129 protein-coding genes, 1 tRNA gene and 1 pseudogene (1 of these 131 only partly in view) are annotated in these 107,910 nt (G+C 59.0%); 69 read left to right on the top strand and 62 right to left on the bottom strand.

Annotated features, from left to right (window positions below; all coding sequences use genetic code 11):
- Window positions 1-513: the start of a DUF4153 domain-containing protein gene (locus ACR0LL_RS10945; protein WP_480586573.1), read on the bottom strand. It extends 1,014 nt beyond the left edge of the window; only the first 513 of its 1,527 coding nucleotides appear in the window; the start codon lies at window positions 511-513; its stop codon lies off the left edge, out of view.
- Window positions 514-793: 280 nt separating this feature from the next.
- On the opposite strand from ACR0LL_RS10945, the gene ACR0LL_RS10940 reads away from it, so the two are divergent.
- Together ACR0LL_RS10940 and ACR0LL_RS10935 are read left to right on the top strand one after the other, a co-directional pair.
- Window positions 794-2,320: a malonate--CoA ligase gene (locus ACR0LL_RS10940; protein WP_480586570.1), complete on the top strand. Its 1,527-nt coding sequence runs from the start codon at window positions 794-796 to the stop codon at window positions 2,318-2,320.
- Window positions 2,321-2,385: 65 nt separating this feature from the next.
- A complete protein-coding gene (locus ACR0LL_RS10935) occupies window positions 2,386-4,071 on the top strand; it encodes a tryptophan halogenase family protein (protein ID WP_267365576.1) in 1,686 nt (561 codons plus the stop codon).
- A gap of 72 nt (window positions 4,072-4,143) precedes the next feature.
- On the opposite strand, the gene ACR0LL_RS10930 is transcribed toward ACR0LL_RS10935, so the two are convergent.
- The 5 genes from ACR0LL_RS10930 to ugpB all read right to left on the bottom strand — a co-directional run bounded on the left by ACR0LL_RS10930 (window position 4,144) and on the right by ugpB (window position 9,250).
- Window positions 4,144-5,079: a glycerophosphodiester phosphodiesterase family protein gene (locus tag ACR0LL_RS10930; protein ID WP_480586567.1), complete on the bottom strand. Its 936-nt coding sequence runs from the start codon at window positions 5,077-5,079 to the stop codon at window positions 4,144-4,146.
- Entirely contained in the window at window positions 5,079-6,134 is a 1,056-nt protein-coding gene (ugpC, locus tag ACR0LL_RS10925) for a sn-glycerol-3-phosphate ABC transporter ATP-binding protein UgpC (RefSeq protein WP_480586565.1), read from the bottom strand. Before ugpC ends, ACR0LL_RS10930 begins: the two co-directional genes overlap by 1 nt.
- A 3-nt stretch (window positions 6,135-6,137) precedes the next feature.
- Window positions 6,138-6,974 carry a sn-glycerol-3-phosphate ABC transporter permease UgpE gene (gene ugpE, locus ACR0LL_RS10920; RefSeq protein ID WP_209506351.1) on the bottom strand — a complete coding sequence of 279 codons (837 nt, stop codon included), beginning with the start codon at window positions 6,972-6,974 and terminating at the stop codon, window positions 6,138-6,140.
- 20 nt (window positions 6,975-6,994) lie between these two features.
- Window positions 6,995-7,876: a sn-glycerol-3-phosphate ABC transporter permease UgpA gene (gene ugpA, locus ACR0LL_RS10915; RefSeq protein ID WP_209505975.1), complete on the bottom strand. Its 882-nt coding sequence runs from the start codon at window positions 7,874-7,876 to the stop codon at window positions 6,995-6,997.
- 63 nt (window positions 7,877-7,939) lie between these two features.
- On the bottom strand, window positions 7,940-9,250 hold the full coding sequence (gene ugpB, locus ACR0LL_RS10910; protein WP_480586562.1) for a sn-glycerol-3-phosphate ABC transporter substrate-binding protein UgpB: 1,311 nt from the start codon (window positions 9,248-9,250) through the stop codon (window positions 7,940-7,942).
- Between the two features lie 178 nt (window positions 9,251-9,428).
- Here ugpB and ACR0LL_RS10905 point away from each other — a divergent pair.
- Window positions 9,429-9,608: pseudogene (locus ACR0LL_RS10905) on the top strand (helix-turn-helix domain-containing protein); the annotation flags it as partial.
- Between the two features lie 54 nt (window positions 9,609-9,662).
- Window positions 9,663-10,334: a LysR substrate-binding domain-containing protein gene (locus ACR0LL_RS10900; RefSeq protein ID WP_480586723.1), complete on the top strand. Its 672-nt coding sequence runs from the start codon at window positions 9,663-9,665 to the stop codon at window positions 10,332-10,334.
- Between the two features lie 99 nt (window positions 10,335-10,433).
- Here the strand turns inward: ACR0LL_RS10900 and ACR0LL_RS10895 are convergent, their stop codons facing one another.
- A complete protein-coding gene (locus ACR0LL_RS10895; RefSeq protein ID WP_480586561.1) occupies window positions 10,434-12,656 on the bottom strand; it encodes a HEAT repeat domain-containing protein in 2,223 nt (740 codons plus the stop codon).
- 227 nt (window positions 12,657-12,883) lie between these two features.
- Between ACR0LL_RS10895 and ACR0LL_RS10890 the strand changes: the two genes are divergently transcribed.
- The 6 genes from ACR0LL_RS10890 to ACR0LL_RS10865 all read left to right on the top strand — a co-directional run bounded on the left by ACR0LL_RS10890 (window position 12,884) and on the right by ACR0LL_RS10865 (window position 16,211).
- Window positions 12,884-13,255 (top strand): YciI family protein, encoded by a 372-nt coding sequence (locus ACR0LL_RS10890; protein WP_480586559.1) that lies wholly within the window; start codon window positions 12,884-12,886, stop codon window positions 13,253-13,255.
- A gap of 3 nt (window positions 13,256-13,258) precedes the next feature.
- On the top strand, window positions 13,259-14,494 hold the full coding sequence (locus ACR0LL_RS10885) for an RNA polymerase sigma factor (RefSeq protein WP_480586556.1): 1,236 nt from the start codon (window positions 13,259-13,261) through the stop codon (window positions 14,492-14,494).
- A 68-nt stretch (window positions 14,495-14,562) separates the two neighbouring features.
- Window positions 14,563-14,949 (top strand): VOC family protein, encoded by a 387-nt coding sequence (locus ACR0LL_RS10880; protein ID WP_480586555.1) that lies wholly within the window; start codon window positions 14,563-14,565, stop codon window positions 14,947-14,949.
- 24 nt (window positions 14,950-14,973) lie between these two features.
- Window positions 14,974-15,195 (top strand): hypothetical protein, encoded by a 222-nt coding sequence (locus ACR0LL_RS10875; protein ID WP_480586552.1) that lies wholly within the window; start codon window positions 14,974-14,976, stop codon window positions 15,193-15,195.
- Window positions 15,196-15,200: 5 nt separating this feature from the next.
- Window positions 15,201-15,539, top strand: a complete 339-nt coding sequence (locus tag ACR0LL_RS10870) for a TfoX/Sxy family protein (RefSeq protein ID WP_480586549.1) — start codon at window positions 15,201-15,203, stop codon at window positions 15,537-15,539.
- Between the two features lie 12 nt (window positions 15,540-15,551).
- Window positions 15,552-16,211 carry a DUF2461 domain-containing protein gene (locus tag ACR0LL_RS10865; RefSeq protein ID WP_480586546.1) on the top strand — a complete coding sequence of 220 codons (660 nt, stop codon included), beginning with the start codon at window positions 15,552-15,554 and terminating at the stop codon, window positions 16,209-16,211.
- Window positions 16,212-16,548: 337 nt separating this feature from the next.
- Here ACR0LL_RS10865 and ACR0LL_RS10860 read toward each other — a convergent pair whose 3' ends face one another.
- From ACR0LL_RS10860 to ACR0LL_RS10835, 6 genes are all read right to left on the bottom strand, one after another.
- Entirely contained in the window at window positions 16,549-16,983 is a 435-nt protein-coding gene (locus ACR0LL_RS10860) for a c-type cytochrome (protein WP_480586543.1), read from the bottom strand.
- A gap of 11 nt (window positions 16,984-16,994) precedes the next feature.
- Window positions 16,995-17,861 carry a copper resistance D family protein gene (locus tag ACR0LL_RS10855; protein WP_480586540.1) on the bottom strand — a complete coding sequence of 289 codons (867 nt, stop codon included), beginning with the start codon at window positions 17,859-17,861 and terminating at the stop codon, window positions 16,995-16,997.
- Window positions 17,862-17,863: 2 nt separating this feature from the next.
- Complete coding sequence (locus ACR0LL_RS10850; RefSeq protein ID WP_480483823.1) at window positions 17,864-18,205, bottom strand: copper resistance CopC family protein; 342 nt, start codon at window positions 18,203-18,205, stop codon at window positions 17,864-17,866.
- 10 nt (window positions 18,206-18,215) lie between these two features.
- Window positions 18,216-18,647: a c-type cytochrome gene (locus tag ACR0LL_RS10845; protein ID WP_480483822.1), complete on the bottom strand. Its 432-nt coding sequence runs from the start codon at window positions 18,645-18,647 to the stop codon at window positions 18,216-18,218.
- A gap of 1,220 nt (window positions 18,648-19,867) precedes the next feature.
- Window positions 19,868-19,943 (bottom strand) — tRNA-Ala (locus ACR0LL_RS10840).
- A 143-nt stretch (window positions 19,944-20,086) separates the two neighbouring features.
- Entirely contained in the window at window positions 20,087-20,413 is a 327-nt protein-coding gene (locus ACR0LL_RS10835) for a TIGR02300 family protein (protein ID WP_267366159.1), read from the bottom strand.
- Between the two features lie 100 nt (window positions 20,414-20,513).
- Between ACR0LL_RS10835 and ACR0LL_RS10830 the strand changes: the two genes are divergently transcribed.
- The 3 genes from ACR0LL_RS10830 to ACR0LL_RS10820 all read left to right on the top strand — a co-directional run bounded on the left by ACR0LL_RS10830 (window position 20,514) and on the right by ACR0LL_RS10820 (window position 23,131).
- Window positions 20,514-21,209, top strand: coding sequence for a M48 family metallopeptidase (locus tag ACR0LL_RS10830; protein ID WP_480586537.1), 696 nt, complete (start codon window positions 20,514-20,516; stop codon window positions 21,207-21,209).
- A gap of 30 nt (window positions 21,210-21,239) precedes the next feature.
- The gene (locus tag ACR0LL_RS10825; RefSeq protein WP_480473964.1) at window positions 21,240-21,887 is read left to right on the top strand and encodes a GntR family transcriptional regulator; all 648 of its coding nucleotides are present in this window, start codon (window positions 21,240-21,242) and stop codon (window positions 21,885-21,887) included.
- A 113-nt stretch (window positions 21,888-22,000) separates the two neighbouring features.
- Window positions 22,001-23,131 carry a lytic murein transglycosylase gene (locus ACR0LL_RS10820; RefSeq protein WP_480586534.1) on the top strand — a complete coding sequence of 377 codons (1,131 nt, stop codon included), beginning with the start codon at window positions 22,001-22,003 and terminating at the stop codon, window positions 23,129-23,131.
- A gap of 3 nt (window positions 23,132-23,134) precedes the next feature.
- Here the strand turns inward: ACR0LL_RS10820 and ACR0LL_RS10815 are convergent, their stop codons facing one another.
- A complete protein-coding gene (locus tag ACR0LL_RS10815) occupies window positions 23,135-24,097 on the bottom strand; it encodes an acetyl-CoA carboxylase carboxyltransferase subunit alpha (protein WP_267366162.1) in 963 nt (320 codons plus the stop codon).
- Window positions 24,098-24,282: 185 nt separating this feature from the next.
- On the bottom strand, window positions 24,283-24,879 hold the full coding sequence (locus ACR0LL_RS10810; RefSeq protein ID WP_480586531.1) for a LysE family translocator: 597 nt from the start codon (window positions 24,877-24,879) through the stop codon (window positions 24,283-24,285).
- A gap of 73 nt (window positions 24,880-24,952) precedes the next feature.
- Here ACR0LL_RS10810 and ACR0LL_RS10805 point away from each other — a divergent pair, with 73 nt between their 5' ends.
- A complete protein-coding gene (locus tag ACR0LL_RS10805; RefSeq protein WP_480586529.1) occupies window positions 24,953-25,405 on the top strand; it encodes an Lrp/AsnC family transcriptional regulator in 453 nt (150 codons plus the stop codon).
- Window positions 25,406-25,524: 119 nt separating this feature from the next.
- Window positions 25,525-26,103, top strand: coding sequence for a PA14 domain-containing protein (locus tag ACR0LL_RS10800; RefSeq protein WP_480586526.1), 579 nt, complete (start codon window positions 25,525-25,527; stop codon window positions 26,101-26,103).
- A 50-nt stretch (window positions 26,104-26,153) separates the two neighbouring features.
- Here ACR0LL_RS10800 and ACR0LL_RS10795 read toward each other — a convergent pair whose 3' ends face one another.
- Window positions 26,154-27,116, bottom strand: coding sequence for an L-malyl-CoA/beta-methylmalyl-CoA lyase (locus tag ACR0LL_RS10795; protein WP_480586522.1), 963 nt, complete (start codon window positions 27,114-27,116; stop codon window positions 26,154-26,156).
- A 295-nt stretch (window positions 27,117-27,411) separates the two neighbouring features.
- On the opposite strand from ACR0LL_RS10795, the gene dgcN reads away from it, so the two are divergent.
- The 3 genes from dgcN to ACR0LL_RS10780 all read left to right on the top strand — a co-directional run bounded on the left by dgcN (window position 27,412) and on the right by ACR0LL_RS10780 (window position 30,325).
- A complete protein-coding gene (gene dgcN, locus ACR0LL_RS10790; protein WP_480586519.1) occupies window positions 27,412-28,413 on the top strand; it encodes an N-acetyltransferase DgcN in 1,002 nt (333 codons plus the stop codon).
- 75 nt (window positions 28,414-28,488) lie between these two features.
- Window positions 28,489-29,454, top strand: coding sequence for an N-acetyl-D-Glu racemase DgcA (gene dgcA, locus ACR0LL_RS10785; protein ID WP_480586517.1), 966 nt, complete (start codon window positions 28,489-28,491; stop codon window positions 29,452-29,454).
- 10 nt (window positions 29,455-29,464) lie between these two features.
- A complete protein-coding gene (locus ACR0LL_RS10780; RefSeq protein ID WP_480586515.1) occupies window positions 29,465-30,325 on the top strand; it encodes a D-amino-acid transaminase in 861 nt (286 codons plus the stop codon).
- Between the two features lie 43 nt (window positions 30,326-30,368).
- Here the strand turns inward: ACR0LL_RS10780 and ACR0LL_RS10775 are convergent, their stop codons facing one another.
- From ACR0LL_RS10775 to ACR0LL_RS10765, 3 genes are all read right to left on the bottom strand, one after another.
- Window positions 30,369-30,683 (bottom strand): DUF1244 domain-containing protein, encoded by a 315-nt coding sequence (locus tag ACR0LL_RS10775; protein ID WP_267365127.1) that lies wholly within the window; start codon window positions 30,681-30,683, stop codon window positions 30,369-30,371.
- An 88-nt stretch (window positions 30,684-30,771) separates the two neighbouring features.
- On the bottom strand, window positions 30,772-31,011 hold the full coding sequence (locus ACR0LL_RS10770; protein ID WP_480586512.1) for a DUF6868 family protein: 240 nt from the start codon (window positions 31,009-31,011) through the stop codon (window positions 30,772-30,774).
- 86 nt (window positions 31,012-31,097) lie between these two features.
- Window positions 31,098-31,835, bottom strand: coding sequence for an N-formylglutamate amidohydrolase (locus tag ACR0LL_RS10765; protein WP_480586509.1), 738 nt, complete (start codon window positions 31,833-31,835; stop codon window positions 31,098-31,100).
- 143 nt (window positions 31,836-31,978) lie between these two features.
- Here ACR0LL_RS10765 and pyk point away from each other — a divergent pair, with 143 nt between their 5' ends.
- Complete coding sequence (gene pyk, locus ACR0LL_RS10760; protein ID WP_480586506.1) at window positions 31,979-33,424, top strand: pyruvate kinase; 1,446 nt, start codon at window positions 31,979-31,981, stop codon at window positions 33,422-33,424.
- Between the two features lie 32 nt (window positions 33,425-33,456).
- Here the strand turns inward: pyk and ACR0LL_RS10755 are convergent, their stop codons facing one another.
- Window positions 33,457-33,891, bottom strand: a complete 435-nt coding sequence (locus ACR0LL_RS10755) for an Lrp/AsnC ligand binding domain-containing protein (protein WP_480483856.1) — start codon at window positions 33,889-33,891, stop codon at window positions 33,457-33,459.
- A gap of 208 nt (window positions 33,892-34,099) precedes the next feature.
- Between ACR0LL_RS10755 and ACR0LL_RS10750 the strand changes: the two genes are divergently transcribed.
- From ACR0LL_RS10750 to ACR0LL_RS10725, 6 genes are all read left to right on the top strand, one after another.
- Window positions 34,100-34,537, top strand: coding sequence for a universal stress protein (locus ACR0LL_RS10750; RefSeq protein ID WP_480586503.1), 438 nt, complete (start codon window positions 34,100-34,102; stop codon window positions 34,535-34,537).
- Between the two features lie 13 nt (window positions 34,538-34,550).
- Window positions 34,551-36,101: an alanine/glycine:cation symporter family protein gene (locus tag ACR0LL_RS10745; RefSeq protein WP_480483806.1), complete on the top strand. Its 1,551-nt coding sequence runs from the start codon at window positions 34,551-34,553 to the stop codon at window positions 36,099-36,101.
- A 183-nt stretch (window positions 36,102-36,284) separates the two neighbouring features.
- Window positions 36,285-36,485, top strand: coding sequence for a 50S ribosomal protein L35 (rpmI, locus tag ACR0LL_RS10740; RefSeq protein WP_010443552.1), 201 nt, complete (start codon window positions 36,285-36,287; stop codon window positions 36,483-36,485).
- Window positions 36,486-36,500: 15 nt separating this feature from the next.
- Entirely contained in the window at window positions 36,501-36,866 is a 366-nt protein-coding gene (gene rplT / locus ACR0LL_RS10735; RefSeq protein WP_039523695.1) for a 50S ribosomal protein L20, read from the top strand.
- A 224-nt stretch (window positions 36,867-37,090) separates the two neighbouring features.
- On the top strand, window positions 37,091-37,639 hold the full coding sequence (locus ACR0LL_RS10730) for a YeeE/YedE thiosulfate transporter family protein (RefSeq protein WP_480538759.1): 549 nt from the start codon (window positions 37,091-37,093) through the stop codon (window positions 37,637-37,639).
- Between the two features lie 4 nt (window positions 37,640-37,643).
- The gene (locus tag ACR0LL_RS10725; RefSeq protein WP_480586501.1) at window positions 37,644-38,234 is read left to right on the top strand and encodes a YeeE/YedE thiosulfate transporter family protein; all 591 of its coding nucleotides are present in this window, start codon (window positions 37,644-37,646) and stop codon (window positions 38,232-38,234) included.
- Window positions 38,235-38,326: 92 nt separating this feature from the next.
- Here ACR0LL_RS10725 and ACR0LL_RS10720 read toward each other — a convergent pair whose 3' ends face one another.
- Window positions 38,327-39,718 carry an aminotransferase family protein gene (locus ACR0LL_RS10720; RefSeq protein WP_209506068.1) on the bottom strand — a complete coding sequence of 464 codons (1,392 nt, stop codon included), beginning with the start codon at window positions 39,716-39,718 and terminating at the stop codon, window positions 38,327-38,329.
- A gap of 221 nt (window positions 39,719-39,939) precedes the next feature.
- On the opposite strand from ACR0LL_RS10720, the gene ACR0LL_RS10715 reads away from it, so the two are divergent.
- Window positions 39,940-41,568: an acyl-CoA synthetase gene (locus tag ACR0LL_RS10715; RefSeq protein ID WP_480586499.1), complete on the top strand. Its 1,629-nt coding sequence runs from the start codon at window positions 39,940-39,942 to the stop codon at window positions 41,566-41,568.
- On the opposite strand, the gene ACR0LL_RS10710 is transcribed toward ACR0LL_RS10715, so the two are convergent.
- From ACR0LL_RS10710 to hmgA, 7 genes are all read right to left on the bottom strand, one after another.
- On the bottom strand, window positions 41,565-41,900 hold the full coding sequence (locus ACR0LL_RS10710) for a DOPA 4,5-dioxygenase family protein (RefSeq protein ID WP_267365057.1): 336 nt from the start codon (window positions 41,898-41,900) through the stop codon (window positions 41,565-41,567). The two genes, ACR0LL_RS10715 and ACR0LL_RS10710, sit on opposite strands and share 4 nt — an antisense overlap.
- Before the next feature lie 86 nt (window positions 41,901-41,986).
- Window positions 41,987-42,625 (bottom strand): maleylacetoacetate isomerase, encoded by a 639-nt coding sequence (gene maiA, locus ACR0LL_RS10705; protein ID WP_480586497.1) that lies wholly within the window; start codon window positions 42,623-42,625, stop codon window positions 41,987-41,989.
- An 11-nt stretch (window positions 42,626-42,636) separates the two neighbouring features.
- The gene (locus ACR0LL_RS10700; protein WP_209506076.1) at window positions 42,637-42,834 is read right to left on the bottom strand and encodes a DUF2783 domain-containing protein; all 198 of its coding nucleotides are present in this window, start codon (window positions 42,832-42,834) and stop codon (window positions 42,637-42,639) included.
- Window positions 42,835-42,839: 5 nt separating this feature from the next.
- Window positions 42,840-44,450: an FAD-dependent oxidoreductase gene (locus ACR0LL_RS10695; RefSeq protein ID WP_480586494.1), complete on the bottom strand. Its 1,611-nt coding sequence runs from the start codon at window positions 44,448-44,450 to the stop codon at window positions 42,840-42,842.
- Between the two features lie 134 nt (window positions 44,451-44,584).
- Complete coding sequence (locus ACR0LL_RS10690; RefSeq protein ID WP_267365050.1) at window positions 44,585-45,535, bottom strand: MBL fold metallo-hydrolase; 951 nt, start codon at window positions 45,533-45,535, stop codon at window positions 44,585-44,587.
- Window positions 45,536-45,622: 87 nt separating this feature from the next.
- Entirely contained in the window at window positions 45,623-46,879 is a 1,257-nt protein-coding gene (gene fahA, locus ACR0LL_RS10685) for a fumarylacetoacetase (RefSeq protein WP_480586492.1), read from the bottom strand.
- 215 nt (window positions 46,880-47,094) lie between these two features.
- Window positions 47,095-48,450 carry a homogentisate 1,2-dioxygenase gene (hmgA, locus tag ACR0LL_RS10680; protein ID WP_480586490.1) on the bottom strand — a complete coding sequence of 452 codons (1,356 nt, stop codon included), beginning with the start codon at window positions 48,448-48,450 and terminating at the stop codon, window positions 47,095-47,097.
- 57 nt (window positions 48,451-48,507) lie between these two features.
- Between hmgA and ACR0LL_RS10675 the strand changes: the two genes are divergently transcribed.
- The 3 genes from ACR0LL_RS10675 (at window position 48,508) to ACR0LL_RS10665 (ending at window position 51,081) form a co-directional block, all read left to right on the top strand.
- A complete protein-coding gene (locus ACR0LL_RS10675) occupies window positions 48,508-48,960 on the top strand; it encodes a MarR family winged helix-turn-helix transcriptional regulator (protein ID WP_480586488.1) in 453 nt (150 codons plus the stop codon).
- A 60-nt stretch (window positions 48,961-49,020) separates the two neighbouring features.
- The gene (locus tag ACR0LL_RS10670) at window positions 49,021-50,271 is read left to right on the top strand and encodes an adenylate/guanylate cyclase domain-containing protein (RefSeq protein ID WP_480586487.1); all 1,251 of its coding nucleotides are present in this window, start codon (window positions 49,021-49,023) and stop codon (window positions 50,269-50,271) included.
- A 237-nt stretch (window positions 50,272-50,508) separates the two neighbouring features.
- Complete coding sequence (locus tag ACR0LL_RS10665; RefSeq protein WP_480586485.1) at window positions 50,509-51,081, top strand: hypothetical protein; 573 nt, start codon at window positions 50,509-50,511, stop codon at window positions 51,079-51,081.
- A gap of 84 nt (window positions 51,082-51,165) precedes the next feature.
- Here the strand turns inward: ACR0LL_RS10665 and ACR0LL_RS10660 are convergent, their stop codons facing one another.
- On the bottom strand, window positions 51,166-51,975 hold the full coding sequence (locus ACR0LL_RS10660) for a division plane positioning ATPase MipZ (protein WP_267367261.1): 810 nt from the start codon (window positions 51,973-51,975) through the stop codon (window positions 51,166-51,168).
- 477 nt (window positions 51,976-52,452) lie between these two features.
- Here ACR0LL_RS10660 and ACR0LL_RS10655 point away from each other — a divergent pair, with 477 nt between their 5' ends.
- Window positions 52,453-54,063, top strand: coding sequence for an MFS transporter (locus ACR0LL_RS10655; RefSeq protein ID WP_480586483.1), 1,611 nt, complete (start codon window positions 52,453-52,455; stop codon window positions 54,061-54,063).
- 54 nt (window positions 54,064-54,117) lie between these two features.
- On the opposite strand, the gene rpmE is transcribed toward ACR0LL_RS10655, so the two are convergent.
- Both rpmE and rplS read right to left on the bottom strand, forming a co-directional pair.
- Window positions 54,118-54,339 carry a 50S ribosomal protein L31 gene (gene rpmE, locus ACR0LL_RS10650; protein ID WP_267366773.1) on the bottom strand — a complete coding sequence of 74 codons (222 nt, stop codon included), beginning with the start codon at window positions 54,337-54,339 and terminating at the stop codon, window positions 54,118-54,120.
- A gap of 11 nt (window positions 54,340-54,350) precedes the next feature.
- Entirely contained in the window at window positions 54,351-54,734 is a 384-nt protein-coding gene (rplS, locus tag ACR0LL_RS10645; protein WP_267366771.1) for a 50S ribosomal protein L19, read from the bottom strand.
- A gap of 379 nt (window positions 54,735-55,113) precedes the next feature.
- Here rplS and ACR0LL_RS10640 point away from each other — a divergent pair, with 379 nt between their 5' ends.
- Window positions 55,114-55,914 carry a glycoside hydrolase family 25 protein gene (locus ACR0LL_RS10640; protein ID WP_480586481.1) on the top strand — a complete coding sequence of 267 codons (801 nt, stop codon included), beginning with the start codon at window positions 55,114-55,116 and terminating at the stop codon, window positions 55,912-55,914.
- 125 nt (window positions 55,915-56,039) lie between these two features.
- On the opposite strand, the gene trmD is transcribed toward ACR0LL_RS10640, so the two are convergent.
- From trmD to ffh, 11 genes are all read right to left on the bottom strand, one after another.
- Window positions 56,040-56,849, bottom strand: a complete 810-nt coding sequence (gene trmD, locus ACR0LL_RS10635; protein WP_480586479.1) for a tRNA (guanosine(37)-N1)-methyltransferase TrmD — start codon at window positions 56,847-56,849, stop codon at window positions 56,040-56,042.
- The gene (locus tag ACR0LL_RS10630) at window positions 56,846-57,661 is read right to left on the bottom strand and encodes a hypothetical protein (protein ID WP_480586476.1); all 816 of its coding nucleotides are present in this window, start codon (window positions 57,659-57,661) and stop codon (window positions 56,846-56,848) included. The genes trmD and ACR0LL_RS10630 overlap by 4 nt, the downstream gene beginning before the upstream one ends.
- Entirely contained in the window at window positions 57,661-58,164 is a 504-nt protein-coding gene (rimM, locus tag ACR0LL_RS10625; RefSeq protein WP_480538745.1) for a ribosome maturation factor RimM, read from the bottom strand. Before rimM ends, ACR0LL_RS10630 begins: the two co-directional genes overlap by 1 nt.
- Complete coding sequence (locus ACR0LL_RS10620) at window positions 58,157-58,306, bottom strand: hypothetical protein (protein ID WP_209506115.1); 150 nt, start codon at window positions 58,304-58,306, stop codon at window positions 58,157-58,159. The genes rimM and ACR0LL_RS10620 overlap by 8 nt, the downstream gene beginning before the upstream one ends.
- Before the next feature lie 6 nt (window positions 58,307-58,312).
- Window positions 58,313-58,948, bottom strand: a complete 636-nt coding sequence (gene bluB, locus ACR0LL_RS10615) for a 5,6-dimethylbenzimidazole synthase (RefSeq protein WP_267365323.1) — start codon at window positions 58,946-58,948, stop codon at window positions 58,313-58,315.
- Window positions 58,949-58,960: 12 nt separating this feature from the next.
- Entirely contained in the window at window positions 58,961-59,350 is a 390-nt protein-coding gene (rpsP, locus tag ACR0LL_RS10610) for a 30S ribosomal protein S16 (RefSeq protein ID WP_209506119.1), read from the bottom strand.
- A 122-nt stretch (window positions 59,351-59,472) separates the two neighbouring features.
- Window positions 59,473-59,769 (bottom strand): chorismate mutase, encoded by a 297-nt coding sequence (locus ACR0LL_RS10605; RefSeq protein WP_209506121.1) that lies wholly within the window; start codon window positions 59,767-59,769, stop codon window positions 59,473-59,475.
- Window positions 59,766-60,308 (bottom strand): GNAT family N-acetyltransferase, encoded by a 543-nt coding sequence (locus ACR0LL_RS10600; protein WP_480586473.1) that lies wholly within the window; start codon window positions 60,306-60,308, stop codon window positions 59,766-59,768. Before ACR0LL_RS10600 ends, ACR0LL_RS10605 begins: the two co-directional genes overlap by 4 nt.
- Entirely contained in the window at window positions 60,305-60,856 is a 552-nt protein-coding gene (locus ACR0LL_RS10595) for a GNAT family N-acetyltransferase (RefSeq protein ID WP_480586472.1), read from the bottom strand. Before ACR0LL_RS10595 ends, ACR0LL_RS10600 begins: the two co-directional genes overlap by 4 nt.
- Window positions 60,853-61,410: a GNAT family N-acetyltransferase gene (locus ACR0LL_RS10590; protein WP_480586469.1), complete on the bottom strand. Its 558-nt coding sequence runs from the start codon at window positions 61,408-61,410 to the stop codon at window positions 60,853-60,855. The genes ACR0LL_RS10595 and ACR0LL_RS10590 overlap by 4 nt, the downstream gene beginning before the upstream one ends.
- The gene (ffh, locus tag ACR0LL_RS10585; RefSeq protein WP_209506127.1) at window positions 61,407-62,915 is read right to left on the bottom strand and encodes a signal recognition particle protein; all 1,509 of its coding nucleotides are present in this window, start codon (window positions 62,913-62,915) and stop codon (window positions 61,407-61,409) included. The genes ACR0LL_RS10590 and ffh overlap by 4 nt, the downstream gene beginning before the upstream one ends.
- Window positions 62,916-63,174: 259 nt before the next feature.
- Here ffh and ACR0LL_RS10580 point away from each other — a divergent pair, with 259 nt between their 5' ends.
- Complete coding sequence (locus ACR0LL_RS10580; RefSeq protein ID WP_480586466.1) at window positions 63,175-64,062, top strand: sulfotransferase domain-containing protein; 888 nt, start codon at window positions 63,175-63,177, stop codon at window positions 64,060-64,062.
- 3 nt (window positions 64,063-64,065) lie between these two features.
- Here ACR0LL_RS10580 and ACR0LL_RS10575 read toward each other — a convergent pair whose 3' ends face one another.
- The gene (locus ACR0LL_RS10575) at window positions 64,066-64,581 is read right to left on the bottom strand and encodes a hypothetical protein (RefSeq protein ID WP_480586464.1); all 516 of its coding nucleotides are present in this window, start codon (window positions 64,579-64,581) and stop codon (window positions 64,066-64,068) included.
- An 87-nt stretch (window positions 64,582-64,668) separates the two neighbouring features.
- Between ACR0LL_RS10575 and ACR0LL_RS10570 the strand changes: the two genes are divergently transcribed.
- Window positions 64,669-65,199: a prolyl-tRNA synthetase associated domain-containing protein gene (locus ACR0LL_RS10570; RefSeq protein WP_480586461.1), complete on the top strand. Its 531-nt coding sequence runs from the start codon at window positions 64,669-64,671 to the stop codon at window positions 65,197-65,199.
- Here the strand turns inward: ACR0LL_RS10570 and ACR0LL_RS10565 are convergent, their stop codons facing one another.
- On the bottom strand, window positions 65,200-65,937 hold the full coding sequence (locus ACR0LL_RS10565; protein WP_209598799.1) for an aspartate/glutamate racemase family protein: 738 nt from the start codon (window positions 65,935-65,937) through the stop codon (window positions 65,200-65,202).
- A 72-nt stretch (window positions 65,938-66,009) separates the two neighbouring features.
- Window positions 66,010-66,591, bottom strand: a complete 582-nt coding sequence (locus tag ACR0LL_RS10560) for an FMN-dependent NADH-azoreductase (protein WP_480487184.1) — start codon at window positions 66,589-66,591, stop codon at window positions 66,010-66,012.
- Window positions 66,592-66,710: 119 nt separating this feature from the next.
- Here ACR0LL_RS10560 and ACR0LL_RS10555 point away from each other — a divergent pair, with 119 nt between their 5' ends.
- The 3 genes from ACR0LL_RS10555 (at window position 66,711) to ACR0LL_RS10545 (ending at window position 69,039) form a co-directional block, all read left to right on the top strand.
- On the top strand, window positions 66,711-67,589 hold the full coding sequence (locus ACR0LL_RS10555) for a LysR family transcriptional regulator (protein ID WP_209506137.1): 879 nt from the start codon (window positions 66,711-66,713) through the stop codon (window positions 67,587-67,589).
- Window positions 67,586-68,500, top strand: a complete 915-nt coding sequence (locus tag ACR0LL_RS10550; protein ID WP_480586458.1) for a DMT family transporter — start codon at window positions 67,586-67,588, stop codon at window positions 68,498-68,500. The genes ACR0LL_RS10555 and ACR0LL_RS10550 overlap by 4 nt, the downstream gene beginning before the upstream one ends.
- Before the next feature lie 125 nt (window positions 68,501-68,625).
- Window positions 68,626-69,039 carry a universal stress protein gene (locus ACR0LL_RS10545; protein ID WP_267367733.1) on the top strand — a complete coding sequence of 138 codons (414 nt, stop codon included), beginning with the start codon at window positions 68,626-68,628 and terminating at the stop codon, window positions 69,037-69,039.
- Here the strand turns inward: ACR0LL_RS10545 and ACR0LL_RS10540 are convergent.
- Window positions 69,036-69,371, bottom strand: a complete 336-nt coding sequence (locus ACR0LL_RS10540) for an ArsR/SmtB family transcription factor (RefSeq protein ID WP_267367736.1) — start codon at window positions 69,369-69,371, stop codon at window positions 69,036-69,038. The genes ACR0LL_RS10545 and ACR0LL_RS10540 overlap by 4 nt on opposite strands.
- An 84-nt stretch (window positions 69,372-69,455) precedes the next feature.
- On the opposite strand from ACR0LL_RS10540, the gene ACR0LL_RS10535 reads away from it, so the two are divergent.
- The 7 genes from ACR0LL_RS10535 (at window position 69,456) to ACR0LL_RS10505 (ending at window position 74,184) form a co-directional block, all read left to right on the top strand.
- Window positions 69,456-70,367, top strand: a complete 912-nt coding sequence (locus ACR0LL_RS10535; protein WP_480586455.1) for a DMT family transporter — start codon at window positions 69,456-69,458, stop codon at window positions 70,365-70,367.
- 184 nt (window positions 70,368-70,551) lie between these two features.
- A complete protein-coding gene (locus tag ACR0LL_RS10530; protein ID WP_480483780.1) occupies window positions 70,552-70,884 on the top strand; it encodes an AtpZ/AtpI family protein in 333 nt (110 codons plus the stop codon).
- 2 nt (window positions 70,885-70,886) lie between these two features.
- Complete coding sequence (locus tag ACR0LL_RS10525) at window positions 70,887-71,672, top strand: F0F1 ATP synthase subunit A (RefSeq protein WP_480538728.1); 786 nt, start codon at window positions 70,887-70,889, stop codon at window positions 71,670-71,672.
- 48 nt (window positions 71,673-71,720) lie between these two features.
- Entirely contained in the window at window positions 71,721-71,945 is a 225-nt protein-coding gene (locus tag ACR0LL_RS10520; protein ID WP_005981269.1) for a F0F1 ATP synthase subunit C, read from the top strand.
- Between the two features lie 86 nt (window positions 71,946-72,031).
- On the top strand, window positions 72,032-72,583 hold the full coding sequence (locus tag ACR0LL_RS10515) for a F0F1 ATP synthase subunit B' (RefSeq protein ID WP_209506152.1): 552 nt from the start codon (window positions 72,032-72,034) through the stop codon (window positions 72,581-72,583).
- A gap of 5 nt (window positions 72,584-72,588) precedes the next feature.
- On the top strand, window positions 72,589-73,149 hold the full coding sequence (locus ACR0LL_RS10510) for a F0F1 ATP synthase subunit B (protein ID WP_480586452.1): 561 nt from the start codon (window positions 72,589-72,591) through the stop codon (window positions 73,147-73,149).
- Window positions 73,150-73,350: 201 nt separating this feature from the next.
- Window positions 73,351-74,184, top strand: a complete 834-nt coding sequence (locus ACR0LL_RS10505; protein WP_480586449.1) for a hypothetical protein — start codon at window positions 73,351-73,353, stop codon at window positions 74,182-74,184.
- Between the two features lie 23 nt (window positions 74,185-74,207).
- Here the strand turns inward: ACR0LL_RS10505 and ACR0LL_RS10500 are convergent, their stop codons facing one another.
- Complete coding sequence (locus tag ACR0LL_RS10500; protein WP_480487174.1) at window positions 74,208-74,978, bottom strand: FCD domain-containing protein; 771 nt, start codon at window positions 74,976-74,978, stop codon at window positions 74,208-74,210.
- A 150-nt stretch (window positions 74,979-75,128) separates the two neighbouring features.
- Here ACR0LL_RS10500 and ACR0LL_RS10495 point away from each other — a divergent pair, with 150 nt between their 5' ends.
- The 5 genes from ACR0LL_RS10495 to ACR0LL_RS10475 all read left to right on the top strand — a co-directional run bounded on the left by ACR0LL_RS10495 (window position 75,129) and on the right by ACR0LL_RS10475 (window position 81,843).
- Window positions 75,129-76,322 (top strand): aminotransferase-like domain-containing protein, encoded by a 1,194-nt coding sequence (locus ACR0LL_RS10495; RefSeq protein ID WP_480586446.1) that lies wholly within the window; start codon window positions 75,129-75,131, stop codon window positions 76,320-76,322.
- Window positions 76,323-76,366: 44 nt separating this feature from the next.
- Window positions 76,367-76,774, top strand: coding sequence for a hypothetical protein (locus ACR0LL_RS10490; protein ID WP_480586442.1), 408 nt, complete (start codon window positions 76,367-76,369; stop codon window positions 76,772-76,774).
- A 140-nt stretch (window positions 76,775-76,914) separates the two neighbouring features.
- A complete protein-coding gene (locus tag ACR0LL_RS10485; RefSeq protein ID WP_480586439.1) occupies window positions 76,915-80,370 on the top strand; it encodes a chromosome segregation SMC family protein in 3,456 nt (1,151 codons plus the stop codon).
- A gap of 53 nt (window positions 80,371-80,423) precedes the next feature.
- Window positions 80,424-80,774 (top strand): hypothetical protein, encoded by a 351-nt coding sequence (locus tag ACR0LL_RS10480; RefSeq protein WP_480538723.1) that lies wholly within the window; start codon window positions 80,424-80,426, stop codon window positions 80,772-80,774.
- 373 nt (window positions 80,775-81,147) lie between these two features.
- On the top strand, window positions 81,148-81,843 hold the full coding sequence (locus ACR0LL_RS10475) for a hypothetical protein (protein ID WP_480586436.1): 696 nt from the start codon (window positions 81,148-81,150) through the stop codon (window positions 81,841-81,843).
- 75 nt (window positions 81,844-81,918) lie between these two features.
- On the opposite strand, the gene ACR0LL_RS10470 is transcribed toward ACR0LL_RS10475, so the two are convergent.
- Genes ACR0LL_RS10470 through cobD form a run of 3 tightly spaced genes read right to left on the bottom strand, consistent with a single transcriptional unit; the run spans window position 81,919 to window position 84,976 of the window.
- Window positions 81,919-83,082, bottom strand: coding sequence for a lytic murein transglycosylase (locus ACR0LL_RS10470; RefSeq protein WP_209598787.1), 1,164 nt, complete (start codon window positions 83,080-83,082; stop codon window positions 81,919-81,921).
- A gap of 11 nt (window positions 83,083-83,093) precedes the next feature.
- Window positions 83,094-84,014: an adenosylcobinamide-phosphate synthase CbiB gene (gene cbiB / locus ACR0LL_RS10465; RefSeq protein ID WP_480586433.1), complete on the bottom strand. Its 921-nt coding sequence runs from the start codon at window positions 84,012-84,014 to the stop codon at window positions 83,094-83,096.
- Window positions 84,011-84,976: a threonine-phosphate decarboxylase CobD gene (gene cobD / locus ACR0LL_RS10460; protein WP_480586430.1), complete on the bottom strand. Its 966-nt coding sequence runs from the start codon at window positions 84,974-84,976 to the stop codon at window positions 84,011-84,013. The genes cbiB and cobD overlap by 4 nt, the downstream gene beginning before the upstream one ends.
- 185 nt (window positions 84,977-85,161) lie before the next feature.
- Here cobD and ACR0LL_RS10455 point away from each other — a divergent pair, with 185 nt between their 5' ends.
- On the top strand, window positions 85,162-85,524 hold the full coding sequence (locus tag ACR0LL_RS10455) for a response regulator transcription factor (protein ID WP_209506176.1): 363 nt from the start codon (window positions 85,162-85,164) through the stop codon (window positions 85,522-85,524).
- Here the strand turns inward: ACR0LL_RS10455 and ACR0LL_RS10450 are convergent.
- Window positions 85,506-86,495: a glutathione S-transferase family protein gene (locus ACR0LL_RS10450; RefSeq protein ID WP_480586427.1), complete on the bottom strand. Its 990-nt coding sequence runs from the start codon at window positions 86,493-86,495 to the stop codon at window positions 85,506-85,508. The genes ACR0LL_RS10455 and ACR0LL_RS10450 overlap by 19 nt on opposite strands.
- 212 nt (window positions 86,496-86,707) lie before the next feature.
- Here ACR0LL_RS10450 and ACR0LL_RS10445 point away from each other — a divergent pair, with 212 nt between their 5' ends.
- Window positions 86,708-87,061 carry a hypothetical protein gene (locus ACR0LL_RS10445; protein WP_480586424.1) on the top strand — a complete coding sequence of 118 codons (354 nt, stop codon included), beginning with the start codon at window positions 86,708-86,710 and terminating at the stop codon, window positions 87,059-87,061.
- A gap of 151 nt (window positions 87,062-87,212) precedes the next feature.
- Here the strand turns inward: ACR0LL_RS10445 and ACR0LL_RS10440 are convergent, their stop codons facing one another.
- Entirely contained in the window at window positions 87,213-88,385 is a 1,173-nt protein-coding gene (locus tag ACR0LL_RS10440; RefSeq protein WP_480586421.1) for a MalY/PatB family protein, read from the bottom strand.
- Between the two features lie 94 nt (window positions 88,386-88,479).
- On the opposite strand from ACR0LL_RS10440, the gene def (ACR0LL_RS10435) reads away from it, so the two are divergent.
- From def (ACR0LL_RS10435) to ACR0LL_RS10415, 5 genes are read left to right on the top strand one after another with little or no spacing between them, the layout of a single operon-like run.
- Window positions 88,480-88,998: a peptide deformylase gene (gene def / locus ACR0LL_RS10435; RefSeq protein WP_480586418.1), complete on the top strand. Its 519-nt coding sequence runs from the start codon at window positions 88,480-88,482 to the stop codon at window positions 88,996-88,998.
- On the top strand, window positions 88,995-89,489 hold the full coding sequence (gene def / locus ACR0LL_RS10430) for a peptide deformylase (RefSeq protein ID WP_480586415.1): 495 nt from the start codon (window positions 88,995-88,997) through the stop codon (window positions 89,487-89,489). Before def (ACR0LL_RS10435) ends, def (ACR0LL_RS10430) begins: the two co-directional genes overlap by 4 nt.
- Window positions 89,490-89,542: 53 nt before the next feature.
- A complete protein-coding gene (gene fmt, locus ACR0LL_RS10425) occupies window positions 89,543-90,451 on the top strand; it encodes a methionyl-tRNA formyltransferase (RefSeq protein WP_480586413.1) in 909 nt (302 codons plus the stop codon).
- Between the two features lie 10 nt (window positions 90,452-90,461).
- On the top strand, window positions 90,462-90,698 hold the full coding sequence (locus ACR0LL_RS10420) for a hypothetical protein (RefSeq protein ID WP_267364066.1): 237 nt from the start codon (window positions 90,462-90,464) through the stop codon (window positions 90,696-90,698).
- A gap of 1 nt (window position 90,699) precedes the next feature.
- Complete coding sequence (locus ACR0LL_RS10415; RefSeq protein WP_480586410.1) at window positions 90,700-90,936, top strand: GlsB/YeaQ/YmgE family stress response membrane protein; 237 nt, start codon at window positions 90,700-90,702, stop codon at window positions 90,934-90,936.
- A gap of 60 nt (window positions 90,937-90,996) precedes the next feature.
- On the opposite strand, the gene ACR0LL_RS10410 is transcribed toward ACR0LL_RS10415, so the two are convergent.
- The 7 genes from ACR0LL_RS10410 to ACR0LL_RS10380 all read right to left on the bottom strand — a co-directional run bounded on the left by ACR0LL_RS10410 (window position 90,997) and on the right by ACR0LL_RS10380 (window position 95,493).
- Window positions 90,997-91,599 carry a COG3904 family protein gene (locus ACR0LL_RS10410; RefSeq protein WP_480586408.1) on the bottom strand — a complete coding sequence of 201 codons (603 nt, stop codon included), beginning with the start codon at window positions 91,597-91,599 and terminating at the stop codon, window positions 90,997-90,999.
- Window positions 91,600-91,664: 65 nt separating this feature from the next.
- On the bottom strand, window positions 91,665-92,288 hold the full coding sequence (locus ACR0LL_RS10405) for a trimeric intracellular cation channel family protein (protein WP_480586405.1): 624 nt from the start codon (window positions 92,286-92,288) through the stop codon (window positions 91,665-91,667).
- Window positions 92,285-92,752 (bottom strand): ribonuclease HI, encoded by a 468-nt coding sequence (gene rnhA, locus ACR0LL_RS10400; RefSeq protein ID WP_480559673.1) that lies wholly within the window; start codon window positions 92,750-92,752, stop codon window positions 92,285-92,287. Before rnhA ends, ACR0LL_RS10405 begins: the two co-directional genes overlap by 4 nt.
- Window positions 92,745-93,332, bottom strand: a complete 588-nt coding sequence (locus ACR0LL_RS10395; protein WP_480586402.1) for a class I SAM-dependent methyltransferase — start codon at window positions 93,330-93,332, stop codon at window positions 92,745-92,747. The genes rnhA and ACR0LL_RS10395 overlap by 8 nt, the downstream gene beginning before the upstream one ends.
- Complete coding sequence (locus ACR0LL_RS10390; RefSeq protein WP_480586399.1) at window positions 93,329-93,781, bottom strand: DUF3429 domain-containing protein; 453 nt, start codon at window positions 93,779-93,781, stop codon at window positions 93,329-93,331. The genes ACR0LL_RS10395 and ACR0LL_RS10390 overlap by 4 nt, the downstream gene beginning before the upstream one ends.
- The gene (ispH, locus tag ACR0LL_RS10385) at window positions 93,778-94,728 is read right to left on the bottom strand and encodes a 4-hydroxy-3-methylbut-2-enyl diphosphate reductase (RefSeq protein ID WP_480483764.1); all 951 of its coding nucleotides are present in this window, start codon (window positions 94,726-94,728) and stop codon (window positions 93,778-93,780) included. Before ispH ends, ACR0LL_RS10390 begins: the two co-directional genes overlap by 4 nt.
- 189 nt (window positions 94,729-94,917) lie before the next feature.
- A complete protein-coding gene (locus tag ACR0LL_RS10380; protein WP_267364074.1) occupies window positions 94,918-95,493 on the bottom strand; it encodes a LabA-like NYN domain-containing protein in 576 nt (191 codons plus the stop codon).
- Between the two features lie 145 nt (window positions 95,494-95,638).
- Here ACR0LL_RS10380 and folK point away from each other — a divergent pair, with 145 nt between their 5' ends.
- The 6 genes from folK to ACR0LL_RS10350 all read left to right on the top strand — a co-directional run bounded on the left by folK (window position 95,639) and on the right by ACR0LL_RS10350 (window position 100,893).
- Window positions 95,639-96,208 carry a 2-amino-4-hydroxy-6-hydroxymethyldihydropteridine diphosphokinase gene (gene folK / locus ACR0LL_RS10375; RefSeq protein WP_267364075.1) on the top strand — a complete coding sequence of 190 codons (570 nt, stop codon included), beginning with the start codon at window positions 95,639-95,641 and terminating at the stop codon, window positions 96,206-96,208.
- Between the two features lie 94 nt (window positions 96,209-96,302).
- Window positions 96,303-96,656, top strand: a complete 354-nt coding sequence (rpoZ, locus tag ACR0LL_RS10370; RefSeq protein ID WP_209506215.1) for a DNA-directed RNA polymerase subunit omega — start codon at window positions 96,303-96,305, stop codon at window positions 96,654-96,656.
- A gap of 26 nt (window positions 96,657-96,682) precedes the next feature.
- Complete coding sequence (locus ACR0LL_RS10365) at window positions 96,683-98,815, top strand: RelA/SpoT family protein (RefSeq protein ID WP_267364077.1); 2,133 nt, start codon at window positions 96,683-96,685, stop codon at window positions 98,813-98,815.
- 16 nt (window positions 98,816-98,831) lie between these two features.
- A complete protein-coding gene (locus ACR0LL_RS10360) occupies window positions 98,832-99,524 on the top strand; it encodes a DUF2062 domain-containing protein (RefSeq protein ID WP_480586395.1) in 693 nt (230 codons plus the stop codon).
- The gene (locus ACR0LL_RS10355; RefSeq protein ID WP_480586720.1) at window positions 99,524-100,270 is read left to right on the top strand and encodes a pyridoxine 5'-phosphate synthase; all 747 of its coding nucleotides are present in this window, start codon (window positions 99,524-99,526) and stop codon (window positions 100,268-100,270) included. Before ACR0LL_RS10360 ends, ACR0LL_RS10355 begins: the two co-directional genes overlap by 1 nt.
- Window positions 100,267-100,893 carry a LysE family translocator gene (locus tag ACR0LL_RS10350; protein WP_480586392.1) on the top strand — a complete coding sequence of 209 codons (627 nt, stop codon included), beginning with the start codon at window positions 100,267-100,269 and terminating at the stop codon, window positions 100,891-100,893. The genes ACR0LL_RS10355 and ACR0LL_RS10350 overlap by 4 nt, the downstream gene beginning before the upstream one ends.
- 39 nt (window positions 100,894-100,932) lie before the next feature.
- On the opposite strand, the gene ACR0LL_RS10345 is transcribed toward ACR0LL_RS10350, so the two are convergent.
- On the bottom strand, window positions 100,933-101,781 hold the full coding sequence (locus tag ACR0LL_RS10345) for a CE1 family esterase (protein ID WP_480586390.1): 849 nt from the start codon (window positions 101,779-101,781) through the stop codon (window positions 100,933-100,935).
- 126 nt (window positions 101,782-101,907) lie between these two features.
- On the opposite strand from ACR0LL_RS10345, the gene acpS reads away from it, so the two are divergent.
- The 4 genes from acpS to ACR0LL_RS10325 all read left to right on the top strand — a co-directional run bounded on the left by acpS (window position 101,908) and on the right by ACR0LL_RS10325 (window position 104,444).
- The gene (acpS, locus tag ACR0LL_RS10340; protein ID WP_209506227.1) at window positions 101,908-102,327 is read left to right on the top strand and encodes a holo-ACP synthase; all 420 of its coding nucleotides are present in this window, start codon (window positions 101,908-101,910) and stop codon (window positions 102,325-102,327) included.
- A 62-nt stretch (window positions 102,328-102,389) separates the two neighbouring features.
- Window positions 102,390-103,229 (top strand): signal peptidase I, encoded by an 840-nt coding sequence (gene lepB / locus ACR0LL_RS10335; protein ID WP_267366112.1) that lies wholly within the window; start codon window positions 102,390-102,392, stop codon window positions 103,227-103,229.
- On the top strand, window positions 103,226-103,903 hold the full coding sequence (rnc, locus tag ACR0LL_RS10330) for a ribonuclease III (protein WP_480586387.1): 678 nt from the start codon (window positions 103,226-103,228) through the stop codon (window positions 103,901-103,903). The genes lepB and rnc overlap by 4 nt, the downstream gene beginning before the upstream one ends.
- Window positions 103,904-103,925: 22 nt before the next feature.
- Window positions 103,926-104,444: an N-acetyltransferase family protein gene (locus ACR0LL_RS10325; protein ID WP_480586384.1), complete on the top strand. Its 519-nt coding sequence runs from the start codon at window positions 103,926-103,928 to the stop codon at window positions 104,442-104,444.
- A 2-nt stretch (window positions 104,445-104,446) separates the two neighbouring features.
- Here the strand turns inward: ACR0LL_RS10325 and ACR0LL_RS10320 are convergent, their stop codons facing one another.
- Window positions 104,447-105,829, bottom strand: coding sequence for a multicopper oxidase family protein (locus tag ACR0LL_RS10320; protein WP_480586381.1), 1,383 nt, complete (start codon window positions 105,827-105,829; stop codon window positions 104,447-104,449).
- Between ACR0LL_RS10320 and ACR0LL_RS10315 the strand changes: the two genes are divergently transcribed.
- The 3 genes from ACR0LL_RS10315 to ACR0LL_RS10305 are packed head-to-tail and all read left to right on the top strand — an operon-like array spanning window position 105,828 to window position 107,224.
- Complete coding sequence (locus ACR0LL_RS10315; RefSeq protein ID WP_480586378.1) at window positions 105,828-105,956, top strand: hypothetical protein; 129 nt, start codon at window positions 105,828-105,830, stop codon at window positions 105,954-105,956. The genes ACR0LL_RS10320 and ACR0LL_RS10315 overlap by 2 nt on opposite strands.
- Before the next feature lie 33 nt (window positions 105,957-105,989).
- The gene (gene era / locus ACR0LL_RS10310) at window positions 105,990-106,898 is read left to right on the top strand and encodes a GTPase Era (protein WP_480586375.1); all 909 of its coding nucleotides are present in this window, start codon (window positions 105,990-105,992) and stop codon (window positions 106,896-106,898) included.
- Window positions 106,895-107,224 carry a DUF1491 family protein gene (locus tag ACR0LL_RS10305; protein WP_209598772.1) on the top strand — a complete coding sequence of 110 codons (330 nt, stop codon included), beginning with the start codon at window positions 106,895-106,897 and terminating at the stop codon, window positions 107,222-107,224. Before era ends, ACR0LL_RS10305 begins: the two co-directional genes overlap by 4 nt.
- An 83-nt stretch (window positions 107,225-107,307) precedes the next feature.
- Here ACR0LL_RS10305 and ACR0LL_RS10300 read toward each other — a convergent pair whose 3' ends face one another.
- Window positions 107,308-107,466: a carbohydrate porin gene (locus tag ACR0LL_RS10300; protein WP_480586717.1), complete on the bottom strand. Its 159-nt coding sequence runs from the start codon at window positions 107,464-107,466 to the stop codon at window positions 107,308-107,310.
- 87 nt (window positions 107,467-107,553) lie between these two features.
- Between ACR0LL_RS10300 and ACR0LL_RS10295 the strand changes: the two genes are divergently transcribed.
- The coding region (locus ACR0LL_RS10295) for a transposase family protein (protein ID WP_480586372.1) at window positions 107,554-107,910 on the top strand (357 nt) is incomplete at its 3' end.

Below are 107,910 nucleotides of genomic sequence, written 5' to 3'. Positions count from 1 at the left end.
GGCCACTGCGGTGCGACATGTGTCGCGCAGCAAAAGCGTCGCGCCGATGGAAGGCAGGCGCAGGGCGGAGCGCAGCAGCAGACGTTCGTTTACGGCCTGACCGAATAGCGCCCAGGTGGCCAGACTGACCAAACCAGCAAGGCTGAACAATAAAGATAGAAGCTGCAAATCGATGACTACCGGCAGGTTGGTCAATAACGCGAATGCGGCGGCTATGAGCCACTCCGTTGCAGTCGCCCGCCGGGGCTTCATCGCCATGATCGCGGCGGACAAGACCAGCGCGAAGACTGAGACAGAAATGCCTAGCGGCTGTTCCCAAAACAGCCAATCTGCAAGTGCAACCAGCGATGCAAGAAGCGGGATCGCATGGCGCATTTTCAGAGTAGACATCAGAGAACCACTCTGCTGTCGTCTGTTGCCTCCCCACCGCGGGGCCTCGTCCATCTTTCCCAGCCACCACGCGTCCAGCACGATGCTGTCCGGCACGCCGCGAATTGTCAGTTCCTGCCTCATGTCCTGTCTCCAGCTTGCAGGTTTCCTTTCCCGGCAGATTGCCTGCGGCGCTTGCATCTTTGGCGCGAAGTATCCGCAGCCTTCATGGGGCTTTCGTGCAGAAAATGTGCAGAGGCGGTGAAAGGCATTACCAACCACGATTTCCGAGCAGCAAATCGCACCGCGCAATAAATGCGACGTGTCCAGACATTGAACTGCAAGCAAAAGCGCAGTGTGACACAGTTGAACCTTCCCCTGAGAAGCGGTTCGCCGTTATGGCTGGGGAAACGGAGGATCGAACATGGCTAACCCTCTCTATGATGATCTGTTTGGCATTCACGCCGACAAAGATACGGTTTTCCTGCACCTGACAGACGGGACGACCATCACCTATCGAAACTTTCTGAGCACAGCCGCCCGGATCGCCCATGTGGCCACGCAACTGGGCCTAAAACCCGGGGACCGGGTTGCGGCTCAGGTCGATAAATCGCCTGAGGCGCTGGCGCTATACGCGGCATGCGCGCAGGCAGGCCTGGTTTTCCTGCCGCTGAACACCGCCTATACCGTGGACGAACTGACGTATTTCATCGAAAACAGCGGCGCGTCACTTGTTGTCTGCGATGGCCGAAGCAAAGACCAATTGACCCCGATTGCCGCGCGTTTCGGGGGCAGGGTGGAAACGCTGAATGCGGATGGCTCGGGCTCGCTGATGGATCTGGCGGTTGCAATGCCAGACAGCTTTGCGACCGTGGATCGGGACGGTGAGGATCTGGCGGCGTTTCTTTACACGTCGGGCACCACCGGACGTTCAAAGGGCGCGATGCTGACCCAGAACAACCTGTTGTCCAATGCACGGACACTGGTCAAAGAGTGGCGGTTCACGTCGGAAGACGTTCTGTTGCACGCGCTTCCGATCTTTCATACGCATGGGCTGTTCGTGGCCACCAACATCATTTTGGCTGTCGGCGGACGCATGATCTGGCTGCCAAAATTCGACCCGGATCAGATCATTAACAGAATGCCCGGAGCCACGTCGATGATGGGCGTTCCGACCTTCTATACGCGCCTGCTGGCAGACGCGCGTTTTACCAGCGAGCTGACCAAACATATGCGCCTGTTCGTTTCGGGTTCGGCCCCATTGCTGGCGGATACCCATGCACAATTCCAGGAGCGTACCGGGCATCGTATCCTAGAACGCTATGGCATGACTGAAACCAATATGAACACCTCAAACCCCTATGACGGCGAACGTCGCGCGGGCACGGTCGGGTTTCCCTTGCCGGGGGTCGAACTGAAGATATGCGATGCAGACGGCAACCCTTTGCCGCAGGGTGAAATCGGTGAGATCGAAGTGCGTGGCCCAAACGTGTTCAAGGGATATTGGCAGATGCCGGAAAAGACGGCTGCCGAGCTGCGCGAGAACGGGTTTTTCATCACCGGTGATCTGGGACGGGTCGACGAAGATGGGTATGTCCATATCGTCGGGCGCAACAAGGACCTGATCATCTCGGGTGGCTACAATATCTACCCCAAGGAAGTTGAGCTGGTTTTGGACAGTCACCCCGGTGTTCTGGAGAGCGCAGTGATCGGTGTGCCGCATCCCGACTTCGGTGAAACCGTGCTGGGCCTGATTGTAGCGGAACCCGGGCAGTCTCCGGATCTCGACGCGGTCATGGGTGCAGTGCGCGACAGCCTGGCGCGGTTCAAACATCCCCGCACGCTTATTCAACTGGATGAATTGCCCCGCAATACAATGGGAAAAGTCCAAAAGAACATCTTGCGTGACCAGTTCAGGGACATGTTCAAAGCCGGGTCACAAGGCACATAATGGCAGAGCCTAGATAAGCGTCGGAAACTTGATATAGTCCTCAAAACCAATGGGGACAGAAGAATATGAACAATCGTTTGCGCAAAATCACCATCGTAGGTGGCGGCACGGCAGGCTGGATGACCGCGTTGATCCTGGACATGGTGTTTTCACGCACTTCAGCAACAAAAGACCGACCACATATCTGCCTGATCGAAAGCCCCAATATCTCGACCGTGGGTGTTGGTGAGGCTACGGTGCCGCGCATGCCGGTCACGCTGCGTCAGGCGGGCATTTCCGAACGGGATTTTTTCCGCGAGACAAACGCGTCCTTCAAGCTGGGTGTGAAGTTCTGCAACTGGAACAAGGACCCCAAAGGAAAACGCATCGATTACGTGAATCCCTTTGCCCATGGCCAGATGCTGGAAGGGTTGGACGCCGCCGAGTATTTCCTGCGCTTTGGCAATGGAGAGAGGGACTTTACACAGTCCATCTCGCCCCACGATCATCTGGGACGTCTGTGCAAAGGCGCGCGACAGCTGGGTCAGCCCGAGTTTGAACAGCGTTTTGGCTATGCCTATCATCTGGATGCGGTGAAGTTTGCGGGTATGCTTACCACGGTCTGCACAAAGCGCGGCGTCGAGCATATCCAGGACGAGGTACAGAAGGTCGAGCTGGATGAACAAGGCAACGTCAGCCATCTGATGCTGGAGCGGGCAGGACGTCATGACATCGAAATGGTTATCGATTGTACCGGGTTCCGTGGTTTGATCATCAATCAGGCGCTGGGCGAGCCGTTCTTGGATTATTCGGACTATCTGCCCAATGACCGCGCCATGGCGTTGCAGGTCGAACACCGCAATCCCAATAAAATCGAAAGCCTCACGCGGTCGACCGCGCTAGGCGCAGGGTGGACGTGGCGGGTGCCGCTCTACAATCGTGTGGGTACAGGCTATGTGTTCTCCTCGGCGCATCGAACGGATGATCAGGCGGCCGACGAATATCTTGAATGGCTGGGTGACAGCGGCAAGGGTTTGACGCCGCGGATCATCCCGATGCGCGTCGGGCGCGTGCGCAATGCCTGGGTCAAGAATTGTGTGGCAATCGGTCTGTCAGGCGGGTTTATCGAGCCGTTGGAAAGTACCGCGATCCACATGATTGACCACGCAGTACGCTGGTTTGCAGAACACTTGCCGACGCGCGACGTCGCCCCTTCACTGCGGGCAAGATACAACCGGCAGATGGACAAGCTTTATAACGAGGTTCTGGAATTCATCTGCCTGCACTACCGATTGGGCAATCGAAAGGATGATCCCTATTGGATCGACGCGCGGACAGAGATGAAGATACCGGATCGGTTGGCCGAGAATCTGGAGTTGTGGCAGCACCGTCTGCCGATGGATCACGATGTGGAATTTGCTACGCTGTTTGACCATCGCGTTTATCAGACGGTTTTGTTGGGCAAACAGGTCTATGATACGGGTTACGGTACCGGCATACGAGATCGTTTGCGGCCGTTGAAGAAAGTGATTTGGTTCCAGGGCATGCAGCGCGCGAAAGAGGATCTTGCGCAGATAGTCAAAGTGATGCCGGATCATAAAACGCTGCTGCGCGATATCCGGGGTGAGCTGGAAAAACCGGTCTTTGGGATGGCGAACGTGGCGAAACCGACGGTTGCGATGCCGGGCACGAAACCCGCACCTGTTACGATCCAGAACATGCCGAACTTTGCTGAAATCCAAAGCGGCGCGAAGGATTTGCAACTGTTCTAACGGTTCTCTGCCCCTACGAAGGAATTCAATAAACTGAAGGGCGAGGCATTCAGCCCCGGCCTTCAGGGCGGTTTAGCGCCAGCTCATACCCCGGTCAGACAAGTGCCTTTGAACCCGACCCGGATAATCAGAAACAATGGCATCCACACGCAGGTCGATCATCCTGGCAATATCTTCAGGGTCATTGACCGTCCAGACCGCAACGCAAAGGCCCAAATTTTTGGCCAGTTCGACGTTTTCAGCAGTTACATCCGCATAATACGGGCACCACAGTGAGCCACCCGCTTGCTTGACCAATCGCGGAATATCGCCTTCGCGGCCGCGAAAATCCGGGCAGACTGCCTTGGACGAATCCTCCCCTACATCCTCGGCGTTTTCGGGAAGCTGGGTCAGATAAGAAGATGGTATATCCGGCGCCTGCCGCTGACATTCTTCCAACAGATTCCAGTCGAAACTGTGCAGCACCACACGCGACGACAGGGCCTTGGAACGAACCTCTTGCAGGACAAGACTGACAAACTTCTCTCTGTAGCGCGCGTCATGGGCCAAATCGGGGTCCGATTTCAGCTCGAGCATCAGACAGGCATCGCTATGTAGGGGGTCACTCACCAGATCCAGCAGGTCAAGCAGTCTTGGAACGCGAACGCCATCCATTAGCGCCTGATCTGGAAATCGCCGACCATAGGCAGAATTCCCATCCAACCGCCCGATATCGAACTTCTGAATCTGCTCAAACGTCAGAGTTGAAACCTTCGGCTCTTCCCCGGTCAAAAACTGGCCGTCAGCATCGCGAAAACTGGGGGCGTGCAGCCGGTGATTATGGGTTATGACGGGGATGTCGTCAGCCGTGAGGACAACATCAAACTCCAGAAGCAGCACGCCAATGGACAGCGAAAAGTCGAAGCCAATCATGCTGTTTTCAGGCAACACACCTCGCGCACCCCGGTGGCCTACGATGCGGATCAGGTTGTCGCCACCCCGGAAAGCCTCGACCTGAGGGAATGCCATCAGCCTTCCAGCCTTTCACCGGTGGATCGGTCAAACAGATGCATATGGTCTGAGGACACAGAAAACCGCATGTTCGGATGTCGGCCTTCGATCGGGTGCACACCAGGAAGGCTGATCGTGATCGGATCGCCCAAGCCGGTCAGTTGACCGTGCAACAGCGTGTTTGCCCCCAGTGGCTCTGCCATCTGAATCGTAGCCTCAATCGGGCCATTGTCGTCCAGCAATAGATGCTCGGGTCGTACCCCCAGCTTGAAGGCAGTATCAGGGCCCTGCGACGAACCAACCGCGACCCCACCAATCATGACGGTTCCGTTTTCGCGTTGGGCGTCAAAGACATTCATCGCGGGGCTGCCGATGAACTGTGCCGCAAATAGGGTTCTTGGCGTTTCGTATACCTCTAGCGGTGTGCCAACCTGTTCGGCGATACCGCCGTTCATGACGATCATCCTGTCGGCCATTGTCATGGCTTCAACCTGATCGTGGGTTACATAAAGCGACGTGATCCCCAGTTTTTCCTGTAGTTCACGAATCTCAAGCCGCATCTGCACGCGAAGCTTTGCGTCCAGGTTCGAAAGTGGTTCGTCAAACAGGAACACCGCAGGTTCACGGACAATCGCGCGCCCCATAGCCACCCTCTGACGTTGGCCGCCTGACAATTGTCTGGGTTTGCGGTCGAGCAAAGGTTCAAGCTGCAACAGCCTGGCCGCCTCGGTCACTTTTTGATCGATCTGAGCCTTGGGCAACCCTGCGATCTTAAGGCCATAACCCATGTTCTGCCGGACCGACATATGCGGGTAGAGCGCATAGTTCTGGAACACCATGGCAATGTCACGATCCATCGGCTCTTTTTCGTTGGCCCGTTCCGCACCAATCCGGATTTCACCCGCGGTCACGGTCTCAAGCCCTGCCACCATCCGCAACAGCGTGGATTTTCCGCAGCCCGAAGGGCCGACGATGACAATGAACTCGCCATCTTCGATGTGGATGTCGATGCCATGTATGACATCTGTCGGGCCAAAGCTCTTTTTGACATTCTCCAGGGTTACTGTTGCCATTTTCTATTTCTCGCTATCGACAAGGCCGCGGACAAAAAGCTTTTGCATCGACACCACCACGATGACCGGTGGGATCATTGCCAGAATGGAGGTTGCCATGATGACCGGCCAATCAGCCACATCATCGCCAGACGGGAACATCTGCTTGATGCCCATCACAATGGTGTTCATTTCAGGGTCGGTGGTGATAAGCAGCGGCCACAGATACTGGTTCCACCCATAGATAAACAGGATGACGAACAGTGCCGCGATGTTTGTCCGACTCATCGGTACGACGATATCGATGAAAAACCGCATAGGCCGGGCACCATCCACACGCGCAGCTTCGGCCAGCTCGTCCGGGATTGTCAGGAAGAACTGACGGAACAGGAAGGTCGCCGTGGCCGAGGCGATCAGCGGAAAGATCAGTCCGTAGTAGCTGTTGAGCATGCCGAACCCGGCCACGACCTCAAATGTCGGAACGATGCGCACTTCGACCGGCAACATAAGGGTCAGGAAGATCAGCCAAAAGAACGTTGTTCGACCGGGAAAGCGGAAATAGACGATTGCAAATGCCGAAAGCAGTGAAATGATGATCTTGCCCACTGCAATCCCGATGGCCATTACAAGGCTGTTGAACAGCATCGTTGCGACGGGGACATTCACGCCGGAAAACAAGGCTGCCTTGTAGTTCTCCCAGAACTGATCACCCGGCAAAAGCGGCATGGGTGGTGATACAACTTCCGGCTGGGTAACGGTTGAGGCGACAAATGCCAGCCAAATCGGAAAGAAGATGACCAGGACGCCAAGGATCATCAGGGCATGTGTCAGCCAGATACCCGCTCCGCGCTTTTCGACCATTCCGTGCTGTTGGGCTGCCATCAGTAATGCACCCTCTTTTCCACGTACTTGAACTGAATGACGGTCAGAAGGCCGACGACAATCAGCAAAATGACCGATTGCGCCGAAGACGAGCCCAGATCCTGACCGACGAACCCGTCTGAAAAGACTTTGTAAACCAGAATGGTCGTGGCCTGCTGCGGACCGCCACCGGTGATTGTGTGGATTACGCCGAAAGTTTCAAAGAACGCATAGACCACATTCACTACAAGCAGGAAAAACGCTGTCGGTGACAGCAACGGCAGGACAATCGTGAAAAACCTGCGCCAGAACCGTGCGCCATCGATCGCTGCGGCCTCGATGACCGACCGCGGAACCGACTGGAGTGCGGCGAAGAAGAACAAAAAGTTATAACTGATGCGCCCCCAGGCCGAAGCGACAACCACAAGCCCCATCGCCTCGGTGCCATTCAAGACGTGGTTCCAGTCATAGCCCAGCTGTCCAAGATACCACGACACGACACCGACGCGCGTGTTGAACATGAACAGCCATAGCACACCCGCAACCGCCGGTGCGACTGCATAAGGCCAAATCAGCAGCGTCCGATAAGCTCCGGATCCTTTGATCAGCCGATCTGCAATGACTGCCAGAAACAGGGCCGGGATCATGGAGCAGAGCGTAACAAGCGTCGAAAACACGGCCGTGGTTACAAAGGATGCGCGATAAAACTTGTCGCTTAGCAGAAATTCAAAATTGCCCAGACCGACGAACTTGGACGACAACCCGAACGGATCTGGGATGAACAGCGACTGCCACACAGCTTGTGCAGCGGGATAAAAGAAGAATACGGCAGAAATGACGACCTGTGGGGCGATCAGCGCCAATGGCAACAGCCAGCCGCGGAATGTGACGCGTTTTTCCATCCTGATGACCCGCCGGGAATAGTGGATGCGGGCTCTGCCGAGCCCGCACCGGATTTCAGAGGTTTATTGATTCGCCGATTCGAACCTGCGCAGAAGCGCGTCACCGCGTTCTTTGGCGCTGTCCATGGCTTCCTGGGCGGTTTTCTCACCGGACCAGATGGCCTCAAGTTCCTCATCGATGATACCGCGAATTTGATCGAACGATCCCAGACGCAGACCTTTCGAATTTGCTGTCGGCTCTTTCGCGGTCATCTGGATCACAGCGATATCGGTGCCCGGGTTTTCATCATAGAAACCGGCCGCACGAGTCGCTTCACCGGCTTCTGCGGTAATCGGAAGATAGCCGGTATTCTGGTGCCATGCCGCCTGAACGTCGGACGAGGACAAGAAGCTCAGGAACTCGCCAACGCCTTTGTATTCTTCGGGATCATGACCTTCCATCACCCAAAGGGATGCACCGCCGATGATGGTGTTTTGAGGCTCGCTTGTGACCGCTTCCCAATACGGCAGCGGGCGCACATCAAAGTCGAACTCGGCCTCGGCTTTGATCCCGGCATACCCGGCCGAGCTTTCGGTGAACAAGGCACATTCTCCGGCCCTGAAGTTTGCGCCGCCTTCATTTCTGCGACCGGTATAGATGAATTTCCCATCCTTGGCCCAGTCACCCATGGCGCTCAGGTGCGCGACCTGTACCGGGCCGTTCAGCATCAGTTCTGTGTCCAGACCGGCAAAACCATTGTCCTGCGATGCAAACGGAACGTTGTGATAGGCTGACAGGTTTTCCAGGTGAATCCAGCTTTGCCATGCCGTCACCAGCGGGCAGTCCTCGCCTCCGGCTTTGAGTTGCTCCAGCACATCGCCGACTTTTTCCCAAGTTGACAGGTCAGTATCAGGATCAACACCTGCCGCCTGCATGGCGTCGCGGTTGACCCACAAGACCGGCGTGGAAGAGTTGAACGGCAGCGACAACATATCGCCGTCGGTGGTGGTGTAGTAACCCTTCACCGCGCCGATATAGGCATCGGGATCAAAAGACGCGCCACTTTCAGCCATGACTTCGTAGACCGGCTTGATCGCGCCTTTTGCTGACATCATCGTTGCGGTGCCAACTTCGAAAACCATCAGGATGTGTGGCTGTTCGCCAGCACGGAAAGCGGCAATGCCAGCGTTCAGGGTTTCTGAATAGTTGCCCTTGTGGCTTTCGACCACGACAAACTCATCCTGACTGGCGTTGAATTCTTCAACCTGCGCTTTGACAAGTTCGCCAAGGCGGCCGGTAAAGGCATGCCAGAATTGAACTTCGGTTTGTGCCATTGCCGCCAAGGGGGACAAGGCAGTTGTAACGGCAAGAGCGCCAAGCAAATTCTTTTTCATGATTCCTCCCATGCATCAGGTTTGATGCTTCGTTGAGTACCGACTGCAACGCGTATTCGACACACATGACGATTTCACGACGTTACCGTTACAGAAATATAATTCAAGCCCTACTTATTGGCAAAAAACATAATACAATGTTATACAGCGTGAATAAAAAAGCGGAACTGGGTCTGCAATGAGACAAACTTTGAGAATTCGGCAATTGGAAGCACTCATGGCGGTGACCACCAATGGTTCGGTCACAGCAGCGGCCGCCGATTTGGGGGTGAGCCAACCAGCTGTCAGCAGGTTGCTGTCGGATCTTGAAAAATCGTTTGGATTTCAACTTTTTGATCGCCGCAAAGGGAGATTGGTGCCAACCCAGGAAGTTCGCTATCTGCAACCCAGCGTGGATCGTGTCCTGGAATTAATGAAGCAGATATCGGACGCAAGTCAGAATATCACACAGCGTAAAGCCGGGCACATCCGCGTCGCCTGCCTGCCCGGTTTCGCCACCAGCCATCTGCCGGATGTTGTGGCAAGTTTTCTGAAAGACCGGCCAGGTGTCACCATGACGATCGAACCGGACAGGCCGGAACGGATATTGGAATGGATGGTTGGCGAACAATATGACTTTGGAATCACCGATGGCTTCAACGGTCATCCGGGGGTCGAAAGCAGAAATGTCGATGTGCGCACGGTTTGCGTATTCCCGAAAAATCACGCGCTTGAGAACCTCTCGGAGGTGACGCCATCCGATCTTGCAGATGAGAACATCATACATACGCGGCGCGACAGCGATTTTTTCGGACGGCTTTCGAAGGCATTTCAGCAGGCCAACGTTACACTCAACTCTCATATCGAAGTCCGGCAATTTACGGCAGCATGTGAATTGGCCATAAAAGGCGTCGGTGTCTCAATCGTCAGCGAACTGGACGCTGTCCATTACACAGACCGGGAGCTAAGCTACAGGCCATTCAAGCCGTTTTTGCCGCATACTCTTTCGCTGGTACGCCCGGTTTTGAAGCAGCCGTCTTTGATAACACTGGAGTTCATCGAGCATTTCAGCGAAAGTCTGAATGCGTTCAGAACACTTGCGTGAGGCTGCGGTCACCGGGACGAAGGATACCTGCCCGCGTTTCCAGCCAACACTCTCCAGAAAAAGCAGGAGCCAAGGGATCGAATACGCCCAAAGTCGTCGTTATTGTGAGGCTCCGCGTATCTGTTCAATGGCTCGGGCGGCAAATCTACCCGACAAAGACCCGTCTGCGGCTGCTTCCAATGCAGGCAAAGCGGGGGATGCTTTCCCGCCGATTTCACCCAATGCGTTGGCCGCTTCTTTTCTGACAAAAACCGAAGGGCTGCCCAACAGCATGATCAGTTCAGGAACGGCTGGGGCTGCGTCAGCTCCAAAGAGCGCCAAAGACTGAGCCGCGTCACGTTGTTCCTTGGCATCTCCGCGCATCAGATCAGCTTTGAGGCTTGCAACTGTCGTGCTCGGCGGAAGCGCGGCCAATTGAAGGCCGTTTTTCAAGCGGTTGTTCAAATGCTGATGCTCGCCGATCCATCGCACGATAAAGAAATAATCGCGCACCGCTTCGCCCAGAACCTTCTCGTTTTTTCCATTCTGCCATTGTTCGATCATTGCACGCGCGCTGCTTCGATCGCCATTCAAGGCCAGAACCGACGCTGCAAATGGCATCAACTCTACTGCCTGCGGGTTTCGGTCCAGCTCAGACCTAATAACGGCCTCTGCACCTGTCAGATCATTCATCGCAAACAGCGCAGCACCTTGAAATAGCGCGTAGTGGCTGGGGTATTCCGGGTCGAGGCGCATTGCAGCCTGTACAAATGCCAGCCCTTCCTCTGGCTCGCCACCCGCGATCAAGGCCCATCCCATTGTCACATGCGCTTCGGGGTCGCTTGGTTGCAGGGCAATGGCTTTCGCGGCTTCTTGTCTCGCTTCTTCTGTTCCCCGACTTACACCCTCGGCGCTGTCCCAGTCCGGAAGGTTGAGAGCGACAATTGCCCTGATGACGTGGATAAGCGAGGTGTCCTGATGCGTCAGTTCACGGTAGTATTTATAGAACAGCCCGATATGCATCTGTTCTTCAGCATTCGCAAAGCCTGACCAGTGGTGGAAGATGTGCGGTCGCAAATGTACCATAGCTAACATCGCCCAGGCGCGCGCATAATTCGGGTCCAGCTCGACAGCCCGCTCAAAATGCGGAATTGCGGCCAGATTGTCCTGTTCATTGAAGCGTGAATAAAGCGCCCATCCGCGCTGGAACGCTTCGCGCGCCTCAATCTTTTCAGTCTCTATGCTTTCGATAGCAATCCGGCTTTGCGTGTCGAGCGGGACATCCAACTCGCGCGCAATCGCCAGTACAATGTTGTTTTGCAGGTCGAAGATCTCATCGATTTCACCGTCGAAACGTTCCGCCCAGATCAATCTGCCGTTCAACGTGTCCGTCAGGCGGATGTTGACCCGAAAACCCTCTCGGCTGCGTCTAAGGCTTCCATCAACGACATAGCGAACGCCCAGTTTCTCGGCAAAACCTGCCACATCAATGTCGCGGTCCTGAAATGCAAAGGATGTGTTTCCGGCGATGACAAATAACCCTGATATGCGGGACAGGTCCGTTATCAGATCCTCGGAAACGCCATCTATCAACATCTTGTTGGACGCGTCGCTGGTGAAATTCGTCAAGGGAAGCACGGCGATCGAGGGCAGGTCCGGCAGAGGGTAAGCCATCTGTGCCTCAGAAGCGCGCAACTGACCCTTTTCCCATGTCTTTGTCCCGATATACCCGGTCGCGCCCAACAAGATCAGAATTGCAGCCAGCTTCATTAAACGCGGCGCTTTCTTCGTTTTTTGCTTTACCGCCGGGGTCAACGCATCTGTTTCGACGCGGAACGCCTCAATGGGGTCCGCGATATTCTTGACGGATTGCGGGCCAATTGGCGTAAAGGCGAAGGGCACCTTGTTGCGCGAGTATCCGACAATCGCCTGCGAGGCGATAATCCCCCCAGGTTCTGCCAGTGCCTCAAGCCGTGCGGCAACGTTGACACCATCACCCAGGATGTCATCGGCGTTTGAGACGACATCGCCGACATTCAAACCGATCCGAAAAACGATTGCGCGATCAGGTTCGGTATCCGAGTTTCTTTTCGACAGTTCGGCCTGTATCTCGACGGCGGCGCGAACCGCATCGACCGCGCTGGGGAATTCGATCAGAAAACTATCACCGGCTGTGTTCGCAATGCGCCCTGAATACCCGGCGATCAAGGGCTCGATGACTTCAGCGCGGATCCGGCGCAGCTTGTCGATGGTGCCTTCTTCATCCAAGCCAACCAATCTTGAATAGCCTGCGATATCGGCGGCTAAGATGGCTGCTAATCGACGATTTGGCCGGCTTTCCATAGTTTCGCAGCCTACCATTTGGACATTTTTCTGGGAACCAGTTTTCAAGGTACCGGTTTTGCTCCGGTTTTTGAAATCACCCAACCTGTTATCTGGACGGAAATGGAAGCCCGGACCCTTGGGTTTTCAGACAAAAGCGGTCTGGGCAATCTGTCGGCTCTGCGTGTTGTCGGATTTGCATGGCGTCGCGCGTCCTTGCACAATGCGACCAACGCATGGAGGCGAAAATGATCTACGCAATCACAATTTATGGGGAACCGGGCGTGTTCGAGGCATTGCCGAAAGATCGCCAGGACGAAGTGATGTCAGGCCATCGCGCCCTGCAAGCGGTTTTGTCGGAACGCGGAGAGTTCGTGTCGATAAAACTGATGCCGCCAACGTCAGCGGTAATGGTCGAATCGGCGGCGTCCGAAGGTGCTGCCCCCCTGATCACCGATGGCCCGTTTTCCGAGACCAAGGAAAACTTCCTTGGGTTTTACGCCGCTGATTTCAAAGATCTTGAGGAAGCGTTGGAACATGCAAAACTGATCTCTTCACCGGTCGCGCGGCTGGAAGTTCGGCCTGTGGCCTGGGCGGGGGGTGCCATATCGTCGGAATAGATCATGTCAGTCTGGCTCGAGGCCACATTTGCTGAACAACGCCCGCGCGCCATTGCTGCCCTCACGCGGGCTTTTCGGGATCTGGACACCGCAGAGGAGGCCTTTGCCGACGCCTGCCTGAAAGCCTTGGCGGTTTGGCCTCAGGACGGGGCGCCTCGTGATCCATTGGCATGGCTTCTGGCCACGGCCCGGAATGCGGGTCTGGACGATATACGCAAATCCCGGCGGCGCGCGGCAATCCTGTCGCGCCACGCAGAGGAGTTTCAACCGATGCCGGCGGAAACACCCGACCCTGACGAGATGCGGGATGATGTCCTGCGCTTGCTGTTCATCTGTTGTCACCCGGAACTGGATCGGCGGGATCAGATCGCCATCGCCTTGCGGGTGGTCGCGGGGCTGAGCGTCGATGAGATCGCCAGCGGATTTCTGGTCAAGTCCAAGACCATGGAACAGCGCATTACCCGCGCCAAAAAGAAAATAGCAAATAACCCGGTCGCCTTTGAAACGCCAAGCCCGGCTGAAAGGCAAGCCCGGTTGGGCGAAGTCTCGACAATGGTTTACCTGATGTTCAGCGAAGGGTGGTCGACCTCGGCCGGGCCGCAGCAAATCAAGCTCACGCTATGCAAAGAAGCGATCCGGCTTGCCCGCCTTCTTGTCGCATTGTTCCCTGCAATGGGCGAGCAGGCCGCATTGCTGGCGCTATTGTTGTTTCAACACGCCCGGCGCTGGGCCCGGATTGACACCGAAGGCAAGCTCGTCGCACTCGACGATCAGAACCGCGATCTTTGGGATCGCTCGAATATCGCTGAAGCTACATCGCTGTTGCAAAAAGCCCAGCGGATTGGCCACCGCGGGGTCTACATCATCCAAGCTGCAATCGCCCAGGCACATGCCTGTTCAACCTCGTCCGAAGAAACCAACTGGGCGTTAATCGAAAGCCACTACGCCGCCCTTTACGCATTGCAGCCGACACCTGTGATCCGGCTCAACCAGATTGCCGCACAGGCCAAGCTACACGGCCCACAATATGCTTTGAAGGCAATGGATCCGCTGTCACAGGAGCTGTCCAACTATCGTTGGTTTCACGCGATGCGAGGTGGCCTTTTGCAAGAAGCGGGGGATCATAAAGACGCCATTTCCGCCTTTGAAACCGTGTTGGCGCTTTCTCCCACCGCGTTGGAGTGCGACGTGATCAACGAAAAAATCAAATTCAGTCAAAAAGAATTGGAGGGCCTGTAGGAACACACACTCCTCATACGTCCTTGGGTCAGACCCGTATGTGGCGGGCGTAACCAACGGAGGTACCCATGAGTATACTTGAGATGACGGCTGTCGGAAATTCAGGATGGATCGGGCATTCTGGGCCGGATCAGAGCAAGGCCAAATCCTTTTATCAGGATGTGCTGGGCTGGAAGATCAGCGACATGCCGATGCAGGATGGGTCAAGTTATTCGGCCGCAGTTGTGGGCGAGACCGCTATCGGAGGCTTTTCACCAATGCCAGAGGAGCGTGGAAGCTGGACGATCTTCTTCACGGTGGCCGACGTGGATGCGAGTGTTGCAAAGGCCGAAGCCAAAGGCGCCACAGTTCTTCAACCCGCGATGGATATGCCGGGTGTCGGGCGCATGGCCACGCTGAACGACCCGCAAAGTGCACGCTTTGCATTGATCACCTACGAAAGCATGAGACCCTGAGAACTGCCTGAAAGGAGGGCGCAGATGGAACAATATTCGCACATCGTGCGGGTTATTGCGGCGGTATTGGTCTGGGTGAGCATTCCACTGGCGACTGCTTTTGACCTGCGTCGGTCCAGGGCGGGTATCCATCCGTTATGGGATGGGGGCAACAGGCTCTTGCGCGTGCTGCGGTCAAATGGAAACTTCGTCGAATATGTTTCGTTCGCGCCGTCGATCCACCGGCAGCCTGAGGCATCCAGCTGATGCCGGTGGATGAAACCCTCAACGCACGCATTCGTGACGCTTTGGCCGCGCATGTGGGCATTTCAGAAAAGCGTATGATGGGTGGCAATTGCTTTTTCTTGAACGGCAACATGCTGTGCGGGGCGCGGCGGCATAACGACGGGCTGGGCCGTTTCATGTTCCGGGTGGGCAAGGACAACGAAAGCATTGCGCTGGCGGACCCTGCGGCTCAGGAAGTGATTCACGGTGCACGCAAACTGGGTGGTTTTATCCGCGTGGATGAGAGTGATTGCGATGACGCCGCTTTGCTGCGCTGGTTACACCTTTGTCTCGAACACGCCGCAGCACTTCCCGCGAAAGACTGAACGGAGAAATCAATGGCCAAATTTGAAAGTTTCTCACCCGCAGCGCTTGGTTTTCTAAGGGACTTGCGGGCCAATAACACGAAGGAATGGTTTGCAGCCAACAAGGCAATTTACGAGACCCATTTGAAGGAGGCCAGCAGGCACTTCGCGGATAACATGGCGGATGCCTTGCGTGATCTGACTGGCCAGACCCACAGCAGCAAGATTTTTCGTATTCATCGGGATGTCCGATTTTCCAAGGACAAAACACCTTACAACGCACACCTGCATATTGCGTTTATCCCTGACGGGAATGCGGATCAGCCACCGATGTGGTTCTTTGGGCTCTCACCCGATGATCTGGCGCTTGGCTGCGGGGTGTTCCAGTACGAAAAGGAAGCGTTGGATGCCTTTCGAACAGAGATGGCAGGCCCCAAGGGGGCAGAGGTGATACAGCTTGCCGCTGAGATGCGAAAGCGTGGATTCCGGGTCGGGGATCCTGAATTGAAACGTGTTCCCTCCGGTTTTGACAAAGATCATCCAAATGATGAAGCATTGCGCCGCAAAGGCTTTACCGTCTGGACGGATCTAGGCAATCCCGCCTTTGCTATCGAACCAAACCTCATTGAACGAACGACAGAATTGTTCGACGACCTCTTACCTGTTTTTCTGCTGCTTTCTCGGGTCGAGTAACCCCATCTTTCCATATGCGGGGAACATAGGCTCGATGGATATCGCCAAGGTGTCGACCTCAATCGTTCAACGCTGTGTCTGAACGGCGAGAGATAAGTATGCAGCTTCATTTTGGGTCGCACCTGTGTGCCACGCCGCTCCAGTGTTTGCCCTCTGTTTTTTTGTTTGGATATGGTGGAGCCTGCCGGAAACGCCGCCGAACGCCTAATACACTGATCGTAAATACTATTGTAGATTTCTTGTTTGTACTGTGGCTTCTCTTGAAGTCACACTTGAAGTTGCACAACCTGCTACGGTGTACTGTGTACGTCCAAACCTATACGAGGCCAGCTGTCTTTTACTGGTGGGGAAGGTTGCGGCTGGCCTGCATTTGCTGAACATCGTCGGGCCATGTGGAGCGTATGTAACCCAGCACGTCCAAAATATCTTCGTTAGTCAGCGTGCCCTCGAAACCCGGCATACCACTGTTGAAGTCTTTAATGCCGCGTGCTGCCAATGTGTCTGCCCCACCTAGTCTGGTGTACTCGAACAGTAGCTGGTTGTCGTGGTGCCAAGTGTGCCCTGTCACGTCATGTGGTGGCGCGGGCAACACCCCGTCATCGTTGGGTGTTTGCCAGTCGGGTTGTCCTTCCAGATTCACTCCATGGCATGAGGCACAGTGCACTGCGTAGAGTTCCTGCCCCTTCGCTAGGTCTCTATCTAACAACTCATGATCTGCAGCAAGGCTCGTACCAATGCTGCATATAGCCAGTGCGCAAAGGTGTTTGTTCATCTCTACCTACCTTAACTCGGAAGCGTTAGTACGCTCGTGAGTGTTGCCGTCGTCGCCAGCACCACTAATACGATTATTGCCTCAACCTCGATGGATCGGGCGAGGCGTTGCGCTGCTATTGCCTCTCCACTTTGCATGGCCGGAACAAATCGGAGCTTGTTGGCAGCGGCGAGGATCAACAGCAGTGCCACAAGAAACACCTTGATCAACAGCGCCTGCCCGTAGCCAGTGAACAAGAGCCCTTGGAGATTGCCGACAAGCAACCAAGCCATCCACAGACCCGCCGCGACTAGCGTTGGCACAATTAGTGCAGCAGCCTGTCCAAACCTGTGCCCTAACGCTGCTGCATCTGTCAGGTGTCCAGGCATGAGAGCCATACTCCGCAGCGGGTCAAATATACCCACCCAAAAGGCCACACACAGCAGGTGCAACAGCAGCAACAGTTGGACGCCAACACTCTCCAGTTCCGGTACATGTCCGATCTGTGCAAAGGACCACATGGCCAATGTGCCACCCAACAGCGCGATCCATAGACCAAAGCGAGGAACAGACAGTCCCACAAGGATCAAAACTGCGCCTGAAAGGCGATAAGCAAGTACGTCGCCTACGGAGGTCTGCCAAAGCAAGCCAAGCATCTCTGGATCGACCATGCCGTCAACTCCGCCTGTTAAGGCGGCTCCTCGGAGCATGAAACCAAATACCGTTGCTGCGAGGGAAAGCCACGCCAAGACCAAGGCTTGGCGCTTCATCGCAAGGCTTACCGGCGCGACTAGTTCGGAATAAAGGCACTTAACGGCGACAAGCCCGGTGGACCCAGCAAAGCCGATGTAGAGCACCAGCTTTGCGAGGATTGCGACAACTCCCCAAATGTCTGGCATGCTCATTCCACGGAAAAGGAAAACTCGCCCTGCATCGCATGGCCGTCTTTACCTAAACCACGCCACTCGATGACATAGGTGCCGGTTCCATTGCCCGGCAGTGGGATCGTGAACTCCTGACTAAAACTTGTCTGGTCCCCCAAATCTAGGCTTACTGCCGAGTGTTCTTCATGGGCCATCTCTATCCGCGTCAGCCGGATGTCCTTGGTGAAGCTGAGGCCAATTTCAGCGGGCACAGAGGTTACAGTCGCCCCATTGGCAGGTGTCGTTTCTTCGGCCTTGGAATGCGCCAGTACCCCGCTGGGAATAGCAGCCATGATTGCGAGAGTTACGATCTTTTTCATGGTCCTGTCCTCAATTTATTCCGTTGGCACGTTGAATTTCACGAATGTACGCGATCACCATGGCAACGTCACCTCGCGTCAATCCCTCGACCGGCGGCATGTCACCAAACTGCCAATGATGGCTTCTTACACCTTGTGAAACCGCCCTCTGAAAGGCTTCGTCAGCGTGGTGGCTGGGCTCGTATATCTTGTGGATCAGAGGCGGTCCTGCGCCTTCTACACCGACCGCATTGACGCCGTGGCAAGCAGCGCAAGAGACATCAAAGACACGCTGACCGATTACTGCATTGCCCTCGATTGGCGGCATCTGAATTGCGACTATGGCGCCGCCTGTGCCTGTCTCTGGCGATGTGGCCTCTTCGATTGGGCCGGGCCGAAGGGTTATGAAAGCGGCGACGGCTGCGACGGTGCCTGCGCCGATGAATAAGAGACTTTTTCTCATGAGTTGATCCTGACTTTTGGAAGCTGGTAGTGCTGCGATTCACTGCGAACAACGGCACGCGCAGGTCGCAGGTGTTCGCAAGGATTTACGCTGCTTCAAAAGTCAGGGGGCTTGTAAGGGTTATCCGGCTCAATCGGCTTGGCTTGGGCTCCAACCTGGAACTCGGGTGCAATTTCACGTTGACCCTGCGCGGCTTCCCCGTTTTGGGCGAGCAAAACAACTGCTTGGCAGATAGTGGGATTACACTCGCCGGTTCCTGAATTGTCCGGGTCGTGGTGGCTGTGTAGGGTTGATTTATCGATGCTATTATTCGCCACGGAAGCGTGTTCCGTTGATTGCATGTGGCTTTCACAGCCAAGACCGACGCAGCCATCCGATCGCGCGTGAGCAACGCCAACAAGCCCGGTCAGGATGACCAGAATGCCAGCGAGTACCAAAAGTGAGTATCGTCGGATGACCATGGTTCAGGACGCTACTGCAGTAGACCAAGCATGACAACGCCAGCCCTTTGGTTTTTCGGATCACGACCATTTTTTGTTCGGACAATTGATTGAAGCTTCCCCTTTTCCTAGACAGCAATACGAGAAGGACCGTCTTAATACCCCCCTAACTGCAGTGATTTGGGCGACGCTGTGGTTGAGTGTTGACATGTGTCAAAGCGTAGTTTGCCAAGTTGTTAGCAAGGTGCTTCGCAAATGGGTCAGAGCATCAGCATAAAAGCAACCCGGGGAACGGTGGCGTTTTTGGCTATACTCATAGCTATGGCCGCATGCACGGACAGGCATCACCACGGTGACTGGCACGGCCATGGTGCAGAGGGTTGCTATGGACCTCACCATGACGCTATCGGCGAAGCTCGTTGTGGGGCGTTTGAGTAAGCTACTTAGCAAAGGCGCACTCGCAAACAACCAGTCTAGCCAGTTTATGTTTGATGATCACGAGGCCGCTGTTGATAGTGAACAGCCTCATCTGACTGGTCCAGTTTGATTGTTAGTGCATCGTCGGCCTCTGATCCGTTGGAATGATGTTTTCCGGGGCTGGTGGGCGATAGACCAATGCACTGCCCGACGTTTGGTGCTTGGTCTTGTGCCGGGCAGTGGCCAACGGAAGTAGTAGATGCCGTGTCGGGACAGAGAGAGATACGCATACAGCTTCATTTTGTGTCACACCTGTGTGTAACACCGCTCTAATGCTTGCTATCTGGTTGTATTGTTAGGTTTTGGTGGAGCCTAGGGGAGTCGAACCCCTGACCTCTTGCATGCCATGCAAGCGCTCTCCCAACTGAGCTAAGGCCCCATCATTGTACCATCGGTACGGTGGACGGACGTTTAGGAGACAGCGGCAGCGAGTGCAAGTCCAAAGTTTGAATCGGGCGCGAATTTTCACCCGAGCTGCTCCTCAGGTGAAAAAGGCGACCCTGGGGATCGCCTTTTACTTGGTCAGTTGTCGTCGTCTGATGACATGTCGGTGATGTCGTCCAGAGAAACATCATCATTGTCGTCATCATCATCGTCCAGCAGATCGTCATCCAAATCCACGTCGACGTTGTCATCATCGTCCAGAACCAGATCGTCATCCGCCGTGTTTTCACGTGCTTTGACCGAAGCTGCGTCTTCTGCATCCGCCGAGATCATACGGCTTTTGGATGTTTCAAGCTCCACGATCTCGCCAGTGTAGGGGCTGATGATCGGGTCCTTGTTCAGGTCGTAAAACCGCTTACCGGTTGTCGGGCAAACACGCTTTACGCCCCATTCTTCCTTGGGCATGTCAAATCCCCTTGATATCAGGTGAGTCGTCTAAATGATTCAGCTCACCTGCCACAGGCAGAGGGCACTGTCAAAGTCTTTGCGCAAGAGAGGTCACGATATGGGAGAGCACGCATTGCCAGGGACACCGCCGGTGCCACTGAGATTGCGCAAATCGGCTCGGGCGCGGCGTATCAGCCTGCGGATCTCTCAGTTGGATGGGCGCGTAACGTTGACTTACCCGAATGGCGTGCCGGAATCTGAGGCCTTGAGTTTTGCGCGCACCAAAGAAGGGTGGATCCGGCAGCATCTTCAGGGTCGGCCCGATATGGCCACCGTGCAGTTTGGGCAAGTAATCCCGATCGAAGGGAAAGCGCGCCGAATCGTTCCTGCAACCGGGCGGCGGGTTTTGCTGAATGCAGATGAGGTTGCCGTGCCCACAGGGGCCGAGGCCCGCAGGTTGGGCCGGTTCCTGAAGGAACTGGCGCGGGACCGGTTGACCGGAGCCTGTGATGATTATGCAGCCATGCTGGGGCGTTCGTACACGACACTCAGCCTGCGTGACACGCGGTCGCGTTGGGGGTCGTGCAGCTCGCATGGCGGATTGATGTTTTCGTGGCGCCTTATTCTGGCGCCTCCTGATGTGTTGCACTATGTCGCGGCACATGAGGTGGCACATCTTGCCGAGATGAACCACTCGCCTGCCTTCTGGGCGCAGGTCGAAAAGATATTTGGCCCGTATAAGCCGCCCCGCCGCTGGTTGCGCGACAACGGGGCCGAGTTGCATCGCTACAGATTTGATACCGAGCCGAGTTGACGTGGCGCCTTTTTGTGATCACATGAGCATATGTTGACCGCACGCCCTTCTGAAACCCAGACCGCAACACATGACCGGGTGTACCGGGCACTGCGATCCCGGATCATGCATGGTGAGATGGCACCGGGGCAGGCCCTGACCCTGCGGGGCATCGGCAAGGAGTTCGGCGTCTCAATGACCCCGGCGCGAGAGGCGGTGCGCCGCCTGGCCGCAGAAGGGGCATTGTTCCTGTCCACCTCGGGCCGGGTATCGACCCCAGAGCTGACGAATGACCGGATTGAGGAACTGGCTGCCTTGCGCGCCTTGCTTGAGGTCGAACTGGCAAGCCGGGCCTTGCCCAGGGCACACATGGCCCTGATCGATAGGTTGCAGAGCATCAACATGACAGTTGCCGAGATGGTGACCAAACGGGATGCGGTTGGCTATATACGTTCGAACCTGGAATTTCACAGAACCCTGTATCTGCGCGCTCAGGCTCCTGCGATGCTGGCCATTGCTGAAACCGTCTGGCTGCAGCTTGGGCCGACGATGCGGGCGCTTTACGGACGTCTCAGGCGCGCAGAGCCGCCACATTACCACAAGCTGATCATCGCCGCGCTTAAGGCCGGGGACGAGCCGGGATTGCGGCTGGCAGTGCGCTCGGATGTGACACAAGGGCTGCGTTTGCTGGTCAGCTGAGCGGCTTCCTGCCGACATCGTTAAAGCGCCCGTCCAAGGTGTCACTGTTCTGGCCTGTGTAACCCGGCTGGGTTACTCTTGCGGCAAATCACAAACAAGAGCAGACCCAAACCATGATCACTCGCCGGACCTTTTCCATTTGCCTCGGATCAACGCTTTTGGCCGCCTGCACGGGCGGTGCCGCTCCGTCCGGCACGCCTGCAACCCGGATGCGGGCTGTTCCCAATGCAGGGTGGGATGCCTGGGTTGCCGGTTTCAAGGGCAGGGCAGTGTCGCAGGGAATATCTCGGGCAACCGTTGACCGCGCCTTTCAGGGGGCTGGGTATTTGCCCGACGTAATCGAACGCGACCGAAATCAGGTCGAATTCAAGCGCAGCCTCGAAGATTACCTAGCCATCGCGGCGTCGGACGAGCGGATCAGCACCGGCCAGCAGATGCTGCGGCAACATAACGGCATTCTGTCGCGGATCGAGGCGCAATATGGCGTGGACAAGGAAATCGTCGTGGCCGTCTGGGGGCTGGAAAGCCGCTATGGCGCGCGCCGCGGTGATGTGCCTGTTGTATCGGCGTTGTCGACGCTGGCTTATGATGGCCGGCGCGGGCAGTTTTTTGAAAGCCAGCTGATCGCGGCGATGAAGATCCTCCAGAACGGCGATACCACGCCTGCCGATATGATCGGCAGTTGGGCCGGGGCGATGGGACACACGCAGTTCATTCCGACCTCGTATCTTGCCTATGCCGTGGATTTCACCGGCGACGGGCGGCGCGACATCTGGTCAGATGATCCGACAGATGCGCTGGCCTCGACGGCGGCTTATCTGGCGCGTGCAGGTTGGGTGCGGGGCCAACCTTGGGGCGGAGAGGCGGGGCGTGTATCCGGTGCTCCGGTAGCCGTGTTGCAGCCGCAAACACCCGGGCCCCGCATCGCTGTGTTTCGCAATTTCCAGGTGATCAAACGCTACAACAACTCGGACAGCTACGCGATTGGTGTCGGTCATCTGGCGGACAGGATCGCGGGCGGCGCGCCGTTTCAGGCCTCGTTCGGGCCGGATGCAAACGGGCTGACGCTGGACGACCGCAAGGAATTGCAGCGCCGCCTGACATCTGCGGGGTATGACACGCAGGGCGCAGATGGCGTGATCGGAAACAACACCGCCACAGCCATCAGCGCTTATCAAAGCGCCAACGGACTGCCCGTGACAGGTGAGCCTTCGGTTGCGTTGTTGCGCAGGTTGGGTGGCTGACGGTTACGCCGCCAGCCCTTTCGACCCGATATCAAGGAATTTCTGACGGCGGTCTTTTATCAGGGCCGCCCCATCCTTGCCGTCCAATTCCGCCAACATGGCGGTGATGGCCGCGCGCACCGATTCAACCGTTGACGGGCGATCGCGATGTGCGCCACCCTTGGGTTCCGGGATGATCCGGTCACACACACCCAGTTTGTGCAAATCCTGAGCGGTTAAACGCAGCGCTTCGGCCGCTTCACGCATCTTTTCGGCATCTTTCCACAGGATCGATGCACAGCCTTCCGGCGAGATCACCGAATAGACCGAATGCTCCAGCATCGCCACGCGGTTAGCGGTCGCAAACGCCACAGCGCCGCCCGAGCCGCCTTCGCCAATGATGACCGAAACCAGCGGCACGCCGATTTTCAGGCACATCTCAGTCGACCGGGCAATCGCCTCGGATTGACCGCGCTCCTCGGCTCCTTTGCCGGGATAGGCACCAGCGGTGTCGATCAGGGTAATGACAGGCAGGCCAAAACGCCCGGCCATCTCCATCAGACGCACGGCCTTGCGATACCCCTCGGGGCGGGCCATCCCGAAATTGCGTTCGATCCGCGACTTGGTATCGCTGCCCTTTTCGTGGCCGATCACCATTACCGGCTGATCGTTAAAGCGCGCAAGACCACCGATAACGGCCAGATCGTCGGCAAAGTTCCGGTCACCAGCCAGCGGTGTGAACTCGGTGAACAATGCGTCCACGTAATCCTTGCAATGCGGGCGTTCCGGGTGACGCGCCACCTGGCACTTCCGCCACGGTGTCAGGTCGCGATAGAGTTCATCCAGCAGCTTGGAGGCTTTGGCATCCAGCGCGGCGGCTTCTTCGGCCACATCCATTTCTTCGTTGGCACGGGCCAGCGCGCGCAGCTCTTCAGCTTTGCCTTCGATCTCGGCCAGCGGTTTTTCGAAATCCAGATACTGGGTCATGACGCCTCATCTGCGTGAAATTTCCTAGCTATATGCCGCTGGCTGGCCTCAGATGCAACTAGATGACACGGAAGCGGCATCTTTCATGTCAAAAGCCGTTGATCAGATTAAGAGATTCGTTTGCTTGCCAGCACATTCCTGACATGCCCAGCAAAACAATCGCTGAAATCGACCTTTGAGGAAATTCACCCCGGCCAAAGCACGGGATAGAGCGAAACCACAAGCAGCACAGCCATTGTCCAGTTGAATACGACCAATCGGCGCGGGTTCGTCAGCATCCGGGCCATCTGCTGTCCCAAAACGGTCCATGTGCTGACGGATGGTAAGTTGACGGCTCCGAAGACAAACGCAACGATGGCAATCGCATACATCGTCCGATCTGGCGTATAGGCCGTGGTGGCGGTCAGGGCCATGGCCCAGGCTTTTGGGTTTACCCATTGAAACGCTGCGGCTTGCAGAAATGTCATGGGCACGCCGGTGGCCTCGGCGCTGTTTGCCGGCGCGGCATGCGCGATCTTCCAGGCCAGATAGAGCAGATAGATCACCGACAGGACTTTCAACACCGTATAGCTGACGGGATACCGGTCAAAGACCTGCACCAGACCGGCCCCGACAAGCATCACCATGAAGGTAAAGCCAAGCCCAATGCCCAACATATGCGGGATCGAGCGTCGGAAGCCGAAATTCGCCCCCGAAGCCATCAGCATCAGGTTGTTCGGCCCCGGTGTGATCGAGGTTACGAAGGCAAAGGCGATCAGGGCCATCAGGATGTCATAAGTCATGGAGCGAAGTATTGTCCGCGCTGCGGCAAATGAAATTGCTTTTTTGTGCGTGTTTCCTGTAATTGTGCAATCAATGGTGAAAAATGACCGAATAAACCGCCAGATATTGCAAGAGCTATCTCGCGACGGACGGATCAGCAATCTGGATCTGGCCAAGCGTGTGGGCCTTTCCCCTTCTGCTTGTCTGCGCCGCGTGCAAGAGCTTGAAAAGACTGGGTTGATCACGGGGTATCGCGCGGTTCTGGACCCGGCGGCGATGGGTATCGGCTTTGTCGCCTACATCGGTGTAGGGCTGGGCGAGCATACAAAGGCCGCGCAGGAGGGGTTTGAACGCGCGCTCCAACAAGCGCCGGAAGTTGTCGAGTGCCACAACATAACAGGAACAATCGAATACTTGCTGCGGGTCGAATGTGCAGACCTGCCGTCTTACAAGACCTTCCATACCGAGGTGTTGGGAACGCTGCCGCATGTCACCTCGATCACATCCTATGTGGTTATGGGTTCGCCCAAGAATTTACGGGCGTGACGTCTTGAATTGTGAAGGCACACTCACTTGCAGGGCGAAAACTCACGGCCTAATGTCGTGGAAATGACGTTGCCAGGGGATATGCACAGCCATAACGGCACGCAAACAGGGAGATTACGATGAAACGCGTTCGAACAGTGGTGGCCGCAGTTGCCTTGTCAATGGTTGCCGGGGCCGCCTTGTCTGCCCCGCTTAAACTGCAACCTGCCAACCCGCAGCCTTCTCCGAAGGCGGGGCTGAATGTGAAATATGTTGGTACAGGTAATCAACACAAGAAGATTCGCGATCTGAGTCAGGCAAAAAGCATGTTGTCCAAAGCACAGCCTGGGCAACCGCTGCGAGGTTTGGATTACAGGGACACCAGTCAGGGTGACGATGTTATGACATTCGACAGCGCTTATAATGTTGCTGCCGAAATTACGGGGTACATGCGGTTCGATTCGCCGGGGATTTACGAGTTGGAAACCTGGTCGAATGACGGAATAGAAGCATTCGTCGGAGGCCAGAATATCGGCTATGTCACGGGCATTCAGGGGTGCGAGGCCAACCAGCGGACCGAAGTCGAAGTGCCCAAGGCCGGGTGGTACCCGCTCAAGATTATCTATTTCCAGAAGCTTGGAACATCTTGCCTGATGATGAAATCGGGCAAACAGGGCGAAAGGTTCACCTGGACACCGAATGCTGTCTTTGGGCGGTGACGCCAGAAAACACCTGAAAAAGGCGCCGGGTCAGGCGCCTTTTTTATTTCTCAGCCGTTGGCTGCGATCAGTTCGGCCTGTGCCACGATCACCTCGGCCTGCTTGATCGACGCGATGTCGACCAGACGTCCTTTGTAAACTGTCGCACCTTCGCCATTGGCTTTGGCCTGCTCCATCGCTGCGAGGATTTCGCGGGCCTCTGACACGGCTTCTTCTGATGGGGTGAACACCTGATTGGCCAGCGCGATCTGCTTGGGATGTATGGCCCATTTACCGACCATGCCCAGCGTGGCCGAGCGTTTGGCCTGCGCAATGTACCCATCGTCATCGCTGAAATCACCGAAGGGTCCGTCGACTGGCAGCACGCCATGGGTGCGGCACGCGGCAACGATGGCGGCCTGTGCCCAATGCCATGGGTCGGACCAGTGTTTTGCACCCTCGTGCAGCATGTAATAATTTTTCTGCGTGCCGCCGATGCCGGTTGTCTGCATCCCCATCGAGGCAGCAAAATCCGCAGCTCCCAGGCTCATAGCCTGCAAACGGGGCGAGGAGGCCGCGATTTCTTCGGCATGGGCGATGCCAGCTGCGGATTCGATGATAACCTCGAAGCTGATCGGTTTGGCACGACCTTTGGCGCGTTCAATGGCAGTGACCAGTGCGTCCACCGCATAGACATCCGCCGCGCAGCCGACTTTGGGGATCATGATCTGATCCAGACGGTCGCCCGCTTGTTCCAGTACATCGACAACGTCGCGATACCAGTACGGGGTGTCCAATCCGTTGATGCGAACGGACATGTATTTGTTGCCCCAATCCACGGTGTTCAGTGCTTCGATGACATTGGCGCGGGCCGCATCCTTGTCCGAAGGTGCAACCGAGTCTTCAAGATCGAGGTTGATCACATCTGCGGCGGATGCTGCCATCTTCGGGAACAGTTTGGTGTTCGACCCCGGGCCAAACAGCTGACAGCGATTGGGGCGCGCTGGTGCGGCAGGTTGGATGCGAAAGCTCATCTGGACCTCGTCTGAGTAATGAAATTACGATTTTTCTGCTCAATGAGGTATTAAATTGCGTGGTGCGGCGCAAGAGCGATTGTGCATCTGCGGCAATGCGGTTGCAGAAAGCGGCTTCAAAACTGCCCGACTGGGGCGATTAAAGTTTAATCATTTTGAAAACTTCGAAGATTTTTGCGCATATTGCGAATATTGCACAAGAAACTCGCGCATAGCTCGTGGTTGACGGGCCAAAACGCGAAGCGCTCGTTTTGCCGCTTCTCTAGCCTGCCCCGGAATCAAAGGAGTGACCGCAATGATCGAGACACCGTACCTGCTGTTCCTGGGCGATGCGCCCGACCAATTAGCGGCCAAAGTGGCTGTTGGGATCAAGGACTGGCGTCCGGAAAACGCCGTGGGCCAGTATCGAATGGATGGCTGCAAGGCCGATCTGGGCCTGACTGACATGACCCTGACCGAAGCGAAAGAAGCCGGAGCCAAGACGCTGGTGATCGGCGTGGCAAACCGCGGCGGTGTGATCAGCCAGGACTGGAAAAAGGTTCTGGTTATGGCGCTTGAGGAAGGGTTCGACCTGGCCTCGGGGTTGCATAATCTGCTGCGGGATGAGCCCGACCTGGTAGCGGTTGCCGAAGCAACAGGACGAAAACTGCACGATGTACGGGTGCCCGAGATCGATTACCCGATCGCAAACGGGATCAAACGCAAGGGCAAGCGGTGTCTGGCCGTCGGAACAGACTGTTCGGTTGGCAAGATGTATACCGCGCTGGCGATGGACGCCGAGATGCGTGAGCGCGGGATGAAATCGACCTTCCGCGCGACCGGCCAGACCGGCATCCTGATCACCGGTGACGGTGTGCCGCTGGACGCAGTCATTGCCGATTTCATGGCTGGTTCGGTCGAATGGCTGACACCGGACAATGACGAGGATCACTGGGATCTGATCGAAGGGCAGGGATCATTGTTCCACGTATCCTATTCCGGCGTGACCATGGCACTGATCCATGGCGGCCAGCCGGACGCGCTGATCCTGAGCCATGAACCGACCCGTGCGCATATGCGCGGCTTGCCAACCTATCAACTGCCGACATTGGAAGCCCTGCGCGACACCGCGCTGGCGCTGGCCAAAGTGGCAAACCCGGATTGTCAGGTTGTTGGCGTTTCGGTCAACACGCAGCACATGTCCGAGGCTGAGGCGACCGCCTACCTGGCCAAGATCGAAGCGGATATGGGCCTGCCTGCGACCGACCCGTTCCGCTTTGGTTCGGGCAAGCTGGTGGACGCGCTGGCCGCAATGTGATCTGAACAACGCGCCGGTGGCGGGGCTGTTTCGCCTCCGGCGTGAGTATTTGGGAAAAGATGAAGGAACGGGTGCGTGCAGATTGAGGTTTCTCGCGATGTGTTCCGGCTGGCGCAGGTCTTCACGATCTCGCGCGGGTCGCGGACCGAAGCAAAGGTGCTGACGGTTCGGGTGTCGGACGGAACTCATCAGGGCTGGGGCGAATGCGTTCCTTATGCGCGTTATGACGAAACGCTGGAGTCCGTTGAGGCCGAGATTGCCGGTCTGCCCGCGGATGTCACCCGCCGGTCGCTGATGGATCTGCTGCCAGCAGGTGCCGCGCGGAACGCCGTGGATTGCGCCCTGTGGGATCTGGAGTGCAAACGAACCGGCAAACGCGCCTGGGACCTGGCAGGTCTGCCCAAGCCCGGCCCCGAGATCACCGCCTATACATTGTCGCTGGACACCCCCGAGGCAATGCAGGCGCAGGCCGCCGGGAACGCGCATCGCCCGCTTCTGAAGATCAAGCTGGGCACGCCCGATGATATGCCCCGGCTTGAGGCAGTGCGAGCAGGGGCTCCGAACTCCAAGATCATTGTGGATGCGAACGAAGGCTGGTCGGCCGAGGTTTACGCCGACCTCGCGCCGCATCTGGTGCGGCTGGGCGTGGCGTTGGTGGAACAGCCCTTGCCCGCAGGAGATGACGACGCATTGATCGGGATGAAGCGCCCGGTGCCAGTCTGTGCTGACGAGTCCTGCCATGACCGCGCCAGCCTGCCGAAGTTGAAGGGCAAATATGATGTCATCAACATCAAGCTCGACAAGACCGGGGGCCTGACCGAGGCGCTGGAGTTGCGCAAAGCGGCGATTGCCGAAGGCTATGACATTATGGTGGGATGTATGGTCGGCAGCTCGCTTGCCATGGCACCTGCGACATTGCTGGCGCAGGGTGCAATGGTAACGGACCTTGACGGCCCGCTTCTGTTGGCCGAAGACCGCGACACCCCGCTGGATTTTGACGACGCCGGAGTGCACCCGCCTGCGGCCGCACTTTGGGGTTGAGGAGACGAACATGACCCGCACCGTTTACGTAAATGGCGAATATCTGTCGGAGACCGAGGCCAAGGTTTCCATTTTTGACCGTGGCTTCCTGTTTGCGGACGCGGTTTACGAAGTCACCAGTGTGCTGGACGGCAAGCTAATCGACTTCGAAGGTCACTCAGTCCGTCTGAAGCGCTCGCTGGACGAGCTGGAGATGGCCGAGCCCTGCACCAAGGATGAACTGTTGGAAATCCACCGTAAGCTGATTGAGCTGAACGGTATCGAGGAAGGTTTGGTCTATCTGCAGGTTTCGCGCGGCAGCGATGGCGACCGGGATTTCGTGTTTCCGTCGGCAGATACCCAGCCCAGCCTCGTTCTGTTCACGCAGAACAAGCCGGGGCTGGCTGACAGTCCGGCGGCAAGGAAAGGCGCCAAGATCATCTCGATCGAAGACATCCGCTGGGGCCGCCGCGACATCAAAACGGTGCAATTGCTCTACCCGTCGATGGGCAAGATGATGGCCAAGAAGGCAGGTTGCGACGACGCATGGCTGGTCGAGGACGGCTATGTGACCGAGGGCACCAGCAACAACGCCTATTTCGTCAAAAACGGCAAGATTGTCACCCGCCCGCTGTCCAACGATATCCTGCACGGCATCACCCGAAAGGCCGTGCTGCGCATGGCGGCTGAGGCGCAGATGGAAATCGAAGAGCGCCTGTTCACCATCGACGAAGCCAAAGAGGCGGACGAGGCATTCACCACCTCGGCCAGTGCCTTTGTAATGCCGGTGGTTGAAATCGACGGAGTTGCGCTGGGTGACGGTACGCCGGGGCCGATTGCAAAACGCTTGCGCGAGATTTATCTGGACGAAAGCCGCAAGGCGGCGATCTAAAGAAAAAGGCCCGCCAATCTGGCGGGCCTATTTCGTATTGGGCCTAGCCCTTTTTCGTTACATTCTCTTCAAACGCGACCTTGAAGGCGGCCTGTTTTTCAGCGCTGGCCTCGGTTTGATAATTGGCTTTCCATTCATCCATGGTCATGCCGTAGAAAAGTTCTCGGGCCTCGTCCTTGCCCATCTCGATCCCCTTTTCATTGGCCGCTTCCTGATACCAGCGTGACAGGCAGTTGCGGCAGAACCCGGCCAGATTCATCATGTCGATGTTCTGCACATCGGTGCGGTCTTCCATCAGGTGCTTTTGCAGCCGACGAAAGGCGGCAGCCTGAAGTTCGATTTCGGTTTGCTTGTCCATCATGTGGCTCCGGAAGGCAGTGTGTATTGCGTCTGACCTAACAATCCTGCCGTGTCGTTACAACAACGGCGCTTGTGGTCAGCGGTATCTACATCAGTTTCAAGGCCAGCCAGGGCACGATGCAAAAGATCAGTGTCAGGATCTTGTAGTTGGCAAGGTATCTGAAATAGGCACGTTTCACGTCGGCGCGATCCATCTGAAACATCCTGCCGTGAATGTCAGCGATCCAGTCCTGCAAAAGCAGTATCATGACGGTGGTGAACAGCAAAACCGCGATATTAAGCGTGGCCATCCAACCGAAAAACGTTGTCAGAAACTCATGTGTCATGACGATCCCCTTTCCCGCATTATATGGGGATCAGAGGCATTGCTCACAATGGCGTGAGGGGTGGAACGTCCCTGCAAACCTTGCGGTCAAAGGTCGCTAGTGTCCAACGCTTCTTGCAGGATTATCGCCAGCCGCTCGGCCCAATGCCGTTGCCCGTCATGGTCGGTGATCAGGTCGTTGCGTAGCTCGATCAATGCATTGGGACGGCCAAAAGCGGTGCAGTGCTTGTCAATCGCATCACCCGACAAAACGCCGGTATAGGGTTGATTGACACCAACGCACAGGTCATCTTCCTGTTGCAGCCGTTCGATCAAAGGACGCGAGAACCGCTCGTCCGGCGTGTGCAGCACACCAATGTGCCACGGACGCGGATCACGTCCGCGCAGCTGACGCGTGAAGGAATGCATCGAAACAATTACCGCATGTGGCAGTGCTGCCATCTCGGACAACGCTGTGTGGTAGGGGCGATAACACATGTTCAGGCGGTGTTCGCGCTCGGCGGCATCGGCATGGCGGTTGCCGGGAATGATCGACCCGTCATACAGTTTCATCAACAGCGTGGGGTCATCTTCCCCTCGGTTCGGGTCAATTACGAGGCGCGAGAAATTGGCGGCGATCACCGGTGCGTTCAGAATCTCGCCCAGATGCTTTGATACCTCATACGCGCCGACATCATAGGCGATATGGCGCTCCATATCCTCGCGCGGCAGGCCAAGGTCTCCGTCATTGACCTCGGGAGGAACGATGTTGGTTGCGTGGTCGCATGTGATCAGCCATCGGGACGGGCGATCCGCGCCGTGAACAAAAAACGGGGTGTAAGTCATAAGCCTGTCATCTAGTTTGTCGCAGGTGTAGGGCAGTTGCTTTAAAAAGGGAATTGCGCAATAAGCGCCACAGCAGTGTTTGCGGTAACATTTTGCAAAAGCTGATCTGCGCAATCTGAACCGGCATGAGGAGGTCAAGACCAATGCGACGCCTGAGAAATGTAAAAATCGTGGCGACGCTGGGACCGGCGTCCAGTGACTATGACACCATTCGCGCCCTGCACGAGGCCGGGGCGGATGTGTTCCGTCTGAACATGAGCCACGGCAGCCATGACGAGATACGTGAACGCCACAAGATCATTCGGCAGGTTGAAAAGGATCTGGACAGCCCGATTGCCATTCTGGCTGACCTTCAGGGTCCCAAGCTGCGGGTTGGTGTTTTTGCAAATGATGCGGAGGATCTGGAAGAGGGCGCGGCGTTCCGTCTGGACCTTGATCCAGCTCCCGGCGACACCACCCGCGTGTGCCTGCCGCACCCCGAGATTTTCGCGGCCCTTGAACCGGGCGCGCGCCTTCTGGTCAATGACGGCAAGATCCGTCTGATCGTTCAAGATTGTGGTCAGGACTTTGCCAATTGCACAGTTGAGGTCGGTGGTACGATCTCGAACCGCAAGGGTGTGAACGTCCCGGATGTGGTACTGCCGCTGGCGGCCTTGTCGGAGAAGGACCGTGGTGATCTTGAGTTTGTCTGCCAGTTGGGCGTTGACTGGCTGGCGCTGAGTTTCGTGCAACGCGCCAAGGATGTGTTCGAGGCCAGGGCGCTGGCTGATGGACGCGCTGCGATCCTGTCGAAGATCGAAAAGCCGGCGGCGGTCGAGGCGTTCGACGACATCCTCGATGCCTCGGACGGTATCATGGTGGCGCGGGGCGATCTGGGGGTGGAGCTGCCGGTATCTGCGGTGCCGCCCATTCAGAAGCGGCTGGTCCGCAAGTGTCGTAGTGCCGCCAAGCCGGTCATTGTCGCCACCCAGATGCTGGAAAGCATGATCGAAAGCCCGATGCCCACCCGCGCCGAAGTGTCGGATGTGGCCACCGCGATCTATGAGGGCACGGACGCCATTATGCTCAGCGCGGAATCGGCGGCAGGTGCTTATCCGGTTGAGGCTGTGCAGACCATGAATAAGGTCGCCATCGAGGTCGAGGCCGACCCGACCTATTCCCAGATTATCGCCGCGTCCCGCACGGCAAAAGGAAGCACTGTGGCCGATGCCATCGTCGCGGCCGCCCGAGAGATTGCTGAAAAGACCGATATCAAGGCCATCTGCTGCTTTACGCAAAGCGGAACCACCGCCTCATTGACAGCCCGTGAACGTCCCGGTGTTCCGATCATTGCGATGACATCGCTGATGGGAACTGCGCGCAGGCTTTGCCTGAGCTGGGGCTGCAATTGCGTCATGACGCCCGAACTCCAGCGGTTCAAAAGCGCCGTGGTCAACGCGGCCCGCGCGGCGCGGGCAGGGGGGTTTGCAACCGAAACCGATCAGATCGTGGTTACGGCCGGTGTCCCCTTCAACGTACCGGGCACGACTAACATTCTGCGCGTGGCCCCGTGTGATGAACGGCTGATCTACAGCACGGATCCGGAATAACCGAACCCCGACACTCGGGCCCGAGTGTCGTGTCAGCCAACCGGCTCTTTTACAATCTCCATAACTGTAAAAGAGCTGGTCTGGTGTATGCCCGGCAGCTTGTTGATCTTCTCGCCCAGCACCAGCCGGAAATGCGCAATATCGCGCGTTCGAACGGTCAGAAGATAATCAAACGAGCCCGCCACCATCAGGCAGCTTTCGATTTCCTGAACACTCCGAACGGCTTCATTGAATTTCACAAGGGATTGTTCCGCAGTTGCGACCAAGGATACCTGCACCACGGTCAGCAGTGCCAGCCCCATTCTTTCTTTGTCGACAACGGCTCTGTACCCTTTGATATAGCCATTCTTCTCAAGTCGTTTTACACGCTCGGAACAGGGCGTATTGGTCAGGTTCACGCGCGCCGCCAACTCAACTATCGAGAGCCTGCCATTGGCCTCCAGCTCGTGCAGGATGCGTTGATCGATATTGTCTAAATCTCTGCTAATTAGTAAAATTCCCTGTATTTTTGGCGTAATACGACAAATTACACTGAAATTGGCCCAAAAAAATCTCCAATCCCTAGTGAATATTCCTAATACTTACCAAAGGGCGGTCTTGTTGAAAAGTTCCAAGTTCCGGCCGCCTTGCCGGGGGCGTGGGCCCCGGCCTTAACAACAAAAACGGAGGAACGAAATGACAACAAAGATTGTCATAGGACTCGACGGGACTGAAACCGGCGAGCGTGCGATTGCATTTGCCAAGGATTTGGCAAAGCTGATCGGAACGTGCGATTTGCTGGTCGCTTATGTGATCGAATGGTCACCTTACACATTCCAGACACCTGAAGAAAACGCCCAGCGCCACAAGCGCCGCGAAGAAGAGGTTGATCTGGCAATGTCGCGTGTCGTGACACCTGCTGTAGAAGCCCTCAGGACTGCAGGATTCGAGGCGCAGGGCATTGTGCGCCATGGCGATGTGGCGGAAACGCTGAACGCCATCACGGTCGAAAACGGAGGCTCGCAAATCGTCGTGGGTCGGGCATCTGCGGACGGGATCAAGAAACGCCTGTTCGGCAGTTCGACGCAATATCTGGTAATGCATGCCGACGTTCCGGTTACGGTCGTGAACTGAGGGGAGGGCTAAAATGAGAACGCTAAAAACACTTGGCGCCGTAACGGCCGCCACCATTGCCGCCAGCCCTGCCCTTGCACAAGAGGCGCCGGGACTGGATGAAAAAATCAATCAGGCCTTTGCAAACCTGACCGGACCGTTTGTCAGCTTCATCTTTGCACCGCTGCCCGGAACCAGCTTTCCGTGGATCGTCATGTGGCTGGTGATTGCTGCATCGGTTTTCACACTGTATTTCGCGCTTGTGCAGTTGCGGTTCTTTGGTCACGCGATCAGCCTTGTCAAAGGTGACTATTCCGATCCCAACGACGCGGGCGAGGTCAGCCACTTTCAGGCATTGGCCACGGCGCTGTCCGGCACTGTGGGCCTGGGGAATATCGCGGGTGTGGCCGTTGCCATTGGCATCGGTGGGCCGGGTGCAACCTTCTGGATGATCCTTGCGGGCCTTCTGGGCATGGCATCAAAGTTCACCGAATGTACGCTGGGCGTGAAATACCGCAACGAATACGAAGACGGCACCGTTTCAGGTGGCCCGATGTATTACATGTCCAAGGGCTTTGACGAGTTGGGCCTGCCCGGCGGCAAGATCCTGGCGGTGCTGTTCTCGATCTTCTGTATTCTGGGCGCGTTGGGCGGCGGGAACATGTTCCAGGCCAACCAGGCACATCAGCAGATCGCGGGTATCGTTGGCGACTATCCGGGCTGGATTACCGGTATTGTTTTTGCTGCGGTCGTGTTCATGGTCATTGTTGGCGGTCTGAAATCCATCGCTCGGGTGACTGAAAAAGTCGTGCCGTTCATGGGTGTGCTGTATGTCGCAACCGCACTGGTCATCATCGCGATGAATGCGGACATGATCGGCTGGGCCTTTGGTCAAATCTTTGCCGGTGCCTTCACGGGGCTGGGTGTTGCTGGGGGCATGGTCGGCGCGCTGATCCAGGGCTTCAAGCGCGCGGCATTCTCGAACGAGGCGGGCGTGGGTTCGGCGGCGATTGCGCACTCGGCGGTTCGGACCAAGGAACCGATCACCGAGGGGTTTGTATCGCTGCTTGAACCGTTCATCGATACCGTCGTGATCTGTACCATGACGGCACTGGTGATCATCATCACGCAACAGCTGATCATCGATCCCGAAACCGGAAACTACATGCTGAACGAGGCGGGTTCCGCCATCGCAACGGTGGATGGCAATTCCGGCGTCAGCCTGACCTCTGCCGCCTTTGCCAGCGCGTTCAGCTGGTTCCCGTACATCCTTGCGATCGCGGTGATCCTGTTTGCCTTCTCGACAATGATCAGCTGGTCCTACTATGGCCTCAAGGCCTGGACCTACCTGTTCGGAGAAGGACACACAAAAGAGCTGATCTTCAAGGTCATCTTCTGCGTCTTCGTGGTGATCGGCGCTGCGGCCAACCTCGGCCCGGTTATCGACTTCTCGGATGCGGCGATCTTTGCGATGGCGGTTGTGAACGTCTTTGCCCTCTACTTCCTGATGAAAGTGGTGCGGCAGGAACTGGCGTCTTACTCCGCAAGGCTGAAAAGCGGTGAAATCCGCAAATTCGAACACTAAATCCAATCACCGGGGCGGCCTGTGTCGCCCCGGTGCCTGACCAGCCTGCAAAAAGCGTAGATTCTGGTCCAAACCCCCTTGCCAGTATGACCGAACTTGCGTAAACGGCGCTTCTGATCGCGTGACCGGCCGAGATGGCATGCCGAGTCGCGTCTGAAACCGAACCCGAAAAAGGAGACGGAAATGCCTAAGATGAAGACCAAATCAAGCGCCAAGAAGCGCTTCAAGGTGACTGCGACCGGTAAGGTCCTTGCTGGCCAGGCCGGCAAACGGCACGGCATGATCAAGCGGACCAAGAAATTCATCCGCGATGCCCGTGGCAACACCACCCTGTCCGCCCCCGACGCAAAGATCGTCAAGGGCTACATGCCCTACGACCGCTAAGAGGAGATGTAAGAGATGTCCCGCGTTAAAGGTGGAACCGTAACTCACGCCCGTCACAAGAAGATCATCAAGGCCGCAAAAGGCTATTATGGTCGTCGCAAGAGCAACTTCAAAGTCGCAACTCAGGCCGTCGACAAGGCCAACCAGTACGCGACCCGCGACCGCAAGAACCGCAAGCGCAACTTCCGCGCGCTGTGGATCCAGCGGATCAACGCTGCTGTGCGCAGCCATGACGAGGCTCTGACATATTCCCGCTTCATCAACGGTCTGAACCTGGCCGGTATCGAAGTGGACCGCAAAGTTCTGGCCGACCTGGCCGTGCACGAACCGGAAGCGTTCGGCGCGATCGTCGCCAAAGCTCAGGCTGCTCTGGCTGCCTGAACCTCTGAAAAGAGACAGTGAAAGAAAGGCCGTCCCCTTGGGGCGGTCTTTTTTGTTGCAACATGCGGCGCATTCCAAGCGCTTCTTGGATCAGGACATCCACCCCTTGTGCATTGGGATGACGCCAACCAGTTTCAGGCATGGCCGGTTTGATCTAGATCATGTAACAGCCCTCGGATCATATTATATATGATTTTATGAATATAAGTGAGAAGGGTGAAATCATGACACTAAACTGGAAAGTTGGAGGTGTTCTGCTAGGGCTCGTGTTCTTCGGGGCGGTTCTTCTGGTGAAGCCGATCGGTGTTTCGACCCAATTCGTCATCCTTGACGGAATTATCGCGGACACCGTCAATTCAGAATTCGTGACGCAGACGGATGACGGTTACAGTTCAACCAACGCATACATGGCGAAATCCAACGGCAAATACGCCAAATACGTATCCAATCCGTTAAATTACAGCTTTGTCTTCGTTTTGGCTATGGCCGCGGGGGCGTTCTTGTCGGTCAAGGCGCGCGGCGGTCTGGAACGCGGCGAGGGCAAGCTGCCCATGATCTGGCGCGAAAACTATGGCGATACGCCCTTGGCCCGAAACCTGGTCGCGCTATTGGGCGGCTTTGTCGTCCTCTATGGCGCCAGGTTGGCAGGAGGGTGCACATCCGGTCACATGATGTCCGGTATGATGCAGACAGCCCTGTCAGGTTACATCTTTGCAGCCGGGGCATTTGCGGCGGCAATTCCCACGGCAATGCTGATCTACCGGAAAGGATAAGGCGATGGAAATCATTCTTGCGATCATCATTGGTGCCGCTTTCGGAGCCGTGCTTGACCGGATTGGCGCGGCGAATCCAAATTGGATTGTGGGCATGTTGACACTGCGTCGACTCCACCTGATGAAAACGATCCTCCTGGCAATTGGAACCGGTTCGATCCTCATGTTCGGCGGGCAGATGCTGGGGTTTGTGGATGTCGGCCATATGTCGGTGAAATCGGCCTATGTTGGTGTCTTCATTGGCGGATTGCTACTGGGTGCGGGCTGGGCTGCATCGGGCTACTGTCCGGGAACAGGGGTCTGCGCCGCTGCGTCCGGTCGCCGTGACGCCTTGTTCTTCATCGTCGGCGGTTTGTTAGGGGCTGCAGCCTATATGGCGACATATCCGGCCTGGAAGGCCACGGGTCTGCTCGATGAAATTGCTGGCGGCAAAGTCACCTTGGGTACAGTTCCGGGATCCGCTTACGAAGGTGTTTTGTTAATGTCCGGCGATATCCTCGGTATCGCACTAGGTGCCGTCTTTGTTCTGGTTGCATTCGTTCTTCCGGACAGCCTGATCGCAACTGGCGAAAAGGTTGGTGTTGCGGCGGAATAATCACGGCTGAGCGTACACATTTACGACCGGCATCCCGACAAAAAAACCGGCGCAACACGCGCCGGTTTCTTTTTTAACCGATATCGGTGATCTTACCCGAACACACGCCCCAGCGCGCCGTCAACCGCGTCGGTGATCTGGTCGATGTCGTCGGCCGTAGCGATCAGCGCAGGCGAGAAGCACAGCGTGTTGTTGCGACCGGGGATCGAGCGGTTGGTCACGCCGATGATCACGCCCTGCGCCATACAGTCGGCGGTAACGGCCTGCGCCAGCTTCTCGTCCACCGGCTCTTTGGTGCCACGATCCACAACCAGTTCGGCCCCCAGGAACAGGCCCTTGCCGCGCACATCGCCGATGACCTTGTGCTTGTCCATCAGCGCCAGAAGGTTGTTCGTCATGCGCGCGCCCATATCCGTGCAGTTCTGCAACAGGTTTTCATCCTGAATGATGCGCATGTTCTCGATGGCCGCTGCCGGACCAGCGGTGCACCCCCCAAAGGTCGAGATATCGCGGAAATAGTTCATCGGGTCCGCGGCATCGTCTTTGAACAAGTCAAAGACTTCTTCGGTGGTGACCATGCAGGCAATCGCGGCATAACCCGATGCAACGCCCTTGGCCATGGTCACGAAATCGGGTTTGATACCGTATTGCTGGTACCCGAACCACGTGCCGGTGCGGCCCACGCCACAGACAACCTCGTCGATATGCAGCAGCACATCGTATTTCTTGCAGATCTCCTGCACACGCTGCCAGTATCCTTCAGGCGCTTCGATTACACCACCACCCGCTGTTACAGGCTCAAGGCACAGCGCACCTACGGTATCGGGGCCTTCGCGCAGGATGACGGCTTCAATCTGATCTGCGGCCCATTCGCCGAAATTCTCTTCGGGTGCGCCATCCAGCTCGTGCTTGCGATATTCCATGCAATGCGGCACGCGCACGAAATCAGGTGCAAAGGGGCCGTATTGCGCCGTGCGCTCGTCCTGACCGCCTGCCGACATGGTCGCCAGCGTCGAGCCGTGATAGTCCCGATCGCGGTACAGGATCTTGGTTTTTTTGCCGCCGTATTTTTTGTGCGCGATCTGGCGCACCATCTTGAACGCCTTCTCGTTCGCCTCGGATCCCGAGTTGGTGTAATAGACCCGGCTCATGCCCGGCATCTTGTCGATCAGTTGCTCGGCAAACAGAGCACCCGGGATCGAACCGGCCGAATTGGCGAAATAGCACAGCTTCATCAGTTGGTCGTAAACCGCCTTGCAGATCGATTCGCGGCCATAGCCGACGTTGACGGTCCAGACGCCGCCGGAAACCGCATCCAGGTGCTCTTTGCCTTTCTGGTCCCAGACACGCATGCCCTTGCCCTCGACAATGATGCGTGGGTCATTGGTTTCAAAGGGTTTATGCTGGATCAGATGGTGCCAGATATGGGCGCGGTCGGCCTCGACCACGCGGGAAAGATCGTTTTCGTTGAACGTGCCGTCCATGACATGTCCTTTCAGTGAGGAAGCGGTGCACGGGATATGGAAATGCCTCATCCCGGCATGTGTTTAAGATGCTTCAGATCACCGCGAAAGCCCGGATGTAGATAGGGCCAGATCGTATCATCCCGTATCGCCAGTCAGTTTTGCCGCCGTATTTCTACGGGTTTGTCAGAACGCGAACTTTGTGCTCAATTCGCCCAAACTGCGTTTCGGGAGGACAGCGGATGGCAGCGACACATATCTACGAGCGTCATTTGGACAAATGCCAGGCAAATTACACACCCCTGTCGCCCCTTACGTTCATTGAACGGACGGCGCAGGTCTACCCGGATTATCCATCCGTGGTTTATGGGGATCGCCGGTATTCCTGGGCTGAAACCTATGCCCGTTGCCGGCGTCTGGCGAGTGCGTTGACAGCGCGTGGGATTGGACGGGGCGATACCGTTTCGATAATCGCGGCCAACATCCCGGAAATGTACGAGGCGCATTTTGGCGTGCCCATGACGGGCGCTGTTCTGAACGCAATCAACACGCGGCTGGATGCGCCGATTGTCGCATTCATCCTGAACCATGCCGAAGCCAAGGCGCTGCTGGTCGACCCCGAGTTTTCGGATGTGGTGAAAGATGCGCTGCAACAGGTCGATCATGACATTCTGGTCATCGATATCGAAGACCCCACCTTCGACGGCGGTGAAAAGCTGGGCCGCCTGACCTATGATGCCCTGCTGGCCGAAGGCGACCCAGCGTTTGACTGGTCACTACCAGCGGACGAATGGGACGCGATCACATTGAATTATACCTCGGGCACCACGGGCAACCCCAAGGGCGTGGTTTACCACCATCGCGGCGCGACCCTGAACGCACAGTCGGATTTGCTGGACTGGGATATGCCCAAGCATTCGGTCTATCTGTGGACCCTGCCGATGTTCCACTGCAACGGCTGGTGCTTCCCGTGGGCCATGGCAGCCAATGCAGGTGTTTCCGTTTGCTTGCGCGCGGTGCGGGCCGAACCGATCTATGCTGCTTTCCGGGACGAGAAAGTGACCCATTTCTGCGGTGCGCCGATCGTTCTGAACATGCTGGCCCACGCTCCGGATGAGTTGAAGGACTTTGACCACCAGATCAAGGTGATGACGGCAGGTGCCCCGCCGCCTGCGGCCGTGATCGAAGCGATGGAGGCGATGGGTGTCGAGGTCACGCATGTCTATGGCCTGACCGAAACCTATGGGCCTTCGGTTGTCTGCGCATGGAAAGAAGAATGGAACAGCAAAGGGCCTGAAGACCGCGCGGCCCTCAAGGTGCGGCAAGGGGTGCGCTATACCGCGTTGTCCGGACTGATGGTGGCCGACCCGGAAACGCTGGAACCGGTTCCGGCTGATGGCGAAACCATGGGTGAGATATTCATGCAGGGCAACGTGGTGATGAAAGGATACCTCAAGAATCCCGACGCTACCGACAAGGCCTTTCACGGTGGCTGGTTCGCGTCCGGTGATCTGGGTGTCATGCACCCCGATGGCTATATCGCGCTCAAGGACCGTTCAAAGGACATCATCATCTCGGGCGGCGAAAATATCTCATCTGTCGAGGTCGAAGGTATCCTCTACAAGCATCCGGCGGTGATGGAGGCTGCCGTGGTGGCCCGTCCCGATGAGAAATGGGGCGAAACGCCCTGCGCCTTTGTCGAGTTGAAACCCGGCGCAGCCGCAACCGAGGCAGAGCTTATCGCCTTCTGTCGCGACCGGATGGCCCATTTCAAGGCACCCAAAACGGTGGTGTTCGGCACCCTGCCCAAGACATCAACCGGCAAGGTGCAGAAATTCGTTCTGCGGGATCAGGCACGGGCGCTGGGTTAAAGGTTGTCGAATATCGACAGGTCCAACGCCAGCATCTCACCCATCCAGATCGCGCGGTCGCGGTGATCCTCCAGATGTTCACCGGTTTCCGGGTGCGTGAAGACCGTCAGACCCTGCCGGTTCAGCATCAGCCATGGGATGACCTGATCGAACGCCCCAGCGGCAAAGCCCAGCTGGCAGCTCCAGCGCGGATGGGGGCCGACGTTTCGGGCGTGCATCCGGCCCATTTGAACAGGGAACAGGCGGGCCGCCTCTTCACAGACCTGCTGCGCGGTGTCCTGCGTGTCGGCATCGAAATAGATATGGGCGTGATAACCGGTGATCTCGGGCATAGAAACCTCATCTGCTTTGTTGGCTCAAAGCTAAGGCTCAAAACGACAAAAACCTAGCTGCACATGCAAACAGGGTCTGTGCAGGTTTAGTGCGGCGCATGTGCGTCGGGATGCGCCGCGACAAAGGCGGGGTGATCGGCGCAGGCCTCTTCAACCCGCAGCAGGCGGGGCATATCCGACAGATCAACCTGCCACCGGCGTGCGTTATAGATCTGCGGGATCAGGCAGAGGTCGGCGAGACCGGGCTTTGACCCAACACAATAGGGGGTCTGTTCGAAATCCCCCAACATGGTTTCGAACGCCTGCAACCCGGGTTGGATGAAATGCCGCATCCAGTCGCCGGGCATGTCGGGGGCGTTGTGGCTTAGGGTCGTGGCATAGCGCGCAACCGACAGGTTGCAGACTGGGTGGATGTCGACGGCGATCGCATAAGCCAGCGCCTGAACACGCGCACGTTCCGCCGGATCATCAGGCAGAAGGTTCAACTGCCGGGTCCGGTCCAGATAGTCGAGGATGGCCAGCGATTGCGTCAACCGCAGCTCGTCAATATCCAGAACCGGCACAAAGCCCTGCGGGTTTCGGGCGATATGTTCATCGCCCTTTTGTGCGCCGCCCACCAGATCGACAACAACCGGGCGATACGCGATCCCGGCCAGATTCAGGGCGATCCGCACCCGGTAACTGGCCGAGGACCGCCAATAGTCATAAAGGACGACCTCGCTCACGCCCGGGCCTGTCAACTGTCAGTCAAAGCGGCAGCGCGAAGGGCGTCCGTCAGCACCGTACTGTCACCGATGTGGTTGGCCAGTACCAGTACTAGCCGCGCATTCAGCGCGTCGCTGTCTGCTTTTTCCAGGCCTTCATGCGCGGCCAGAAGTTCGGCATAGAAGTCATCGGCGTTTTTGATGTTCGGGGTTAGGATCAGGTCTGACATGGGGCTTACTCCTTACCGCAGGCTCTGCGGATCGCGTGCCGGAAGGTGTTTTCTTCGTAACTGTCACGCCGGGCGGCCACATGCTGGTCCGGGCGGATCAGGTAGACTGCGCTGGTCGCGTCGCCCAGATAGCGGCGTTTGAGGGCCAGCGTCATATCATCCTTGACCGACAGCGCCAGTCGCGTGACCTCGATCCCATCTTCTTCCAGGGTATCAGGGGCGTCTGCATCGATGGTCAAAAGCGTGAACTTGCCTGCAAGCTTGGGCAGCAGAAACTCGTCACCGAGCGGAGCGTCGGGACAGGCCGAACCCGGGCGCGTTCCGGCCGGGCCGTTCAGCGCGTCCGCGGAATTCAGCGAGGATCCGTCATAGGTGCAGGGCTGGCTCAGGCGGCCCGAATTCACCAGCGGGCGCGCGAAGTCATAATGTTCGCTCAGGTCCAGAACCGCATCGCGCAGGATCCGCGACATTTCGGATTTTGGGGTGATGAAATCGGTCGACCGGCTGGAATTCAGGATGTTCTCGTCGGCCCCGTACACGCGTTCTGTGTTGTAGCTGTCCAGCAGAGTTTCAGGCGCTTTCCCATCCAGAACCAGCTTCAGTTTCCAGCACAGGTTGTCGGTGTCCTGAAGGCCGGAATTGGCCCCACGCGCGCCAAAGGGGCTGACCTGATGCGCGCTGTCGCCCGCAAACAGGACACGTCCCTTGCGGAAGCTTTCCATGCGACGGCACTGGAACGTATAGATCGAGACCCATTCCAGCTGAAACTCGACATCATCGCCCAGCATCGCCTTGAGGCGGGGGATCACGTTCTCGGGGCGCTTTTCGCGTTCCTTGTCGATGTCCCAACCCAGTTGCAGGTCGATGCGCCACACATTGTCGGGCTGTTTGTGCAACAACGCGGATTGCCCGCGATTGAACGGCGGATCGAACCAGAACCAGCGTTCAGACGGAAAATCCGCATCCATGATCACGTCTGCAATCAGGAAGTTGTCTTCAAATATCCGTCCTTCGAAATCAATGCCCAACATCCGCCGGGCAGGGGATGTCGCGCCATCACAGGCAATCAGCCATTCGGCTTCGATTGTGTAAGGTCCTTCTGGTGTCTCGACCTCCAGCCGCACGTGATCGTCATGCGTGCCAATCGCCTCGACCTTGTTGCGCCCGCGTATCTCAATCGGTGCGCCTTCTGCCTGCAACTCGCGGACCCGTTCAACGAAATAGTTCTCAAAATGGTATTGCTGAAGGTTGATGAAGGCAGGGTTGGCATAACCTTCATCCGGTTGCAGGTTGAAGTCATAGACCTGCCGATCATCGAAGAAGACCTTGCCCCGGTCCCACAGGACGCCCTTGTCGACCAGTCGGCCCCCGCATCCCAGCCGGTCGGCAATTTCCAGCGTGCGTTGCGAGAAACAGATGGCGCGGCTGCCGAAACTGACCTTGTCATTCTCGTCCAGAACCACGACGTCAACCCCTTGCTGCGCCAGATCAATCGCGGCGGCCAGACCAACCGGGCCCGCGCCGATCACGATAACCTTGCGCCGAACTGGCGTCGGGCTGTCCTGATCCGGACTGCGTTCATAGCCGTAAAGCGGAGTTTCAAAGATCTTGTTCATGGGCTTCCCCCCAAGCAGATGGGCCAAAGTGCTGCATGTCCTGTGCCCCGGCAACATGTGCCGAAGCCTTTGGCATATGGTTTCATTGAATCCCGCCGCCTAAAACGATCTGGATCAAACTGGGTCGTTTTTCCTTACCCCTGCAGGGCCTCCCACATCTCAAGATCGCGCTGGGCGGTCCAGATGCGAGGCGTGTCGATTCCACGGGCTTCGTCGTAGGCGCGGGCGACGTTGAACGGCAGGCAGTGTTCGTAGATCGCGTAACTGGCGAATTTCGGGTCACATTCGGCACGGACGGCATCCCATGCCTCTTTCAGGCTGCCACCGCGCGCCGCAACCCTGGCCGCCGGGCGGTAGGTGCTTTCGACGAAATCGCGAGTGTTTTCGATGGCGGCATTGACCATGTCCTTGCCAACCAGCGCATCGCCGCGTCCCGGTGCGATGGCGTCGACATCGAACCACTTGATCTCGTCCAGCGTGTCGCCCCAGTCGTTGAAATGCCCGTCACCGCAATAGCAGGCCGAGTGATATTCGACGATGTCGCCGGTGAACATCACGTTCTGGTCTGGCACGTGAATGACGATATCACCGGCGGTATGGGCGCGTCCCAGATGCATCAGGTCGATCCGGCGATTGCCCAGATAAACGGTCATCGTGTCGCTGAATGTGGTGGTGGGCCAGGTCAGGCCGGGGATGCTTTCATGCCCTTCGAACAGGCGTGGGAAGCGCTGGAATTCGCTGTCCCAGTCTTCCTGACCGCGTTCCACCACCATGGCGCGGGCCATGTCAGACATCAGGATCTGTTGCGCGCCAAAAGCGCTGGCACCCAAAACCCGCACTGCGTGGTAATGGGTCAGCGCCACATGGGTGATCGGCTTGTCGGTCACAGACCGCACGCATTCGATCACCTTGTTGGCCAGGCGCGGGGTCGCCTGCGCCTCGACGATCATCACGCTGTCATCGCCGATGATCACGCCCGAGTTCGGGTCACCCTCGGCGGTGAAAGCATAGAGCCCTTCGCCCACTTCGGTGAAGCTGATCTTCTTCTCGCTCATGTCGCCTTGCGACGCGAATGCTTTGGCCATCTTGGTTTTGTCCTTTTGCGGTTGCGCGGAAGGCAGAGGTTGGATGCCTCCGGCGGGAGTATTTGGAAAAAGATGAAGCTCAGTGCGTCATCGCTCGAATGGGGAAATGAGTGCAGGCAGAACGGTGCCTGTGCAGTCGCCGAACCCGATAGTATAGCCGTCGCCCGTGGCAGCGCCGGTCAGGGTCATCGTGTCGCCGTCTTCGATGAAGCTGCGGGTTTCACCTGTGTCCAGCGTCAGCGGCTCTTTCCCGCCCCAGCTGAGTTCCAGAAGTGATCCGCGTTCGGGCTTGGTTGGGCCGGATATGGTGCCTGACCCCAGCAGGTCGCCCGTGTTCATCGGGCATCCCGATGTGGTGTGGTGGGCCAGTTGTTGCGCGGCGGAATAGTACATCTGGTTGTAGTTGGTTCGCGCGATGGTCGTGGCGTCTTTGCCTTCGGGTGCCATGGAGACGGCCAAATCGATGTCATACAGCATCGGGCCGCAATCCTTGAGGTGGTCCAGCAGCGCGAACTCGCGGGCTGGCGTGTCACAGCGGAACGGCTCGAGTGCAGCCTTGGTCACGATCCAGGGGCTGATCGAGGTTGCGGTTGCCTTGGCCTGAAACGGGCCCAGCGGTTGGTATTCCCAGGCTTGTATATCACGTGCCGACCAGTCGTTCAGCAGAACGTAGCCGAAGATATGGTCGTCAGCTTCCTGCACGGTTATCGGGCCATCCGAGGGGGTGCCCACGATGGCGCCCATCTCCAACTCGATATCAAAGCGGCGGCAGGGCAGGAAGGCGGGCAGATCCTGATCGGGGGATTTCAGCTGTCCCCACGGGCGGCGGATATCCGTGCCGGACACCACGACCGAGGACGCCCGTCCGTTATAGCCAATCGGAATGTGCAACCAGTTCGGCGGCAGCGCGTTTTCCGGGCCACGGAACATGGTGCCCACGTTGAAGGCATGGTTTCGCCCGGCGTAGAAATCGGTGTATTCGCTGACCGCGAAGGGCAAGTGCATCTGGGCTTCGGCCTGCGGTACAAGCAGCGGTTCGATCTTGCTTTGCTCGTCCGAGCCCTCGGCCAGAAGGCTGATCAGCCGCTCACGCAGGGCCGCCCAGACGGCGGGGCCTTCCTCCATCAAAGGGTTCCAGAACGGCAGATCGAACAGCGGCTCATCGCTTAGGGTGATTAACCACTCGGCTTCGGCGGCGGTAACGTCGAGGATCATGTCACCGATGGCCACGCCGCAGCGCGGATCATCGCCTTCGGCCGAGAAGACACCGTAAGGCAGGTTGTTCAGTGGAAACGGATGCGCCGCGTCATTGGCCGAGGCCACCCAGGACTTCATCAAAGGCATATTTTGCCCCTATTTTGCTATATTTGGTACGTGGTTCGAAACGATCATAACCCCGAATAGACAGGCGCCAAAGCCCACAGCGGGCGCGGTTGCATCATGTCGACTGCCAGGGCCCTGTCTTTGTTTTCCGGTTGCAGGCGTACTGTCGCCGCAACCGGAATGGATATGTTCATCGCCATCAAGATGGGTGCCGTCTGGGGAACCCGGTCTGAGGGTCATTTCTTGCCCGGTGTGCCGTCGAACTTCTTCTCAAGCGATGTCCAGCAGTCGATATAGTCGTCCTGCAGCGGTGCCTCATTGGCGGCAAACGGTGTCAGGTGCTGGGGGAACCGGGTTTCGAACATGAACGACATCGTCTGGTCCAGCTTTTCCGGCCCCAGATTGGAATAGGACGCCTTGTCAAAGGCTTCCCTGTCGGGGCCATGCGGGATCATCATGTTGTGCAGACTGGTGCCACCGGGAACGAAGCCCTGCGGTTTCGCATCGTATTGACCGTAGATGTTGCCCATCAGCTCGGACATGATGTTCTTGTGATACCAGGGCGGGCGGAACGTATCCTCCATCACCATCCAGCGTTCGCGGAACAGGACAAAGTCGATATTTGCGGTGCCGGGCTGGCCAGAGGGTGCCGTCAGAACGGTAAAGATCGACGGGTCGGGATGGTCAAACAGGATCGCGCCAACCGGGCAATAGTTGCGCAGATCGTATTTGTAGGGTGCATAATTGCCGTGCCACGCCACCACATCCAACGGGCTGTGTCCGATTTTAGTGGTATGAAACTGGCCACACCATTTGATCGTCACGGTCGACGGGGTTTCACGATCCTCATAGGCAGCGACCGGAGCTTTGAAATCGCGCGGGTTGGCCATGCAGTTGGCCCCGATCGGACCGCGACCCGGCAGTTCGAATTTCTGGCCGTAATTCTCGCACACAAAGCCGCGTGCCGGGCCTTCCAGAACTTCAACCCGGTAGAGCAGTCCACGCGGGATGATCGCGATTTCCTTGGACTCGAGGTCAATGATTCCCAGTTCAGTCGCAAAGCGCAGGCGTCCTTCCTGTGGCACCACCAGCAACTCGGAATCGGCCGAGAAGAAATAGTCGTCGACCATGGATTCGGTGACCAGATAGATATGGCAGGCCATGCCAACCTGGGTGTTCACGTCCCCCGCCGTCGTCATGGTCCGCATCCCGGTCATCCAGTTCAGACCTTCGTCGGAATGCGGCACCGGATCCCAACGATACTGGCCCAGGCTGATCACATCCGGGTCGATGCAGGGAGCCGATTTCCAATAGGGCAAGTCGATTTTTTCGTAACGGTGCGAATGCTTTACTGACGGGCGAATACGATAGCACCAGGTGCGTTCAGGCGGGTTGGCGGTAAAGGCCGTGCCGCTCAGCTGTTCACCGTAAAGCCCGTAGTTGCACCTTTGCGGGCTGTTCATCCCCTGCGGCAGCGCATCGGGCAGCGCCTCGGTTTCAAAGTCGTTGCCAAAGCCGGGCATGTAACCGGCATGGGTACCAACAGGCGTTGCTGCTTGCGTCAATGAATGCGGATCCGTCGGACGGTTCATTACGTATTCCTCCGTTTGCTGCTTGTCGGTTAATAGTTGATTTTGTAACTAACAAGCATGGCACACGACGAATCTGAAAAAAATGATGACTTTTTCCTGCAGAATTTTCTGCCGTTCCTGTTGAACCAGGCGGCCGAGCGCGCCTCGTTGGAATTTCAGGCTGTCTACAAGGGACGGTATGGAATGCTCAGAACCGAATGGCGGGTGCTGTTCCATCTGGGGCTGTTTGGCGAAATGACCGCCAAGGAAATTGGTGAACGAGCCAGAATGCACAAGACCAAGATCAGCCGTGCAGTCTCCAAGCTCGAGGAGCGCCGGTACCTGAAACGCACACGGGATGAGGCTGATCGTCGGGCGGAATGGCTGACACTGACACCCGCCGGGCAAGCCGTGTATCGTGACTTGTACGGGGTGGCTGCAAACTATGACGCCAGGCTGTCGGGCCTGTTCAGCGAAAAAGAGGCCGCCTTGCTGCGCCAGATGTTACGACGGTTGGCTGGCGTCGATTGACCACTGGTAATTGGCGCCTGCCGCCCCCAGATGTGTGTCATGCTTGATACGGAATTTGAAATGACGTCATTTGAACCTACCAAGGTATCCACACACACCCTGATCGACTGGTTGGTCCAAAAGGGGCTTGAGGGTGCCGGGCAGGAAGAGTTGCTGGAAGGGTTCTGCACCAGTCTCCTCGATATGGGGATTCCGCTAATGCGGTTTCATGCGGCTCAGTCGACCTTGCACCCGGTTTATGGCGGAACCGGATATAGCTGGTACAAAAGCACCGGCGGTGAATCCGAGAAGTTTGAAAACACAGATACGCCCAGCCCGATGTGGCAACAAAGCCCGCTCTATGCCTTGCTGAACGAGGATCTGGATGAAATCCGGGTCAAACTGGTCGACCATAATGAACCCAGCCGATTTCCGTTGTTGAACGACCTGAGAGAGGTTGGGGCGACCGATTATTATGCCACCGGCATCTCGTATGAGGGGTCAGGGAAGATGCGCCCCGACGGTACCAAAAAAGTCAGTGATGGCGTCCTGATGTCCTGGGCCAGCGACGCGCCGTCCGGGTTTGATGACAGCGATCTCAGGCACATTCATGCGGTATTGCCGCATCTGGGGCTGGCGCTTAAATCCGCCAAGAACCAGAACCTAACCGAAGACCTGATGCGGGTCTATCTGGGTCGTGATGCCGGGCGCCGCGTCCTGTCGGGTGAGATTCGTCGCGGATCGTTGCAGCAGATCGATGCGGTGATCTGGAATTTCGATCTGGAAGGGTTCACCAACCTGTCAGAAGACCTGCCGGGTCACGAGATCATCGACATGCTGAATGATTATTTGGCCGTGGCCGTGGGCGTTGTGCACGACAAGGGTGGGAATATCCTGAAATTCATGGGCGATGGGCTGATGGCCATGTTCGATGTCGGCGAAATCGACGAGGACGCCCGTGCCGCGCTCAGCGCGGTGCCCTTGCTGCAAGCCCGTATGGATGAATTGAACGCCAGACGTCAGGCGCAGGGGCTGCCGGTTGCGAATTTCACGCTGGCCCTGCATTCCGGCGAAATCCTGTATGGCAATATCGGCTCCGAAACGCGGCTGGATTTCACGGTGATCGGCCCCGCCGTCAATCAGGCCGCCCGCATCGCGGGAATGCACCGGTCGCTGGGTCAGAGAATCCTGATCTCGGACGACGTCGCGGTCGCGGCACGCCCCTGCGCGCAAGACCTCATCTCGGTCGGGCGCTACATGCTGCGCGGGGTGAACGAACCCAAAGAGCTGTTCACGGTATACAGTCCCGGCGGGCCATCAGATACCGGATGAAACCGAGGCTATTCCGTTCAGCGATTCCGAAACTGAAAGTCGTGAAGGAACACCTTTGTTTAGCTGGGTACGAGCGGCGGGTTGGAGCGAATGTTCGAGAATGGTGAGGATTTGAACGAATAACTGGTTTGAGCCCTTGGCGGTCATAGGAAAGAAGGCCGATTCGGCAAATAGATCGAATGCATTCGACCAGCCGTGTTATTTTCACTTGAACGCATGATGCGAGGAGTGTTTTCAATGATGCGCAATGGTCGAGAACTGAAGGTTTCCAAGATCAAATTTGCCGTCCTTTCATTGGTGTGTTTCGGCATGACGGGACCGCCGGTTTTCGCAGAGGGTTGCAGCATGGCAACGTTGGCTCAAATCCAGGGAAAGTCGTTCGTCTTCCAAAAGTTGCAGCTGGAAGTTGCGACACTGATGCAGGGTCAGTCGGAGGCCATCATCGAAGTTCAAACCGGTGTTACGTTAAGCAGCGCTGATGATGGAGGTTTTTTTGGCCCAACCGGCTTTCTTCGCAAGCGAATGGACAAGGGGCAGAGCTCTATCAACTCACTTCTAATTTCTGCGCGCCGCATGAAGCTGGAAGAAGAAGCATCCCGGCGCTTGGGTGAGATCAAGGAAAACGCCGAAAAGATAGTTGCGACCGGACTTGAAATGGCACCGCTTCTCGAAGCAGGCGAGATCGAAAAAGCAACTCGACTTTATGCAGATATATCCTTGCCTGCTCAAGTCGAAGCTCTGGGCGCAGCTTACACAATGGCCTCCGAGTATGAGCGATCCGGCAAGCTCATGGCACTCAAGTGCAAGTGACCTTCGCCCGAGAGTTAGTTCAAAAAGCAACCGGCAAAGAAGTAAAGGCCGCAAAGTCCGCAGACCAGCCTCCAATACAGCTGATCAGAAGTCGATCTCGACACCCGGCAGGTTCAGCTCTCGCATCATGTCGCGCAGTTCCTGCCGTGCTGCGATGTTCGAGATGTTCAGCTGTTTGACGCCAATATCCTTGAGGTCCAGCAGGGTCAGGCCGCGGGGAAACAGTTCGCGAAAGATTACCCGTTCGGAAAAGCCCGAAGCGACGCGGAAGCCGATGCGCTGCGACAGCATTTCGATCGCGCGCTGCATCTTTTCCTTGTTGACCATGCGCTGGGTACCGACACGGTTGCGCACAACGACCCAGTCGATGGGCTTCAGCCCGGCCTGCGCCCGCAATTGCCGGGCGTTCCAGACCATCTCGGAATAGACGGACGGGCCAAGGATTTTCTCACCCTTTGAATCAATCCGCGCCAGCAGGTCAAAATCGATGAAACTGTCGTTCAAAGGGGTGATCAGCGTGTCGGCCAGTGAATGGGCCACCTGGCTCAGGCGTGTATGGGAGCCGGGGCAGTCGATCAGGATAAAGTCACTGTCGCTTTCCAGTTGCGACACGGCAGCAGACAGGCGGTGGTCATAGATATTCTCGCCCGGCTTCAGCGTGCTGGCATCGATCTCGGGCAGGTCGTGATGGCGGGGGCCGGGCAGCGTCAGGCCCGCGCTTTTCAGAAAGTTGTTCCGGTTCTCGAAATACCGTCCAAGGCTGCGTTGCCGCAGGTCCAGATCAAGCGTGCTGACCTTGTGTCCCAGTCGGGCCAGCGCGGTTGCCACATGCATCGACACGGTCGATTTGCCAGCGCCGCCTTTTTCGTTCCCGACCACAATGATATGTGCCATGCTTGTATTCCCAAGTCTTGCCGTGTTTGACTACACGTTGTTGGCACCCACTATATGTTGTGTCGCCTGCGATGAAAAGAACCTCAAGCGGCGCTTTTGGGCATTATCGGACTCTATTTTGGAAAACACAGCGCCGTGCGCGGGTTACACGAAGGCGCCTGTCGGGTGATCTGCCTTGATCGGCAAGCCGATCGCGGTTTTGGCGGCGAAATCGCCGCGTCAGTGCCTGTTTCCGAACGCATACACCAACCACTGCCTGCAACGATCCGCGTCGGAATCAATCGCGCCTTTTGCCTGATTCATACACGCACGGATCGCCCGCCCAATGGGTCCTTTCGCGGTGGCGCCGATTGGGCCGGATCGGGAAAACTATGCGGGGGACGGAAAATTTGGTTAAATACCAAACAGATTTACACCGAACGGTCTTGCTGGGGTCCTCTTCGGTTCATCTTCAAGGCAGGTGAAAGGGGCATTGGCATGCCGGACACTGCTGCGGAAAGTTCAGGCGGTTCACGCGTTGTTCTTGCAATGACGGCCATTTGCATGATGGTCGTTGGCTTCAACACAACCGCTGTTGCGACCATCCTTCCATATCTGAAGGCCGAGTTCGACCTGACACCTTCGGGACTGCAATGGGTGATGGCGATCTACACAGTGGCCAGCGCGACCCTTGTGACGATTGTAAGTCGGCTTGGGGACATCACGGGCAAGATGGGTGTCTTTTTCTTTGGCATGATCGTGTTTGCCTGCGGCTCTGCTTCTGTGTTGTTTTCACAGAACGCGGCGATGCTGCTGATTGGGCGTGGCGCGCAGGGGGCGGGGGCGGCGGCCCTGTTCGGCACCTCATTGTCCCTGCTGACCGCCGCAACGCCCGAGGAACAACGGGCCAGCGTGACCGGTGTTTGGGGCGCAATCGTGGGCCTTGCGATAGGCGTCGGGCCCATAGTCGGAGGAAGTTTTGCCAACTTCCTGAGCTGGCGCGGTGTATTCGCCACGGACCTTGTGTTGCTTGCCATTGCGTTTGTGATCGGCCTGCAGGTCAGCAGGAAGAACTATGTGCCGGATACGCGCCTTCAGGGTGCGAAATTCGATACCGCAGGGGCGATAGCCATTGTCTTGCTTCTGGGTCCATTGTCATTCGCACTCAGCAACGGTGAAGCACGCGGATGGGACAATGCCCTGACCATTGTTTCTTTGGGGGTCGCCGCTTTGGCGGCTGCCGGTCTGGTTTATACCTCGCGGCGCAGCGACGATCCGCTGGTCGAGTTCCGTTATTTCCGGCACCCGCGCTACCTTATGGCGGCAACGGGGATGTTCTTTGTGGGATTTGCGTTGTTTTGTTTCTTTATCTATTTCAACGTGTTCGTCCAATCCCCGGACGCGTTCGGCTATTCACCGGTTGAGGCAGGTGTCGCGATACTGCCGCTAAGCCTGAGCATGTTTGTCATTTCCGTCACCGCTCCGCGCCTGCTTGCGCCATACAGTTTTCAATGGCCGGTGACCGTCGCAATGGGATTGATGGCCTGCGGCTTCCTGCTTTTGACAACAACCTCGAACTTCGACAGCTATGCTGAAATCTGGTGGAAGCTGATCATTGTGGGGGTTGGCATCGGCATTTGTTTTTCGTTGCTGCCCCGACTTGGGCTTCGGTTGCTGCCCGACGAACATGTCGGACAGGGGTCCGGGGTGATCAACACATTCCTGTATTTCGGGGCCACGATGGGATCGGTTGTCGGCGGTCTGGCCGCATCCCTGACCATCCGCTCGGGCCTGTCCGAAGTCATCGCGGCGCTACCCGACGGGTCGGCACAGCGCGGCGACCTTGCGCGTGCTCTGACGCATGGCACGGCAACACAGGTGGAACAGTTGATTGCCGGACTTGACCCGTCAACAGGCTCAACACTGGCCAAAGCATTACGGGACCTGCGGGATAATGCGTTTGATGCGGCGATGCTCATGGCTGCTATCGCGGCCTGTATAGGGCTGGTGATCGCGCTGCTGTTGCTGCGCGGTCCGGTTCCGCCATTGCACGACGCGGCCGAACTCACGAAACCCAAGGATCAGAAACCGGGGAAAGCAGGGGCCTGAAACGAAAGAAGGCCGCCCGCTGGCGACCTTCCTTTGAAAGACTGTGGCAAAGGTTCAGAAACCCAGGCCTTCGTATTTCTTCTTGAACTTCGACACGCGGCCGCCAGCGTCCAGCAGGCGCGACGAACCACCGGTCCATGCAGGATGTACCGAAGGGTCGATTTCCAGTGCCAGCTGGTCGCCTTCGCTGCCCCAGGTGGATTTCATCTGAACGACGGTGCCATCGGTCATCTTGACGTCGATGACGTGATAATCGGGATGGATGTCTTTTTTCATCTTTCCGCTCCTTACGCTTCGGCGCCAGCTTTGGGCTTGTAGTTGGTGACCTCTGCGATACGTGCGGATTTACCGCGACGCGAGCGCAGATAGTACAGTTTGGCGCGGCGAACGCGACCACGGCGGACAACAGTGATGCTGTCGATATTGGTCGAATACAGCGGGAACACACGCTCCACGCCTTCGCCAAACGAGATTTTGCGAACGGTGAACGAACCGGCAATGCCGCTGCCGTTGTTGCGCGCGATGCAGACGCCTTCGTAGTTCTGCACACGGGTGCGCGACCCTTCGGTCACCTTATAGCCGACACGAATAGTGTCACCGGCTTTGAAATCGGGGATGTCTTTCCCCAGGGCGGCAATCTGTTCCGCCTCAAGCTGTGCGATCAGGTCCATCGCAGTTTCTCCTATCTGCTCGTGGTTGGTCCACGAAGTTGGGCACGGCCTGAGAGCTCTTGGTCTTCACCGGGTCCTGCGTACAGCCCGCCAGAGGTCAGATCGAATGTTCCTTTGGTCTGGCCTGACCCGACGCATCCCTGCCGAAGAAAGCGGGATGTCACGCCATTGTGCAAACCAAAACACCGGAGTCGCGGAACGCGGCACCGGATTGCGGTCGTTTAAGGGTATTGCCGGCAGGGATCAAGGGAAAAACGCCCTGTCTTGCCCAAGGGGCCGGTAGGAATCCGCCAGCCTGAAAGTAAGGCGTTGCCATGCGGCCCAGATCAGGCATTCTGAGGCAAATAATATGAGCAGATATTTCAGACAGGACCCTATGATGCGATTGGCATTCATGCTGGCCATAACGGCCGTCGCGCTGATGTCTTGCGGGCGGGGCGGCCCGAAACCTCAGGCCGTCGAACCCGTTCCGGGCGTGGACAGGACGGCACCGCTTGTGATCTACCCCGATTTCGGCGACGCGGATCCCCATGACTGGGAAGGGCTTCACCCCGGACAATACCCGATCCATGGCCTTGACGTTTCACGCTGGCAGGGGCCGATTGACTGGCGCACGGCCCGGGCATCAGGCGTCAGCTTTGTTTTTTTGAAGGCGACCGAAGGCGGCGACGTGGCCGATCCCCTGTTCGATGATCACCGCCGCGGCGCACAGTCGGCCGGTGTGCCCTGGGGCGCCTATCACTATTACTATTTCTGCCGCTCGGCCCGGGAACAGGCCCGCTGGTTCATCCAGAACGTGCCCAAAGGGGCAGACCTGCCGCATGTGCTGGATATGGAATGGACACCGCATTCCAAGACTTGCACGCTGCGCCCCGATGGCAGAACCGTCCGCGCCGAGGCGCAGCGTTTTCTGGACATTCTCGAACGACATTATGGCCGCCGCCCGATCGTCTATACCACGGTGGATTTCTTTGAAGACACTGATATCGGGCGCTTGCCCAAGACCGAGTTCTGGCTGAGATCGGTTGCGGGCCACCCCCGCACTGTCTATCCCCGCGCGGTCTGGCGGTTCTGGCAATATACCGGCACCGGTCTGGTGCCGGGCGTTCAGGGCCGGGTAGACATCAACACCTTCAACGGCACGCCAGACGTCTGGGCCAGATGGAGGGCCGGGGGTTAGGTCTTAGGAGTAACGTAGGTTTCCATAGTGCCGCCGCCAACCAGATGGTCCAACCGGCGCTCCCGCTCTTCCCCAAAGGCGTTGCGCACACTAGACCTGCGGCAAGTGCGCAACAATCCGGCCTGTCACTCAGACGAATCCGATCGGGATTTTGCATAGTCGGCCCAGATATCCGGGCGCCGCTCGCGGGTAATGTCCTCAGCCATCTTGTGACGCCATTCGGCGATGCGGCCGTGGTGGCCCGACATCAGAACCTCAGGTATCGGGCGGCCTTTCCAATCCGCAGGGCGGGTGTACTGCGGATGCTCCAGCAGGCCCGAGGAAAAGCTTTCCTCTTCGGTCGAGGCCTGATTGCCCAGAACGCCGGGGATCAGGCGCACCGTGGCATCGATCAGGGCCTGTGCTGCAATTTCACCGCCGGTCATCACGAAATCCCCCAACGAGACCTCCTGCACACCGTAATGCTCCAGCACACGCTCATCCACGCCTTCGAACCGGCCACACAGCAGGGTCATGCCATCGCAGCGTGCAAGGGTCTGCATCATGCGCTGGTCCATGCGCCGCCCGCGCGGGCTGAGGTAAATCAGCGGCCAGTTGCCCTGAATGCCCGACATGGTGTGCTCGATGGCTTCGCCCAACACATCGGGCCGCAAAACCATACCAGCGCCGCCCCCGGCGGGCGTGTCATCCACGTTGCGATGCCTGCCGACGCCGAATTGCCGCAAATCCACGGTTTCCAGCTGCCACAACCCCTCCTGCAGGGCCTTGCCGGTCAGGCTTTCCCCCAGAACGCCCGGAAAGGCAGTTGGAAACAGGGTGATAACCTTGGCTTTCCAGACGCCATGCAGGTCCGGGGTGGGTGTCATCAGCTCACGCGGTTTCAGCGTGGCCCGGATCGCCTTGCGACCATAGGATTTGCCGGGTTTGTCAGTCATTTCTGGCGGGCCAATTCATGTTGGGCGGTTCGAATCAGGGCCTTTTTCTGAGTGATCAATGCGGCTTCGTCCAGCGATGATCGGTTCAGGGCCAGCATTTCCCTCAGAACGTCGTCGGACAGCTGAGGGCTTTCATGCGCGGGCTTCACAAGCAGCGCAGATTTCCCGGGTGGCAGGTCGAGAAATTCGGCAAATGGTGCGCCCAGTCCAAGGTGGTGGCCTTTCAGCGCTTCCATCCACGCGGTCTGTACCGTGACAGTTGGCAACCGGTCTCTGATCCGGTCTGCCGTATCCTGTAGCGATGGCAGATGCGCAAGATCGGCGCTAAATCCGTCCAGGTCCTGAACCATGCGCGACAGTTGCAGATCATGCGCCCAAAGGCTGCGCAGCCACGCATCGCGATTGCGCAACGACAGGTAGACGGTGATGTCGGTTTCCTCGCCCATCAGACGGCGGCGCAGCACGCTGACAACCGTTTCCGCCAGTTCGGGTGCCGCCCCGTATCCTTCGCTTTTGTTCCTGCTGGGGCGCAGGCCCAGAAAATTCTCTTCGCTCAGGATCAATCCCCGGCGTGCTCCGAAATCAAGACCGTCGAAAAAAGTGTGCAACTGACCGCCAAACCCTGCCAGCGTGTCATCCAGACGATAGATCGAATGGCGCGTGGCCGCTTCGTTCAACCCGGCCTTGCGGGTCTTATACGGAAGGACCAGAGCGAAATGCGGCCAGATCAGCTCGCGGTTTTCGTGCAGAAAGGACTGTGCTGCCGCCATACCGGTTTTGTGAAAACCCATATGCAGCAGAACACGTCGCATCAGATCAGGCCTTCGGGCGGGTCGGCCACGATACGGCCCTGTTCCAGATCGACGGTTGGCACCACCTGCATCGTGAACGGCAGAAGAACCGTCGCCTTCAGGCCCGGTCCGTGTAGTTCCAGCAGGTCCGTGGCCCCATGGTTCTGCACGGATTTGACCTTGCCCAGAAGGGTGCCACCGGTGTCATAGACATCAAGCCCAATCAGGTCTGTGTGGTAAAACTCGTCATCGGGCAACGAGGGCAACTGATCGCGCCGCGCAAACAGGCGCAAACCGTTCAGGGCATCTGCCTGTTCCTTGGTTTCAACCCCGCCAAGACGGGCGGCAAAACCGTTCTTGATCGTACGCGTCAGTACCACCGGATAGCGTTCCTTGCCGGTTTCATCCGTCAGTGGCGAATACGTCTCGATATCTTCGGGAACAGCGCAGAAGCTTTTCAGGCGCACTTCACCGCGTACACCATAAGACCCCGCGACGCTGCCGACGCAGATCAGATCATTCATTGGCAGCCCCCGTCGTCAAACAGATCCCGTTTCTCCACTCGCCAAGCCCTTCGCAGGCTTCGCGCTGATTGTTGCGCTCAAAGAACACGCCCACAATAAAGGCGATCAGCAGCAGAATGGGAAGGCGTATCAATCCGAACATGCGGCCCTACCTTGTTTCGATCTTCAGGCTGTCGGCCCGGTTTTCCCAGCCAACCTGCTCAAGTTCGGGGGTGTCAGATATCTGTTCCGGCCATCCGACACAGAAATACCCGATCAGACGCCAGTTGCCCGGCACATCCAGATCGCGCGCCATCTGTTCGGGGTCCAGAATGGATACCCAGCCCAGCCCCAGCCCCTCTGCCCGTAGGGCCAGCCAGAACAGGGTGATCGCAGAGACCACGGAATAACGCCGCATCTCGGGCATCGAGCCCGCGCCAAGACCCAATCCCTTGTCGGTGCTGTCGTCGCAGAAGACGGCCAGTTGCACCGGCGCTTCCTGCATTCCCGACAGTTTCAGGCGGCTGTAAAGCTGCGCCCTGTCGCCGGAATAGCCCGCCAGAGCATCATCATTGGCGGTTTGGAAATTCCTTAGCGCCGCAGCCCGGGCCGCCGCGCTTTCGACGCGGATCACGCGCCACGGCTCGCTTAGCCCCACGGAGGGGGCCAGCCGAAACGCGTCGAGGCAGCGCGCAAGCACTGCCTCGTCTACCGCGTCGCCGCGGAACCGGCGCACATCGCGCCGGAGCCGCAACAACAGATCGAACTGCGTGCGAAATGCGTCAGTAAAGGTCTGATCCCGCACGCTTCGGCCTGCTTATTCTTCTGCAGCCGCTTCTTCAGCCGGTGCAGCAGCCGCTTCGGCAGCTTCCGCAGCCTTTGCAGCTTTCTCTTCCGCGCGTTCCTGAGCTTTCTTGCCCGGGGTACCCTTGTTGGGGTTGTTGCGCTCGGCTTTGTCACGGGTGCCGGCTGCTTCCAGCATACGCGCGATACGATCGGTGGGCTGGGCGCCCTGATCCAGCCAGTGCTGAACGCGTTCCATATCCATTTTCACACGCTCTTCGCTGTCTTTCGGCAGCAGCGGGTTGTAGGTGCCCAGTTTCTCGATGAAACGGCCGTCGCGCGGCATCCGGCTGTCAGCCGCTACGATGCGGTAAAACGGACGTTTTTTCGAGCCTGCGCGGGCGAGACGAATTTTCATTGCCATGGTGGTATCTCCTTTGAATGGCATCACGCCGGAGGCGTGTATTTGATTGGCCGGTGTCTTTTCCGGTTAATTCTGGTGTTTGTTGAACCTCTGGTTCACTTTCAACTTGTTGAACCTCTGGTTCACCCTTGGTGTTTCCTGTGATGTCGGATGACTTCCTGAATGATGAAATTCAGAAAAGCCTTGGCGAAATCGGGGTCCAGATCGGCCTCTTTCGCCAGGTCTTCAAGCCGTGCGATCTGCGTGGCCTCACGCGATGGATCGGACGGGGGAAGGTTGTGTTCGGCCTTGAGCTTGCCAACGGCCTGTGTGTGTTTGAACCGCTCGCCCAGCGTATAGACAAGGATCGCATCCAGCCGGTCGATGCTTTCGCGATGCTCTTTCAGCAATGCAGCCGCGCGTGTCACGGGGTTGTTCATTGGCCGGTCCTTTCGGCTGTCGAAACGTCAATCTTGGGGTGCCGCCACACCTGGCAGGACTGGCCCAGCAGTTCGGCATTGTCACGCTCCAGCGTTGCACCCAACCGCTCGGCCAAAGCGCGCGAACGGTCGTTTTCGTGGGCGATATACGAAATCACCCCGTTCAGGCCCTGATGCCGCGCCGCATAGGACCGGGCGGCAAGCGCCGCCTCGTAGGCAAAGCCTTTGCCTTCGAAATCTTCCATCACGGTCCAGCCCAGTTCAGGCTCGTCCCAGCCGGGGGCGTCAATCAGGCCGACGTTGCCTGCGAACCGACCGCTGGATTTCTCGGTCAGGTGCCAAAGGCCAAATCCTTTCAACGCCCAGTGCCCAAGGCGTCTGGCCAACATGCCCCAGCTTTCCAGCGCGTCCCGGGGTCCGCCCACCAAATGGCTGCGCTCGGTCGCAAAGAATGCGGTCAGCGCAGGCAGATCATCCAGATGCGGCGCGCGCAGGATCAGGTGTTCGGTTTCAACGGTGGGGATGGTGAACGCGGTCATGCGTAGGCCTCCATCCCGCCATTCACCAGATCCGCAGGCGCGGGGTGCCGCCAAATCCCGGACTTGCCGAATTTGGGGTGGTCATAGTGATACTCGAACTGCGCGCCCAGACGCTTCGCCACGGCCTTGCTGGCATGATTGTCCAGATCAATCAGTGAGATCGCCGTTTCCCACCCCAGAACATCATACGCATAAGACCGTGCAGCCAGTGCCGCCTCGGTCGCATATCCCTTGCCGGTGGCATGGTTCATCAGGGTCCAGCCGATTTCGGGTTCGGGCCAGCCTTCGGGGCACCAAAGCCCGATCCGCCCGACATAAGTGCCCGAGGCTTTTTCCTCAGCGCTCCAGAATCCATAACCGCGCAGGGACCAGTGGCCCAGCAGCGAAGCGATCAGTCGCCATACCTCATCCCGGCGCAGTGGCCCGCCGACGAATTTTGCCGCATCGCTGGCAAAGAACGCGGTATCGGCGTCCAGATCAGCCTCGGACGGCGCGCGCAGGATCAGGCGCTCGGTTTCGAGGGTCGGTATAGCCAAGCCAAGTGTCATGCCTGCACCTCGCTGTACCGCCAGACATACTGGGATGGACCAAAGGTGCTTTCGGCAGCGGAGTCGCGCGTCGCACCCAGACGCTGAGCCAAGGCGTTCGAACGTGTATTGGACTGCGAAACGTAGCTTACGAACCGGCCTGATCCGAGCAAGTCAAATCCGAAATCGCGCACGGCGCCACACGCTTCGGTCGCGTAGCCTTGCATGCGGGACTTGCTCTCGAACAAATAACCAAGCTCGGGCTCGTGATCGTCCCATTCGAGACCAAGAATGACGAAGCCAATGACCTGATCGTCGTCTTTTAACGTGACCGTAAACAGGCCATGTCCATGCAAAAGCCAGCCCGATGTGTAGTAGGAAAACTCGGTCCACGCCTCTTGTGCGCTATCATCAAAGCTTTCCTGACAGATTGATGTCCACACCTGCAGGTCATCCAGAGTGGGCGCACGCAGTACCAGCCGCCGGGTCTGAATGACCGGCAGGGCGGCGCGATATTGCCCTGCTGCCATCGCCGCCTTTCCGGACGGGGGCTGGGTGCAGCGTGCTGGTGTCACTTCTTCTTGCCAAACCCGCTCAGGCCCTGAGGCAGCCCCATGCCGCCGCCTAGGCCGGGCAGTCCGCCGGGCATTTTGCCGCCCATCGCCTTGGCCGCCTGTTCCAGTGCCTTGGGGTCCATGCCGGCTGCCATGTCTTCGGGGCTGGGGCCGCCTTTGCCGAACATGCCCTTCATGGCCTGTTTCAGCATCTTGCCTTTGCCCATCTTGCCCATCTTTTTCATCATGTCCGACATCTGCCGGTGCATCTTGAGCAGCTTGTTGAGGTCGCTGACTTCCATCCCCGAACCGGCTGCAATCCGTTTCTTGCGGCTGGCTTGCAGCAGCTGCGGGTTGGCGCGTTCGCGTTTGGTCATGGACTGGATCAAGGCGATCTGCTGGCGCAGGATCTTGTCGTCCAGACCCGCCTGATCCATTTGCTTGGCCATTTTACCCATGCCCGGCATCATGCCCATCATGCCCTGCATGCCGCCCATCTGGATCATCTGTTCCAGCTGCATCTTCAGGTCGTTCATGTTGAACTGACCTTTGACCATGCGCTTCATCATGCGCTCGGTCTGTTCCATCTCCATCGTTTCCTGGGCCTTTTCGACCAGAGCAACGATGTCGCCCATGCCCAGAATACGTCCGGCGATCCGGTCCGGCTCGAAGGTCTCCAGCGCGTCCATCTTCTCGCCCAGACCGACAAAGCGAATAGGCTTGCCAGTCACTGCGCGCATCGACAGCGCCGCACCACCGCGCCCGTCCCCGTCCATCCGGGTCAGGACCACGCCCGAGATGCCGACCTTGGCGTCGAATTCTTCGGCCACTTCAACGGCGACCTGACCGGTCAGGCCGTCAACCACCAGCAGGGTCTCGCGCGGGTCAACCGCATTGCGGACCTGCTCGACCTCGTCCATCAGCACTTCGTCGATATGCAGGCGACCGGCGGTATCCAGCATATAGACGTCATAGCCGCCCAATGTGGCTTGCTGCTTGGCGCGCTTGGCGATGTCGACGGGTTTCTGGCCCGGTACAATCGGCAGCGTATCAACGCCAACCTGCGCGCCCAGAACCGCCAGCTGGTCCATCGCCGCCGGGCGATAAACGTCGAGCGAGGCCATCAGGACCTTCTTGCCCTCTTTCTCTTTGAGGCGCTTGGCCAGTTTACCAGTGGTGGTGGTCTTACCCGAACCCTGCAAACCGACCATCAGGATCGGGGCAGGCGGGTTGTCGATCTTCAGCTTGCCGGGGTCTTCCTCACCACGCAGGGTATCGACCAGCGCGTCATGTACGATCTTGACGACCTGCTGACCGGGGGTGATCGACTTGGTCACCGCCTGACCGGTTGCTTGGTCCTGCACCTTCTTGACGAATTCACGCGCCACCGGCAGCGAGACGTCGGCCTCAAGCAGGGCAACACGGACCTCGCGCAGGGCGGTCTTGACGTCTTCTTCAGACAGGGCACCCTGTTTGGTCAGCCGGTCAAAGACGCCGGAAAGGCGTTCGGATAGATTTTCAAACATGCCTTCGGCCTCCTTAGCCGGTTATCTGATGGCGCGTCCTAGATAGGATGCGTCGGTTAAATGCACAAACGCCCCCACGGGCGAAACTCGCTGGTGGGGGGCGATCCCTGAACGACTCAAGGGACCGGAAGATCAAGACGCTTCCGGATGTTTGGCGGTCATCTACGCCTCTGGGCTCTGCGAGTCAAGGCAAACGCTTTGAGCATCTGGCCACTTGGTGTAGCGTCCAAAGGTCGGGGTCAGTTTTTGGAGATTGGTCATGAGTCAACCATTGCCGCAGCGCACCAGGGATTATGTCGGTGAAGTCACGAATACCGATATCTGGTCCGACTTCGCGCTCCGTCCCGACGACATCTTTGTCTGCACGCCTCCCAAATGCGGCACCACGTGGACGCAGACGCTGGTACGAATGCTGATCACCAAAACCGCGGATCCAGCCGTGTACAACAACGCGGTCTCACCCTGGCTCGATTGCGGGTTCAGAAATCGTGAGGAGCAGGACAGAATACTTGCCGCACAGACGCACAGGCGATGCATCAAGACCCACACGCCATTGGACGGGATCACCTATTCACCGGATGCGACCTATCTGGTGGTGCATCGTCATCCGGTTGACGTGCATTTCTCGCTGCGCCGCCATGTGGAAAACATGAAAGACGACTGGCTGGACTACCTGTTTCCCGATGATCTGTCCGAAGCCTTCGCGATGTTCCTCGACCGGCCCGCCTCGTCAAAGGGCACTGACGATCTGACACTGGCCTCATACGTCCACCATTACCGTTCATTCCGCGTGTTCCGGCATCTGCCAAACATCCATTTCCTACATTACGCCGAACTCAGCCGCGATTTGCCGGGACAGGTGGCGCGGATCGCAAACATCTTGGGGACCGAGATCGCGCCAGAAATGATCGACGATATCGCTGAGGCCGCAAGCTTTGGTTCGATGAAGGAAAACGCCCGGCGCGCTTCGCAGCAGCCCGGTTTCAAAAGCGCGTTTCAGGATTACGCGCAGTTCTTCTCGTCCGGGACCAGCAACAAATGGGAGGGCAAGCTGACCGCCGATGACATGGCCCGATACGACGCGCGCCTGTCCGAAATGGTGACACCGGCCGATCGGGCCTGGCTGGAGCATGGACAAGTCCTGTAATCGTCAGGCCTGTTCCTTCGTGTCTTCCTGCTGCGCGGGCAGCCATGCGTTGACCGCGTCAACCAGTTTATGCGCGCCGTGCCCGTTCGAGTACGCATCGACAATCGGATGACGCCCTTCGCTCATTCCCTTGTCCAGCACCAGAACCGGGCGATACAGCGTCGAACTGCTGCTGTCGCTGCGGAAAGTCGAGCTTTCAACTTCGGCATGGGACAGGCTGGACAGCTGATGCTCGACCGCTTCATAGCCAAAGACAGACTGCCTGCGGATCAGAATGCGGTTCTTTGTGCGGTCCAGAATGACCTGAACCCGCCGCACGAAAACGCAGAACGCCCCGACACCTAGCCCGCCGCCGATTAGTGCAAAGAACAGCCCGAACCAGATATTCTCGCCGCCGTCACTGACCATGACCAGCCCTGCGCCGACAAAGGTCAGTATGAAAAAGACCAGCATGATCCCGATGAACCAGGGCGAGTCGGCAAGGATCAGTTGGGTCGGAGTGTTTCGTGTGACTTTCATGGCGGCACGCTAGCACCGTTTTCTGCTCTGCCCCAGCTTGAATTCGCCGCCATGTTGCGCGATGAGCGCTACAAACAGGAGGGCCCCATGGACGCATCATCCACATTTCAGGATACATTGCCGCTCAGTTCTGACGCGCTGTTGGCGCAGCTGGATGACTGGGGGCTGCCCTACCGCCTGCATACCCATGTTCCTTTGCGTACGGTCGAGGACTCCAAGGCCGTAGAAGGCCAGTTCATGGTGCCGGGCGAGAACGCGTTGCGGGTCAAGAACCTGTACCTGCGCGACAAGAAAAAGCGCAACTACCTGGTGACGCTGGAACAAAGCCGCGAGATTGACCTCAAGGCGCTGGGCGCAGAACTGGGTGTCGGCACCCTGTCTTTCGGTTCGGCAGACCGGCTGTTGCAGAACCTTGGTATTCGCCCCGGTGCGGTCAGCCCGCTGGCGATGATCAACGGTGTGCAGAACAATGTGCAATTCTTCATGGACGCCGCCGCCCAAGGGGCCGAGGTGATTTATATGCACCCGTTGGTCAATGACCGTACCGTTGTGATGAAACAATCCGACGTGATGGCGTTCTTCGATCGCATCGGTTGCACCATTACGTGGCTGCACTGATCACTCAAGCGCCAGTTTCAGCGCGGCGGCGACATGCGCGGCGGACGGGTTGATGAACAGGTGCCCATCGGCCTCGAATACCGGGTCATCTAGATACTTTGGAAAGGCCAGCGGCAGCTCGGTACAGGCCAGCAGGATGGCGGTTCCGGGACGGGCGTGTTTGTTGCAAAAGGCCAGCAGCCTTGCGCGCGCCGCATCAGAGGCACCACCGTAGAAATCACTGTCGATCATCGCCTGCATCTCGGAAATCTCGGGGTCGGGCAGCCGCGCATTTGCGGTGATGCCCTCGGCCGCCAGACGATCCGCATAGTTGGTGGCCTGCATTGTCACGGTTGTTCCCAGCACCAATGCGTTTGACACGCCTGTGCTGGCCGTGGCCTCTGCCGTTGCATCGAAAATGCTGAGGATGGGCATGGAAACACCCTGTCTGATCGCGTGCAGCCGCGCGTGCGGGGTGTTGGACGCTATGATGCCAAAATCGCATCCTGCGCGCTCCAGCGTCAGCAGCGCGTCGCGAAACACCGCATCAAACGCCGCCCAGCTGGCTTCGTCCCCGGCGACACCCCGCAAGGCGCGGGTCTTGGCCTGTGTGACGGACTCGATGGTCATGGCAGGGATCGGCAGGGGCGCGCCGTGGCCGCGCGCCGCAAAGTGACGCCCGGCACCCTCGGCAATGGCACGGTAATAGTCCACGGTCGAAGCCCAGCCTACACCGCCCAGAATTCCGATCTTTTTCATGCGCGCCATCCAGTCCGCCAGTTCCATCTGACCAGCAGACTGGACGTTTCAGGGCTCAATGACCAGAGGCGATCAGGCCGCCAGTTCTGTCACCGCCTTTTTGGCGCTTTCCAGCGCGGCTTCGGGGTTCACCGCCATCTGATCCGCAGCGATGACCGCTACATCATGGATGCCGATAAAGCCCAGAACGTGACGCACATAGTTGGTGGCAAAGTCGATCTCTGATCCGACGGCAGTACCGCCCGACGCGATTGCCAGAATGGCGCGTTTACCCTCCAGCAACCCTTTTGGGCCGTTCTCCGAATAGGAAAAGGTCAGGCCCGCGCGAGCGACCAGGTCGATCCAGGCCTTGAACGCAGCGGGGACCGAGAAGTTGTAGATCGGCAGGCCGATAACGATGGTATCGGCCTCTTGCAATTCGGTCACCAGCGCGTCCGAAAGGGCCAGCCGGTCGCGCTGCAGGTCGTCGCGCTGCTCGGCCGGGGTAAAGTTGGCGGCGATCCAGTCTTCGGTCAGCAGGGGCAGGGGGGTAGCCAGGTCGCGGCGGATGATGCGGTCCGCACCCAACTGCCGGACGATGCTGTCAGACAGGTCGCGGGTGGTCGAAGCCACGCGGCGGGCAGAGGCGTCGATATGCAGGATGGTTTTAGCCATTTTCTGGGTCCTTAAGGTCAGGGTAATCTTGTTCTGATCCCAATATGGCTGTTGCGTTTGCGAACAAAACTCGGATACATCAACAGTTATTGTTGGAAATTGCACAGAACGGTGTGACGATGGACAATTGGGATGAGGTGAGGACCGCCTATCAGGTGGCGCGTATGGGAACCGTCAGCGGTGCGGCCGAGGTTCTGGGCGTGCACCACGCCACGGTGATCCGCCACATCGACGCGATCGAGGCCCGGTTGGGTGTCAAACTGTTCCAGCGCCATGCGCGGGGATACACCCCGACCGAAGCGGGCGACGATTTGCTGCGCGTGGCGCAGGCTACCGAAGACCAGTTCAACCAGCTTGTCGGCCGGATGAAGGGGCGCGGTGACGATGTGTCCGGCGAACTGGTGGTGACGTCGCTGGGCTCCATCGCGCCATTGGTGGTGCCGACGCTGACCGAATTTCAAAAGATGCACCCCGAGCTGATCGTGCGCTACCTGACCGGAGACCGCCTGTTCCGGCTGGAATATGGCGAGGCGCATGTTGCAATCCGTGCGGGATCGGCCCCGGATCAACCCGACAACGTTGTGCAACCTTTCCGGCAGGAAGAAGTCGGCCTCTATGCCAGCACCTCGTATATCGAACGGCACGGCAAACCCTCAGGCATCGAGGATTTCGGAAACCACCACTTCGTCAGCTCTGACGATGAAAGCAGCCGCGCGCCGTTCACCCGGTGGCTGCGCAACACGGTATCCGCCGACCGCATCACCTTTCGCTGCACCAACAATTTCTGTATGCGCGAGGCCGTTCTGGCCGGGGCTGGTATCGGCTTCATGGCCCGTTGGGAGGCCGCCCGTCATGACACTCTGGTCGAAGTGATCGACCCGCTTCCGGAATGGTTCGGCAACCTGTGGCTGGTGACCCATGTGGACCTGCACCGAACGACCAAGGTGCAAGCGTTCCTGAGTTTTCTGAAAGAAGCCTCCAAAGGCTGGTGCCCATGAACCCGCAGATGCGTGGCCATCTGGCCATGCTGGCCTTTTCGGCCCTAGTCGCAGGCAGCTTCTCGCTGGGGTCGATGATTGCCAACGAAATTGCTCCGGCGGCCTTGAATGCGGTGCGCTTTGCCATTGCGGCTGTGGTGATTGGTGTGGCGGCACTGGCGACAACCGGTCTGCCCCGCAGTGCCGCACAGGCGCCTTGGCGGTATCTGGTGCTGGGCGGGTTGTTCGCCACCTACTTTGTCCTGATGTTTTACGGGCTGCAAACCGCCCCGCCGGTCAGCGCTGCCGCGGTTTTCACCCTGACCCCCGTTGTCTCGGCCATTGCGGGTTGGGTCCTGCTGCGCCAGATCACCACGCCGCGCATGGCAATGGCTCTGACCATCGGTGCGATTGGGGCGCTATGGGTGATCTTTCGGGCCGACTGGCAGATGTTCCGCGCCTTCCAGATCGGCGGGGGCGAGATCATCTATTTCTGGGGATGTGTCGCGCACGCGATCTATACCCCCATGATCCGCAGGCTGAACCGCGGAGAACCTGCCGTCGTGTTCACGTTCGGAACGCTGGTTGCCGGGTGCCTGTTATTGGTCTTGTTCGGCTGGTCCGACCTGAAGGCGACCGATTGGGCAGCTCTTCCCGCCATTGTCTGGATCGGGTTGTTCTATATCTCATTCTTCGCAACAGCGGCCAGTTTCGTTCTGGTGCAATTCTCCTCGCTTCGGCTGCCGTCGGCCAAGGTCATGGCCTATACCTATCTGGTGCCAAGCTGGGTGATCCTGTGGGAAATCGCGCTGGGCAAACCTGTCCCGACGGGATTGATCCTGGGCGGTGTGGCGCTGACGGTCATTGCCCTGCTGATGCTGCTGAAAGAAGAGGCCCCGCGCCCCAGCCCCCAACGCCGGGCAGCTGAATAAGGCCGCTCCCGGTCTGAAACCGGTACGGATTGCCCACGAATTCCAAAGGCAAAATCTGTTGAGCCAGATCAAGGCAGGCCCTTGGTCTCAGGACTACCTTGGAAGGCGGACAAAAGGAGGAGATTATGTTCAAACATATCATGCTGCCGATTGACCGCCACCTGCCGCCCGAGGTTCGAAAGGCCGCAGATGTCGCCGCGCAGGTGGCAAAATGGCAGGGCGCCAAGATCACTCTGGTCAGTGTCAGCGGGGCCCATATGGGTGCATCCTCGGAAACCGAGGCCGAGATAGACAAGCAACTGGCCGACTTCACCGAACAGCTTGCATCAGAAGGCGCGGCCGAAGTTGCCGTGCGCAAGATACACTCGGTCGATGTTGCTGCCGAAGTGGACAGCGACCTGACCCGCGCAGCGGAAGAGATCGGTGCAGATCTGATCATCGTGGGCACCCATGCGCCCCGGATCACCGACTACATCTTTTCCAGCCACGCCGGATATCTGGCCAAACATGCCAGCATGTCGGTCTTTGTGGTGCGCTAGGTCTCGTCCGAGATCGGAAGCTCGACTTCCAGAAACCGTTCGAACGCATCCAGGTTGATGGGTTCGAACTGACCGAACCCCTGCATCCAGACCGAAGCGGTGCGCAGCGCGTCGGGTTCCAGCTTGCACCATTTCACCCGGCCGCGCTTTTCCTGTGATATCAGCTTGGCTTTGGTCAGGATGACCAGATGTTTCGAGATCGCCGCCAGCGACATCTCGAACGGCTCGGCCACATCCGTCACGGCCATATCGTCCTCCAGCAGCATCGCCAGAATGGCGCGGCGGGTGGGGTCGGCAAGGGCTGCAAACACGGTGTCGAGATCGTTGGACATGGGTCTTTCCTAATGGGCGAGAACCCGTTTGACAATTTCCCCCATCACGTCACTGTTCAGCGGCGATGCGCAAAGGGGGCGGCTATGGCGCTGAAATACTGGCTGGTGATCTGCGTCCTTGGCATCGGGTGGGGCATGTCTTTCATGTTCAACGCCATATTGCTGCGCGAACTTGGGCCGCTATCCGTATCGTTGGGACGCGTTGCATTTGGGGCGCTGGGCTGTTGGATCTATGTGATTGCAGCCCGCATGCCGGTTCACCTGACACTCCGGCGCGCCATCGGTCTGCTGGGGTTCGGGGCGCTCAGCTATGCAGCACCATTTGCGTTCTATGCGCTTGGGCAGCAGCATATCGCGTCCGGCGTCGCAGGGATCGTGAATGCAACAACACCGGCCTTTGCCGTCATCGTTTCGCATTTCTGGCCGGGAAGCGAGCGTGCGACGCTGTTGAAATCCCTTGGCGTGTTGTGCGGCTTCATCGGGATTGTCGTGTTGTCCGTCCCGATTTTGCGCAATGGCGAAACCTCTCAGTTCTGGGCGGTTCTGCTGACACTGTGCGCGCCGATCTGTTACGCGTTTTCCGTCAACATTGCGCGGGCCTTCCGCGACATGCAGCCGGTGGTGCTGGTCGCCCTGGCCCTGACGGGGGCGGCCTTGGCAATTTTACCCCTGGCGCTTTGGCGTGAAGGCCTGCCGGTGATCGAGCACACTGAAACATGGCTTTCGTTGCTGATGATCGGTTTTGTGCTGACCTCGGCCGCTTTCATTGCCTTCTACTGGTTGCTGCCCAGGGTCGGGCCAACCAACATTTCGACCGTCACACTGATCGCGCCAGTTTCCGCTCTGATACTTGGAACCTGGGTTCTGGGGGAAACTCTGCAACCCGAACATTTGATGGGCATGGCGGCGATTTTTGCCGGGCTCTTGCTGATCGACGGACGTCTTGTTCGACACCTGTGGCCTCAGCGCACGCACAAAGATCAACCAAAAGGTTGAATATGGGTTTTTGGGTGATTGTTGCCGTTCAGGGCATGGGCAAGCAATTCGGCTGGACGAGTTAACCAGTAATAACAGTTTAAAAACAACACACTAACCTGCGTCATTTCACGCCATCAACGCCGTTGACTCTGCGCCTTTCGCGCCTTAGCACCATGCGCAAGACAGCGCGAGGATTCCGTCCGTGACCGATGACGACCAAAAGCAGCGTATGGCGCAGCTTGAGGCCAAGATCGACGCGGCGAAAAAGGCCAGACAACCGGCTGCCCGCGCTGACAGTGACATATCCGGGGGCGAGCTTGCCTGGAGGATGGTCATCGAAATGGTTTCCGGTCTGGGGATCGGATTTGGCATCGGATACGGGCTGGACAGCCTGCTCGGGACAATCCCGATCTTTCTGGTGCTGTTCACATTGCTGGGCCTTGTCGCGGGCGTGAAGGTTATGCTCCGCAGCGCGAAAGAGGTTCAAGATAAACAAGCGGCCCATATGCAGGCCGAAAAGGACGAGAGGGACTGAACGTGGCAAGCGAGACCACCGCAGCACACGGCGCCGAAGGCGCAGACCACGCAGCAGAAGCCAGCAGCCTGGTGTTTCACCCGATGGACCAGTTCATCGTCAAGCCGCTGTTCGGTGGCGAGATTGCCTGGTACACCCCCACCAACGTGACCCTGTGGCTGTTCCTGGCCATCGTGGCGATCTTTGGCCTGCTGGTTCTCAGCACATCAAAGCGCGCCATCGTCCCGACCCGGATGCAGTCGATTGCGGAACTGGCCTATGGTTTCATCTACAAGATGCTGGAAGACATCTGCGGCAAGGACGGTGTCAAGTACTTCCCCTATGTCATGACCCTGTTCATGTTCATTGTGACCGCAAACTTCCTGGGCCTGATCCCGACCTCGTTCACCACCACATCGCATTTCGCCGTGACCATCCCGCTGGCGCTGGCCGTGTTCCTGACCGTGACCATTCTGGGTTTCGTCAAGAACGGTGCCGCGTTCCTGGGCCTGTTCTGGGTCTCCAGCGCGCCGCTGGCGCTGCGCCCGATCCTGGCGATTATCGAGCTGATCTCGTACTTCGTACGCCCGGTCAGCCACTCCATTCGTCTTGCCGGTAACGTCATGGCTGGCCACGCGGTGATCAAGGTGTTTGCAGGCTTTGCCGCGATTTCCCTGATTTCGCCCGTGTCGGTTCTGGCGATCACCGCAATGTACGGTCTCGAGGTCCTGGTGGCCTTCATTCAGGCCTACGTATTCACCATTCTGACCTGTGTTTATCTGAAAGATGCGCTGCATCCTTCGCACTAAGGTCCGATAACCCAACATCGAAACTTCCAATTCGTAAGGAGATACATCATGGAAGGCGATCTCGCACACATCGGCGCAGGCCTGGCAGCAATCGGTTCCGGCGCAGCCGCAATCGGGGTGGGCAACGTTGCAGGCAACTTCCTGGCCGGCGCCCTGCGCAACCCTTCGGCGGCTGCTTCGCAGACCGCAACCCTGTTCATCGGTATCGCATTCGCAGAAGCCCTGGGGATCTTCGCATTCCTGGTCTCGCTGCTGCTGATGTTCGCCGTCTAATCTGCGGAACCTGATCCTTACGCGCAGGTGGGTCCAAGCCATAGCGGCCCACCTGTTGTAAAGACAACGTTCCGACGGAGGACATCATGGCGACTGAACCCATTAGCGAAGAAGTAGTTGGCGCGTGCGTTGACTCGCATGGCTCTGCCATCGGGATGCCGCAGCTCTGCTTCGATTGGTTCCCCAACCAGATTTTCTGGCTGGTCATTACGCTGGTCGTCATCTTTCTGGTCCTGTCTCGCGTGGCTCTGCCCCGCATCGCGGCAATCCTGGCCGAGCGCCGGGGGACCATTACAAATGACCTGGCTGCGGCCGAAGATCTGAAGGCCAAAGCGGTCGAGGCCGAAGAGGCCTATAACAAGGCGCTGGCCGATGCCCGTGCCGAAGCGCAGCGTATCGCGGCAGAAGCACGCGCAGAAATCCAGGCTGGTCTGGATGACGCGATTGCAAGGGCGGATGCGGAAATCGCTGCAAAGGCGGCTGAATCGGAAAAGGCAATTGCCGAAATCCGTGCCGGTGCGCTGGAAAGCATTCAAGTGGTCGCCAAGGATACGGCGGCTGAACTGGTCACCGCGCTGGGCGGCGAGGCGGATGCCAAAGCCATCGACAGTGCCATTGACGCGCAGATGAAAGGATAAGTGACATGCGGAACACTCTTGCCCTTATCCTGACCGTTGGTGCCGCCAGCCCCGCGCTGGCTGCAAGCGGCCCGTTCTTCTCGCTTGGCAACACCGACTTTGTCGTCCTTCTGGGCTTCATCGTTTTCATCGCGGTCCTGTTCTACTTCAAGGTGCCGGGCATGATCGGCGGAGCGCTGGACAACCGTGCCGAAGGCATCAAGGCCGAGCTGGACGAAGCCCGCGCCCTGCATGAAGAAGCACGCAGCCTGCTGGCCTCGTACGAGCGCAAGCAGCGTGAAGTGCAGGCACAGGCTGATGCGATTGTCGAGGCGGCCAAACAGGACGCGGTTCTGGCTGCGGACCAGGCGAAAGTCGATCTCGAAAAGTCGATCGAACGCCGTCTGGCTGCTGCGCAGGACCAGATTGCCTCGGCCGAAGCCTCGGCTGTGAAAGACGTGCGCGATCAGGCCGTTTCGGTTGCGATTGCCGCTGCCAGCTCGGTTCTGGCCAAGCAGATGACAGCCGCGCAGGCGAACAAGCTGATCGAGGCCTCGATCGCAGATGTGGGCGCCAAGCTGCACTGACGGGGACACCGACAGGTAAAAAACGCAGATGACCCGAGAGCATTGCGCTGTCGGGTCTTTTGTTTTGATGACGGGGCTGATTGTATTGACGGCAACATCACCCGGATTCTGTACCCTTCTGAGGGTCTGAAGGTCGCCTTCGGGATCCACGGGTGCAAAAAGAACAGGGAAAGACGGGCCGTGGCAGGCGAAGACGTTTCGATGAATATTGTTGGGGTGGTCAGGAACGGCGGGGCCGCGCTGATCGAAAGCATCAACAGGATCGAAGACCTGACCACCCGCTTGCACCGCTATTCCGTGACCATCGCGACAAACGACAACACTGATCGCACAGATCGGGTTTTGTCCGAATTCGCGCGCCGCGACCCGAAAGTGGACCTTGTCCGCATGGACGGTCTGGCCTCCAGACTGCCAGACCGCGTCGAGCGGATTACGGCGGCCAGAAATGCTGTCCTCAACAGGCTGGAAGAACGCGACAGCGGTCACGACCTGACATTGGTGCTTGATCTGAACGGGCCGAATGTCTGTCTGGACGCTCAGACGGTTCTGACGGCTGCACAACGGTCCGTACCACGCTGGGAAGGTGTCTTTGCCAATTCCAAACCGGCCTATTACGATATCTATGCTCTGCGCTGTGCGGGCTGGTGTGACGAAGACGTCTGGCAAAGAATTCGGACAACGCGCAAGCCCCTGTTCGGGCGCCGTAAGTGGCGGAAAGTTCTGCTGAAATCAGCAGTTTTCGACCGCCAGTACCACATTCCGTCCGATATGCCCCTGATACCGGTCGACAGCGCCTTTGGCGGTGCAGGATTGTACAAGACCCGCGCCTTGCGTGGCCTGCGCTATTCCTGCCGGGATGAAAAAGGCGACCTCGTGTGCGAACATGTGATGCTGCACAAACACCTCAGGGACCGGGGCGCGCGGCTGTTCATCGACCCGGCCCTGACAACCATCGCCCCGAATGACGATCTGGGCGAAGGCAGCGGCGCACCTTTCCCGTCACACCTGATCCAGCCCGAGACCGGGGCCGCCTGATCCCTGAGGGCACTTGGAAAGCGCTAGGCCTGACGGGTTTCGTGCTGCAACCTTTGCTGCGCAACAGCCTCGTTCCGCTCGGCCTTCTGCTGATCGATCATGCAGCGTTCGACAAAGCTCAGATGCGTTTCGACGGCCTGACGTGCGGCTGCCGGATCGCGGGCCTGAAGGGCCGCGTTGATAGTGCTGTGCTGGTCCAGAATGGCCTCGCGGGTCGCGCGCTGCCGGAACATTGTTCGTCGGTTATAGAACACGCCTTGCACCAGTAGGTCATACATCGACCGCATCATATGCAGCATCACCACATTGTGGCTGGCCTCGATGATGGCCATATGAAACTCGGCATCCAGCTGCGCCTCTTGGTCCGCAGCGTTCCGGTCATGGGCTGCCCGCATCTTGTCATAGATCGTCTGAACAACCTTTAGGTCGCTTTCTGATCCCAGCCGCGCGGCCCGTTCCGCCGCCAGCCCCTCCATGTCGCGGCGAAAGGACAGGTAATCGAATACGGCCTCGTCATGGCTGCTGAACAACCGGATCAGCGCCGGCGAAAAGGCCGAGCCCAAAACCTCGGCCACATAGATCCCGGAGCCGGCTTTTGTTGTCAGCAACCCCTGTTCCTGAAGCTCGGACACCGCATCGCGCAGAGACGGGCGCGACACGCCCATCCGTTCGGCCAACTCACGCTCGGGCGGCAGGCGCTCCCCGGGGCGCAGGATGCCGCGCAGGATCAACAGCTCGATCTGGCGAACGACCGCAAGCGACAGTTTTTCCGTCTGAACTTTCTGAAAAGGCATGATCCGTTCCGAAATTGGTCAACTCATTTGACCATGGACAAGGGGGCTGTTCAAGAATACCCGGTCACATCCGCTGAAATATTAGGTCAGAAGTGTTGACTTTAATTTGAGAAAGCATAGGCTGCGCCGAAATGAGATCGGAGGAGCCTCATGTCCCATCACCCTTTGTTTGCCACCCGGGCTTCCCGGATGAAGGCGTCAGAAATCCGCGAGCTGCTGAAACTGCTCGATCAGCCCGGCATCATTTCCTTTGCCGGTGGCATTCCGGACCCCGCGCTTTTTCCCGCCGAGGCTTTCGCACAGGCGTTTCAGCAGGCATTGGGGCCGGACATGCAGGCGCAGGCGCTGCAATATTCGGTCAGCGAAGGCTATGCCCCCCTGCGCCGGTGGTTGGTGCAGCACATGCGCGAGATCGGAGTGGAATGTGACATGGACAACGTCCTGATCACCTCGGGCTCGCAGCAGGCGCTGGATTATCTGGGCAAGCTGTTCCTGTCCCCCGGCGACACGGCCTTGGTCGGGTGGCCCACTTATCTGGGTGCTCTTGCCGCGTTCAACGCGTATGAGCCGCGCTTTGACCGGCTTAATGGCAACAAGGGGGCCGATGAATTCAAGGCTGCGGCAGGGGATGGCGCCGTGAAATTCGCCTATCTGTCGCCCGATTTTGCCAATCCGACAGGCGAAACCCTGACCCGCCCGGGTCGTGAGGCATTGCTGGACCTGACCGACGAACTGGACTGCGCGTTGATCGAAGACGGCGCCTATCAGGCACTGCGCTATGACGGTGATCCGATCCCGCCGATCCTGGCTTTGGAACAGGCACGAAAGGGGTCGATCGAAAACTGCCGGACGATCTATTGTGGCAGCTTCTCGAAAACCCTGTCACCGGGTCTGCGCATGGGGTGGTTGGTTGCGGCCAAGCCGATCATCTCGCAGATGGTTCTGCTGAAACAGGCGGCGGATCTGCATTCGGCGACCATCAACCAGATGGCCGTGCATCAGGTGGCGGAAGCGTGCTTTGACACCCATATCCCGAAAGTGCGCGACACTTACCGCGCGCGCCGTGATGCGATGCTGGATGCGCTGCAACAGCACATGCCCGACGGGGTGGCGTGGACGCGCCCCGAAGGCGGCATGTTCGTCTGGGTGACACTCCCCGCCGGGATCAGTGGGTCTGACCTGCTGGCGCATGCGCTGGATACGGTGAAAGTGGCCTTTGTGCCGGGGCAGGCGTTTTTCCCAGACGGCAGCGGGGCAAACACGATCCGGCTCAGCTTCTCGAACTCGGACGAGGCGACGATCCGCGAAGGTATCCTCCGGTTGGGCCAAGTTCTGCGCGCCTGACGTCCGGAAAGGTTCTGTTAACCAAATTGCTGCAACTCTGCGGCATGATCCGGTTTCTCGCTCCGCTCCTGCTGGCCGCCTGCGCCGCCGGGACCCCGCATTTCCGCGACGTTCCGGCCACCCGCGTGGCGGTGAACGGCAGTGTGTTCGACGTGCGCGTGCGCGGCGATCTGGCCGAGGCGGTGCGGATCAACGCGCAATACGCCCCGCGGCTTGGCCCTGTTCGGGATCGCGCCGCGCTGGCCATGGCGCAGGTTTCGGGCTGCCCGATCCTCGACGTGCTGGGCGACGCGGCTGTCACGGTTGGTGTTCTGGGGTGTGACCGCGAGGCGGGGGAACGGCTCCTGCTGACTGCCGTCTCGACGCCCCGATATGAATGTATCGACTATGGCATCTATGAAAATGTCGGGGGCAGTACCGGGTATCAGGTCTTTGAATGCAGCCCATACTGACATACGCGTGTTCCTGCGCATTTCGGCAAGATGTTGTGGATAACTTGCACTGATATCCTATATCCTGCGCAACTGCGTTGACTCGGACCCCATCCCTTGCGCAGACTTTCAATTCATAGGAATCACGGGACACGCGGCCATTGCGTTTCAGCAAGCTCAAACTGACCGGCTTCAAAAGCTTTGTTGATCCGACCGATCTGATCATCGCGGACGGGTTGACCGGTGTGGTGGGTCCGAACGGCTGTGGCAAGTCCAACCTTCTGGAAGCCTTGCGCTGGGTGATGGGCGAAAACCGCCCCAAATCCATGCGCGGCGGCGCGATGGAGGATGTGATCTTTGCCGGTGCCGCCACACGGCCCGCCCGCAATTTCGCCGAAGTTGTCCTGACCATGGACAATTCCGAACGTCTGGCGCCTGCGGGGTTCAACGACACCGACCAGCTTGAAATCGTGCGCCGGATCACCCGCGATGTCGGCAGCGCCTACAAGACCAACGGCAAGGATGTGCGCGCGCGCGATGTGCAGATGCTGTTCGCGGATGCTTCGACCGGTGCCCATTCCCCCGCGCTTGTGGGGCAGAACCGCATCGCCGAGCTGATCAGCGCCAAACCCCGCGCCCGCCGCCGCATTCTGGAAGAGGCCGCCGGGATCTCGGGGCTCTATCAACGCCGGCATGAGGCCGAGCTGAAGCTGAAAGCGACCGAGTCCAACCTGACCCGCGTCGATGACGTGCTCGAGCAGTTGGGCGGGCAGCTTGCGCAACTGGCCCGTCAGGCCCGTCAGGCCGCACGCTATCGCGAAATCGGCGAACAGCTGCGTCAGGCCGAGGGAATGCTGCTCTATCGCCGCTGGAAAGAGGCCGACATGGCCCGCCAGCAGGCCGAAGACAAGCTAAGGGACCGGATTTCCGAGGCCTCCCGCGCCGAGGCCGAAGCCCGCGCGGCCGCCGCGAAAAGGGCCGGGATCGAAGAAACCCTGCCGCCCCTGCGCGAGGAAGAGGCCATCGCCGCCGCTGTCCTGCAACGCCAGCAGGTGCAGCGCGATCAACTGACCGATCAGGAAACCCGCGCGCGCCAGACCATTGAAACGCTGACCAGCCGCATCCATCAGCTCGGCAAGGATATCGAACGGGAAACCGGCCTGAACCGCGATGCGGGCCAGATGATCGAACGGCTGGAATGGGAAGCCCGCGAACTGGCCAAGGCCGCTGAAGGGCATGATGCGAAGGTGGCGGAAGCCGCAGAAATCGCCCGCGAAGCGGCTTCGATCCTTCAGGACCGCGAAGACCACCTGTCGCAGCAGACCGAGGATATGGCGCGTCTTGTCGCCCGTCACCAGTCGGCGCAGCGTCTGGTCGAAGACAGCCGCAAGACGCTGGCCCGCTCCGAGGGGGAAGAGGAAAAAGCCCGGCTGGCGGTGGATGAGGCCAAAACAGCTCTGACCCGTGCCAGCGAGGCGTTCGAAACCGCGCAGGAAAGCGAGGAAGAAGCCCGCGAAGCCGCCGAGGCCGCCGAAGAGGCGCTGGCCGCCGCGGATGAGCTGCGCAATGAAACGCAGGCCCGCGAAGCCGAGGCACGCGCGCAACGGTCCGAGGCCGAAGGCGAATTGGGTGCAATCCGCGCCGAAACCACCGCGCTTGCCAAGCTGGTGGACCGCGACACGGCCGAGGGCGGGCAGGTGATGGACCTGCTGCGCGTGGAACCGGGTTTTGAGAAGGCGCTGGGTGCTGCGCTTGCCGATGACCTCCGTGCGCCGCTGGTCGAAGGTGACGGCCCGTCCGGCTGGGTTCAGGTGGCAGGGTATGACAGCGATCAACCCTTGCCCGATGGGGTCGACCCGCTGGCGCTGCACGTGTCGGGGCCGGACAGGCTCAGCCGTCGTATCGCGCAGATCGGGCTGGTCGATGCGGATCAGGGCGCGCGGTTGCAGGCGTCGTTGAAGCCGGGCCAGCGTCTTGTGTCCCGCTCGGGCGATCTGTGGCGCTGGGACGGGTTCCGCGCCTGGGCCGAGGATGCGCCAAGTGCGGCGGCGCTGCGACTGGAGCAGCTCAACAAGCTTGAGGCGCTGAAACAGGAACTGGCCCGCACCGAGGCGCAGGCCGACGGCGCCCGCGCCGCGCATGAAACCCTGTCGCGGCAACTGGCGGACGTGACCGAGGCCGACCGACGCGCGCGCGAAGCCCGCCGTGCCGCTGATCAGCGCATGGCCGAAACCGCACGCCAGCTCAGCCGCGCCGAGGCGGATCGCAACCTTGCGCAGGGCAAGCTGGAAACACTGGCCCTTGCCGTGGATCGCCACAAGGAAGATGCCATGTCCGCCCGTGTGCAGCTGCGCGAAGCCGAGGCGGCGCTGAACGATCTGGGTGACCTCGACAGCGCCCGCGCCGAGGTTGAGGACATCAAACAGACGGTCGAGGCGGCGCGGATCACCATGCTGACCCACCGCTCGACCCATGATGAGCTGCGCCGTGAAGGCGATGCCCGTACCCGTCGCACGCAGGAGGTCACCAAGGATCTCAGCGGCTGGCGGCACCGTCTGGAAACGGCAGAGAAACGGATTTCGGAACTGGCCGAGCGCAAGGAAAGCTCGGAAGAGGAACTGACCGAGGCCATGGCCGCCCCCGGCGAAATCGCCGAGGCGCGGGAAGAGTTGAACGAGTTGATCGAAGCCGCCGAAGCCCGTCGGGCCGACGCCGCCGACAAGCTGGCCGAAGCAGAAACACAGTTGCGCGAAGTGGTGACGGCCGAGCGTGAGGCGGAACGCCTGGCCTCGGAAGCTCGCGAAAACCGCGCCGCAGCCGAGGCGCGCAGTGACGCAGCAAAGGAAAGCGTGCTTGCGGCAGCAGAACGAATTGCCGAAGACCAGCAACTGACCCCGAACCAGCTGCTGAACCAGCTGGACGTAAACCCCGACCAGATGCCCGCCGCGGATGCGCTAGAGGCCGAAGTGAACCGCCACAAGCGCCAGCGTGACGCCATGGGCGCAGTGAACCTGCGGGCCGAGGAAGACAGCAAGGACGTTCAGGAAGAATTCGACACGCTCAGCAGTGAAAAGGCCGATCTGGAAGAGGCGATCAAAGCCCTGCGAAGCGGCATCTCCAGCCTCAACCGCGAAGGCCGCGAACGTCTGCTGACCGCTTTTGAACAGGTGAACTCGAACTTCGCGATGCTGTTCAAGCACCTCTTTGGCGGGGGCGAGGCCAATCTGGTCATGGTCGAAAGCGACGACCCGCTGGATGCGGGACTGGAAATCATGTGCCAGCCGCCGGGCAAGAAGCTCTCGACCCTCAGCCTGCTGTCGGGCGGCGAACAGACGCTGACCGCGACCGCGCTGATCTTTGGCGTTTTCCTGGCCAACCCGGCCCCGATCTGTGTGTTGGACGAGGTTGACGCGCCGCTGGACGATGCCAATGTCACCCGTTTTTGTGACCTGCTGGACGAGATGTGCCGCCAGACCGACACCCGTTTCCTGATCATCACCCACCACGCGGTGACCATGGCACGCATGGATCGTCTGTTCGGCGTCACCATGCAGGAACAGGGCGTCAGCCAGCTGGTTTCGGTCGACCTGAAAAAGGCCGAGCAGATGGTGGCCTGACCGCTCACCGCAACGTTATGATGATTGCAGGCATAACGCGCTACCTTGGCCTCATGACGCGTTTCCTGATCCCCGCCCTCATCGCCGCCACTTCGGTTGTCGCCGCTGAATGGCCCGTCAAATCCGGCGATGTCCCGCTGACAGTGGCCGAGCTTGACGCCCTCGCGGGCCAGACACTGACCTTCTACGATGATGGTCAGGCCAAGTTTTCGGCGGGGGGCGCTTATTCCTATACCTACGCGGGCGGGGGGTCTGCATTCGGAACCTACTCCATCGCCGATGACGGTTCCGTCTGCATCGCGTATCGCAACGGGTTTAGCCGCTGCGACCTGTATGTCCACAGTGGCGAGCGGCTGATCCTGATCGATCAGAAAGGGGATAGGTACCCAGTGCGGCCCAAATAAAGAAGTCACAATTTGGGCCGGCCATGTTGGCAACGGACCAACCCGCGCAGCAATCTGAACCCGCGGCAGACGTCAACGGCCATGCCGGGAACAACGCAAATACACGCGCCCAATGAGGGGCCAGAACCAAACTGTGGGCACCTCGACACAACGCGCTGGCGCAAGGCAGGGTAAGTCGCGCCAAAACAGCAGCCGCGGTTGACGAGCCACACACCGCTTCGTTAGTGCAGCAGCGATCCCGTTTTGGCTTTGGGCAAGAGGTGCTGTTTTGGATTTTCAAGTTGCAAGTTTCTGGTTTGGTGCGCCGTTATCTTGCGTTGAAAGAGTATGCATTCAGTCCTTTCTGGATCATGGCTATGTCTTCCATCTGTACGTGCTGGATATGAACATAGATGTTCCCGACGGCGTCGTCGTTCATGATGCCCGGGAAATCTATACAGATGAAACCACCGAAAACCTGACCGGTGGCCGGAGACGGATGGCGGTCTATTCAGACATCTTCCGGATCCACATGTTGCAAAAAACCGACTATGTGTGGGTTGATCTGGATATCTACTGCGTCCGGCCGCTGGATGTTCCACCGGACTATCTGTTTGGTGTCGTCTGGCGCAACAAGGCGATGAACAATTGCGTGTTGCGCCTTCCCAAGACATCTCTGGCCTTGAAGCTGATCCTGAATTTCCTTGAGTCAGAAGTCCCGATCCCGTTTTGGTTGGGCAGTGATCACATCGAAAAACTGGTCAAACGCTATGAGGCGGGCGAGATAATCACGCTCTACGATCTTCCGTGGACGACAACCGGCCCAAGTGTGACCCGCTGGGCGCTGGGGGTCACTGGTGAAATCGACCGAGGCCAGCATTGGCATTTGTATTGGCCGCGTCGCGGGTTTCTGGACCCGGTCGAGAACATTGAAGACTACGAACCCGATTGGGCCCGGTTTCACCATTTCCAGGGCGAAACCCGCAGTGGTATTCGCAGCAAATTCGGCGGTATTCCTCCAAAGGGAAGTTACATTGATATTGTCTGTCAAAGACATGGAATTGACCCCAAGAAATATCCGGTCACATAATCGGCGGCGACGGTGCCGATATCGTCGAATAATCTTGGGGTTTTGTGTCATACCGCAGAAGCGCGGGCCGTTGGTTCAGAGTTTTTCCAGCAACTCCATCGTTGGCCACGCATCCGCAGGCAGGCCCAGACGATTCTGTTCGGCTTGCGTTGCATCCCGTGTTCCGGCCCCCAGAATCCCGTCGATCTTGCCTACATCATATCCTTTGGCCTGAAGCTTGGTCTGCAACTGTTTCATCTGTGCGCCATTCAGGCCCTGCGCGGGATTGCCCGCATCATAGATCTGGCCGCCTTCAAGCCGTGTTCCGAAATAAGCGGCGGTCAGAACATAGACAAAGCTCTGGTTCCATTCGAAATAGACGTCGAAATTGGGGTAAGCCAGAAAGGCAGGCCCGTTGCGCCCCTGTGGCAGGATCAGCGAGGCGGGCAGGTTGGCCAAGGACCCGCCGCGCGCCTGAACGCCCATCGCCTGCCATTCCGCCACCGAACGCGGTTTGCCGGGGCCGGACAGGGACCAGTCCATCTGCGCAGGCACGGTGACCTCCTGCAACCAAGGCTCACCCGCGCGCCATCCCAGATGAGACAGCATTCTGGCCCCCGACATCAGCGCATCAGGGGCCGAGCTTTTCAGGCGGACATGCCCGTCACCGTCACCATCGACGCCGTTTTCCAGTATGTCACGCGGCAGCATCTGCACCATGCCGATCTCTCCGGCCCAAGCCCCGGTGGTGCGGGCCGGGTCGAAATCACCGTTCTGATACAGCTCGATGGCGGCGAAGATCTGCGGTCGGAACAGCTCCGGGCGGCGGCAGTCATGGGCCAGCGTCACCAAGGCGTTGCGGGTGTTGAAGTCGCCTTGAAACGATCCGTAATCGGTTTCAAATGCCCAGAAGGCCAGCAGCACCCCGCGGGAAATGCCATACTCGCGCTCGATCCGATCAAAGACCGCATCGTATTTGCGCGACATCGCTTGCCCGCGTTCGATCCGGTTTTGCGAAATCAGACGACGGGAAAACTCAATAAAGGGCTTCTGAAACACGCCCTGCGCCCGGTCAGCCTTCAGCACGGCGCTGTCCTGCTGCACCCCGTCAAAAAAACCGTTCACCGCTGATTTGTCCAAACCCTGCTGCACGGCTTCGGTCTTCAGCCCTTTGACAAAGGAGTTAAATCCACCTCCACATTGCGCCAGCGCAGGTGAGGTAAACAGGGCGGCGGCGATCAGGCCAGAGAGTATACGCATGAAAGGGTCCGTCAGAATATCAGTTCGGCCCCAACCCACACTGACACGAGCGCAAGCGCAAGCCCCCAAACCCGCCAGAGCATGTCACATGCGCGAAAAACTTCTGATGCGCCGATCTCGCGCGGGGCGTCGCCATTGACCCAGGCCAGATCGCGCACCTGACCGTCATAGCTGCGCGGCCCTGCCAGCGCGACATTCAGGGCGCGGGCCATGGCGGCTTCGGGCCAGCCAGCATTGGGCGAAATATGGCGTTGCGCATCCCGCACCATCTCAAACCAGCGCGACCATTGGCCGGACAGTGCCACGATCATCACGCAGGTCAGGCGGGCAGGGATCAGGTTCAGCAGGTCGTCGAACCGGGCCGCGGCCCAGCCAAAATCACGGTACGTTTCGGTGCGATAGCCGATCATGCTGTCGGCGGTGTTCACCGCCTTGTACACCAGCAACCCCGGAAGCCCGGCGACCAGAAACCAGAATGCAGGGGCAATGACCCCGTCGCTCAGGTTCTCTGCCGCGCTTTCGATGGCGGAACGCGCCACCTGTGCTTCGGTCATATCCTGCGTGTCGCGCGAGACGATCATAGCCACCTGCGCCCGCCCGTCTTCCAGCGAGGTTTGCAACCCGTCACCAACCGCGCGGACATGGGCAACCAGCGACTTTTGCGCCAGCAGAATCGCGCAGCCAAGAATTTCAACCACCGGCCCCAGCAGGGACAGACCCCACCCAAGGCCCCATGCGCCGCAGATCAGAAGGGCAAGCACCGCCACCCCCTTCAACCGCCGACCGCGCCCGTAATTCAGGCGTTTGTCCAGCCATCCGATCAGGTTGCCGATCATCACCGCCGGGTGTTTGACGCGGGACCAGAGCCAGTCGGGCTCTCCCAGAGTGGCGTCCAGACACATGGCGCAGACCAGCATCAGGGCAGGGCTCACAGCGCGGCCTCCAGCCTGTCCCACCCCTTTTCCGGTGGCAGACCCAGACGCAGAAAGGTTGTTGAATAAGGAAAGATACGGCTCCAGATTTGGGCGCGGGCCAGCCGGTCCTGCCACCCCAAGGCGTCATCAACCCGATACAGACGAAACAGGCTGGTGCCACCGACAATTTCCGCGCCCCTGGTCAGCATCAGCGCATCCAGCCGGGCCGCCTCATCCGCCAGTCGCGCGCGTGTGGCATCGGCCCAGTCATCGTCCGACAGGGCTTGCGTTCCAACCCGCAGGGCCGGGCCGGACACCGACCAGGGTCCGGTCAGGTCGTTCAGGCGGTTGATCAACTCAGGCCGCCCGATGGCAAACCCAAGCCGCATCCCGGCCAGCCCCCAGAACTTGCCAAAACTCTTCAGCACGATCACGCCGGGACGTTCCGCCATATGGATCAACGATGCCTCTGGCGTGACATCGCAAAAGCTCTCGTCGATCACGGTCAGCGGGGCCGAGACATCGCGTTCCTGCCAGATGCGCCCATCCGGGTTATTGGGATGCACGATCACGCGGGCGTCAGCCGCGCCCTCAGGCTGAACACGCCACCCCTGCGCCGAAAAGGCGGCGGCGTGTTCGTTATAGGTGGGCGGTGTGATCTGGACACGCCCTGGCGTGGCAAGCGCAGGGATACGAGAGATGACAGCCGATGCACCGGGCGCCGGCAGGATTGCAGCCCCCTGCGGCACGTTCCAGAACCTGCGGGCCGCATCACTCAGCCGTTCAAAGGCACCGTGATCCGGCAATTCGGCCCAATCCCCGGCGGTCAGGCCCGCAACGGCGTAAGGATGCGGATTGATTCCGGTCGACAGATCGATCCAATCTGCACGCGCTCCGCCATACCTGACAATCGCCCTGTCCAGCCCCCCGCCGTGGTCGCGAACTGCGCGGGGGTCCAAGCCGTGATCAAGTGTACTCATCTGCTCTCTCTGCGGGGATTGACCGGTTTCGGGGTGCTTCAAGCGGATTTTTGCCATTTACACAAGCAAATCCGCCCGAACACGCAAGCGTGCGGCTGCTGTTAACACTTTGTTAAGGAAATAACGAGATCACGGACCACGGGGGTCGGCACCACTCACCATACCAAGTGCCGAGGTTGTTGCAAATGAAAGTTCTGATTGTTGAGAGTAACCCCGACCTTGGTCGGGTCTGGAAAAGACATCTGGAGCGGCAAGACGCCGAAGTCACGCTGGTTGACGCTCAGGAGGCCGCCATTCTGGCGCTCTATGGCACGGATTTTGATATCATCGTGCTGGATCTGGTTCTGGAAACCGGAAGCGCATTGGCTGTGGCCGATTTTGCCAGCTATCGCCGCCCCGAGGCGCGGGTGATTTTTGTCACCAACACCACCTTCTTTTCCGACGGGTCGATTTTTGCGCACAGTCCCAATGCCTGTGCCTATGTTCAAAGCGAAACGCCGCCAGAGGATCTGGCGGCGATGGTCGAACATTACGCCGCCGGGCGCTGATCGCGCCCATGCGGCTCCATGTAATCCAGCACCGGGTTCACCGGAATGATGCGGTGCGGATTGATGCTGTCATGGCTGTAGTGATAGTGGCGCACGATGTGATCCATGTTCACGGTCTCGGCGACACCGGGCCATTGATACAGCTCCCGCGTATAGGCCCATAGGTTTGGATAATCGATCAGGCGCTGCCTGTTGCACTTGAAATGCAGATGATAGACCGGGTCGAAGCGGATCAGGGTTGTGAACAACCGCCAATCGGCCTCGGTGATCCGGTCCCCCATCAGATACCGGTTCCGCGCCAAACGCCCTTCCAGCCAGTCCAGCGTGTCGAACAACGGGCCCACGGCGGCGTCGTAGGCCGCTTGGGAGGTGGCAAAGCCCGACTTGTAGACGCCGTTGTTGACGTCTGAATAGACGCGCGCATTGACCTCCTCGATCTCGTCCCGCATCGCCTCGGGCCAGTAATCGTCCGTATTGCCAGTGATGTCGTTGAAGGCCGAATTGAACATGCGGATGATTTCCGAACTTTCGTTCGAAACAATGGTCTCTTGCGCCTTGTCCCACAGGATCGGCACTGTGACGCGACCGGAATAGGACGGATCCGCCTTGGTATAGATCTGATGTGCATAGCTCAGCCCGTAAAGACGGTCACCCGTGGCACCGTGATCATCCGCCTCAAAGGTCCAGCCGTGATCCAGCATGTCGGGATGTACGACCGAAACCGGAACCAGATCGCTCAGCCCCTTCAACGCGCGAAAGATCAGGGTGCGATGCGCCCAGGGGCAGGCGTGGCTGACATACAGGTGATACCGCCCGGCTTCGGCCCGGAACCCGCTTTTGCCCGACGGTCCCGCGCGGCCATCAGCGGTCAGCCAGTTGCGAAACTGCGCCGCGCTGCGTTTGAATGCGCCACCCGTGGATTTGGTGTCATACCAGGTGTCTTGCCATTTTCCATCGACCAGCAGGCCCATATCTCATCCTCCGCATAGGCATTTGGCCAAAGATAGGTCCAAGCCCCGCCTGTTCCTATGCATTTGCCCGCGCACAAGACCTGCATGCGCGCACAGGCAATGCTGGGATTTCTGTGCAACAAACCGCAGGCACAGCCCGTTGCTTGAACGCGTTCACTGGATTTTTACAACAGTTCCCGCACAATAGAGGTCATTAGCGGGGGAATGATTTAATGAGTACTTATGTTTCAAAGGAAATACGCGCCGAGTTGGACGCCGCCCGAATCGCTACATTGAAAAAGGCCAGTCGCCTTCGTGTCCAGATGGGCGACAATACCTATAAAATTCTCAAATTGTGGAAAGATGGTTTCACGGTTGAGGCGGAAACGACACCGCGTCTGCGCGGGTTGGTCGATATCTATGACGGGGCCAATCTTCTGTATCAATGCCTGATCATTGCCGATGAGGATGAAGGCGGCGAGATGCGGTATGAATTCAAACGCAGCACCGCCGCCCATGACAAGGCACCGCTGGATTTCTACCGCGCCCCGGATGCGCCCATCGCGTTGCTGGGCTACGAAGACTAAGCTCGGAGTTCTATCGTAGTACCGGGTTCGGTCAGGGTAACGCCCAACAGGCCGTTAGGCTGGCTATCGCTATGGATTTCGCCATTCAGGTCCGCGCCCGGACAACAGGCGCGGTCCATCGTGAGGCCAGTCAAACCAGACACCGCTTGGATTATTGCAGGTCGCCAAAGGCCCGTTTCAGCCGCGCGCAGGCGTCCTCGACCCGCGCTCGTTGCGTGGCCAGGTTGAACCGTTCAAACGTTTCTCCGCCAGTGCCAAAGCCCGGCCCTGACGAGGTTGCAATCCGCGCATCCTCGCGCAATCGGCGGACAAATTCAGCGTGATCCATGCCGGTGCCGGAAAAGTCGACCCAGGCCAGATAGGTCGCCTGCAAGGGCATCGACCACAGGCCCGGAATTTCGGCTATGGTCTGGTCGAACAGACGCCTGTTTCCGTCCAGATGCGCGATCTGGGCATCTGCCCATTCCGCGCCGGCCGGGCTGTAGGCGGCGGTGATCATCGCCACACCCAACGCACTGGGGCCATAATCCAGCGTTGTCAGCCGATGCTTCATCGCCTCGCGCAGTTTGGGGTCGGGAATGATCATGTTGCCGGTGCGCTGCCCGGCAATGTTAAAGGTCTTCGATGCCGCCGTCAGCGTCACCGTCCATGGCCGCGCATCCGGGGCCGCCACATCCATCGGCACAAATTTGGCACCGGGATAGACCAGATCGTGGTGGATCTCGTCCGAGACAAGGATCAACCCGTTGCGCTCGGCAAATGCGGCCACAGCGCGCAGTTCCTCTGGCGTCCAGACCCGGCCCGACGGGTTCTGCGGCGAACACCACAGCAACATCTTCTCGGACCCGTCCAGCCGCGACTGCGCGTCTTCGAGATCAAGCCCATAGCTGTCGCCGTCACGCACCAGCGGGCATTCCACAATCCGGCGGCCCGCCTTGTTCACCTTATGGGCAAACTCATGGTAGACAGGGGTGAAGGTCACGATGCGATCACCCGGCTCGGTCCAGACATCCAGCGACAGGGCGATTGCATTGCCCAGACCCTGGGTCGTCAGAACCCAGTCCGTGTCAATCTCCCAGTCGTGGCGGGTTTTCATCCACCACTGGACCGAGGCCAGATACTCCGGGTGCGCCCAGGAATACCCGAACACGCCGTGATCTGCGGCCTTGCGCAACGCGTCGATCACGCAGGGGGCCGTCGGGTAATCGGAATCGGCTGTCCACATGGCCAGCCCGTCCTCGGGCGAGACACCGTACAGCATCTCCATCTTGTCCCATTTGGTACTGTTGGTGCCCCGGCGGTCGATCTGGTCGTTGAAAGTCATGTCAGCTCCATTTTCTCGACCGAAAGCTAACCTCAATTCGGGCAGGTGCAAGGGGGGCGTTGCGGCGCGGGTCACGATGCCCTAAATCAGCCTCATGAAACGTAACATCCTGATCTATCCCGACCCCCGTCTCAAGAAGGTCTGCGCCCCGGTGGCCGACCTCACGGACGACCTGCGCGCGCTGGCCGATGACATGCTGGAAACGATGTATGACGCCCCCGGTGTTGGCCTTGCCGCGCCACAGATCGGCGTGCTGGATCGCTTGATCGTGCTGGATTGCGTCAAGGAAGAAGGCGAGGCGCCGCGTCCCCTGATCATGTTCAACCCGCAGGTCATCGCGTCCTCGGAAGAAACCAATGTCTACGAGGAAGGCTGTCTGTCGATCCCCGATCAATACGCCGAGGTGACGCGCCCCAAAGTGGTCGATGTGACATGGATGGACCGCGACGGAAACCTGCAACAGGAAACCTTTGACGGGCTCTGGGCCACCTGCGTTCAGCACGAGATCGATCATTTAAACGGCAAGCTGTTCATCGACTATCTCAAGCCGCTGAAACGGCAGATGATCACCCGCAAGATGCAAAAGCTCAAACGCGAACGGGCCCGTGCATGACCGTTCGTACCTGCCTGCCATGGCCTGACAAACGCCTGCGCACCAAGGCGGATGAGGTGCCCGAGATCACCGATGAGATCCGCGCCATCTGGGACGACATGATCGACACGATGGAGGCGATGCCCGGCGTCGGTCTTGCCGCGCCACAGATCGGGGTGATGCTGCGGCTGGCCGTTGTTGACGGCTCTGCCGAACGGGGCCGGGCCGTGCGTCTGGCAAACCCGGAAATCCTGCACAGTTCGATCGAGCTGCGCGAACATGAAGAGGCCAGCCCGAACCTGCCCGGCGTCTCGGCCACAATCAAACGCCCGCGCGCGGTGACCGTGAAGTTCCTGAACGAACATGGCATGCTGGACCGCCGCGATTTCGTCGGGATCGACGCGACCAGCGTGCAGCATCAGATCGACCACCTGAACGGGCGGATGTATTTCGATCGGCTCAGCAAGGTCAAGCGTGACATGCTGCTGCGCAAGGCACGCAAACAAACCTGACGTCTGTAGGCCGGGCTTCAGCCCGGCACCCGTCCCAACTGCCGGAGCCAACGATGCGCATCATCTTCATGGGAACCCCTGATTTTTCGGTCCCGGTGCTGGACGCACTCGTCAGGGCCGGGCACGACATCGCCGCCGTCTACTGTCAGCCCCCGCGCCCCGCCGGGCGTGGCAAGAAAGACCGCCCGACGCCGGTTCACGCCCGGGCCGAGGCGCTGGGCCTGTCCGTTCGCCACCCAACCTCTCTGAAATCCGCTGACGAACAGACCGCATTTGCCGCGCTGAACGCCGATATCGCCGTCGTCGTCGCGTATGGCCTGATCCTGCCGCAACCCATTTTGGACGCGCCGCGACACGGCTGCCTGAACATCCACGCCAGCCTGCTGCCGCGCTGGCGCGGTGCCGCCCCGATCCACCGGGCGATCATGTCCGGCGATGCCGAAACCGGGATCTGTATCATGCAGATGGAGGCCGGTCTGGACACCGGCCCGGTCCTGTTGCGACAGGCAACCGCGATTGAGGTTGAAGAAACCACCGCGCATCTGCATGACCGGCTCTCGGCCATGGGGGCCGCGCTGATCGTCGAGGCGCTGGCCAAGCTGCCGGACCTGATACAGGAACCGCAGCCCGAGGATGGCGTGACCTATGCCGCCAAGATCGACAAGTCCGAGGCCCGCATCGACTGGACCCGCCCGGCGGTCGAGGTCGACAGGCAAATCCGCGGGCTGTCACCCTTTCCCGGCGCATGGACCGAAATGAATGGCGAACGCATCAAGCTGCTGGCATCGCGGCTGGCAGACGGGCAGGGCGCAGCGGGTGAGGTTCTGAACGACCACCTGCACGTGGCCTGCGGTCAGGGCGCGGTCGAACTGCTGCGCTTGCAACGGGCGGGCAAAGGCGCGCAGGATAGGGAAACCTTCCTGCGGGGCTGGCCCATTCCCACCGGCACCCGCCTGACCTAGGAGAAGCCCGATGTTCATGGTGATGATGGGGACCGTCGTGATTGCCGGGATCGTCGGATATCTGTCCGAACAGACCGGATTCACCCATAACGGCTATCTTCAGTCGATCATCATCTGCGTGGGCGGGGCGTTCCTGTTCTACTTCATTCGCATCATGTTCGGTATCAGCTTTGGCCCTCCGGGTCTGGATGCGGTGATCTCGTCTATCGGCGCCCTGATCATCGTGCCGACGCATTGGAGGAAATGACATGCCCATCGTCGCCCTGGTCATCATCGGCGCTGCCGCGGGGTTCCTCGCCACCCGCCTGATGCGGATCGAGGCGGACATTCCAACCACCATGCTGATCGGTGTCATAGGCGCCCTGATCGGTGGGTTCGTTCTGCGGTTTCTGATAACCGTCATGGGCTGGATGTCGGGTTTTGTGGGTGCGGTTCTGGGCGCATTGCTGGTGATCTGGATCTGGCAGACCTACCTGCGCCGCTGATGTATTCCTGGGCCGCGCATTCCGTCCCTGAAACCTTCACTCGACAGATAGCGCAGCAGATCAGCGCTCGTCGCACTCCAGCGCTGAACCAAGCGCCGGGGCTGTTTTCGTCGTCATATCGAACCGGTTCGCCTCGGCGGCGGTCATCCAGTGGATGCTGTCGGCCGGGGCCGCATATAGCGTGTACCAGTAAAACGCCTCATCCACGCCGATGTCCCTGAAATAATCCAGATAGCGGTCATGTTCCGGGTCATCCTTGGGCAGCTCCGTGGCCACCAGCCCCGATCCGGCCCAGCTGTGAACACCGACGCAGGCCCCCGGTTGCAAAACGCGGCGGCGTCCGGCCAGGAACAGATCGGTGCCGCCGCTGGCAACCAGACCGTCCGAGGGCACGACAGTATCGAACCCGGCCCTGCGCACCTCGCGGCTGAAGATGACATTGGCGTCGTCATCCACCGACCCCTCGATATATTGCAGCACCAGCGTGCGCGCTTCGGGATTTTCGGCGGTGACGTCTTCAAAAGCGGACAGCGTCGTTTCGTCAATCGTACCCGAGGCGATGATCCGGTCACCCTCGGCAACAAAGCGGACAGGTGCATAATATGTGCCGCATGAGGCCAGCAAAGCCAGTGAGACCGCTATCGATGTAAGTCTGAACGACAATTTGGCCTCCGGGCTGCGTGTTTCAAACAGCTATCAGCCCGCCCCGGTCGCGTCCACCGACAGGTTCAGTTGCGGGGCGGGCGGCTTTTGTAGACGGGCAACTGCCAGCCAAACACCAGCGACCCTGCCCGCAAGGCCCAGCACACAAGGGCGCACATGCCCAATACAAAGGCGGGCTCCAGCCCCAGCCTGACCGCAAGTACCGCCGTCAACGCCCCCACAAATGCGCACGAGACGTAAAGTTCGCCCTGTTTCAGCACCAGCGGCACCTCGTTGCAGACCACGTCGCGCATCAGCCCGCCCAGACACCCTGTCGTTACACCCATCAGCACGACGATGATACCGGGCTGATCCAGTGACAGCGCGGCACCGGTTCCGGCCGCAACGGCGACCGACAGCGCGAAACTGTCCAGCCAGACCAGCCAGTTATAGCGGCTTTCCACCAGATGCGCGGTAAAGAACACAAACACCGCCGCCGCGACGGCGATCAGGATGTAATCCGGCTGGCCGACCCAGAAGATCGGGTGCCGGTCCAGCAGCAGGTCGCGCACCGTGCCGCCGCCAACTGCGGTCAGGCAGGCCATGAAGGCAAAACCCACCAGATCCAGCTGAGCCCGGCTGGCCACCAGCGCCCCGGTCAGCGCAAAGATCAGAACCGAGGCATAATCCAGCAGCGTCAGCGCGCTCACGCCTGCGCCTTTTTCGGCTTGAAGGGCGCCATGCCTGCGCGGGCCAGTTCATCGGCCTTTTCGTTTTCGGGATGGCCCGCATGGCCCTTGACCCATTCCCATGTCACGTCGTGGCGATCCTGCGCCTCGTCCAGTCGCTGCCACAGATCGACATTCTTGACCGGCTTCTTGTTCGAGGTTTTCCAGCCGTTCCGCTTCCAGCCGAATATCCAGCCGGTGACGCCGTTCTTCACATAGGCGCTGTCGGTGACAATGGTGATCTTTGACGGGCGCTCCAGCGTCTCTAGCGCGCTGATGGCAGCCAGCAACTCCATCCGGTTGTTGGTGGTCTCGGCCTCGCCGCCGTTCAGTTCCCGCTCTTTCAGAACGCTGTCGCCGTTCATCGCGCGCAGCAGCACACCCCAGCCTCCGGGGCCGGGATTGCCGGAACAGGCGCCATCTGTATAGGCAAACAACTCAGGCATGGGCGAACACCAGAATAAACCCGTCGTACGACCCGGCCAGACCCTTGCCCATCCCTTCGACCGTGCGGTCAATCGTGAACCCGGCCTGGGTCAGCGCCTCTCGGATCTCGGCTTCCGAGTAATAGGTGTAATAGCGGTCCAGATCGTCACGATGCTCGCCCGTGCCCAGCTTCATGCCCAGAAACAGCTGGCCGCCGGGCTTCAGGGCCGTGTGGATCGCTTTCAGGTGACGCGGAAAATCCGCACGCGGCGCGTGCAGCAGGGAAAAACTGGCGTAGACACCATCATATTCGGCGATTTCGGTAACATCGTCGAACGTACCCAGATGCGCGTCCACCCCGTTCCGGCGGGCATGTTCGACAAAGGCGGGGGTGGCATCCAGCGCCCGCACCTTCAGCCCCTGACGCATCAGGAAACCGCTGTCCGATCCGGGGCCTGACCCCAGATCCAGCACATAGCCGCCCGCACCGACCGCATCGGCAAAATCCTGACGGGTCTTGAGCTGTTCGGCTGGCAGAGGAATGGCCAGATATTCGTTTACTCTGCTCGTATAGGCATCAATCGTGCGTTTGTCGCTCACAGGTACACTCCTAGGGCTAGGCTGGCCAAAACGACTGCGGTCAGCAGGATACGCAGCTGCATCCACCAGACCGGCGTCAGCCGCCAGTATGAAAACAGGGCGTCCAGCAGCAGCAAGCCGGTGAACCCGTAGATCAGATTGGTGCCTGCAGTGATCGGCCCGCCGCCTGTCATGGCAAAGGCCCACAGCGCAGGCAGGACCGACAGCCCATAACACAGCGCCGCCTTGCTGCCCGAGGTCTTGGTGGTAAAGCCCCACAGCACACCTGACATAAAGCTCAGGATGACCGAGCCATAGAACAGCTGCACATAAGGGCCAACAAAGCGTGGGCCAAAGCTGCGCGTGCCCCAGGCGTTCAGATCACCGTTCAGATAGGTCAGCGCGCCCCAGACAAACGGGACCAGTCCCGCCAGCCCCAGATAGAGCGGCGCCTTCGGCACGCCGATCACGCCGGTTGCCTCAACACGCGCGGTACTTTGAACTCGACGTTTTCGGTTGCGGTCTCGACCGGCTCGACAGTGACATCATAGTGATCGCGGAAGGCGTCGATCACCTCGTTCACCAGCAATTCCGGGGCCGATGCGCCTGCGGTCACCGCAACGCTTTTGATGCCCTGCAAAGCGCGCCAGTCGATTTCGGTCGCGCGCTGGACCAGCTGTGCGTATTTGCACCCCTCGCGCGATGCAACCTCGACCAGACGGCGGGAATTGGACGAGTTCGGAGCCCCCACAACCAGCAGCGCATCGGCCTTGGGGGCCACGGCCTTCACGGCCTCCTGCCGGTTGGTCGTGGCATAGCAAATGTCTTCCTTATGCGGCCCGACAATGGCCGGGAACCGGGCCTGAAGGGCTGCGATGATGTCTTTGGTATCATCCACCGACAGGGTGGTCTGGGTGACAAAGGCCAGCGCGTCGGGGTCGCGTACCTGCACGGCGGCCACATCCTCGACCGTTTCGACCAGCAGCACATCACCCTCGGGCAGCTGTCCCATGGTGCCAACGGTTTCGGGATGGCCCTTGTGGCCGATCATGATCATCTGCAATCCCGCATCCGCATGGCGCTGCGCCTCGACATGAACCTTCGACACCAGCGGACAGGTGGCATCCACATAGATCATCTCACGCTGCGCGGCTTCTGCAGGTACCGATTTCGGCACACCATGGGCGGAAAAGATCACCGGGCGGTCATCGGGGCATTCATGCAGTTCTTCGACAAACACAGCCCCTTGGGCCCGCAACCCGTCGACCACGAATTTGTTATGCACGATCTCGTGGCGCACATAGACCGGTGCCCCCCATTTCTGCAGGGCCATTTCAACGATCTTGATGGCGCGGTCCACACCGGCGCAGAACCCGCGGGGGGCGGCCAGGTAAAGTGTCAGTGGCGGCTTGGTCATTCGGCTGTCTCCTTAGGGCACAGGTAAGTCTTTTCCCGGCCTTGGTCCAGACAGGACATTGTCATTCATCTGACACGAATCGTTGTTAGTCAGAGGATGTTTCAGCACCAATCCTTAGTTAAAGAAGCGCGGCCAGGACCCCGGTCCTGACCGCGCGAATTTTTCCCATCAACAGGCAGTGGTGCCGGATCAGCTGCCGCCTGCAACCGCGACGCTGCGATGCTCTGTCGGCATTTCACGCGGCGGGCGACCGATCACGTCACGCAGATCTTCCAACTCGATGAAGTTGTCGGCCTGACGGCGCAGCTCGTCCGAAATCATCGGCGGCTGGCTGCGGATCGTTGACACGACCGACACGCGAACGCCCTGACGTTGCAGGCTGGCGATCAGCGGGCGGAAATCCCCGTCACCCGAGAACAGCACGATATGATCCACACGCGGTGCCAGTTCCATGGCATCGACTGTCAGCTCGATATCCATGTTTCCTTTGACTTTCCGACGCCCCATGCTGTCGGTGTATTCCTTGGCCGGTTTGGTGACCATGGTGAAGCCATTGTAATGCAGCCAGTCAACCAATGGGCGGATCGGTGAATACTCGTCGTTTTCAAGCAGCGCTGTATAGTAGAAAGCCCGAAGCAACTTGCCACGGCGCATGAATTCCTGCCGCAGAAGTTTGTAGTCTATGTCAAAACCGAGTGCTTTTGCCGCGGCATAAAGATTCGAGCCGTCGATGAACAGCGCTAGCCGTTCGTCCTTATAAAACATAAATAGGTCCTTCCGGTATAATCCAGACTGCGCCGCGTTACGTGAGTGAGTGGGTGTTTTACAAATTGACGTAATCTGGTGAGCTTATAATTAGAAGTTTTGTCGCTTATCGCAAGTATGCAATGTGTCGAATATAGGGTAGCATATGTACAATTCTTTGCCAAATGCGGTTGTGGCATTGGGCGCAAATCTCGATCTGAGAGGAAATGGGCCCGCTGTAACGCTACAGCGCGCAATTGACGCACTTTCGCAACAGGGCGTAGTGATTCGCTCTGTCAGCCGGTTTTTTGCGACACCCTGCTTCCCCGCTGGCGCAGGTCCAGACTACGTGAATGCGGCTGTGCTGATCGAAACCGACAAATCTCCGGCCCAGCTTTTGCGCGTGCTGCACGAGGTTGAACACGAGTGCGGCCGTGAACGGGTGCAGCGCTGGGGAATGCGGACGCTGGATCTGGATCTTGTTTGCTATGGTGATCAGATACTGCCCGACCGCGCCCTGTTCGACCGCTGGCTGACCCTGCCGCCCGAGGCACAGCGGCAAGAGGCACCGGATCAACTGATCCTGCCGCATCCGCGCCTTCAGGACCGCGCCTTTGTGCTTGTGCCGATGGCGGATATTGTGCCCGACTGGCGCCACCCCGTGCTTGATCGAACGGTTTCCCAGATGGTCGACGACCTGCCCCCGTCCGAGGTTGCGGCGGTTACGCCGCTGTGATCCCTGCAAATGCAGCATTTCCTGCTTGTCAAGGCGCGGAATCGCGCTTAGATAAACCCCTTCCTGACATGGACTCAGAAACGGAGAGCGCCCAATGGCCCGCGTGACGGTTGAAGATTGCGTAGACAAGGTTCCAAACCGGTTCGAACTGGTAATGCTGGCCGCCCATCGGGCGCGCGAGATTTCTGCCGGTGCCGCGATTACCGTTGACCGCGACAACGACAAGAACCCTGTCGTGTCCCTGCGCGAAATCGCCGACGAGACCCAAGGCGCAGACGCTCTGCGCGAACGCCTGATCGAGGCCAACCAGACCCAGATCGAGGTTGATGAGCCGGAAGAAGATCAGATGGCGCTGCTGATGGGTGCCGAGTCGGACAAGCCTGCGATGGACGACATGTCCGAAGAAAAGCTCCTGCGCGCTCTGATGGAGGCTCAAGGGCAGGGGTAAGCTCCAAAGACGAAGGTGCGGACCGGATGATTTCTGCTGACGATCTGATTGCGCTGGTCCGCAACTACAATCCCAAGACGAATGCTGAACGTATCGCGCTGGCCTATGAGTTTGGCCAGCAGATGCACGAAGGGCAATTCCGCCACTCTGGCGAGCCCTACTTTACCCACCCTGTTGCCGTTGCCGCCATCCTGACCGAACAGCGTCTGGATGATGCGACGATCATTACGGCTTTGCTGCATGACACGATCGAAGACACCAAGGCCAATTACGGCAAGGTGTCCGATCTGTTCGGGGATGAGGTCGCCAAGCTGGTCGACGGCGTCACCAAGCTGACCAACCTGCAACTGTCCAGCCGCGAAACCAAGCAGGCCGAGAATTTCCGCAAGCTGTTCATGGCCATGTCCAAGGACCTGCGGGTCATTCTGGTCAAGCTGGCCGACCGTCTGCACAACATGCGCACGATCAAGGCGATGCGGCCCGAAAAGCAGGTTCAGAAAGCGCGCGAGACGATGGATATCTATGCGCCGCTTGCGGGCCGCATGGGGATGCAATGGATGCGCGAGGAGCTCGAAGACCTCGCGTTCCGCGTCCTGAACCCCGAAGGCCGCCAGTCGATCATCCGTCGCTTTATCACGCTGCAACGTGAAACCGGCGATGTGATCCACCGCATCACCGGTGACATGCGTCACGAGCTGGAAAAGGCGGGCATCGAGGCCGAAGTCTTCGGCCGCGCCAAGAAACCCTATTCGATCTGGCGCAAGATGCAGGAAAAGGATCAGGGCTTCTCGCGCCTCTCGGATATCTACGGGTTCCGCATCATCACCCAGACGGAAGAAGACTGCTATCGCACGCTTGGGGCCATCCATCAGCGCTGGCGCGCGGTGCCGGGTCGGTTCAAGGACTATATCAGCCAGCCGAAATCGAACGGCTACCGTTCAATCCACACCACCGTTTCAGGCCGCGATGGCAAACGGGTCGAGGTTCAGATCCGCACCCGCCAGATGCACGATGTGGCCGAAACCGGCGTTGCGGCGCACTGGTCCTACCGGGACGGGGTGCGCACGGAAAACCCCTTTGCCGTCGACCCGGCGAAGTGGATATCCAACCTGACCGAGCAATTCGACAACGAGGACGATCACGAAGATTTCCTCGAAGCCGTCAAGCTCGAGATGTATTCGGACCAGGTCTTCTGCTTCACCCCCAAGGGCGACGTGGTGAAACTGCCGCGCGGTGCGACCCCGATCGATTTCGCCTATGCCATCCACACCCGGATCGGCCATGCCTGTGTGGGGGCCAAGGTCGATGGCATTCGCGTGCCGCTCTGGACGCGGATGAAGAACGGCCAGTCGGTCGATATCATCACCGCTGACGGGCAGACACCGCAGGTCACATGGCTTGAGATCGCTGTCACCGGCAAGGCCCGTACCGCCATCCGCCGCGCCCTGCGCGAAGTGGATCGCGAACGATTCATCAAGCTGGGCAAGGAACTGGCGCGCTCGGGCTTTGACCATGTGGGGCGCAAGGCCACCGACAAGGCGCTTGATACCGCCGCCAAGCACCTGCGCCTGAAAGACCGGCATGAATTGCTGGCCCGTCTGGGCAGTGCCGAACTGACCGCTCATGAGGTGGTTCAGGCCGTCTATCCCGAACTAGCTCAGGATGACGGCGATGCCATTCCGCTGCGGCGTGCCGTGATCGGTCTTGAACCCGGCCAGAAATTCGACCGCGCGCCCTGCTGTCAGCCGCTGCCGGGCGAACGGATCGTCGGCATCACCTACCGGGGCAAGGGTGTTGTGGTGCACGCCATCGACTGCGACAAGCTCAGCCAATATGAAAGCGAACCGGAACGCTGGGTCGATCTGCACTGGCACTCTGGTACGCACCCGGCCGTCTATGGGGCGACACTGGATCTGACCATCGGCAACGATGCCGGGGTTCTGGGGCGCATTTGCACATTGATCGGCGAGAAAAAGGCCAATATCTCGAACCTGGAATTTGTGGACCGCAAACCGGATTTTTACCGCCTGCTGATCAATGTCGAACTGCGCGACCTTGAACAGTTGCATTCGCTGATGCTGATGCTTGAGGCTGAAAGCGATGTTGCAGCGGTCGAGCGTTATCGGGACCGGACCAAAACCGCGACCGCGGCTGGCTGAGAAGGGGTGATCACGGGTGGTATTCAAGCGCCGAGACCGACGCTCTCCTGTTCAGGTCGCATCGGAACTCGTCTATCCGCGTGGCGGATGGACCCGCGCCTTCCACTATGTCAAACACCGTGTCCGCCGCCTGCCGGATTCCCCTGACCGGATCGCCCGCGGCATCGGGGCGGGCGTTTTCGCATCCTTCACGCCGTTTTACGGGCTGCACTTTCTGGTTGCGGCAATTGGTGCGCGGCTGATCAAGGGAAATATTCTGGCCGCGCTCAGCGGCACGTTCTTTGGCAACCCCCTGACCTATGTCCCGATTGGGGTGATCTGCCTGCAAACCGGGCATTTCCTGCTGGGCACCGAATATGAAGAAGGCGACACGCAGGGGCTGATGGGCAAATTTGCCGACGCCATCGGTGACCTCAAGGACAACCTTCTTGCGCTCTTCACTGATCGCGTGGCCGACTGGCACGGGCTGGGGCAGTTCTACGATGACGTTTTCTATCCCTACATGATTGGCGGCATCATCCCCGGTATCGTGGCGGGCATCATCTGCTACTACCTCAGCCTGCCGCTGATCCTGACCTACCAGCAGCGCCGCCGCGCGAAGATCAAGGCAAAGTTTGAAGAAATCAAACGTCTGGCCGGAGAAACATCTGCCAGTCCCGCGCCAAGATCGCTAAGGTCGGGGCGAAAATCTGCAAAAGGAACCAAATGATGTCCGAAAGCCGTCTGCGTCTGGGTGTGAATATCGATCATGTCGCCACCGTGCGCAACGCGCGCGGCGGGGCCTATCCTGACCCGCTGCGCGCCGCCAAGCTGGCAGAAGAGGCCGGCGCCGACGGCATCACCGCGCATCTGCGCGAAGACCGCCGCCATATCTCGGACGCCGATATCGACGGCCTGATGGAGGTTCTGTCGGTGCCTCTGAACTTTGAAATGGCCGCCACCGATGAGATGCAGAAAATCGCCCTGCGCCACAAGCCGCACGCCGTCTGCATCGTTCCCGAAAAGCGCGAGGAACGCACAACCGAAGGCGGGCTCGAAGTCGCGCGCGAGGAAAACAAGCTGGCCCATTTCATCGCCCCCCTGCGCGAGGCCGGGTGCCGCGTGTCGATCTTCATCGCCGCGGATCAGCGCCAGATCGAGGCCGCGCACCGCATCGGTGCCGAGGTGATCGAGTTGCACACCGGCGCCTATTGCGACGCCCACGCCGAAGGCCGCATGGACGCCGCCGCGCGCGAGCTTGAATCGCTGCGCCAGATGTCCACCTTTGCCCATTCTCTGGGGCTCGAGGTCCATGCAGGCCATGGCCTGACCTACGACTCCGTAAAGCCGGTTGCCGCCTTCCCCGAGGTCATGGAACTGAACATCGGGCATTTCCTGATTGGCGAGGCGATCTTTCTGGGTCTCACCCCCGCCATTCGGGAAATGCGCCGTCTGATGGACGAGGCACGCGCGTGATCACCCCCGGCTTTATCGCCATCTGGTTCGCCTGGCTGATGGCCGGGGGCTCGCCGGGCCCGGCCACGATGGGCATTGCCGGAACCGCCATGAACGAAGGCCGCACCGCCGGGCTGGCCTTTGCCCTTGGCATCTGCGCCGGATCGGCCGCTTGGGGCATTGCCGCAGCGCTGGGCCTGTCGGCGGTCATGCTGGCCAATGTCTGGCTGTTCGAGGTGATCCGCTATGTCGGCGTGGCCTATCTGGGCTGGCTGGCGCTGAAGGCCCTGAAACGCGCGATGACCTCGGATGATGAGGTCGCCCTGGGCAAACCGGTCACCGGCACGCTGCCCACGATCTTTACCAAAGGTGCAGCGATCCACCTGACCAACCCCAAGGCAATCCTCAGCTGGGGGTCGATCTATGCCATCGTCGCGCCAAGCGATGCCAGCCTGCCGATGCTGCTGGGCTATTTCGCCATGCTGTACGCGGGATCACTGATGATCTTCATCGGCTATGCGTTTTTGTTCTCATCCGCCCGCATGGTCCGCACCTACCGCCGCGCCCGCCGCTGGTTCGATTTCGCCTTCGCCGGGTTCTTTGGCGTGGCGAGTTACAAGATCCTGACGGTGCGGTTGTCGTAAAGCAGGCGAAATAGATCTCGGCAAAATCCGGTGGAAGCGCTAGGGCGCGTTCGAGATTTCCAGAAACCAATCCGCCACGGCATTTGCCCAACCGGGTTGCCTGCCGTGGCCATGTGGCCCCAGCGCCAGGGTGACAGAGCCGTCCTGACACTTGCTCCACTTCTTTCGCCAGGTTGCGCCCTCTGTTGCAACGCTGTTTGCCATCTGCCCGCATCCATTGGTTCTGGTCAGAATTTCAATGGATTTCAAAACGCTGCCCTGTTCGAAATCATAGTCCCCAAAGGTCACAAAACGCCCCTCCAGCGGGACGGTCCGGTCTGCAAATCCGTGGGAATGATGCATGTGAACCGGGCCGCTGCACCGCCGCCACATTGGCTCCCAAAAGGCCCCTGATGCCGAGGCATAGGCAAAGGCAAAGGAATGATCCGTGCAGGCCTTGTCCCAAACCAGTGATCCGCCGCGTGAATACCCCGCCAGCAAAATGCGATCTGCGTTCAGGTCGAAACGGGCAATGGCGTCTTCCTTGATCTGCTCCAGCGCGGCCAGGTCATCCCGCGGCCAGCGATAGCCATCATGCACCCCCCAGTCCAACACCTTGGGGTTGCCAATGTCGACCTGACCGTTCGGCGCGATAAAGGCGATGCCGCGGTCGGTAAAGGCCGCCGCGAGGCCGGAAAGATTCACGGCTGAATTCGCCGTTGCACCATAGCCATGCAGATAGATAACAGCTGGCGGCTCGGGCGCGGCCTCGGGCAGAACCACCCGATAGGACAACTGTCCTACCTGACAGGGGGTATCCTCGGTTCCGCAATCCTGTGCAAAAGCGGGGGAAACGGTGCTTGCGACAATGCCAGCCACCGCGATTGCCATGAACGGAATTTTCGACATTGCGCCCCCCGTACCAACGTAAAAATTGAACATTCCGGTAAAGTATATCACGGAATGCGGCAACCAACCGCTTGCGTGTGGTCATCAATTGCCGTTGATTGGCCCGACCAGAGAAATGAGAGCCACATGATCCTCGGCATCGGCACAGACCTTGCAAATATCGACCGCATTCAGGGCACGCTCGATCGTTTCGGCGACCGGTTCCGCAACCGTGTCTTTACTGACACCGAACAGCGCAAGGCCGAACGCCGCGCCGATACCGCAGGCACCTATGCCAAGCGCTGGGCCGCGAAAGAGGCCTGTTCCAAGGCGCTCGGCACCGGCTTGCGCATGGGCATTTCGTGGAAGGACATGGCCGTCACCAACCTGCGCACCGGGCAGCCGGTGATGCATGTCACCGGCTGGGCCGCCGAACGCCTGAACGAACTGACCCCCGCAGGGCACGAGGCGATCATCCACGTCACGCTGACCGATGACCACCCCTGGGCACAGGCCTTTGTCGTGATCGAGGCGCGTCCCCTGCAAGATCACGTCACACAGCCTTGACTTGACCCCATCCCCCCCGCATGTAGCAGCGAAGCCAAGCACAGAGAACTGGAGAGAGCAGTATGGCCGACGAAGCCAAAACCGGAAGCGGCGTCTGGGAAACGATCAAGACCATCGTCTATGCCCTGCTGATCGCGGGCGTGTTCCGGACACTCTTCTTTCAACCGTTCTGGATTCCCTCCGGTTCGATGAAGCAGACGCTGCTGATCGGCGATTTCCTCTTCGTCAACAAGATGGCCTACGGCTATTCCTACGCCTCATGCCCCAGCCTGATCATTCCCAGTGTAGGCCTGAATATCGACGCCGAAGATCTCTGCGGCTGGATGCAGGGTGATGACGGCAGCCGCATCTGGGGCGGCGATCCCGTGCGCGGTGATGTCATCGTCTTCCGCCACCCGGTTAGCGGGCGCGATTATATCAAGCGCCTGATCGGCCTGCCGGGCGACCGCATTCAGGTCCGCGAGGGGCAGATCATCCTCAACGGCACACCGGTTCCGCAACAGCCTGACGGCATATTCACCGAAATCGCCGAACCACAGGGCCCGCAACGCCTGCGCCCCCGCTGCGAAAACGGCCCCGTTGGCGTTGGCGGCGCCTGTGAAAAGTCGCGCCTGATTGAAACCCTGCCCAACGGCGTCACCTATGACGTGCTGAATATCGGCAATCAGGGGTCGGACAATACCGGCATCTATACCGTGCCCGAAGGCCATTATTTCTTCATGGGCGACAACCGCGACAACTCGGCTGACAGCCGCCTGCCGCAATCCGCTGGCGGGGTTGGCTATGTGCCCTACGAAAACCTGATCGGTCGCGCCGACCGGATCATGTTCTCGTCCGCCGGCCGGTCTATGCTGTTCTTCTGGACCTGGCGCGGGGATCGCTTCTTCAAGGCGGTCAATTGAAGCTCTCAGCCGAGATAAAGGCGTTTCAGCAGCGTTTGGGGTATGAATTTGCCAACCCCGAGTTGCTGGTGCGTGCGCTGACCCACGGCTCGGTCTCATCGTCGACCCGGCCCGACAATCAGCGGTTGGAGTTTCTGGGCGACCGCGTACTGGGCCTTGTCATGGCCACCGCGCTGCTTGAGGCCGACAAGAAAGCCTCCGAAGGCCAGCTTGCGCCCCGGTTCAACGCGCTGGTCCGGAAAGAGGCCTGTGCAGATGTCGCCCGCCAGATCGATCTGGGCGCGGTGCTGAAACTGGGCCGGTCCGAGATGCTCTCGGGGGGGCGCCGCAAACAGGCGCTGCTGGGCGACGCGATGGAGGCGGTGATTGCTGCCATCTACCGCGACGCCGGGTTCGAAGCCGCCCGCGATGTCATCCTCGCCCTCTGGGGCGACCGCATCCACAAGGTCGAGGCCGACGCCCGTGACGCCAAAACAGCGCTTCAGGAATGGGCACAGGCGCGCGGCCAGAAACCGCCCAGCTATGTCGAGGTCAAACGCAGCGGCCCCGACCACGCCCCCGTCTTCACCATCGCCGCCCGCCTTCAGGACGGAACCGAGGCACAAGCCACCGCAGGCTCCAAGCGCCAGGCCGAACAGGCGGCCGCCAAGGCGTTGCTGGGGCAATTGGTTTGATCTGTAGCGCGGATCCCGGCACATGAAGATCAGACCGGCACAAAAGTCGGACGCCGCTAGCCTTGCGGCACTCTCGATCGAAGTCTGGGTCGGCACCTATTTGCGGCGTGGCGTGAACTCCTTCTTTGCCGAGTTCGCTCTGTCCGAGTTCACAGCGGCCCGGTTCGAATCCCTTCTGGAAGATGGGAAAGACCTTTTGATGGTCTCTGAAAACGAAGATGGGATCGACGGTTACATTCGGCTGGCTGAAGAACGCGTTGCACCTCTTGATGGGCTGTCTGATCTAGAGATTGTGACGTTTTACGTCCAGCCTCGCCATCACGGAAAAGGCATCGGTTCAGCACTATTGGACGTTGCGGTCGACTATACGCGGGACAAAGGCCGGAATGCGATCTGGCTGACGACCAATTCCGAGAACAAGCCCGCAATCGATTTCTATCTGGCCAAGGGGTTCCGACAAGTCGGTGTCACAGATTTTCGCATCGGGGACCAAGCCTATCCCAACCATGTTTTGGCGCTGAACATGCCAGAGCGTCGCTAAGATCACTCCACCCGGATAAACCCGGTCAGCCCGGTTTTCTGATGTTCGATCACATGGCAATGAAACGCCCAGTCGCCAGGGTTGTCCGCCACCAGTGCGATATCCGCCACCTCATCCTTCAACAGCAGCATCGTGTCGGTCATCAGCGGTGGCAGGGTGCGCAGATTGGATCGCAGCGGCACGAAGGCCAGCCCGTGCAGGTGGATCGGATGCAGGTTGGGCGACTCGTTGCGCAGCCGCAGGACATAACTTTTGCCCTGTTCCAGAACCGCCAGCGGCCCGGTGCCCTGCGCTGCATCACCCGGCCAGGGTTTGCGGTTGATCGACCAGAAACTATACCCCAGCGTGCCGCAGAACCCGTCATTCGGGGCACCGCCTTCGGGGGTCCAGCCAAAGACGAACTCATGCAATTCCGCACGGTCCGGATCGGGGCGCGCAACGGGATTTGCACGCAGCGGGCGCAGCTCTCTCAGATCACGCGCCGCTGATGTGCCGGTCGCCCGCAAGCGCGCCATGGCGCGGTGCGGCTGGCCGGGAAACTTGGCCATCAGCTCCGCCGACTGTCCTTCGCCCTCGGGTATCCGGACGGCAAAATCCACTCGCTGACCGGGGCCCAGCAACAGCGGTTCGTCCGCCGTTGGCACCGGCAGATCGATCTCGACCGGATGCCCGTCCCAGGCGATGATCCGGGTCTCGGCCCCCTCGGGATGCAGCTTATAGATGCGGGTCGTGTCCGTGTTGACCACCCGCAGCCGCACCAGACTGCCCGCCGCGTGCTCATAAACTGCCGTGCTCTGCCAGTTGGCGGTCTGCACCGTACCAAACGTGCCCGCCCGCGCCGCACCCCGCGCCGTATAGGCCGGCAGGAACGCGTCATCCTCGTCCAGACGGAAATCCCGCAGATTGATCACCTGTTCGCTGTCGAACCCCGGCTCTTCCGGCTCGGCAATCACCATCACGCCGGTCAGCCCGCGCGCCATCTGCTCCATCGTCATGCAATGGGGGTGATACCAGTAGGTCCCCGCATCCGGTGGCGTGAACTCATAGGTGAAACTTTCACCCTCGCCGATGGGCATCTGGGTCAGGTAGGGTACCCCGTCCATCTCGTTTCGAATACGCAGCCCGTGCCAGTGCATCGAAGTGTAATCCGGCAAGGTGTTGCGCACGTTCAGCCGCATAGGCTCGCCCTGCCGCCCATGCAGAACCGGCGGCGGCGCATCGGGCGACAGGCTGACCATCCCCGTGGTCAGCCCTTCGCGCAGCCGGTAACTGGCACGCTGCAGCACCAGTTCCTGTGCTGCATCACCTGCTGCCAGCGACCATCCGCCCAACCCAAACGCGCCAGCGGCTGCACCGCTTCCAAGAAGAAACTCGCGACGTTTCATGACAACCTCACTGAAAGGATTTGCTGCCGGGCTGGAACTGGCTGGGCATCTGAGCCTGTCCTGCCACCGCAAACGCAGGGCCGCAATGCGACAAATCCCTCTGGCCCGCCGCCCCTTTCTGCTATAGGGGGGCGCAGTTGCAGACAGGATTGCCAGACATATGACCACACGCGCCGGATTTATCGCCCTGATCGGAGAGCCCAACGCAGGCAAATCCACCCTCCTGAACCGCATGGTCGGGGCCAAGGTCTCGATCGTGACCCATAAGGTGCAGACCACGCGTGCGCGTATCCGCGGCGTTGCGATGGAAGGTGACGCGCAACTGGTCTTTGTGGACACGCCGGGCCTGTTCAAACCGCGCCGCCGTCTGGACCGTGCCATGGTCGCCGCCGCCTGGGGCGGGGCCGCCGATGCCGATATCGTCGTGCTGATGGTCGAGGCGCATCGCGGCATCACCGAAGGGGTCGAACGCATCCTCGAAGGGCTGGCCGAGATCGGGCAGGGCCGCACCATCGCGCTGGCCATCAACAAGATCGACAAGGTGCCGTCCGAGAAACTGCTGGCCCTGACCAGCGACCTGAACGCGCGCTACCCCTTCGCCGAAACCTTCATGATCTCGGCCGAAAAAGGCCACGGCGTCGACGACCTGCGCAAATGGCTGGCGGGCGAATTGCACGAAGGCCCGTGGCTTTATCCCGAAGATCAGATCGCCGATCTGCCCCTGCGCATGATCGCGGCTGAGATGACGCGCGAGAAGCTGACCCTGCGCCTGCATCAGGAACTGCCCTACCAACTGACGGTCGAGACCGAAAACTGGGAAGAACGCAAGGACGGCTCGGCCAGAATCGATCAGGTCATCTATGTCATGCGCGACGGTCACAAGGGCATCGTTCTGGGCAAGAAGGGCGAGACGATCAAGGCCGTCAGTCAGGCCGCGCGGGCGGAACTGGAAGAGTTCCTCGACCGCAAGATCCACCTGTTCCTGCAAGTGAAAGTCCGGCCCAACTGGCTTGAGGAATCCGAGCGCTACTCGGAAATGGGTCTGGATTTCAAAGACGGTAACGCATGACCCGCCTGACCGCCGATTTCTGGGTTCACGCCTATCTGGCGCGGCTCCGGTTTCAGGAAATCCCCGCCTTTGTTGTGGCCCATGGCGATGACACCGCGGGCGCGGTTCTGGTCAAGCTCAACACGCTCGACGGGCAGGCCACCGCCTTTCAGCGCAGCTTTGATCTGATGAGCGGCGAACGCACATGGGTCGAACTGTCCTCTGGTCCCGAGGGCGACGTGGATCACGCCATCCAGCGCCAGCGCAGCTTTGACCCCGACCTCTGGGTGATCGAGGTTGAAGACCGGCAAGGCCGGCACCTGCTGGGCGAAGAGGGGCTGGAGTAGCGGGCCAGATGCATGTCGGCTTTGAACCCAAAGCGGGCGCTCCTCGCCCAACGAAATGGCCACCCCAACAGTCGTATCCGCTGCTAGAAGACAACCCTAGCACGCAGACCAACGATCGTGATGCTAGACCGTCCGGGATTAAGCAGCGGATTGTTGATGAACTGGATCGGCGGTGTGATCTGGAGGCTAGGCGAAATCGAGAAGCGATAGAATGCTTCCAGCGTTGTCTGGCTGCCGGGAATGCCATTCGCTTCGGCCCAGTTCAGCCCTAGGTGTTTGATCCCATGGTTTGATGGTGCGATCCTTTCTCAGGAATGGAAGGAAGCATTATGGGACAAGTTCGTCACGGGAGCGCCGCGACCACGCACGCCGTCAGAGCTGCAATACAGCGATCGCAAGCTTCGCTCGCGCAGCTGAGCAAGGAACTGGGCATCAATCCCAAGACCGTTGCGAAGTGGCGCAAGCGGGCGACAGTGGAGGACTTGAAGACCGGGCCGAAGGAGCCGCGTTCAACCGTTCTCACCGAAGCCGAGGAGGCAACGATCGTCGCATTCCGGCGTCATACGCTGCTGCCTCTGGATGATTGCCTCTATGCTCTGCAGCCATCGATTCCGCATCTGACGCGGTCGGCGCTGCATCGATGCCTGCAACGGCATGGCATCTCGCGCCTGCCGGACGTCGAGGGC

The organism is Ruegeria sp. AI2, assembly GCF_056541275.1.
The sequence above is the reverse complement of the archived record's forward strand: the minus strand, read 5'-3'. Positions and strand labels throughout refer to the sequence as shown.

Excerpts from the sequence above, each read along its gene's own strand:
- cobD (WP_480586430.1), bottom strand. The coding sequence starts at position 84,976 with ATGAGTACACTTGATCACGGCTTGGACCCCCGCGCAGTTCGCGACCAC.
- hmgA (WP_480586490.1), bottom strand. The coding sequence starts at position 48,450 with ATGAACCGTCCGACGGATCCGCATTCATTGACGCAAGCAGCAACGCCT.
- ACR0LL_RS10415 (WP_480586410.1), top strand. The coding sequence starts at position 90,700 with ATGCCCATCGTCGCCCTGGTCATCATCGGCGCTGCCGCGGGGTTCCTC.
- rnhA (WP_480559673.1), bottom strand. The coding sequence starts at position 92,752 with ATGCCTGAGTTGTTTGCCTATACAGATGGCGCCTGTTCCGGCAATCCC.
- ACR0LL_RS10445 (WP_480586424.1), top strand. The coding sequence starts at position 86,708 with ATGAGTACTTATGTTTCAAAGGAAATACGCGCCGAGTTGGACGCCGCC.
- ACR0LL_RS10860 (WP_480586543.1), bottom strand. The coding sequence starts at position 16,983 with ATGAACAAACACCTTTGCGCACTGGCTATATGCAGCATTGGTACGAGC.
- ACR0LL_RS10720 (WP_209506068.1), bottom strand. The coding sequence starts at position 39,718 with ATGGACGGCACGTTCAACGAAAACGATCTTTCCCGCGTGGTCGAGGCC.
- ACR0LL_RS10600 (WP_480586473.1), bottom strand. The coding sequence starts at position 60,308 with ATGACCGCGTTCACCATCCCCACCGTTGAAACCGAACACCTGATCCTG.
- ACR0LL_RS10665 (WP_480586485.1), top strand. The coding sequence starts at position 50,509 with ATGATGCGCAATGGTCGAGAACTGAAGGTTTCCAAGATCAAATTTGCC.
- ACR0LL_RS10900 (WP_480586723.1), top strand. The coding sequence starts at position 9,663 with ATGAAGCAGATATCGGACGCAAGTCAGAATATCACACAGCGTAAAGCC.
- ACR0LL_RS10570 (WP_480586461.1), top strand. The coding sequence starts at position 64,669 with ATGGACGCATCATCCACATTTCAGGATACATTGCCGCTCAGTTCTGAC.
- ACR0LL_RS10930 (WP_480586567.1), bottom strand. The coding sequence starts at position 5,079 with ATGGCATTCCCTCAGGTCGAGGCTTTCCGGGGTGGCGACAACCTGATC.
- fmt (WP_480586413.1), top strand. The coding sequence starts at position 89,543 with ATGCGCATCATCTTCATGGGAACCCCTGATTTTTCGGTCCCGGTGCTG.
- ACR0LL_RS10935 (WP_267365576.1), top strand. The coding sequence starts at position 2,386 with ATGAACAATCGTTTGCGCAAAATCACCATCGTAGGTGGCGGCACGGCA.
- ACR0LL_RS10605 (WP_209506121.1), bottom strand. The coding sequence starts at position 59,769 with ATGAACAACCCCGTGACACGCGCGGCTGCATTGCTGAAAGAGCATCGC.
- ACR0LL_RS10560 (WP_480487184.1), bottom strand. The coding sequence starts at position 66,591 with ATGGCTAAAACCATCCTGCATATCGACGCCTCTGCCCGCCGCGTGGCT.
- rplS (WP_267366771.1), bottom strand. The coding sequence starts at position 54,734 with ATGGACCTGATCGCACAGCTTGAGGCGGAACAGATTGCCGCCCTGGGG.
- ACR0LL_RS10820 (WP_480586534.1), top strand. The coding sequence starts at position 22,001 with ATGATCACTCGCCGGACCTTTTCCATTTGCCTCGGATCAACGCTTTTG.
- ACR0LL_RS10715 (WP_480586499.1), top strand. The coding sequence starts at position 39,940 with ATGGCAGCGACACATATCTACGAGCGTCATTTGGACAAATGCCAGGCA.
- rpoZ (WP_209506215.1), top strand. The coding sequence starts at position 96,303 with ATGGCCCGCGTGACGGTTGAAGATTGCGTAGACAAGGTTCCAAACCGG.
- ACR0LL_RS10470 (WP_209598787.1), bottom strand. The coding sequence starts at position 83,082 with ATGCGTATACTCTCTGGCCTGATCGCCGCCGCCCTGTTTACCTCACCT.
- def (WP_480586415.1), top strand. The coding sequence starts at position 88,995 with ATGACCGTTCGTACCTGCCTGCCATGGCCTGACAAACGCCTGCGCACC.
- ACR0LL_RS10440 (WP_480586421.1), bottom strand. The coding sequence starts at position 88,385 with ATGACTTTCAACGACCAGATCGACCGCCGGGGCACCAACAGTACCAAA.
- ACR0LL_RS10660 (WP_267367261.1), bottom strand. The coding sequence starts at position 51,975 with ATGGCACATATCATTGTGGTCGGGAACGAAAAAGGCGGCGCTGGCAAA.
- ACR0LL_RS10555 (WP_209506137.1), top strand. The coding sequence starts at position 66,711 with ATGGACAATTGGGATGAGGTGAGGACCGCCTATCAGGTGGCGCGTATG.
- dgcN (WP_480586519.1), top strand. The coding sequence starts at position 27,412 with ATGATCGAGACACCGTACCTGCTGTTCCTGGGCGATGCGCCCGACCAA.
- ACR0LL_RS10420 (WP_267364066.1), top strand. The coding sequence starts at position 90,462 with ATGTTCATGGTGATGATGGGGACCGTCGTGATTGCCGGGATCGTCGGA.
- ACR0LL_RS10670 (WP_480586487.1), top strand. The coding sequence starts at position 49,021 with ATGACGTCATTTGAACCTACCAAGGTATCCACACACACCCTGATCGAC.
- ACR0LL_RS10815 (WP_267366162.1), bottom strand. The coding sequence starts at position 24,097 with ATGACCCAGTATCTGGATTTCGAAAAACCGCTGGCCGAGATCGAAGGC.
- ACR0LL_RS10380 (WP_267364074.1), bottom strand. The coding sequence starts at position 95,493 with ATGTTTTATAAGGACGAACGGCTAGCGCTGTTCATCGACGGCTCGAAT.
- ACR0LL_RS10325 (WP_480586384.1), top strand. The coding sequence starts at position 103,926 with ATGAAGATCAGACCGGCACAAAAGTCGGACGCCGCTAGCCTTGCGGCA.
- def (WP_480586418.1), top strand. The coding sequence starts at position 88,480 with ATGAAACGTAACATCCTGATCTATCCCGACCCCCGTCTCAAGAAGGTC.
- ACR0LL_RS10800 (WP_480586526.1), top strand. The coding sequence starts at position 25,525 with ATGAAACGCGTTCGAACAGTGGTGGCCGCAGTTGCCTTGTCAATGGTT.
- ACR0LL_RS10830 (WP_480586537.1), top strand. The coding sequence starts at position 20,514 with ATGGGAGAGCACGCATTGCCAGGGACACCGCCGGTGCCACTGAGATTG.
- ACR0LL_RS10810 (WP_480586531.1), bottom strand. The coding sequence starts at position 24,879 with ATGACTTATGACATCCTGATGGCCCTGATCGCCTTTGCCTTCGTAACC.
- ACR0LL_RS10700 (WP_209506076.1), bottom strand. The coding sequence starts at position 42,834 with ATGTCAGACCTGATCCTAACCCCGAACATCAAAAACGCCGATGACTTC.
- ACR0LL_RS10620 (WP_209506115.1), bottom strand. The coding sequence starts at position 58,306 with ATGTTCGGATTGATACGCCTTCCCATTCTGCTGCTGATCGCCTTTATT.
- ACR0LL_RS10885 (WP_480586556.1), top strand. The coding sequence starts at position 13,259 with ATGTCAGTCTGGCTCGAGGCCACATTTGCTGAACAACGCCCGCGCGCC.
- ACR0LL_RS10850 (WP_480483823.1), bottom strand. The coding sequence starts at position 18,205 with ATGAAAAAGATCGTAACTCTCGCAATCATGGCTGCTATTCCCAGCGGG.
- ACR0LL_RS10710 (WP_267365057.1), bottom strand. The coding sequence starts at position 41,900 with ATGCCCGAGATCACCGGTTATCACGCCCATATCTATTTCGATGCCGAC.
- ACR0LL_RS10775 (WP_267365127.1), bottom strand. The coding sequence starts at position 30,683 with ATGGACAAGCAAACCGAAATCGAACTTCAGGCTGCCGCCTTTCGTCGG.
- ACR0LL_RS10725 (WP_480586501.1), top strand. The coding sequence starts at position 37,644 with ATGGAAATCATTCTTGCGATCATCATTGGTGCCGCTTTCGGAGCCGTG.
- ACR0LL_RS10575 (WP_480586464.1), bottom strand. The coding sequence starts at position 64,581 with ATGAAAGTCACACGAAACACTCCGACCCAACTGATCCTTGCCGACTCG.
- ACR0LL_RS10675 (WP_480586488.1), top strand. The coding sequence starts at position 48,508 with ATGGCACACGACGAATCTGAAAAAAATGATGACTTTTTCCTGCAGAAT.
- ACR0LL_RS10450 (WP_480586427.1), bottom strand. The coding sequence starts at position 86,495 with ATGGGCCTGCTGGTCGATGGAAAATGGCAAGACACCTGGTATGACACC.
- ACR0LL_RS10780 (WP_480586515.1), top strand. The coding sequence starts at position 29,465 with ATGACCCGCACCGTTTACGTAAATGGCGAATATCTGTCGGAGACCGAG.
- ACR0LL_RS10745 (WP_480483806.1), top strand. The coding sequence starts at position 34,551 with ATGAGAACGCTAAAAACACTTGGCGCCGTAACGGCCGCCACCATTGCC.
- ACR0LL_RS10490 (WP_480586442.1), top strand. The coding sequence starts at position 76,367 with ATGATCCGGTTTCTCGCTCCGCTCCTGCTGGCCGCCTGCGCCGCCGGG.
- ACR0LL_RS10765 (WP_480586509.1), bottom strand. The coding sequence starts at position 31,835 with ATGACTTACACCCCGTTTTTTGTTCACGGCGCGGATCGCCCGTCCCGA.
- ACR0LL_RS10510 (WP_480586452.1), top strand. The coding sequence starts at position 72,589 with ATGCGGAACACTCTTGCCCTTATCCTGACCGTTGGTGCCGCCAGCCCC.
- ugpB (WP_480586562.1), bottom strand. The coding sequence starts at position 9,250 with ATGAAAAAGAATTTGCTTGGCGCTCTTGCCGTTACAACTGCCTTGTCC.
- ACR0LL_RS10550 (WP_480586458.1), top strand. The coding sequence starts at position 67,586 with ATGAACCCGCAGATGCGTGGCCATCTGGCCATGCTGGCCTTTTCGGCC.
- ugpE (WP_209506351.1), bottom strand. The coding sequence starts at position 6,974 with ATGGTCGAAAAGCGCGGAGCGGGTATCTGGCTGACACATGCCCTGATG.
- rimM (WP_480538745.1), bottom strand. The coding sequence starts at position 58,164 with ATGAATGATCTGATCTGCGTCGGCAGCGTCGCGGGGTCTTATGGTGTA.
- ACR0LL_RS10940 (WP_480586570.1), top strand. The coding sequence starts at position 794 with ATGGCTAACCCTCTCTATGATGATCTGTTTGGCATTCACGCCGACAAA.
- ACR0LL_RS10880 (WP_480586555.1), top strand. The coding sequence starts at position 14,563 with ATGAGTATACTTGAGATGACGGCTGTCGGAAATTCAGGATGGATCGGG.
- ACR0LL_RS10535 (WP_480586455.1), top strand. The coding sequence starts at position 69,456 with ATGGCGCTGAAATACTGGCTGGTGATCTGCGTCCTTGGCATCGGGTGG.
- ACR0LL_RS10315 (WP_480586378.1), top strand. The coding sequence starts at position 105,828 with ATGACAACCTCACTGAAAGGATTTGCTGCCGGGCTGGAACTGGCTGGG.
- ispH (WP_480483764.1), bottom strand. The coding sequence starts at position 94,728 with ATGACCAAGCCGCCACTGACACTTTACCTGGCCGCCCCCCGCGGGTTC.
- ACR0LL_RS10520 (WP_005981269.1), top strand. The coding sequence starts at position 71,721 with ATGGAAGGCGATCTCGCACACATCGGCGCAGGCCTGGCAGCAATCGGT.
- ACR0LL_RS10495 (WP_480586446.1), top strand. The coding sequence starts at position 75,129 with ATGTCCCATCACCCTTTGTTTGCCACCCGGGCTTCCCGGATGAAGGCG.
- trmD (WP_480586479.1), bottom strand. The coding sequence starts at position 56,849 with ATGACTGACAAACCCGGCAAATCCTATGGTCGCAAGGCGATCCGGGCC.
- ACR0LL_RS10695 (WP_480586494.1), bottom strand. The coding sequence starts at position 44,450 with ATGAACAAGATCTTTGAAACTCCGCTTTACGGCTATGAACGCAGTCCG.
- ACR0LL_RS10515 (WP_209506152.1), top strand. The coding sequence starts at position 72,032 with ATGGCGACTGAACCCATTAGCGAAGAAGTAGTTGGCGCGTGCGTTGAC.
- ACR0LL_RS10365 (WP_267364077.1), top strand. The coding sequence starts at position 96,683 with ATGATTTCTGCTGACGATCTGATTGCGCTGGTCCGCAACTACAATCCC.
- ACR0LL_RS10595 (WP_480586472.1), bottom strand. The coding sequence starts at position 60,856 with ATGACACTTGGCTTGGCTATACCGACCCTCGAAACCGAGCGCCTGATC.
- lepB (WP_267366112.1), top strand. The coding sequence starts at position 102,390 with ATGGCCGACGAAGCCAAAACCGGAAGCGGCGTCTGGGAAACGATCAAG.
- ACR0LL_RS10580 (WP_480586466.1), top strand. The coding sequence starts at position 63,175 with ATGAGTCAACCATTGCCGCAGCGCACCAGGGATTATGTCGGTGAAGTC.
- ACR0LL_RS10630 (WP_480586476.1), bottom strand. The coding sequence starts at position 57,661 with ATGCGACGTGTTCTGCTGCATATGGGTTTTCACAAAACCGGTATGGCG.
- ugpA (WP_209505975.1), bottom strand. The coding sequence starts at position 7,876 with ATGGAAAAACGCGTCACATTCCGCGGCTGGCTGTTGCCATTGGCGCTG.
- ACR0LL_RS10545 (WP_267367733.1), top strand. The coding sequence starts at position 68,626 with ATGTTCAAACATATCATGCTGCCGATTGACCGCCACCTGCCGCCCGAG.
- ACR0LL_RS10805 (WP_480586529.1), top strand. The coding sequence starts at position 24,953 with ATGGTGAAAAATGACCGAATAAACCGCCAGATATTGCAAGAGCTATCT.
- ACR0LL_RS10640 (WP_480586481.1), top strand. The coding sequence starts at position 55,114 with ATGCGATTGGCATTCATGCTGGCCATAACGGCCGTCGCGCTGATGTCT.
- ACR0LL_RS10835 (WP_267366159.1), bottom strand. The coding sequence starts at position 20,413 with ATGCCCAAGGAAGAATGGGGCGTAAAGCGTGTTTGCCCGACAACCGGT.
- era (WP_480586375.1), top strand. The coding sequence starts at position 105,990 with ATGACCACACGCGCCGGATTTATCGCCCTGATCGGAGAGCCCAACGCA.
- folK (WP_267364075.1), top strand. The coding sequence starts at position 95,639 with ATGTACAATTCTTTGCCAAATGCGGTTGTGGCATTGGGCGCAAATCTC.
- fahA (WP_480586492.1), bottom strand. The coding sequence starts at position 46,879 with ATGCCTTTGATGAAGTCCTGGGTGGCCTCGGCCAATGACGCGGCGCAT.
- ffh (WP_209506127.1), bottom strand. The coding sequence starts at position 62,915 with ATGTTTGAAAATCTATCCGAACGCCTTTCCGGCGTCTTTGACCGGCTG.
- ACR0LL_RS10305 (WP_209598772.1), top strand. The coding sequence starts at position 106,895 with ATGACCCGCCTGACCGCCGATTTCTGGGTTCACGCCTATCTGGCGCGG.
- ACR0LL_RS10355 (WP_480586720.1), top strand. The coding sequence starts at position 99,524 with ATGTCCGAAAGCCGTCTGCGTCTGGGTGTGAATATCGATCATGTCGCC.
- ACR0LL_RS10875 (WP_480586552.1), top strand. The coding sequence starts at position 14,974 with ATGGAACAATATTCGCACATCGTGCGGGTTATTGCGGCGGTATTGGTC.
- ACR0LL_RS10865 (WP_480586546.1), top strand. The coding sequence starts at position 15,552 with ATGGCCAAATTTGAAAGTTTCTCACCCGCAGCGCTTGGTTTTCTAAGG.
- pyk (WP_480586506.1), top strand. The coding sequence starts at position 31,979 with ATGCGACGCCTGAGAAATGTAAAAATCGTGGCGACGCTGGGACCGGCG.
- ACR0LL_RS10770 (WP_480586512.1), bottom strand. The coding sequence starts at position 31,011 with ATGACACATGAGTTTCTGACAACGTTTTTCGGTTGGATGGCCACGCTT.
- ACR0LL_RS10500 (WP_480487174.1), bottom strand. The coding sequence starts at position 74,978 with ATGCCTTTTCAGAAAGTTCAGACGGAAAAACTGTCGCTTGCGGTCGTT.
- ACR0LL_RS10455 (WP_209506176.1), top strand. The coding sequence starts at position 85,162 with ATGAAAGTTCTGATTGTTGAGAGTAACCCCGACCTTGGTCGGGTCTGG.
- ACR0LL_RS10750 (WP_480586503.1), top strand. The coding sequence starts at position 34,100 with ATGACAACAAAGATTGTCATAGGACTCGACGGGACTGAAACCGGCGAG.
- ACR0LL_RS10320 (WP_480586381.1), bottom strand. The coding sequence starts at position 105,829 with ATGAAACGTCGCGAGTTTCTTCTTGGAAGCGGTGCAGCCGCTGGCGCG.
- acpS (WP_209506227.1), top strand. The coding sequence starts at position 101,908 with ATGATCCTCGGCATCGGCACAGACCTTGCAAATATCGACCGCATTCAG.
- ACR0LL_RS10565 (WP_209598799.1), bottom strand. The coding sequence starts at position 65,937 with ATGAAAAAGATCGGAATTCTGGGCGGTGTAGGCTGGGCTTCGACCGTG.
- ACR0LL_RS10890 (WP_480586559.1), top strand. The coding sequence starts at position 12,884 with ATGATCTACGCAATCACAATTTATGGGGAACCGGGCGTGTTCGAGGCA.
- rpmI (WP_010443552.1), top strand. The coding sequence starts at position 36,285 with ATGCCTAAGATGAAGACCAAATCAAGCGCCAAGAAGCGCTTCAAGGTG.
- ACR0LL_RS10690 (WP_267365050.1), bottom strand. The coding sequence starts at position 45,535 with ATGGCCAAAGCATTCGCGTCGCAAGGCGACATGAGCGAGAAGAAGATC.
- ACR0LL_RS10855 (WP_480586540.1), bottom strand. The coding sequence starts at position 17,861 with ATGCCAGACATTTGGGGAGTTGTCGCAATCCTCGCAAAGCTGGTGCTC.
- ACR0LL_RS10540 (WP_267367736.1), bottom strand. The coding sequence starts at position 69,371 with ATGTCCAACGATCTCGACACCGTGTTTGCAGCCCTTGCCGACCCCACC.
- ACR0LL_RS10730 (WP_480538759.1), top strand. The coding sequence starts at position 37,091 with ATGACACTAAACTGGAAAGTTGGAGGTGTTCTGCTAGGGCTCGTGTTC.
- rpmE (WP_267366773.1), bottom strand. The coding sequence starts at position 54,339 with ATGAAAAAAGACATCCATCCCGATTATCACGTCATCGACGTCAAGATG.
- ACR0LL_RS10845 (WP_480483822.1), bottom strand. The coding sequence starts at position 18,647 with ATGAGAAAAAGTCTCTTATTCATCGGCGCAGGCACCGTCGCAGCCGTC.
- ACR0LL_RS10345 (WP_480586390.1), bottom strand. The coding sequence starts at position 101,781 with ATGTCGAAAATTCCGTTCATGGCAATCGCGGTGGCTGGCATTGTCGCA.
- ACR0LL_RS10480 (WP_480538723.1), top strand. The coding sequence starts at position 80,424 with ATGACGCGTTTCCTGATCCCCGCCCTCATCGCCGCCACTTCGGTTGTC.
- ACR0LL_RS10795 (WP_480586522.1), bottom strand. The coding sequence starts at position 27,116 with ATGAGCTTTCGCATCCAACCTGCCGCACCAGCGCGCCCCAATCGCTGT.
- ACR0LL_RS10825 (WP_480473964.1), top strand. The coding sequence starts at position 21,240 with ATGTTGACCGCACGCCCTTCTGAAACCCAGACCGCAACACATGACCGG.
- ugpC (WP_480586565.1), bottom strand. The coding sequence starts at position 6,134 with ATGGCAACAGTAACCCTGGAGAATGTCAAAAAGAGCTTTGGCCCGACA.
- ACR0LL_RS10895 (WP_480586561.1), bottom strand. The coding sequence starts at position 12,656 with ATGGAAAGCCGGCCAAATCGTCGATTAGCAGCCATCTTAGCCGCCGAT.
- ACR0LL_RS10655 (WP_480586483.1), top strand. The coding sequence starts at position 52,453 with ATGCCGGACACTGCTGCGGAAAGTTCAGGCGGTTCACGCGTTGTTCTT.
- rpsP (WP_209506119.1), bottom strand. The coding sequence starts at position 59,350 with ATGGCAATGAAAATTCGTCTCGCCCGCGCAGGCTCGAAAAAACGTCCG.
- ACR0LL_RS10505 (WP_480586449.1), top strand. The coding sequence starts at position 73,351 with ATGAATATTGTTGGGGTGGTCAGGAACGGCGGGGCCGCGCTGATCGAA.
- rplT (WP_039523695.1), top strand. The coding sequence starts at position 36,501 with ATGTCCCGCGTTAAAGGTGGAACCGTAACTCACGCCCGTCACAAGAAG.